The sequence below is a fragment of the Actinacidiphila acididurans genome (genome assembly GCF_016918855.1).
In the GTDB taxonomy this organism is placed as follows: Bacteria; Actinomycetota; Actinomycetes; order Streptomycetales; family Streptomycetaceae; genus Actinacidiphila; species Actinacidiphila acididurans.
Genome location: NZ_JADKYB010000023.1, coordinates 1 through 115343 on the forward strand (window position 1 = coordinate 1; position 115343 = coordinate 115343).

The following is a 115343-nucleotide window of genomic DNA, read 5'->3' on the forward strand; positions in this document are numbered from 1 at the left end:
TTTCGGTGGTCATAGCGAGAGGGAAACGCCCGGTTACATTCCGAACCCGGAAGCTAAGCCTTTTAGCGCCGATGGTACTGCAGGGGGGACCCTGTGGGAGAGTAGGACGCCGCCGAACAATTATTGACAAAAGGGCCCGGCCCTGGATCATCCGATCCGGTGCCGGGTCCTTTTTGTGTTCGGTGTAGAGTCGGGCCGCAAGGTCGGCACGGTACGTATGGCTGGAGGGGACCCGTGGAGGTCCAGGAGACACGGGTGCAAACGGATCGCATCTTCACGATCCCCAACATCCTGAGTATGGCCCGTCTGGTCGGCGTGCCGGTCTTCCTGTGGCTGATTCTGTGGCCCGAGTTCCACGGTCCGAAGGTCGACGGATGGGCCCTGCTGGTACTGGCGTTCGCTGGCATCAGTGACTACCTGGACGGCAAGCTGGCCCGCCGGTGGAATCAGGTCAGCAAGCTCGGCCGGGTGCTGGACCCGGCCGCGGACCGGTTGTATGTACTGTCCACCCTGGTGGGGCTCACGTGGCGGAGCATCCTCCCGTTGTGGCTCACCGTGCTCCTCCTGGCACGGGAAGTCATGATGGCGGTGATGCTGCTGATTCTGCGGAGGCACCGCTACGGCCCACCCCAGGTGAACTTCATCGGGAAAGCGGCTACCTTCAACCTCATGTACGCCTTTCCGCTGCTGCTGCTGAGCGACAGCAGTGGGTGGCTCGCCACCTTGGCGTCTGTTTTCGGCTGGGCGTTCGCAGGTTGGGGTACAACCCTGTACTGGTGGGCAGGGATCCTCTATGTGGTGCAGGTCCGGCGACTCGTCAGGGCGGACACCACGGCTGACTGAGTCACGAGGAGGACGTTTCCAACATGAAGGCGGTTGTTATGGCCGGCGGCGAGGGTACCCGCCTTCGCCCAATGACGTCGAGCATGCCGAAACCTCTGCTGCCGGTGGTCAATCGGCCGATCATGCAGCACGTTCTGACATTGCTCAAGCGGCACGGACTCACTGAGACGGTGGTGACCGTCCAGTTCCTGGCCTCCCTGGTGAAGAATTACTTCGGGGACGGCGAGGAATTCGGGATGGAGCTCACCTACGCCAACGAGGAAAAGCCGCTGGGAACGGCCGGCAGCGTCAAGAACGCCGAGGAGGCGTTGAAGGACGATTCCTTCCTGGTGATCTCGGGCGATGCCCTGACCGATTTCGATCTCACCGAACTGATCGCATTCCACAAGGAGAAGGGCGCCCTGGTCACGGTTTGCCTGACCCGGGTCCCCAACCCCCTCGAGTTCGGGATCACCATCGTCGACGACGAGGGCCGGGTGGAACGTTTCCTCGAGAAGCCGACCTGGGGCCAGGTGTTCTCCGACACGGTGAACACCGGCATCTACGTGATGGAGCCCGAGGTCTTCAACTACGTCGAGCCCGATGTGCCCGTCGACTGGTCGGGAGATGTCTTCCCGCAGTTGATGAAGGAGGGCAAGCCCGTCTACGGCTACATCGCCGAGGGCTACTGGGAGGACGTCGGCACCCACGAGAGCTACGTGAAGGCCCAGGCCGACGTGCTCGAGGGCAAGGTCGACGTCGACGTCGACGGGTTCGAGATCTCGCCCGGCGTCTGGGTGGCCGAGGGCGCCGAGGTGCACCCGGACGCGGTGCTGCGCGGCCCGCTCTACATCGGTGACTACGCCAAGGTGGAAGCCGGCGCCGAGATCCGCGAGCACAGCGTCATCGGCTCCAACGTCGTGGTGAAGACCGGTGCCTTCCTGCACAAGGCCGTCATCGCCGACAACGTGTACGTCGGGCAGGGCACCAATCTGCGCGGCTGCGTCATCGGCAAGAACACCGACGTCATGCGGGCGGCCAGGATCGACGACGGGGCCGTGATCGGTGACGAGTGCCTGATCGGCGAGGAATCGATCATCGCCGGCAACGTACGGGTCTATCCGTTCAAGACCATCGAGGCCGGCGCTTTCGTCAACACCTCGGTGATCTGGGAGTCCCGCGGCCAGGCGCATCTGTTCGGCGCGCGCGGCGTGTCCGGCATCCTCAACGTCGAGATCACGCCGGAGCTGGCCGTACGGCTGGCGGGCGCGTACGCAACCACGCTCAAGAAGGGCGCGACGGTCACCACCGCCCGCGACCACTCCCGGGGCGCCCGCGCGCTCAAGCGGGCGGTCATCTCGGCCCTGCAGGCCAGCGCGATCGACGTGCGCGACCTGGAGAACGTCCCCATGCCGGTGGCCCGCCAGCAGACCGCTCGCGGCAGCGCCGGCGGCATCATGATCCGTACCACCCCGGGCCGTCCGGACTCGCTCGACATCATGTTCTTCGACGAGCGGGGCGCCGACCTGTCGGCGGGCGGGCAGCGCAAGCTGGACCGGGTGTTCGCGCGCCAGGAGTACCGACGGGCCTTCCCCGGGGAGATCGGCGACCTGAACTTCCCGGCGACCGTGTTCGACTCGTACACCGGGGCGCTGCTGCGGGCCGTGGACACCTCGGGCATCGCCGAGGCGGGCCTGAAGGTGGTCGTGGACGCCGCGAACGGCAGTGGTGGGCTTGTTCTGCCCAGCCTGCTCGGCCGGCTCGGCGTGGACGCGCTCACCATCAATCCCGGCCTGGACGAGGCGCGGCCCACCGAGACCGAGGAGAGCCGCCGGGCCGGGCTGGTGCGGCTCGGCGAGATCGTCTCCTCGGCGCGGGCCGCGTTCGGCGTGCGGTTCGACCCGGTGGGGGAGCGGCTGTCGCTGGTGGACGAGCGGGGCCGGATCGTCGAGGACGACCGGGCCCTGCTGGTGCTGCTCGACCTGGTGGCCGCCGAGCGCCGCAGCGGCCGAGTGGCGCTGCCGGTGACCACCACCAGGATCGCCGAGCAGGTCGCGGCCTACCACGGCACCCAGGTGACGTGGACGACCACCTCGCCCGACGACCTGACCCGGGTCGGCCGCGAGGAGGGCACCATCTTCGGCGGCGACGGGCGCGGCGGCTTCATCGTGCCCGAGTTCTCCAGCGTCTTCGACGGGGCCGCGGCATTCGTGCGCCTGATCGGGCTGGTGGCGCGTACGCAGCTCACCCTCAGCCAGATCGACGCCCGCATTCCGCGCGCCCACGTCCTCAAGCGGGACGTGCCCACGCCGTGGGCGGTCAAGGGCTCGGTCATGCGCCGGGTGGTCGAGGAGGCCGGCGAGCGGTCGGTGGACACCACCGACGGCGTGCGCGTGGTGGAGCCGGACGGGCGCTGGGTGATGGTGCTGCCCGACCCCGCCGAGGCCGTCACGCACCTGTGGGCGGAGGGTCCTGACGACGCGTCGGCGCAGGCCCTGCTCGAGGAGTGGTCGCAGGTCGTGGAGAACGCCGGGCGCTGAACCGGCGGTGCGCCGGGCCCCGTTCGGCGCGCATTCGAGCGTACGGGCCCCGACGTGCAACGATGTGCGGCATGCCGCAGCAGTCATCCGAACGGAGCAGCCCCGCACCCGGGGCTGCTCCGCTGCGCCGTCCGGACTTCTCCATGTCGCTGCTCACCGACGTCATGGAGCACAGCCTGGACGCCGGATACGCGCAGGCCGCCGCCCGCCGCGGGCGTACCGGCACCGCGGGCTTCCCGACGGCGCTGAGCGGCCGGCTGTGGGTCGCGGCCGGACTGGTGCTCGCCGCGGCCGTGGTGACCTTCGGCGCCGCCCAGGCGCACTCCTCGGCGCCCACCGTCGCCAAGGAGCGGCAAAAGCTCATCGACCGCGTCCAGACCGAGACACGCGGCGCCGACGCCCTCCAGAAGGACGTGGACGGGCTGCGCGACACCGTGTCCGCCGAGCAGCGCGCCGCGTTGCACGACCACGGCGGCGACGCCAACCTGACGCTGGAACTGCTGGCCGCCGCCACGCCCGTGCACGGGCCGGGGGTACGGCTGGTGGTGGACGACGCCAAGGAGGCGTCCGGCGGCGACGGCAACGGGCCGCGCGAGAGCAGCGGTTTCTCCGACACCGGGCGGGTGCGCGACCACGACCTCCAGCGGGTCGTCAACGGCCTGTGGACGTCCGGCGCGGAGGCGATCACGGTCAACGGCCAGCGACTGACGGCGCTGTCGGCCATCCGGGCCGCCGGGGACGCCATACTGGTCGACAACAAGCCGCTGGCGCCGCCGTACACGGTGCTGGCGATCGGGGACGGGAAGCGGTTGAGCACGGCATTCCAGAACAGCGTGGACGGTCGGTACCTGCGCGCGCTGCGGCAGGACTACGGGATCCGGTCCAGCATCGGTGTCCAGGGCGACCTGGAACTCGCCGCCGCGCCCAGTCTGACAGTGCGGTACGCCACACCGGCTGCCGCAGCCGGCACGCAGCAGGTGGGTACCGCCGCGGGTGGGAAGGGTTCGAAGTGATCGCCGTACTGGGCCTCGTCGTCGGAGTCGTGGTCGGTCTCGTGGTGCGCCCTGTGGTGCCCTCCGGGGTCGAGCCCTACCTGCCCATCGCCGTGGTCGCCGCGCTCGACGCCGTTTTCGGTGGCCTGCGGGCCATGCTCGACGGGATCTTCGACGACAAGGTGTTCGTGGTCTCCTTCCTGTCCAACGTGGTGGTCGCCGCGCTCATCGTCTTCCTCGGCGACAAGCTCGGGGTCGGCGCGCAACTGTCCACCGGCGTCGTGGTGGTGCTCGGCATCCGCATCTTCTCCAACGCCGCCGCGATCCGCCGGCACGTCTTCCGGGCGTGAGGCCGTCATGAGCGAGGAACACGACCACCCGGACCGGCCCCCGGCCGCCGCCACGCCCGAACCCGAGCCGGAACGGGAGCCGAAGGCCGTCGCCACGCCCGAGTCGCGGCCGGCTGCGGAGCCCGCGCCCGAACCCGCCGCGGTGCCCGAGCCCAGGCCAGCGCCCGAGCCTGCCGCGACACCCGCGGCGAAGGCCGTCTCCGCCCCTGAGCCCGGCCCGCAGGCCCCCGCCGCGCCCGAGCCCGCGGAGCCCGCTGCCGCCGCCCCCAGCGGCCGACAGCGGCTGCTGGCCGGCCTGTGGCCGCCGCGGCTGTCCCGCGCCCAGCTCACCGTCGCGGTGCTGCTGTTCGCGCTGGGCCTCGGGCTGGCCATTCAGGTCCGGTCGACGAGCGACAACAGCGCGCTGCGCGGCGCCCGTCAGGAGGACCTGGTGCGCATCCTGACCGAGCTGGACAACCGCGGCCAGCGGCTGCAGGACGAGAAGCGCGGGCTGGAGAATCAGCGCACCCAGCTGGAGACCAGCTCCGACCAGGCCGCCGAGGCGCTCAAGCAGACCCGGCAGAAGGCCCGCGAACTGGGCGTGCTGGCCGGTACGGTGGCCGCGCAGGGCCCGGGGATCACGCTGACGATCACCGACCCGCACGGCGGCGTGGAAGCCGATACTCTTCTGGACACCCTGCAGGAGCTGCGTGCCGCCGGCGCCGAGGCGATCCAGATCAACGACGTCCGGGTCGTCGCCGACACGTACTTCACCCAGGGTGCGGACGGTGTGCGCATCGACGGGCACAAGGTGACGCAGCCGTACCGGTTCAAGGTGATCGGCAGCCCGCAGGACCTCGAACCTGCGCTGAACATCCCCGGCGGGGTGGTACAGACGCTGGAGAAGCAGCAGGCCACGGCCGATGTGGTCCGCTCGCAGAAGATCGTCGTGGATGCCTTGCGGCCGTCGGAGCAGCCTGACTACGCTCGGTCATCCCGGTGAGCGGGGGGTCGGGGCTTCGGTGGGGTGCGTTGTAGTGGAAACTGTGTGTAACGATGGTTCGTCCTGCCCCACGGGCGGGTCTGCTTCTGTCAAGGGGAATCGCCCGTGAAGTTGTTCGGAAAGTTGTTCGGCAAGAGCGCGCGGCAGTCGGCCGAGCCGGCGACGGCGCGTCACCGCGCCCCGCGGAACCTGACCGATGAGGGTCAGGAGGCGGGCGATCGTCCGCTGTTCCGCAACGAGCCGCCGGACGCCGGCGGATATCCCGGCACGCCCGGCTCGGCGCCTGTTGACCAGGGTTCGGCGCCGCGCATAGGTTTCGGGGAATCGTCAGCCTCGACCCCGGGTGGAGGGTTCGGTTTGCCCGTCTGCAGCCGGTGCGGCCACACCAACGCGGAGGCCAGCCGCTTCTGCTCCAATTGCGGCGCGCCGCTGCGGGGAGGCGCAGGCGCCCCGTACGAGCGGCCGTCGGAGACCACCTCGACCATCTCGATCTCCGGCATCGAGGCGTACGAGGCCGAGGCCACCGGGCAGACCCCGCTGCCGACCCTGTCGCCCGAGGCGCAGGCCGCGGTGGACGCGCTGCCGCCCGGCTCGGCGCTGCTGGTGGTCCGCCGCGGGCCCAACTCCGGCAGCCGCTTCCTGCTCGACGGCGACCTGACCACGGCCGGCCGGCACCCGCAGAGCGACATCTTCCTGGACGACGTGACGGTCTCCCGCCGCCACGTGGAGTTCCGGCGTGGGTCGGACGGCGGGTTCACCGTCTCCGACGTCGGCAGCCTGAACGGTACGTACGTCAACCGGGAGCGGATCGACGCGGTCGCGCTCTACAACGGCGACGAGGTGCAGATCGGCAAGTACCGGCTGGTCTTCTACGCGAGCCAGCGGGGCATCTGATCCCTCTCGCGGGCCGCGTCCGGGCAACCGTCTGCCCGGGCGCGGCCCGCGGGATTCCCAGGAAGGTGTTCATGGCGCGAGAGTCGGGCGGTGCCGGGCGCGGCGCCGCCGACGACGGGACCCTGCTGAGCATCGGCGCGGTGCTCGGCAGGCTGCGCGAGGAGTTCCCCGAGGTCACCATCTCCAAGATCCGCTTCCTGGAGGCGGAGGGGCTCGTCGAGCCGCAGCGCACCCCTTCCGGATACCGGAAGTTCGGCGCCAGGGACCTGGAGCGGCTGGCGTACGTGCTGCGGGTGCAGCGCGACCACTACCTGCCGCTGCGGGTGATCCGGGAACACCTGGACGCCATGGACCGCGGCGAGCAGGTGGCGCTCCCCGGGCCGGCGGAGTCCAAGGAAGCACTCAGCGGCCCCCAGAACGCCCTGGACTTCCCCGTCACGACTGATCAGCCCGCGGAACTGCGGATCGGCCGTGAGGAGCTGCTGGAGGCCACCGGGGCCGACGGCAAGGAACTGGCCGAGTGGGAGTCGTACGGACTGGTCGAGGCCGGCCGGGACGGCGGCTACGACGCCGAGGCGGTGACCATCGGCCGGCTCGTGGTGGAACTGGGCCGCTTCGGTGTGGAGCCGCGCCACCTGCGGGCGGTCAAGGCGGCCGCGGACCGGGAAGCGGGGCTGGTCGAGCAGGTGGTGGCGCCCCTGCGGCGGCACCGCAACCCGCAGACCCGTACCCGCGCGGAAGCCACCGCCCGGGAGCTGGCGGCACTGTCGGTACGGCTGCACGCCGCGCTGGTGCAGTCCGCGCTCCGGCTGCGGCTGCGCTGATCGGCCCCCCGGCCGCGGGCCGGACCGGCGGTATTCGGACAGGCGATCGCCCACCGGGTGGCGGCCCCGGGAGCTGCCCGACTACCCAAACCCGCCGGGCACGGCCTAGGGTTGCTGTGTGAACGAGCTCGACGTTGTGGGTGTCCGGGTCGAAATGCCCTCCAACCAGCCGATCGTGCTCCTGCGTGAAGTAGGAGGCGACCGGTACCTGCCCATCTGGATCGGGCCGGGGGAGGCCACGGCGATCGCCTTCGCGCAACAGGGCATGACGCCGGCGCGACCACTCACTCACGATCTCTTCAAGGACGTGCTCGAAGCGGTCGGTCAGACCCTCACCGAGGTGCGCATCACGGATCTGCGGGAAGGCGTCTTCTACGCGGAGCTCGTGTTCGCCAGCGGGGTCGAGGTCAGTGCCCGTCCCTCCGACGCCATAGCGCTCGCCCTGCGCACCGGCACGCCGATCTACGGCAGTGACGGCGTGCTGGACGACGCTGGCATCGCGATCCCGGACGAGCAGGAGGACGAAGTGGAGAAGTTCCGCGAGTTCCTCGACCAGATCTCGCCGGAGGACTTCGGCACCAGCAATCAGTGAGGGCCGCGCCGCGGTCGAGCGGGTCGGGACGGCAAGGTTGCCCCACGATCGGGCAATCTGACAGTCGTTCCCGCCTTCGGTCGGATCAAACCACTCGTGGGGTGAATATCACTCGGCGTGCCGAGTGTGGCGATCGTTGACGCACCCCGGGTGACTGCCTACCGTCGAGGTGGAAAGTCCCGTGGCACGTGCGCGCGGTCACGGGATGTGAAGGGACGGAGGGCGGCGTGAGAAGCACCGGCGACGGTTTGGCCACCGGCGGCCCCCATCCGACCCGAGGGCCGCTGGCCCGTACCGGCGCCGCCGCGGGCGGGCAGGACGCGGCCGGGCAGGGGGAGCAGATCGGCTACCGCGGTCCCACCGCGTGCGCGGCCTCCGGCATCACCTACCGCCAGCTCGACTACTGGGCCCGCACCGGGCTGGTCGAGCCCAGCGTCCGCCCGGCCTTCGGCTCCGGCACGCAGCGGCTGTACAGCTTCCGTGACGTGGTGGTGCTGAAGATCGTCAAGCGGCTGCTGGACACCGGCGTGTCGCTGCAGAACATCCGCACCGCCGTCCAGCACCTGCGCTCGGTCGGCCAGGGCGAACTGGCCCGGATGACCCTGATGAGCGATGGCGCCACCGTGTACGAGTGCACCTCGCCGGACGAAGTGGTCGACCTGCTCCAGGGCGGCCAGGGCGTCTTCGGTATCGCGGTCGGCGTGGTGTGGCGGGACGTGGAGAGCTCGCTGTCCCAGATGCACGGCGAGCGGGTGGACACCGGCGAGACCCTGGTCGGCCACAACCCGTCCGACGAGCTGGCCCGGCGCAGAAACCGCGCCGTCTGAGCCGCACGCTCTACGCGGGTACATCTGCGGCGTCTGCGTGGCGGCGGGCGGCCGCGGACCTCGGTCCGGCGCGTCGCCGCCGCGGAGGAGACGCCGCGGCGGCGCGGAGGCGACGCGGACCGGCTGTTTCCGTACGCCTGTACGGTCAATGTCAGTGGCGTGCGGCACGATCGGAACTGTGAGAAGTGCGCCGACGATCCTGCACCTGGACATGGACGCGTTCTTCGCCGCGGTCGAGCAGGCGTCCAAGCCGAGCCTGCGGGGCAAGCCGGTCGTGGTCGGCGGCCTCGGCCCCCGCGGCGTGGTCGCGACCGCGTCCTACGAGGCACGGGTGCACGGCGTCCACTCGGCGATGGCGATGGCCCACGCCCGCCGGCTGTGCCCCAACGCGGCCTACCTCGTGCCCCGCTTCGGCCTGTACCGGCAGATCAGCGAGACCGTCATGGGGCTGCTCGCCGAGGTCTCCCCGCTGATAGAGCCGCTGAGCCTGGACGAGGCGTTCGTCGACCTGGAGGCCGCCGACAGCCAGGAGGACCCGCGCGCGGTGGCGGTGCGGCTTCGGGCCACCATCCGGGAGGCCACCGGGCTCACCGCCTCCGTGGGCCTGGCCGGCTCCAAACTCCTGGCCAAGATCGCCTCGGAGAAGGCCAAGCCGGACGGCCTGGTGGTGGTCGACCCCGGCACCGAGCGGGCACTGCTCGACCCGCTGCCGGTGCGCGCCCTGTGGGGCGTCGGCCCGGCCACCGCCGAGCACCTGCGCCGGGCCGGGATCGCCACCGTCGCCGAGATCGCCCACGCAGGGGAGCACGAACTGGTCCGGCTGCTCGGCAAGGCCCACGGCACATCGCTGCACGCCATGGCGGTCGGCCTGGACAACCGCCCGGTCGTGGCCGACCGGGACGTGAAGTCGATCTCCGTGGAGGACACCTTCGACCACGACCTGACCGACCGCGCCCAGGTGCGGCACGAGATCGACCGGCTCGCCGACCGCTGCGTCCAGCGGCTGCGCGGCGCCGGGCGCTCCGGCCGCACCGTGGTGGTCAAGGTGCGGCGTTTCGACTTCTCCACGCTCACCCGCTCCGAGACGCTGCGCGCGCCCACCGACGACCCCGTGGTGGTCCGCGAGACCGCCCGCCGCCTGGTGGACGGCGTCGACACCACCGGCGGCGTACGGCTGCTCGGGGTGGGCGTCGCGGGCCTGGCCGACTTCACCCAGGAGGACCTGTTCGCGCAGAGCGGCGGCGACCCGGCCGGACTGCCCGCCGACCGCGAGGCGCCCGTCGCGCCGCCGTCCCCCGAACGGGCCAGGACCTGGTGGCCCGGCCAGGACGTCACCCACACGCAGTACGGCCCCGGGTGGGTGCAGGGCAGCGGCGTCGGCCGGGTCACGGTGCGCTTCGAGGTGCCCGCGGACACCGCCCCCGGCCGGGTGCGCACCTTCGTCATGGACGACCCCGAGCTGAGCCACAGCGACCCGCTGCTGCCGGTCCCGCGGGTTCTACCGGAGCCGTTGCCACAGTCGGCGCAGCCCCCGGAACCCCAGCCCCCGGAACCGCCGTCGCCGTCCGCTCCGTCCCGTGCCACCCGTTCGGCCCAGCCGGCCGGTCACTCCCCGCCCGCCACCTCGCCGAAATCGCGCTGAGGCGCCGTACGGCGGTCCGCTTCGTTGCGCGGCACCTCCATGCCGTAGTGGTGGTAGAGCTGCAGCTCCTGCTCGGGCGACAGATGGCGGCCCACACCGAAGTCCGGCGCGTCCTTGATCAGCGACTTCTTGAACGGCACCCGCAGTTCGCCGTCCACCAGCTCGCTCGGCTCCAGCGGCACGAAGGCGTCCCTGGTGAACAGCCCGGTGCGCACCGCCGCCCACTCCGGCACACCGGTCGCGTCGTCCAGGTACACCTCGTCCACCGTGCCGATCCTCGAACCGTCCCGGTCGAAGGCGCGGCGGCCGATCAGGCTGCGCGGATCGATGTCGCTGTGCACGGTGCCTCCCACCGACTGCGCCCGGCCACGTACGGCCGACGGCGATGCCATCTGAGCCATCTGACTACCACTAATTGTGCGGACTACCGGCAAACGGCACATTACGGGCACCCTTACGGCGCGACTCCGCGGGGGTGCGTGCGCGCCGCCGCCCCGATGCGGGCGGAAGGCGCGCTGGTACGCTGGTCATCGGCTGCAGACCCCGTGCGGGAGAGTCCTCCGAAGTGCCCGGAAGGGGCACCCAAAGAGGCGCCGAAGGAGCAAATCCTCCCCGGAATCTCTCAGGCATCCGTACCGCGCGGGTGAGGTCACTCTGGAAAGCAGGGCCCGTTCCGGAAGCGCCGCGGCTGCCGCGACGAGCCCTCACCGACGGTGCAAGCCGCCCCACCGCGGGCGGTGAAGCTCTCAGGTCGTGATGACAGAGGGGGAGGCCGTCCGGGTGTCCGCGTCGTAGTCGCGTCGTGGCACCCCCCGAAGGTCGTCGCAGACCAGGAGGCCCTCCGCAGATGACTGACCGACGCATTCCCCTCGCCGAGCTCGAAGCCGGCGTGCCCTTCGCCCGCCGCCACATCGGCCCCGACGCCGAGGCCCGGGCCAAGATGCTCGCGCAGGTCGGCTACGGCTCGCTGGACGAACTGACCGACGCGGCCGTGCCCGGCACCATCAGGAGCGCCGCCGCGCTCGGCCTGCCGCCGGCCCGTACCGAGCCCGAGGTGCTCGCCGAACTGCGCGCCCTGGCCGACCGCAACAAGGTCCTGGCCCCCATGATCGGCCTCGGCTACTACGGCACCTTCACCCCGCCGGTCATCCTGCGCAACGTCATGGAGAACCCGGCCTGGTACACGGCCTACACCCCCTACCAGCCGGAGATCTCCCAGGGCCGCCTGGAGGCCCTGCTGAACTTCCAGACCGTGGTCGCCGACCTCACCGGCCTGCCCACCGCGGGGGCGTCGCTGCTGGACGAGGGCACCGCGGCGGCCGAGGCGATGGCGCTGTCCCGCCGGGTCGGCAAGGTCAAGGACGGCGTCTTCCTGGTCGACGCCGACACCTTCCCGCAGACCACCGCCGTGCTGCGCACCCGCGCCGAACCCACCGGCGTCGAGATCGTCGTCGCCGACCTCAGCGCCGGCATCCCCGAGGAGATCGCCGCACGCGGCGTCTTCGGTGTGCTCCTCCAGTACCCGGGCGCCGGCGGCGCGGTACGCGACCTGCGCCCCGTCGTCGCGCAGGCGCACGCCCTCGGCGCTGTCGTCACGGTCGCCGCCGACCTGCTCGCGCTCACCGTCCTGACCTCGCCCGGCGCCCTGGGCGCGGACATCGCGGTCGGCACCACCCAGCGGTTCGGCGTGCCCATGGGCTTCGGCGGCCCGCACGCCGGCTACATGTCCGTCCGCGACTCCTACGCCCGCAACCTGCCCGGCCGCCTGGTCGGCGTCTCCGTGGACGCCGACGGCCGCCCCGCCTACCGGCTGGCCCTGCAGACCCGCGAGCAGCACATCCGCCGCGAGAAGGCCACCAGCAACATCTGCACCGCGCAGGTCCTGCTCGCCGTGATGGCCGGCATGTACGCCGTCTACCACGGCCCCGAGGGCCTGGAGCGCATCGCCCGCCGCACCCACCGCTACGCCGCCCTGCTGGCCGCGGGCCTGCGGGCGGCCGGCGCCGAGGTCGTCCACGAGCAGTTCTTCGACACCGTGACCGTACGGGTGCCCGGCCGGGCCGCCGAGGTCGTGGCCGCCGCCCGCGCGGCCGGCGTCAACCTGCGGCAGACCGACGCCGACCAGGTCGGCATCGCCTGCGACGAGACCACCACCCGCGACCGCCTCACCGCGGTGCTGGCCGCCTTCGGCGCGCAGGCCGACATCGACGCGCTCGACGCGGCCACCGCGGACGCGCTGCCCGCGGACCTGGCGCGCACCGAGCCGTACCTGACCCACCCGGTCTTCCACAGCCACCGCAGCGAGACCGCCATGCTGCGCTACCTGCGGCGGCTCGCCGACCGCGACTACGCGCTGGACCGCGGCATGATCCCGCTGGGCTCGTGCACCATGAAGCTCAACGGCACCACCGAGATGGAGCCGGTCACCTGGCCCGAATTCGGTGAGCTGCACCCCTTCGCGCCGATCGACCAGGCCGAGGGCTACCTGACCCTGATCCGCGGCCTGGAGGACCAGCTCGCCGAGGTCACCGGCTACGACAAGGTCAGCCTCCAGCCCAACGCCGGCTCACAGGGCGAACTCGCCGGCCTGCTCGCGGTGCGCGCCTACCACCGGGCCAACGGCGACACCGAGCGCACCGTGTGCCTGATCCCGTCCTCCGCGCACGGCACCAACGCCGCCAGCGCCGTGATGGCCGGCATGCGGGTCGTGGTCGTCAAGACCGGCCAGAACGGCGACGTGGACGTCGAGGACCTGCACGCGAAGATCGCGGAGCACCGCGACCGGCTCGCCGTGCTCATGGTCACCTACCCCTCCACCCACGGGGTGTTCGAGGAGCACATCACCGACATCTGCGCCGCGGTGCACGAGGCCGGCGGCCAGGTCTACGTGGACGGCGCCAACCTCAACGCCCTGGTCGGCCTCGCCCGGCCCGGTGCCTTCGGCGCCGACGTCTCCCACCTGAACCTGCACAAGACCTTCTGCATCCCGCACGGCGGCGGCGGCCCCGGCGTCGGTCCGGTCGCGGTGCGCGCGCACCTGGCGCCGTACCTGCCCAACCACCCGCTCCAGGCGGAGGCCGGACCGGAAACCGGTGTCGGGCCGGTCTCGGCGGCACCCTGGGGCTCGGCCGGCATCCTGCCCATCTCCTGGGCGTATGTGCGGCTGATGGGCGCCGAGGGGCTCAAGGAAGCCACCCAGATGGCCGTGCTCGGCGCCAATTACGTCGCCAAGCGCCTGGAGCCGCACTACCCGGTGCTCTACACCGGCCCCGGCGGGCTGGTCGCCCACGAGTGCATCGTCGACCTGCGCCCGCTCACCAAGGAGACCGGGGTCAGCGTCGACGACATCGCCAAGCGGCTGATCGACTACGGCTTCCACGCGCCGACCATGTCCTTCCCGGTGGCCGGCACCCTGATGATCGAGCCCACCGAGAGCGAGGACCTGGCCGAACTCGACCGGTTCTGCGAGGCGATGATCGCCATCCGTGCCGAGATCGACCGGGTGGCCGCGGGAGAGTGGCCGGCCGGCGACAACCCGCTGCGCAACGCCCCGCACACCGCGCAGGCCCTGGGCGGCGAGTGGACCCACGCCTACGGACGCGACGAGGCCGTCTTCCCCGCGGGCGTGTCCGCGGCCGACAAGTACTGGCCGCCGGTGCGCCGGATCGACGGCGCCTTCGGTGACCGCAACCTGGTCTGCTCCTGCCCGCCGCCGGACGCGTACGAGGGCTGAGCAGCCCTCATGGGCCCGGTGCGGGGCGCGGCGTCGCGCCGGGCCGCCGGAACACGTCGAAAGCCGGTTCCCCGTGACCTCGGGGGGAACCGGCTCGGCGGAAGCGGGTGGCGCGCTGCGGCGGGTCGGGGTTCGGGCGTGCGCAGGAGCGGACGTACGCCCGGACGGCCGGCTCAGGCCGCGGTGGTGATGCGGTCGGTGCCCAGCGGGCGGTGCGGAGCGATGATCTGACCGTCGGGCAGCAGCTCCCCGGTGTCGTCGAAGAGCAGCACACCGTTGCAGAGCAGACTCCAGCCCTGTTCGGGGTGGCGGGCCACGGTGCGCGCGGCCTCCCGGTCGGGGCCGTCCGCGGTCGGACATTGTGGCTGGTGGGTGCACATGGTCGGTGACGTCTTTCGGTGCGAGTGATCGGCGGCGTGGTCCGTCGCCTTGCCTGCCTGGAACATCTGCGTCCCCCCGTTCGAGTGCGGCCGGTCCCAGTGTTGCTCCGCCGACGGAAATCCGCAGGGATTTCGCTCAGGCGGTCCTCAATGGTGGAAGACGCGTCACCCGGTCGGCCGGTTGCCGTCACGGTTGCGCAACCCGGGAGCGCGACGGCCCGCGACCGACCGTCCGGCCGGGCGGCACGGCGCCGGACACGGCGGAGCCCCCCGGCCGGAATTCCGTGGCCGGGGGGCTCCGCCATGGCGCGCCGTGCGCCGCAGTACCGGTCGTACCAGTGGCACCGCTCGTATACGACTGTCTGTGGGCCGTAACTTCTCTGTCGCCCGTCACCGCCGGCTCAGGCGGCCGGATTGAGCAGCGGCGGCGGTGCCAGCCGTACGCTCAGCACCGGCGCCAGCTCCACCAGCCGGTGCACCCGGTGCGCGGTGATCCCCGGCGGCGCCGGCGCCAGCGGCACCAGCAGGTCGGTCGGGTCCGGCTGCGCGGTGGCGGCGTCCGTCCGGGGTCGGCAGTGCAGCCACAGTGCCAGCATGTACAGACCCGGCACCGACAGCAGATGCGGCTGGTACATGTCCGGCAGTGTCTCCGCCTGCCGCAGCGCCCGCTCGGTGGAGGCCAGGTAGGGGCCCTCGGCGAAGCGCGAGAACACCCAGCCGTCCGCGGTCAGCACGGTCTCGCCCGCAGCGACCACCCGGGCCCCCGCGCTGATATGGAACCGCCAGCCCGCCAGCCGCGCCTGCGGCAGGCCACCGGGGACCCGGGCCGGCTCGAAGACGTGGACGGGCAGCGGGGTCTCGGTGTCCAGCGGCCCTTCCGCGCTGCGCAGCGCGGGCGTCCTCGCCTCTTGGACCGCGGTGGGAGAACTGAGCGCGGCCAGGACGCTCAGCAGGGCTGGAGCGGGTGCAGGGGGGACAAGCAGCGGCATGATGTCGCCTCTCACTTGGAGACACAACGGGACATACTGTGGTGCTGAATGTGGTGCCGGAGGGGTGTCGGCGGTGCCGTCGGTGCGGGGGAGGGGTCCTGCTCAGGCACGTCCGACGAGGGCGGATGCTCTGCCTTGTGCGCGGAGTTTATACGACGCGTGTTCGCTCCGTGTTTCGTGTAGGGGCTGTCAGTATTACGCGCAAGGCGAGAATTCGCCTTCCTGGACGAGGCCCCCACCACATTCCCGCAGGGCAGCGGCCGGGGGCTGGATTATTCTGCCCGCTACGGTCGGCTTGAACCCATCGGTGTTATTCACACCACGTTTACGCAGGTCTCAGGTGAGTGAATGTGCCATTGGAACATGCACGACGGATGCCACCTACCGCAAGCCTAGCGTGCCGACCCGGTCCGCTGTGGACTTATCGATCATTTGGGTGGGCATGCTTGTCCGGAGGAGCCGCACGAGAGGGGACACCCGATGGGGGAGAAGGTCGTCGCCACCGGGTTCGACCTGGCCGACCGGCGCATGTACCGGCACAAGCTGCAGCAGTGCCTGCTGGGACTGGAGCGGCTGCTGGACGAGAAGCGATTCGACCGCCCACGCAATCTGATGGGCCTGGAGATCGAATTGAATCTCGCGGATTCCGCGGGACTGCCACGCATGATGAACGAAGAGGTGCTGGCCCGCATCGCGAGCCGGGATTTCCAGACCGAGCTCGCTCAGTTCAACATTGAAGTGAATATCGCGCCGCACCGACTGTCCGGTCGGGTGCTGGACCGGCTGGCCGAGGAACTGCGTACCGGGCTGGGATATGCCAACCGCATGGCGCGGGAAGTGGGTGCCCACATCGTGATGGTGGGAATTCTGCCCACGTTGGAAGGCCGGGACCTGGTCTCCGCCAACCTCTCCCGGGCCGACCGGTACACGCTGCTCAACGAGCGGATCCTGGCGATGCGCGGCGAGGACATCACCCTGGACATCCAGGGTGTGGAGCACCTCGTCTACACCTCCCGGTCCATCGCGCCCGAGGCCGCCTGCACCTCCATGCAGATGCACCTCCAGGTCACGCCCGGGCGGTTCGCCGCCGTGTGGAACGCCGCCCAGGTGCTGGCCGGGCCCCAGGTGGCGGTCGGCGCCAATTCGCCGTTCCTGTTCGGCCGGGAATTGTGGCGCGAGACCCGCCCGCTGCTGTTCCAGCAGGCCACCGACACCCGCCCGCAGGAATTGCGGACCCAGGGGGTACGGCCGCTGGCCTGGTTCGGCGAGCGCTGGATCGACTCCGCCGCCGATCTGTTCGCCGAGAACGTGCGCTACTTCCCCTCCCTGCTCCCGATCTGCGACGACGAGGACCCGCTGAAGGTCCTCGACGACGGCGGGGTGCCGCGGCTGCGGGAACTGACCCTGCACAACGGCACGGTCTACCGCTGGAACCGCCCGGTGTACGAGGTCGTCGACGGCGTCCCCCACCTGCGGGTGGAGAACAGGGTCATGCCGGCCGGCCCCACCGTGGCCGACGTCCTGGCCAACGCCGCCTTCTACTACGGCCTGGTGCGCGCCCTGGCCGAGGCACCGCGCCCGGTCTGGCAGCGGCTGCCGTTCGGCGCGGCCGCCGCCAACTTCGACGCGGCCTGCCGGGACGGCATCAACGCGGTGCTGCACTGGCCGCGCGGCCGGGGCAGCACGCTCGCCGAGGTCCCCGCGGCCGACCTGATCCGGCAGGAGCTGCTGCCGCTGGCCGCGGCGGGCCTGGACGCGTGGGGCATCGAGCCGGCGGACCGCGACCATTATCTGACGATCATCGAGCAGCGCTGCCGCCGCCGGAGCAATGGCGCGGAATGGCAGGCCGCCGCCTTCCACCGGGGCCTGGAGCGAGGCCTGGACCGCCGCTCGGCGCTGGCCGCGATGACCACGCGCTACAGCGAGCACATGTGGGCCGGTGATCCGGTGCACACCTGGCCGCTGGACTGAGCGGTGAGGGGAGCGACCTGAGCCGGGGCGGGACCCCGGCTCTCCGGAAGCTTCCTAATGCTGTTGTCAAGCGGTTGCAGCTATTGGTGGTGTGATTTGGTAGCACCGATGGTCGCGGATCAGGGCCCATAGGACGTTGACGCGTCGGCGGGCGAGGGCGAGCACGGCTTGGACGTGCTTCTTGCCCTCGGCGCGTTTGCGGTCGTAGAACGTGCGCGAGTTCGGGTCGCAGCGGACGCTGACCAGCGCGGAGGTGTAGAAGACGCGCTGGAGTCTTCGGTGGTAGGTGACCGGCCGGTGGAGGTTGCCGCTGACCTTGCCCGAGTCGCGAGGCGCCGGGGCGACGCCGGCGAAGGCGGCCAGAGCGTTCGGGGAGTCGAACGCGTCCAGGTTGCCGCCGACGGCCGCGAGGAACTCTGCGCCCAGCACGGTGCCGATGCCGGGGACGCTCAGGACGATGTCGGCGAGTTCGTGCTGGCGAAACCGGCCCTCGATGAGCTTGTCCATTTCGGCGATCTGCTCGTTGAGGGCCATCACCTCCTCGGCCAGGGTGTGGACCAGCTTCGCGATGGTCTTCTCCCCGGGGACGGCGGTGTGCTGGCGTTCGGCGGCCTCGACCGCTGCTTCGGCCAGGGCTCGTGCGCCTCGGACTTTGCGGTTGGCCAGCCATGTGGTCAGCCGCGTGACGCCGGCGCGGCGGATGGCGGCCGGGCTCTGGTAGCCCGTCAGCAGTCTGAGCGGGCCGGTGTTGGTGACGTCCAGGGCCCGTTCCAGGGCCGGGAACATGCTCAGCAGGGTGCCGCGCAGGCGGTTGACGACGCGGGTGCGGTCCTCGACCAGGTCGGCCCGGCGTCCGGTCAGCAGCTTCAGCTCGATGGCGGCCTCGTCGCCGGGACGGATGGGCCGCAGGTCGCGGCGCATCCTGGCCTGGTCGGCGATGACGTAGGCGTCGCGGGCGTCGGTCTTGCCCTCGCCCCGGTAACCGTCGGACGCCCGGTTCACCAGGCGGCCGGGCATGTAGAGGACCTCCTGGCCGTGGCTGACCAGCAGGGCCAGCAGCAGCGCGGGCTCACCGCCGGTCATATCGATGGCCCAGGTGACCTCGCGGCCGTCGGCCAGGTCCAGGACGTCGCCGATCAGCTTCAGCAGCTCGGGCTCGTCGTTGGCGACCCGCCGCGACAGCAGTGTCTTGCCCCCGGTGTCCAGCGCGAGGCCGTGATGGTGGCCCTTGCCGCTGTCGATCCCCGCCCATATCCGGCTCATCGTGCTCCTGACGTGCTCGTTCGTTGTGTTCGTACCACGGACGACCTCGCCGGCATTGCTCTACGCAGCGACTTGTTCGCACTTCCTAATCGGCGGCCGAGTCGTCGTGGGGTGCTGAGCGGCGAAGCTTCGTCAGCCATGGATCGGCAGCGGCCTGATAGCCACACCCAGCACCCCTGGGCGACCCAACCCTACGAATGGCTCGATCAACCCGATCAAGAAGGTAGAGCGGCCTGAGCTCTCCATCAAGGCCGGTCTCCGCGGCGCCGCGGAGACCGGCCCGAGCTCTCCCGGGACCGGTCTCGGCCTTACGGGACCGGCCTGAGCCGTACCCGGAGCGGCGGTATGTACAGGGGTGGCTGAGAACCGCGGGGCCGGATCTTCGTATCTTGTTCCGCAGGACCCGATACGCGCGCGGACGGCGCCGGCCGGGACACGGTTCTTGGAGGCCCGCGTGCAGACACAAGCCCCTGAAGTGGAGGCGCCGCTCGAGGCGCGCACGCTGCGCAGCGAGACCTTGATCGTGCTCGCCCTGTCGCTGGGGGCCAGCGGACTCTCGGCGCTGATCAGCTTCATCGGCTCGGTCACCCAGCCCGGCGCGCTGAAGAACCAGGCCGCCACCCTGGTCGGCTCCTACGCGCCGCACCGGCCCTGGCTGGACCTGGCCTGGCAGCTCTTCTACATCGCCACCGCCCTGGCCCCGGTGGCCCTGGTGGCGCACCTGCTGGCCCGCGAGCGGGTGGGCATGGGCGTGCTCGGCTTCGACCTGAGCCGGCCGCGGCGCGACCTGCTGCGCGGCGCGGCCGTCGCCGCCGTCATCGGCGGCACCGGACTGGCCTTCTACCTCGGGGTACGGGCCGCCGGCTTCAACCTCACGGTGGTCCCCGAGTCGCTGCCGAACGTGTGGTGGAAGATCCCGGTTCTGATCGCCTCGGCCGTGCAGAACGCGGTCCTGGAGGAGGTGATCGTGCTCGGCTACCTGCTGCGCCGGCTCGACCAGCTCCGCTGGTCCCCGAACGCGGCACTGACCGCCAGCGCCGTGCTGCGCGGCTCGTACCACCTCTACCAGGGGCTCGGCGGGTTCTTCGGCAACATGGCGATGGGCGTGGTGTTCGTGCTGCTCTACCGGCGGTGGGGGCGGATCGGCCCGATGGTCGCCGCGCACGCCCTCATCGACACCGTGGCCTTCGTCGGATACGCGCTGCTGGCCGGCAAGGTGGGCTGGCTGCCCACCGGGTGACCACCCCCACCTGTCGGTCACGCACCTGCCGGTCAGGGCACCGCGTGCAGTTCCCCGTCGAGGACCGTCACCGCCGAGCCGGTCAGCAGCACCCGCTCGCCGCTCAGCTCGGTGGTGACCAGGCCGCCGCGGGCCGACGCCTGGAAACCGGTGAGGGTGCCCGGGCCCAGGCGGCGGGACCAGAAGGGCGCGAGCGCGGTGTGCGCGCTGCCGGTCACCGGGTCCTCGGGAATGCCGACGGCCGGGAAGAAGCCGCGCGAGACGAAGTCGTACCCCCGCTCCGGGTCCTCGGCCGCCGCGGTGGCGATCACGCCGCGCCGCGACAGCCGGGCCAGCGCGGCCGTATCGGGCGCCAGGGCCCGTACCGTACGCTCGTCCGCGCACTCCACCAGCAGGTCGCCGAGGTCGTCGCCGGTGTCCAGGACGGTCAGCGGCTCGGCGCCCAGGGCCGCGGCCAGCCCGTCCGGCGCCTGCGCGGGGGTCAGCGGGGCCGCCGGGAAGTCCATGGTGATCGCGCCGCTGCCGGCGGCCGTCACCGGCAGCACCCCGGACAGGGTGCGGAACCGTACCGTGCCGTGCGCGGCCCCGGTGGTCCGCAGCACATGGGCCGTCGCCAGGGTGGCGTGGCCGCACAGCCGTACCTCGGTGGCCGGGGTGAACCAGCGCAGCGCCCAGTCCGCGTCCTCGCCGGCGGGCAGCGGGTGGGCGAAGGCGGTCTCGGACAGGTTCACCTCGGCCGCGACCTGCTGCAACCAGGAGTCGGCGGGGAAACCGTCCGCGTCCAGCAGCAGCACGCCGGCCGGATTGCCCGCGAAGGGGCGGTCGGTGAAGGCGTCGACGATTCGGATCCGCATGCGCTGAGCGTAGGGGCAAGCGGCCGTTGACGGGGCGGCGTACGCACCTCATGGCGCCGCCGTCCGCGCCGGAGGGCTGCGGACGGCGGAAAGGACGCCGGAAGACGGTGGCCTGTGGGCCGGCGGGGGGCTCAGGCGTGCTGCGGCATCTCGTTCTTGAGCCCGGACCGGATCATCTCCCGCAGTTCCGGGGAGTCGTTGTGACCGTGCACGGAAACGGCGTGTTCCGAGGCGGCCCGCACCACTTCTTCCTCTTCACCGGAGATGGTGAGGGTGCAGTTCATCTCGCTGGGCATTTCACGGCAATCGGCGACTTTGCGCATGAGGCACCTCCTCCCTTCCCAGTTTAGGCAAGTGGCCTCTGCCCGCATCCGCGGCGTAACGTAACGGAATGTAAGGCAATAACCGTATTGCTCCGTTCTGCGGTCCTCGGTGCGGCGAGAGCCCCCGCGGCGCGCGGCCGGAGGCGGGGGCATGCCGCAGGAGGTGGACACGATGACGGCGGCCGGCGGAGCCGGGCAGGACAGGACCAGGGACGCCGTGGACCAGGACAAGGTGATGGAGTTCCTGGAGCAGGTGATCACCGACGGGGCGGCGGCGGTCGCCGGGCTGTGCACGTCGATCGGCGACCGGCTCGGGATCTACGCCGCCATGGCCGGCGCCGGGCCGCTGGCCTCCCGGGAACTGGCCGGACGAACCGGGCTGGACGAGCGTTACGTCCGCGAGTGGCTGGCCGCGCAGGTGGCCGGGGAGTACATCGCGCACCATGCGGACGACGACACGTACGAACTGAGCGACGAGCACGCGGCGGTGCTGGCCGATCCGACCGTGCCGACGTACGCCGCAGGGATGTTCACCATGCTGCAGTCGCTCTACGGCAGCGAGAACCAGCTGATGGACTCCTTCCGCACCGGCGCCGGGCTCGGCTGGGGCGAGCACGGTCCGGCACTGTTCGAGGGCACCGCGAAGTTCTTCAGTCCCGGCTACGCGGCCTCACTGGTCCCGGAGTGGCTGGCGTCGATCGAGGGGATGACGGACCGGCTGCGGGAAGGCGCGAAGGTGGCGGACGTGGGTTGCGGCTTCGGCTACTCCACGCTGCTGATGGCGCAGGCGTTCCCGCACTCGACCTTCCACGGCTTCGACTTCCACCGGCCCTCGATCGAGGCGGCCCGCGGGCTGGCCGCCGAGCAGGGACTCAGCGACCGGGTGGAGTTCGACGTGGCCACCGCGCAGGACTTCCCCGGCGAGGACTTCGACCTGGTCACCTTCTTCGACTGCCTGCACGACATGGGCGACCCGGGCAGCGCGCTGGCCAGGACCGAGCACGCGCTGGCGAAAGGCGGCACCTGCATGCTGGTCGAGCCGAACGTCTCGCCCACCGTCGAGGACAACATCACCCCGATCGGCCGCGGGCTGACCGCCGCGTCCGTCGCGATCTGCCTGCCCTCCGCGCTGGCCGAGCCCGGCCCGGAGGCGCTGGGCAACCACGCGGGCGAGGACGCCATGCGGCGGATCGCCGACCGGGCCGGCCTCCACCACTGGACGCTGGCCGCCGAGAGCCCCGTCAACCGGGTGTACGCGCTGGCCCGCTGACAAGCGGCGGACGGGCGCAGGATCCGGTTGGCCCTGGGGGACCGTCGCCGCCGCCCGGTACCGCAGGGCCCGTGGCCCGGGCGGCGGACGGTTCAGGCGAAGCGCGGGTCGGTCAGGTCGATGAGGAGAAAATGACCCTCGTCATTGGTGAAGCAGGCCAGCGAGCCCTCGACTTCGGCCCGGACGAAGGGGTGGGAGCTGCCCAGCGTCACCACCCAGACGAGGTTCCCTTCGCTGTCCAGGCGGGCGAAGAAACCGTCCCAGCGAGTGTCGCCCCCACCGCAGCACACATAGCCCGACCCGTCCGGCAGTTCCGCGATGCCCTCGGGACGCCGGTCGAGGTACATCAGGTACTCGGTCCCGTCAGCGAGCAACTCCGCCAGGTCCAGCGCCGGGCCCAGATCGAACCGCTCCTCCCCCGAGGCGCCGGGCCACACGGCCTCCTGCCCGGTTCCGTCCGCCCGCAGGAGCGCGTCGATGGGCACTGCCCGCGCCGACCACGACTCCGCGACCCGGGCCGCCGCTCCTTCTTTCGGCCTGTCCCTCCTGAAGGACCACTTGCTCTGCCACCACTGGGGTCCGTCCAGTCCCGTCCAGTTCGGTCGCTTCGCGAGGCGGGCGATGTAGTCGGCGCCGGTGCCGAAGCAGCTCTGCTCTATGTCGAGGGCCATGGGCCAGCTCCGGGCCATGGCCAGCACGATCTCTTTGGCGAGCGGCCTGTTCCGGTAGCTGATGCCGTAGGACAGGTAGTCGGCCCCGACGTGGCTGCGGATCAGCGCCAGTTCCTCGGGCTCGTAGAGCTCGTCCGGACGGGGCGAGGTGTCGGGGTACACGCTCACGCTCTCTGCGGGAACATCGCGCACGACCGCCAGGGCCCCGTCCTCCCGAGGCCGGACCTCACCGACGTGCGAGAGCGTTTCGACCAGCTGCGCAGGTGTGACGGAGCCGGGGACGCACACATTCACGGTGGTCGACACGACGCGGTCAGCTCCGGCAGGCGGGGGCAGAGGCAGAGGCAGAGGCAGAGGGCAGGGGCGGCAGGCAGGGGGCAGCATGGCGCTCCGTTCATGACCTTCGAACCACGGGCGGGCGAGCCACGAACGAAGCGCGGAGGAAGAGCCTTGCCATCCGATCGCTACCGATATATCGTTGGAGTATCACGAGAGATCACGTAAGATCAGCGAGAGAAGGTGCGACATGATGCGCTCCCAAGGATTCGGACACGCGCACGGGCATTGCGGCCCCGGCCACCACGGGTGGGGCGAGCGCGAAGGACAGCGGGCGGCATTCGGGGCCTTCGGGCCGCCGTGGGGCGGCGGGCCGTGGGGACCGGGCGGCCGGGGGCGCGGCGGACCGCGCGGCCGGGCCCGGCGCGGTGACGTCCGTGCCTCGATCCTGGCCCTGCTCAAGGACCGCCCGATGCACGGCTACGAGATGATCCAGGAGATCGCCGACCGCAGTGGCGGCGCCTGGCGGCCGAGCCCCGGCTCGGTCTACCCCACCCTCCAGCTGCTGGAGGACGAGGGCCTGATCAGCAGTGTCAGTGAAGGCGGCAAGAAGCTGTTCACCCTCACCGACACCGGGCGCGCCGAGGCCGACGCCGGCCCCGAGGCCCCCTGGGAGGACGCGGGCCGCGGCGTCGACTGGGACGCCCTCAACGAGATCAGGAAGGCGGGCGGCGGCCTGATCGAGGCCTTCCGCCAGGTGTGGGCCACCGGCACCCCCGAGCAGCGCGACAAGGCGCTGACGGTGGTCAACGAGGCCCGCAAGAAGCTCTACCTGATCCTCGCCGAGGAGGACACCGGCCCCGGCGACAAGGACGAGAGCTGATCTCGTCCGACGGTCACAGCCGGTCCGGGGCTCAGCCCCCGGACCGGCTCGATCCGCGCACCAGCAGCTTGGTCGGCACGATGTGCGGCTCGGCCGTCCGCTCGGGGCGTTCCGCCTCCCCGTCCAGCAGCGCGCGCAGCGCCGCCACGGCCGCCTCGCCCAGCGCCCGCTGGTCCTGCGCCACCGTGCTCAGCGCGGGCCGGACCAGCGCGGCCGCGTCTATGTTGTCGAAGCCGATCACGGCCAGGTCCCGGGGCACGGCCAGGCCCGCGTCGGCCGCCGCGTGCATCGCGCCGATCGCCATCTGATCGCCGGCCGCGAAGATGGCGGTCGGCGGCTGGTCCACCGACAGCAGCCGGCGCGCCGCGCGCTCCCCGCTGTCCAGGAAGAAGTCGCCCTCGGTCACGTAGTCCGGCGGCACCGTCAGGCCCAGGCGCTGGCACGCCCGCCGGTAGCCCGCCAGGCGCTCGGCGGCCGGCGGCAGGTGCAGCGGGCCGGTGATGGTGGCGATCCGGCGGTGCCCCAGCGCGTACAGGTGCTCCACCGCGGCCTCGGCGCCCGCCGCGTTGTCCGAGCTGATCCGTACCGTGCGCGGACCGGTGAACGCGGTGTCGATGCCGGCGCACGGCACACCGGAATCCGCCAGCACCTGGAGGCACCGGTCGTCCGGCGGCGTGGTCAGCACGATGACGCCCTCCAGATTGTGCCGCCGTACCGCCTGGAGGTAGCTGCCGTCCGGGTCCTCGGTGCCCGGTGTGGTCAGCAGCATCAGGTGGTAGTCGGCCTCGGACAGCGCGGTGCGCACCGCGCTCAGCATGCCGAGCAGGAAGGGGTTGTGCAGCCCCTGCGCCTCCTGCCCGCTGTCCCAGATCAGCCCGATGGTGTCCGAGCGGCGCCGGACCAGCGTGCGGGCCGGCTCGTTGGGCGCGTACCCCAACTCGTTGGCCAGCCGCCGGATCCGGGCCCTGGTGGCCTCGCTGACCTCGGCCCGGTCGTTGAGCGCCCGTGACACGGTGGCGGTCGAGACGCCGCTGCGGCGGGCGAGTTCACGGATGTTCACGAAGGACCCGTTCTGCGCGAGGATGGGGGGACGTTGGGCGGTTCGTGGCTTCCAGCGTGCCGTACGAACGCATTGTGCGTACAGTCTTGACGATCAGTTAGGGCGAGGACAGACTTCCCGGCACTCGGAAACGTTTACGGCTGTCGGTCCCCTTTGCCGGGACCCCGACCAGGACGGGACGCCTGTATGCCCGCGAACGACGTACGACTCGACCGGCCGGAACCACGCAGGAGACGCATGCGTGTCAAGGACCTGCCGCTCAAAGGACTGGTGACGTTCGGGGTGGCGGCCGCCTGCGTGGCCGCCGTCGCGTCGGTTCCGGCCCAGGCCGGCGACAACCCGACGTACACCAACCCCAACGCCCCCGTCGAACTGCGCGTCCATGACCTGCTCAAGCGGATGACGCTGGCCGAGAAGATCGGCCAGATGGACCAGATATCCGTGGTCCGCATGCAGGGCGACTGCCAGTGGAGCGGCGGCGACTTCACGCCCTCGTGCATGAAGACGGTGCTCAAGGACAACGCGGCCGGCTCGATCCTGTCCGGCGGCGGCGCGGGCCCCTCGGTGAACACCCCCGGGAACTGGGCCACCATGGTCAACGCCGTGCAGAAGTACGCGGTGGAGAACTCCCGGCTGCACATCCCCGTGCTCTACGGCGTGGACGCCGTGCACGGCCACAACAACGTGCTGGGCGCCACGATCTTCCCCCAGGAGATCGGCATGGGCGCCACCTGGGACCCGTCCGTGGTCAACGCCGAGGGCGCCTCCGCCGCCCGGGCGGTCGCCGCCACCGGCATCGACTGGAACTTCGCACCGGTCGCCGACCTCTCCCGCGACCAGCGCTGGGGCCGCTACTACGAGACCTACGGCGAGGACCCGCTGCTGGCCGGCTCGCTGGCCGCCGCCGCCGTCAAGGGCATCGAGAACGCCGACGGCGCCAAGCACGTGGCCGCCACCGTCAAGCACTTCGCCGGTTACTCCGTGCCGTCCAACGGCCACGACCGCGTCCCGGCCGACGTCTCGCAGCGCTACCTCCAGGACACCCTGCTGCCGTCGTACAAGGCCGCCGTGCAGGCCGGCGCCCAGACGGTGATGGTCAACTCCGGCGCCGTGAACGGCATCCCGGCGACCTCCTCGCACTACCTGCTGACCGACGTGCTGCGCAAGCAGTGGGGCTTCCAGGGCGTGGTGGTCAGCGACTGGCAGGACGTGCGCGCGCTGCAGGACTCGTACCACATCGCCGCCGACTACCCCGAGGCGATCGCCAAGGCGGTCAACGCGGGCCTGGACATGGCGATGGAGCCCTACGACGCGCAGGGCTGGAGCGACGGTCTCAAGGCCGCCGTGGACCGCGGCCTGGTCTCCGTCCAGCGGATCGACCAGTCCGTCGAGCGCATCCTGCGGCTGAAGCTCCAGCTCGGCCTGTTCGAACACCCCTATGTGGACGCCTCCAAGGCCGACGCCCGGGTGATCGGCGCCGACACCGACCTGGCCCGCAAGGCCGCCGACGAGTCGCAGGTGCTGCTGCGCAACGACGGCAATGTGCTGCCGATCGCGCCGTCCGCGAAGAAGATCGTGGTGGCCGGCTCCTACGCCGACGACATCAACGACCAGCTCGGCGGCTGGACGGTGGGCTGGCAGGGCGTGCCCGACGGCGTCAAGGCGCCCGGCACCACCGTGCTCCAGGGCATCAAGGAGGCCGCCCCGTCCGGCACCCAGGTCGTCCAGGCCAAGACCGCCGACGACGCGGTCGCCCAGGCCGAGGACGCGGACCTGACCGTCGTCGTGGTCGGCGAGAAGGCCGCCGCCGAGGGCGCCGCGGACGCGCCGCGGCCCGAACTGAGCGCCGACCAGCAGGCGCTGGTGAAGTCGCTGAAGGCCACCGGCAAGCCCGTGGTCACCGTGATGATCGCCGGACGGCCGCTGGTGCTCGGCGACGCCGACGGCACCCAGGGACTGCTGATGTCCTGGCTGCCCGGCAGCGAGGGCGGTCACGCCGTCGCCGACGTCCTGTTCGGCAAGGTCAACCCCAGCGGCCGGCTGAACGTCTCCTGGCCCAAGGACATCGGCAACGAGCCGCTGTACTACCAGCAGCTCCCCGGCACCAACAGCGGCCCGGAGTCCTCGTACGACGCGGCCTACCCGTTCGGTGCGGGCCTGTCGTACACCAGCTACTCCTTCGGCCCGGTCACCGCCTCCTCGGCCACCGCGCGCACCCGCGACACCCTGCACCTCAAGGTCGCCGTGGCCAACACCGGCAGCCGCGACGGCGACCTGGTGGTGCCGGTCTACGTCTCCCGGCCCAACGCCGACGTGCTCGCGCCGCCCACCAAGCTGGTCGCCTTCACCAAGGTGCACCTGGCCGCCGGTGAGTCGCGCACCGTCTCGCTGGACGTGCCGCCGAGCATGCTCGCCGTCACCCCCGGCGACATCAACGGCGCCGGCCCGCAGCAGGTCGAGCCCGGTACGTACGTCTTCAAGGCCGGCACGCAGAGCACGACCGTGACGCTGCACTGAGGCGCTGGTCGTCGGCGCTGAGCCGTAGCGGCTGAGCTGTACGGCCGCCGGACACCGGGCCGCGGACGGGAACCTCCGTCCGCGGCCCGGTGCGTGTGCGGGGGCGCGTACCGGGTTTTCCGCGCCCGTCGGCCGGGCGCGCGGGCCGTGTCCTGCCGGTCGCATACGGTGGCGGGTGCGCGGGCGGCGAACGGTGGCACGCGCGCGACGCGGGAGCACGGACGGCGGAGGCGGCATGGACGGCAGTGGCGGCACCGGCAGTGGCGGTACGGGCAGCGGCGGCGCGGGGGAGCGGGCGGTGCCCGGCGACGCGGAACTGCTGGCGATGCTGCGGAAGGCACCCGTGCTGGCCGGGCCGTTGCCGGACTTCGACCCGCAGAGCGCGCCCGCCGCCCCGGGACCGCTGCTGGCCGCCTGGTTCGCCGACGCGCTGGCCGGCGGCGTGCCCGAACCGCAGGTGATGACGCTGAGCACGGCCGGCGCGGACGGCGAGCCCAGCGCGAGGGTGCTCATCCTGCGCGGCCTGGACACCGCCGACTGCGCCGCCGACTTCGCCTCCGACGTGCGGGCCCGCAAGGGACGCGACCTGACGGCCAATCCGCGCGCGGCCCTGACCTGGTACTGGCCCGCGCAGGGCCGGCAGATCCGGCTGAGCGGACCGGTGACCGTACGCGACGAGCAGGCCACCCGGCAGGACTTCCTCGGCCGCAGCGAGGCCGCGCGGATCGGCGCGTTCACCGGTACGGTCAGCGAGCCGCTGTCCGGGCCCGCCGAGTGGGAACGCGCACACGAGGCGGCCCGGGAGTTGCTGGCCGCCGATCCCGGCCGGGTACCCGACACGCACACCGTCTACCGACTGCGCGCCCAGGAAGCGGAGTTCTTCCAGGGCGACCCGCGGCGCTTCCACGTACGGGTACGGTATGCGCGCAACGACCCGGGCTGGACCCGGAGTTTGCTGTGGCCATGACTCATCCCCTGGGAGGAGACGACACGCGGTCCGTCTCCTCCTGCGAGCGTGGCACAGATGCCCCGCTGAGCCGATGCGCGGACGGCGGTGGCCTGATGGGGTGGCAGTTGTGTACAACAGCCGACGCCCGCCGCCCGACCTGAACCATCCGGCGGACGACCCTCGCCTGACGGTCGAGATGCGCGCGGTGGTGGCCGGCGCGCGCCGGCGTGCCGTCCGCGACGGCGACCGGCAGGTCGACACCGCCCACCTGCTGCACTCCCTGCTGGAGCGTGACCCGGCGGCCCGCGCCGCCTGCGACGCCGGCACCGGCCGGATCGACCGGGTGCTCGGCTACCTCGTCCAGCGCAGCATCGGCTACGGCATGCGCTGGTCGGGGTCGGTGGAGAACTCCGGCGCGCTGCCGCTGGTCACCGCCGTCACCCCCGGCTGGAGCCCGGCGGCCACCGCCGCGATGCGGGCCGCGATGGCCACCGCACGGCGCGACGGCCGGGACCGGGCCGGCGGCACCGACCTGCTCGACGCCCTCGCCGCCGATCCCCGGTGCCGGGCGATGCAGGTGCTGCGGGCCGCCGGGATCGAGCCCGGGCCACGGGGCTTCGCCGAGGGACGGCAGCGGGCCGCCGGTCCCGGGGACCTGGGGGCGCCGCGCACCCCCGGCGATGACAGCCGCTATCGGGGTGACGGTCCTGTCGCGAGCTGACATCATGTGCGGATGCGCGCAACGACGGGGAGGAACGCGGGTCTCGGGCTCGCCCTGGTGTCGGCCGTCGCCTTCGGCGGTTCCGGGGTGGCGGCCAAGCCGCTGATCGAGGCCGGCCTCGACCCGCTGCACGTGGTGTGGCTGCGGGTGGTGGGCGCCGCGCTCGTCCTGCTGCCGGTGGCGCTGCGGCACCGCACGCTGCCCCGGCTGCGGCCCGGCCTGGTCGCCGGCTTCGGGCTGCTCGGCATCGTCGGCTGCCAGGCGCTCTATTTCGTGGCCATCGCACGGATTCCGGTCGGCGTGGGGATCCTGGTGGAATTCCTCGGGCCCGCGCTGCTGCTCGGCTGGGTGCGGTTCGTCCAGCGCCGCCCGGTCAGCCGGGCCGCTGTCACCGGTGTCGTGCTGGCCGTCGCCGGCATGGCCGCCGTGGTCGAGATCTGGTCCGGCCTCGCCTTCGCCCCGTTCGGCCTGCTCTGCGCCTTCGGCGCGGCCTGCTGCCAGGTCGCCTATTTTGTCCTGGCCGACCACGGCACCCAGGAGGCGGACGCGCCCGAACCGGTCGCCGTCATCGCCTGGGGCCTGCTGGCCGGCGCCCTCGTGCTCACCGTCATCGCCCGGCCCTGGGACATCACCTGGCACACCGTCACCCACCAGGCCGCCCTCGGCACCCGCGACGTGCCCGCCGTGCTGCTCGTCGCCTGGATCGTCCTCGTCTCCACCGTTCTCGCCTACCTCACCGGCGTGCACGCCGTCCGCCGGCTCACCCCGCAGGTCGCCGGCGTGGTCGCCTGCCTCGAAGCCGTGGTCGGCACCGTCCTGGCCTGGATCCTGCTCGACGAACACCTCGGCACCCCCCAAATCCTCGGCGGCCTCCTCGTCCTGACCGGCGCATTCGTCGCCCAGACGGCCCGGACGTCGTCCGGGACCACGATCGAGGTGACCGGATCGGAAGCGTCCGCTTCCAGTGCGGGCGCGCCGGTGCCGGCCGCGGGGACGCAGCGGGGCTAGGGCGGCCTGCCGTACGTGCCGGGCGGGGCAAGTACGCGGAGTGCGGCGCTTTCCGGGCTCCGCCCCGGTGGTGTGCCGGGAGTGTGCGGAGAGCTGGGAGTTCGCGGGGCGCAGGCAGGGAGCAGCCGTGGTCGGTGCGGCCGGGGAAGGGCGCCGGTACGGGTGAGGCTCCTTCCGGGCTTTGCCCGGGCGATTGCTTGGAGGCGCACGGTGGCGTGCGGAGCACCGCGAGTTCGTGGGGCAGAGGCCGGAGGCGGGGGCACGCGGTGATCGCTGTGCCGGGCCGGACAGGCGGGCGGGGTGCGGCGCTTTCCGGGCTCCGCCCCGGTGGTGTGCCGGGGGCGAGTCTTCGTGTGCGGAGAGCCTTGAGTTCGCGGGGCGGAGGCAGGGAGCAGCCGTGGTCGGTGCGGCCGGGAACGGCCGCCATTACAGGGGCAGCGCTTCGGCCGGAACTCGGCCCCTGAGCAGCCCGCCCGGGATAGGGTGACCGCATGCACTCCACTGTTCTTCCGCCTCCCGCACGCTGAGGGCGGGCGGCGCGATCGCTTGAGGCCCGGCCCGGGCTCCGTACGCATGTGTACGGGATGCCGCCGGGCGGTGGGTGCTGCCCGCAGACGGTGACGACCTGACCCCTTCACCACTCCTGCGGGAGAACTCCTTTGTCCGTCACACCTGTTCCGCCTGCGCCTGCCCATGCCCGGCCCACAGCGGAGGGGGCGGCCGGCACCGGCCTGTCCACTCGCCGCGGCCTCGCCTACGTCGTCTTCGCGGCCACCGCCTGGGGCACCGCCGGGGCCGCCGCAGCACTGCTGTACCGGGGCAGCGGCCTCGGCCCGTTCGCTCTCACCTTCTGGCGCGCGGCAGGCGGTTTCCTGCTGCTGCTCGCGGTACGCGCCGTGCGCAGGCGGCCCGCTCGTACCCGCGGCGGCGCGCGTACGCCCGAAACCAGGGCCGCCGCGGCCGTGCGTGTCCTGGTCACCGGCGCCGGGCTGACCCTGTTCCAGGCCGCCTACTTCTGCGCGGTCCGGGCCACCGGGCTCGCGGTCGCCACCGTGGTCACCCTCGGGTCCGGGCCGGTCCTGATAGCGCTCGCCGCCCGGGCCGCGATGGGCGAACGGCTCGGACGAGGCGGCACCTTCGCGGTGGCCGGCGCCCTCGCCGGACTCGCCGTCCTGGTCCTGGGCGACGGCGGTACGACCGTACGACCGGCCGGCATCGTGCTCGCCGTGCTCTCCGCCGCCGGCTACGCCGGGATCACCCTGCTCACCCGCTGGTACGGGCAGCGCGGTCGGGCCGCCGACCCGTTGGACACTTCCCTGTGGTCCTTCGGGATCTGCGCCCTTGTCCTCGCGCCCGTGGCGGCGGGGGAAGGGATGTGGCCGCACGCCGCCGGTCTCGGCCGCACCCTGGCCCTGCTCGGCTACCTGGCCTCGGTGCCCACGGCGATCGCCTACGCCCTGTACTTCGCGGGCGCCGCGGTCGTACGGGCGGCCACGGTCTCGGTGATCGCCCTGATCGAACCGGTCTCGGCCGCGGTGGTCGCGGTGACCCTGCTCGGCGAGCGGCTGGGCCCGGCCACGGTGGCCGGCACGATCATCCTGCTCGCCGCGGTGACCGCCCTCGCCTGGGAGGAGACCCGGGGTCAGCGGCCCCGGGCCGACCTCGAAGCCGGCGGGAGGTAGCCGGGCAGCGGTGTGGAGCCGGGCAGGTCGTCCGCCGGAAGGGGGGTGCCGTAGGCCGGGGTGACCGGGACGACGCCGGACCAGTGGGGGAGCTCCAGGTCCTCCGGTTCGTCGTTGGGGCCGCCGGTGCGCAGCTTGGCCGACACCTCCTCGAGGTCGAGCCGGATGACGGCGGTGGCGGCCAGTTCCTTGGCGTTGGCCGGGCGGGAGTCGGCCGCCCGGCCCGGTATCGCCTGGTCGACGATCGCGTCCAGGGCCAGCGCCCGCTCCTGCGGGTCGGTGACCTCGTGGGCCGTGCCGTGCACCACCACCGAGCGGTAGTTGATCGAGTGGTGGAACGCGGACCGGGCCAGCACCAGCCCGTCCACGTGCGTCACCGTCAGGCAGACCGGTAGCCCGGCCCGGGCGCCCCGCAGTGGACGGGACCCGGTGGAGCCGTGCACGTACAGCCGCTCGCCGTGCCGCGCGTACAGCGTGGGCAGCACCACCGGCGCGCCGTCACGGACGAAGCCGAGGTGGCAGACGTAGCCCTCGTCGAGGATCGCGTGCACCAGGTCCCGGTCGTACGCGGCCCGTTCGCGGGACCGGGTCGGGACGGTCCGCTCGGTGGGCGGATACGTGGCTGGAGTGGAGGCGGGTACGGAGGCGGCGGGCGCGCTTCCGGGCCCGGGCTGAGACGTGCCGGCCGGCGGTGAGGAAACCATGGCGTCCTCCTTTGCACTAGTGCATAATGTGATTTGTGCTAGGAGAGTATCGGTTCACTGGTCGGGGCGCATCGGCAATTGCCGCCGATATCGAACGCGCCGTGGGCGCGGGCGCCCTGAGTCCGGGGGAGGCCCTGCCACCGCTGCGCGAACTGGCCCGGGAACTGGACGTCAATCCCAATACGGTGGCCGCCGCCTACCGGCTGCTGCGGGACCGCGGAGTGATCGAGACGGCGGGCCGCCGGGGCAGCCGGGTGCGGTCCCGGCCGGCCACGACACCGCGCGACGGGATCCGTATCGACGTGCCGCCCGGCGTCCGCGACATCTCCACCGGCAACCCCGATGTCGCCCTGCTGCCGCCGCTGGCCGAGGCGCTGGCCGACGCCGCCGCCCGGCACGCGCAGACCCCCGCGCTCTACGGACAGCCCCCGGCGGACCCCGAGTTGTGCCGGTTGGCCCGCGCCGCCTTCGACGCGGACGGCGTGCCGGCCGGCCCGGTGTGCCTCACCTCCGGCTCCCTGGACGCCATGGAACGTGTGCTCGCCGCACACCTGCGGCCGGGCGACGCGGTCGCCGTGGAGGACCCGGGCTGGGGCGGTGCGCTGGACCTGATCCCGGCCATGGGGCTGCGCCCGGTGCCGGTCGCCGTGGACGACGACGGCCCGATCCCGGACGAGGTGGCCCGGGCCCTGGCCGCCGGCGCCCGCGCCCTGATCGTCACCGACCGGGGCCAGAACCCCACCGGCGCCGCGCTGTCCGCGGCCCGTGCGGGCGAACTGCGCGCGCTGCTGGCCGCCCACCGCCAGGTGCTGGTCATCGACGACGACCACGCGCACGGCCTGGTCGACCTTCCCCTGCACTGCCTGTCCGGCGTCACCGACCGCTGGGCCCTCGTGCGTTCCGTCGCCAAGGCGTACGGCCCCGACCTCCGGCTCGCCCTGTGCACCGGGGACCCCGTCACCGTGGACCGGGTCGGCGGCCGGCACCGCCTCGGCGCGGGCTGGGTCAGCCACCTGCTGCAACGCACCCTCGTCCACCTGTGGACGCACGACGCCGTGGACCCCGCGGCCACCGCCCGCTCCTACGGCCGGCGCCGCGACACCCTGGTGATCGCGCTGACCGAGCGCGGCATCGCCGCCCACGGCCGCAGCGGGATGAACGTCTGGGTGCCGGTCGCCGACGAGACCGGAGCCGTGACCGGCCTGCTCCAGCGCGGCTGGGCGGTGGCCCCAGGCGCCCGCTTCCGGCTCCGCTCGGCCCCCGGCGTTCGCCTGACCGTCTCACCGCTGACCGTCGCGGACATCCCGGTGCTCGCCGACGCGGTCGCGGACGTGCTGCGCCCGTCCGGCACCGGCCGCCTCGGCTGACCCGCACCCGCCGGAAGGGAGCGGCCGGACCCGGATCCCGCCCGCTCAGCCCTTGGGCCGCCGCTGCGTCAGCGCCGCACCCGCCAGGATGATCACCGCGCCCACGGGCTCGTTCCAGCTCAGCGACTCGCCCAGCAGCAGCACTCCGGCCGCCGTGGCGACGATCGGTATGAGGTAGGTGACCATCGACCCGATCGTCGGGCCCTTCTCCGCGACCAGGCCGTACTGCACCAGGAAGGCCACCCCCGTGCCCAGCGCGCCCAGCGCCAGCACCGACAGCACGGACTTGGCCGGGAAGGAGTCGGGCACCGACGTCACCAGGGGCGTGACCAGCAGCAGTTGCAGGGTGCCGAGCGAGAGCTGGCCGGCCGACATCGCCAGGTTGGAGCCGCTCCGGTTGGACAGCGTCCGGCGCACATACGCCCAGCCGACCGCGTAACTGAGCGCCGCGGTGAGTGCCATCAGCGTGCCCTTGGGGTCCTGCCCGGAGAAGCCCTGCCAGGCGCCCAGCACGATCAGCACACCGGCGAAGCCCATGCCGACCCCGGCGAACCGCTGCCGCGACGGCCGGTCCTCGGACAGCGCGACCAGCGACACCAGCATCGAGAACAGCGGGGTGGCCGCGTTGCATATCCCGGCGAGCATCGACGGGATGGTCTGCTCGGCGGTGGCGAACAGCGAGAAGGGCAGCGAGTTCAGCAGAAAGGCCGCCACCGCCAGGTGCAGCCAGGTGCGCCCGCCCCGCGGCAGCCGCTCCCGCTTGACCGCGACCGCCGTGACCAGCACCGCGGTGCCGAACACCATGCGGCCCAGAGTGACCTGGAGCGGCGCGAACGCCTCGTTGCCCACCTTCATGAACAGGAAGCTGAAGCCCCACACCAGCCCGAGGAAGGCGAACCGGACCCGCCAGTCCAGCCCCCGGCCCAACCGGGTCAGGACACCGTCCGCCACTGGTGCGGCGGAGGTCACGGCAGGGGTGCGGCTCTCGGCAGGTGCGCTCATGGCCCTACGATGGCGCCCACGCACCTCGTAGCACAAGCGAGATTTTTTACATGGACGACGTAGAATAACTTACATGTTGAATCTGGAACGGCTGCGGGTCCTGCACGCCATCGACACCTACGGCTCGGTCAGCGCCGCCGCCGACGTGCTGAACGTGACGACCTCGGCGGTCTCCCAGCAGATGGCCAAGCTGGAACGGGAGACCGGCCAGCCGCTGCTGGTCAAGAACGGCCGCGGGGTGCGGCTGACCGACGCCGGCCGGCTGCTGTCCGGACACGCGGAACGGATACTGTCCCTGGTCGAGGTCGCGCACGCCGATCTGGAGGCGCACCGCGGCGCGGCCGTCGGCGTACTGAACGCCGGCGCCTTCCCCACCGCGGTGCGCGGCCTGTTCCCGGCCGCCCTGCACGAGTTGCGCCGCGAGCATCCGGGCCTGCGCACGGTGGTGCACGAACTGGAGCCGGCCGAGTCGCTGGCCCGGCTGACCCGCGGCGACATCGACCTGGCCGTGGTCCTGGACTGGTACAACAAGCCGCTCTCGCTGCCTGGCGGACTGGCCAAGGCGGCCCTGTTCGACGACGTCGTGGACATCGCGCTGCCGGCCGGCCACCGCCTGGAGGGCCGCACCGCGATCGACCTGGAGGACCTCGCCGGCGAGGAGTGGATCACCTGGCCCGACGGCGGCTTCTGCCACGAGTGGCTGATGTTCACCCTGCGCGGCAAGGGCATCGAGCCGATGGTCGCGCACCACGCCGAGGAGCACGCGACCGTGCTGGCGCTGGTCGGCGCGGGGCTGGGGGTCGCGGTGATGCCCCGGCTCGGCCGCGACCCGATGCCGGCCGGGGTACGCATCGTCCCGGTGCCCCACACCATGCGGCGCCACGTCTACGCGGTGTGGCGGGAGGACGCGGACCGCCGCCCGGCGATCCGGGCGGCCGTCGAGGCACTGCGGCGGTCGGCCGGCCTCCCCGGGTACGGGCCGGCCGACCGCCTTCCGGAACAGGTCGGCGTCAGGCCAGCGTGATCTGGTCGCCGGAGACGCTGACCTGCTTCGGGGGAAGGGGCGACACGGCGGGGCCGTTGGCCACGCTGCCGTCCGCCACATGGAACTTGCTGCCGTGGCAGGGGCAGTTGATGGTGCCGCCCGACACGTCCCCCACCGTGCAGCCCTGGTGGGTGCAGATCGCGGAGAAGCACTTGAACTGGCCCGCGGTCGGCTGGGTCACCACGACCTTCTGGTCGGCGAAGATCTTGCCGCCGCCCACCGGGATGTCCGAGGTCTTCGCCAGCGCGGTGCCGCCGCCCGAGGCGGCCGAGGAGGTGGTGGAGCCGCCCGGCGTCGCCGACTGGGACGGCGCGGCGCCGTTGTCGGTGGCCGACGTGGAGGGGGAGCTGCCCGAGGACGAGGAATTGTCGCTGGAACCGCCGCAAGCGGTGAGGACGGCTGCGAGCCCTGCTCCGCCGGCCGCTGCGACCACGCTGCGCCGGGTGTAGGGGGCGGAGAATCCGGAGTTTTCGGCCATGACGGTCATCCTGTCCGCTCTCGGGGCCGGGTGAGCGGCACCACACCGCCACCCGGCCGCGTCATTGTTCACGCGTTGCCGCGCACGACCGTTGATACGGCGGTGCGCGGCGGAACATTCAACGAGGTGCGCAGAAAATCGAGCTGGTGCCTCAGCAGCCCCTCCATCACCGCCTCGTCGGACGGGGAGTGGGTGCTGCCGGGCAGCGGCAGCACCTGGTGCGGCCGGCCGGCCGCCAGCAGCGCGGCCGACATCCGCAGGGTGTGCGCGGGCACCACGTTGTCGTCGGCCAGGCCGTGCACCAGCAGCAGCGGCCGGCGCAGCGCGGCCGCCTCCCCGATCGGCGAGGACCGCTCGTACGCCGCCGGCTCCTCGTGGGGGCGGCCGAGGAACCGCTCGCGCCAGTGGGTGTCGTACAGCCGCTGGTCACTGGGGGCCGCGCCGGCGATCGCCGCGTGGAAGACCTCGGGCCGGCGCAGCACCGCCGCGGTGGCCAGCGTGCCGCCGTACGACCAGCCGCGGATCGCCACCCGGCCCAGGTCCAGGTCGGGGCAGTGCTCCGCGGCCGCGTGCAGCGCAGTCACCTGGTCGGCCAGCGGCGCGCTCAGCGTGTCGCCGCGGACCGTCTTCTCCCAGGCCGGGCCGCGCCCCGGGGTGCCCCGGCCGTCCGCGATCACCACCGCGAAGCCCTCGTCGGCGAACCACTGCGCCTCGGCGAACCACCAGTGCCGGGCCCGGGTCGCCAGCCGCATCGCCGGGCCGCCGTAGGGCGCCATGAGCACCGGCAGCGCGCCGCCGCCCGGCTCGTACCAGGTCGGCAGCACCAGCGCGGTGCGCAGCTCCAGGTCGCCGGCCCGCAGCCAGGTCAGCCGCGCCGCGCCGGGGTCCTCCGCCAGGCAGGCCACGGTACGCGTGCTCCCGCCGGCCGTGGTCAGCCGGAAGTCCCGCCCGGCCTCGGTGTGCGAGGCCAGCAGCAGTGCGCCGCCCGAGCGCAGCCCGGTGTGCAGTCCCGGAGTGCCGGCCAGCCGCACCGGGCCGGTCGCCGGATCGTACGACCACAGGTGCTCCTCGGTGGGCTCGTCGCTCGCGGCGAACAGCACCGACTCGCCGTCGACCCCGAGCACCTCGAGGATCTGGAGCCCCTCCGGGGTGACCGGGACGCCGGCCACGGTCAGGTGGCGGGTGGCGCCGCGATCGGCGGTGTGCACCAGGGCGCCGGACGCGGCTCTGGCGGGGGTGCCCGGGATCAGCTCGACCCAGCCGGGATCGCGCTGCTCGTGCAGCACCGAGGTGGTCCCGGTGTCCGGATCGGCGGTCAGCACGCGCAGGGTGCGCTGGTCGCGGCTCTGCACGGCCAGCAGCGGCCCGTGCCCGTCCCAGGCGACGGCGGTCAGGTATTCGTACGCCGCCCGGTCCCAGCCGACCTCGGTGCGGGCGCCGCCCGGGCCCAGCACGAACAGCGAGACGTCCGCGTTGCGGGTGCCGGCCGCGGGATAGGGGATCGGCCGCGGCGGGCGGGACGGGTCGGCGGGGTCCGCGATCCACCACCGCTGCACCCGCGCGGTGTCCACCCGCGCCACCAGCAGGCGGGTGCCGTCGGGCGACCACCAGTGGCCGCGCGGGCGGTGCATCTCCTCGGCCGCCACGTGCTCGGCCAGCCCGTACGTGACGTCCTCCGCCTCGGGCGCCGCCAGGCGGCGGGTCGCGCCGTCCACGAGATCCGTCACGTACAGGGCACCGGCGCCGACATGGGCGACGCGGTGCCCGGTCGGGTCGATCCGCGGGTCCACCACCGGCTCCGGCGTCGGCACCGGGCGCGGCGCGCCGCCCGCCAGGTCCAGCGCCCACAGCGCGCCGTCCACCGCGAAGACCACCGTGCGCAGGGCCGCGTCGGCGCTGTAGGCCACGATGCCGGTACTGCGCTCCCGCGCCCGCTCGCGCCGTATCAGCTCCTCCTCGGGCACCCCGCCCGCCGGCGCCGGCAGCGCGGCCGGGTCGGCCAGCAGTTGCTCGCCGGCCGCTTCGGCCCGCCACAGGCAGCCGGTGCGGTCGTACGGGCCGCGTGAGCGCAGGAAGAGCGCGGTCCGCCCGTCCGGGGAGAGGGTGAAGGCGCGCGGCACACCCAGGGTGAACCGCTGGGTGCGGGCCAGACGGGCGGGGAGCGGGGCGGGCGGTGTGATCGAATCCGTTCGAGGAGTGTCCATGAGGGCAGTCTTCACCCCGTTAACCTGGGGGGATGCTGAGAGAAGTGACGGGCATCCGCTATGTCACGCCCCTGCGGGAGGGCGGATCGGTGCCCGGCGTGGTGGAGGCGGACGACCTCGGTACCTACGTCGTGAAATTCGTCGGCGCCGCACAGGGCCGCAAGGCGCTGATTGCCGAGGTGATCGCGGGCGAGCTGGGCAGACGGCTGGGCCTGCGGGTGCCGGAGCTGGTGCGGTTCGACTTCGACCCGGTCATCGGGCTGGGCGAACCCGACCAGGAGATCCAGGACTTGATGAAGGCCAGCGGCGGCCTGAACCTCGGGATGGACTTCCTGCCCGGCGCCCTGGGCTTCGACCCGCTGGTGTTCGAGGTCGAGCCCGAACTCGCCGGACGCATCATATGGTTCGACGCCCTGATCGGCAACGTCGACCGGTCCTGGCGCAACCCCAACATGCTGGTCTGGCACAAGAACGTGTGGCTGATCGACCACGGCGCCTCACTGATCTGGCACCACAACTGGAAGTCCGCGGCGGCCTCCTCGGACCGCCCCTACGACGCCTCCGACCACGCCCTCGCCCGCTTCGGTCCCGACCCGGCCGCCGCCGCGGCCGAATTGGCGCCCATGGTGACGGACGAACTGCTGACCGAGGTCACCGCCCTGGTGCCGGACGAGTGGCTGGTGGACGAGCCCGGGTTCGACTCTCCCGACGACGTGCGCGCGGCGTACCGCGAACTGCTGCTCGCCCGGGCCGCCGGCATCCACCAGCGGATCCGGACCGAGCAGGCCGAGAAGCAGAAGCAACCGCCGCCGCAGTGGCTGCGCACCTGGGTCGAGGGGAAGAACGCCAAGTGAACGGCCGCGACGTCTTCGAGTACGCGCTGGTACGGGTGGTGCCGCGGATCGAGCGCGGCGAGATGATCAACGCCGGGGTGCTGGTCTACTGCCGCGCGCAGGGGTACGTGGGCGCCCGGGTGCACCTGGACGAGGAGCGGCTGCTCTGCCTCGACCCGGACGTGGACGTGGCCGGGGTGCGCGCCGCACTGCGCGGCTACCAGGGCATCTGCGCCGGCGGCGAGCGGGCCGGGCAGGCCGCGGGGGAGGACGCCGGCCGCCGCTTCCGCTGGCTGACCGCTCCACGCAGCACCATTGTGCAGCCCGGGCCGATCCACACCGGGCTGACCGCCGACCCCGACAAGGAGGCCGACCGGCTGCTGGCGCTGCTGGTGCGGTGAGACGGTGCCTTGGCGGTGCCCGTACGGCCGGGTGAGTACGGCAGGCGCGGCCGGCCCCGGCCCGGCGGGGCGGCGGTCACCGGGGGCGCCGGGCCGACGTGGTGACGTTGACACAGGGTCACGGCGCTCCTACGGTTTCGGCTACGGGACCTACTAAGCGGTCGCTCACTCGCAGGTGAGAGCGCGGCCGCGACGACCGGCTGAGGAGACACAGATGTCCACCACCGAGCAGCGCGTCGCCGTCGTCACCGGCGCAGCCCGCGGCATCGGCGCCGCCACCGCGGTCCGGCTGGCCGCCGACGGCCGCGCCGTGGCCGTACTCGACCTGGACGAGGGAGCCTGCAAGGACACCGTCGAGGCCATCACCGCGGCCGGCGGCACCGCCCTCGCGGTCGGCGCCGACGTCTCGGACGAGGCCCAGGTCCAGGCCGCGGTCTCCCGGGTGGCGGACGAGCTGGGCGCGCCCACCATCCTGGTCAACAACGCCGGCGTGCTGCGCGACAACCTGCTGTTCAAGATGTCCACCGCGGACTGGGACACGGTCATGTCCGTGCACCTGCGCGGCGCCTTCCTGATGACCCGCGCGGCCCAGAAGTACATGGTGGACGCCAAGTTCGGCCGGGTGGTCAACCTCTCCTCGTCCTCCGCGCTCGGCAACCGCGGCCAGGTCAACTACTCGGCGGCCAAGGCCGGCATGCAGGGCTTCACCAAGACCCTCGCCATCGAGCTCGGCAAGTTCGGCGTGACCGCCAACGCGGTGGCGCCCGGCTTCATCGTCACCGACATGACCGCCGCCACCGCGGCCCGGGTCGGCATGGGCTTCGAGGACTTCCAGGCCGCCGCCGCAACCCAGATCCCCGTCCAGCGCGTCGGCCGTCCCGAGGACGTCGCCAACGCCATCGCCTTCTTCACCGGCGACGCCGCCGGATTCGTCTCCGGCCAGGTGCTGTACGTGGCCGGCGGCCCGCTCGACTGACCGCCGGAGGTCCCCTGATGACAACTGCTCCCAGCTCCCACGACACCGGCCGCGTCGCGCTGATCACCGGCGCCAGCCGCGGCATCGGTTACGGCATAGCCGAGGCCCTGGTCGCCCGCGGCGACCGGGTCTGCATCACCGGCCGCAACGAGGACGCGCTCAAGGACGCCGTCGCCCGGCTCGGCGCCGACCGCGTCATCGGCGTGGCCGGCAAGGCCCACGACGAAGCCCACCAGGCCGACGCCGTCGACCGCACCATGGAGGCGTTCGGCCGGATCGACTACCTGGTCAACAACGCCGGCACCAACCCCGTCTACGGCCTGCTCACCGAGGTCGACCTCGGCGTGGTCCGCAAGGTCTACGAGACCAACGTGATCTCCGCGCTCGCCTTCGTCCAGCGGACCTGGCGCGCCTGGCAGAAGGAGAACGGCGGCGCGATCGTCAACATCTCCTCCATCGCGGGGCTCGCCCCCTCCCCGCTCATCGCCGCCTACGGCATGAGCAAGGCCGCCATGACCAACCTCACCGTGCAGCTCGCCGCCGAGATGGCACCCGGCGTACGGGTCAACTCCATCGCACCGGCCGTGGTGAAGACCAAGTTCGCCGCCGCGCTGTACGAGGGGCGCGAGGAGGAGGCCGCGGCAGGCTACCCGCTGGGCCGGCTCGGCGTGCCGGAGGACATCGGCGGCGCCGCCGCCTTCCTGCTCTCGGACCAGGCCGGCTGGGTCACCGGCCAGAACCTGGTGATCGACGGCGGCCTGTTCCTGCACGCGGGAGGGCACTGACCGGCAGCGCCGCGGGTCCCGCGGAGGGGGCGGCCGGTCCCGGCCCGGGGCCCGGCCGCCCGCTGTCCGCGGGCCGTTGTCAGTGGGGAGCGGTACGTTGCTGGAAGCAGTAACGGATCGATAGCCGGAGGTTTTTGACGTGCCCACCACGCTGCCCGACTCCTGGGAGACCGCGCTCGGCGGGGAGTTGGACAAGCCCTACTTCACGCAGCTCACCGAATTCGTGGCGGCCGAGCGGGAGCAGCACCGGATCTTCCCGCCGCAGGACCAGGTGTTCGCGGCGCTGGAAGCCACACCCTTCGACAAGGTGAAGGTGCTCGTCCTCGGCCAGGACCCCTACCACGGCGAGGGCCAGGGCCACGGGCTGTGCTTCTCCGTGCGGCCCGGGGTGAAGACCCCGCCGTCGCTGCGGAACATCTTCAAGGAGCTGCGCGACGAACTCGGCTACCCGATCCCGGACAACGGCTACCTGATGCCCTGGGCCGAGCAGGGCGTGCTGCTGCTCAACGCGGTGCTGACCGTCCGCGAGGGCGAGCCCAACTCCCACAAGGGCAAGGGCTGGGAGAAGTTCACCGACGCGGTGATCAAGGCGGTCTCCGGGCGCCCCGACCCGGCCGTCTTCGTGCTGTGGGGCGCCTACGCCCGCAAGAAGCTGCCGCTCATCGACACCTCCCGGCACACCGTCATCGAGGGCGCCCACCCCTCGCCGCTGTCCGCCAAGCTTTTCCTGGGCAGCCGGCCCTTCGGCCGGATCGACGAGGCGATCAAGGCCCAGGGCCACGACTCGATCGACTGGCGCATCCCCGACCTCGGCCCGATCGGCTGACGTGGAGCGCGCGGGATCGGCGCACCAGCCGGCCGTACGACCGGGTCACCCCGGCGGTGCGGCTCAGCGCCCGGTGAGCGAGGGGAGCGCACCGCCGCCCGGACCCGAGATGCCCGCTGCCGGTCCGCCACCCGCGCCCCGGGCGGCGGACCGCACAGCCTGACGGCAGATCCGGGCGGCCGTGCTGCCGGCCAACCGGCCGCCAAAGGCCTCACTCAGCCCGCACACCGCGGTGCCGCCGGGCAGCGCGGCGGCACGTCCGGCGGGAGCCGTACCGGAGTACGGTTCCCGCCCGGACCGCGGGTACGAGTGCGGCGAGGCAGTCCCCGCCCGGTGCCCGGGTGCGGGCCGGGCTGTGCCGACGCCGGCCGGCCCCACGGTGGCGGTCACCACACGGGCGGGAGAGGCCGCCGGCGGCACCCGGTCGGGTGCCGCCCGCGAGGCGGTAGCGCCCGGTACGGGCGCGGTGGACGGGGGAGAGGACACGGTGGCGCAGCCGACGGCGGTCCAGGCCGCCGTCACCACCACCGCTGCGGACAACCAGCGCACTCCTCAACTGTGCGGAAAAGCCGCAGACTTCGCCATTCCCCGCAAGAGTGAATATTCGCCTGGGGATTCGCCGCCTCACCCGCGCGAGCGACCCGGTCCGCCGACAACCGACCGCCGGACCCCCGCCCACCTGCGCGTATGCTGCGGAGGCAGCGCAACGGCAGGCCGCCGCCGGCGGCGACGACAGGAGCATCCATGGCAGCGGGCAGCGCCCCCCTGAAGATCGGCGTCATCGGGCTCGGCGACATCGCCCGCAAGGCCTACCTCCCGGTGCTCACCGCCCTGCCGGGCCTGGAACTGCACCTGCACACCCGCACGCCCGCCACCCTGGACGAGGTCGGCGACGCGTACCGGCTGCCGCACCGCCACACCGACCTGGACGCCCTGCTGGACCAGGGCCTGGACGCGGCCTTCGTGCACGCGCCCACCGAGCACCACGTGGCCATCACCCGGCGGCTGCTGGCCGCGGGCGTCGCCACGTACGTGGACAAGCCGCTGGCCCGCGACGCCCCCGGGGCCCGCGAGCTGACCGGCCTCGCGCGCGAGCGCGGTGTCTCGCTCGCGGTCGGCTTCAACCGCCGTTACGCGCCCGGCTACGCCCAGTGCCTGGACCACCCGCGCGACCTGATCCTGCTCCAGAAGAACCGGATCGGCCTGGCCGACGACCCGCGCGAGGTGGTCTTCGACGACTTCATCCACGTCGTGGACACGCTGCGGTTCCTGGCGCCCGGACCGGTCGAGCGGACCCGGGTCTCCGCGCGGGTGCGCGGCGGGCTGCTGCACCATGTGGTGCTCCAGCTCGACGGGGACGGCTTCACCGCGATCGGGTCGATGAACCGGATGAGCGGGTCCACCGAGGAGAGCCTGGACGTCAGCGGCGGCGACGCACGGCGTCAGGTGTTCAATCTCGCCGAGGTCGTGGACCACAAGGGCCAGCCGACCGTGCGCCGCCGCGGCGACTGGGTGCAGGTCGCCCGCCAGCGCGGCATCGAGCAGGTCACCCTCGCCTTCCTCGACGCGGTGCGGGCCGGCACCCTCCTCGACGCCGGCGACGCCCTGCTCACCCACGAGCTGTGCGAGCAGATCGTCACCGAAGTGCTGGCGCAGGCCGGCTGAGCCGCCGGACCCGTATCGCGCGCGAACCCTCGTAACCGGCCGCGACCACCACCATGACCAGGGCCAGGTGCGGCACCCAGTCGCCGAGCCGCACGTACGGGCTCACGCCGGTGGCCAGCGGCACCGAGTAGACCGCCGTGGTGCTGCTGCCGGTGCCGATCCGCCGGCCCACCGGGTGCCCGTTCGCGTCGTAGACCGCGCTGATCCCGGTCAGCGTGGCGTGCACCATCGGCCGCCAGTCCTCGGCGGCGCGCAGCGCGGCGAGCGAGGCGTGCTGGGCCGGCGCCCAGCTGTGCTGGAAGGACGAGGTGGAGGACTGCGCGATCAGCACCTGCGCGCCGTTGCCCGCCAGGTGACGGCTCATGTCGGGGAAGGCCGACTCGAAGCACACCAGCGGCCCGAACCGCAGCCGGCCGGTGTTCATCACCACCTGCCGGGTGCCCGGCCTGCGGTTCTGGGCCGCGGCCTTGCCGACCGAGGTCGCCCAGCCCAGCACCGGACGCAGCGGGATGTACTCGCCGAACGGCACCAGCCGCATCTTGTCGTACGTCGGCCCGATCACCCCGTGCGGGCCGATCAGCTCCGAGGTCTTGGAGATGCCCTTGCCGTCGGCGCGCTGGGCGTCGACGTTGACCAGGATGTCCGCGCCGACCCGGGAGGACATCGAGGCGAGCTGGTTGGCCATGTCGGTACGGACGGTCAGGTCCGAGCCGACGCTGCTCTCGCCCCACACCACCAGGTCCGGGTGCGTGCCGGCCAGCCGCTCGGTGAGCGCCAGTTCGCGGGCGAACCGGGCTCCAGTGGTGCTCACTGTCCCGGGCTGCACCACCGCGATCCGTACCGAACCGGACTCGTGCGGGCGCGGCGCCCACAGCCACACGCCCGTGGTCGCCACCCCGCTCAGGGCCAGCGCGGCGAGTGCGGGCCGGCGCACCGCGGGGACCGCGATCAGCGCCGCGACGGCGGTGTTGACCAGCACCACCAGGAAGCTCACCAGCCACACCCCGCCGACCGAGGCCAGCCGCAGCGCCGGAGTGAACTCGTACTGGCTCGCGCCCAGCAGCCCCCACGGTCCGCCCAGCGCCTGCCAGGACCGGACCAGTTCCACCATCAGCCAGGCCGACGGCAGCAGTACAACGGCCGCGGTGGCACTGCCGGCGGTGGTGCCCGGGCCGAGCAGCCGCCGCACCAGCCAGCCCCAGGGTGCCCAGAGCGCGCCCAGCATGAGCGCGAGGATCACCAGGAAGACGGTCAGGCTCGGCAGCAGCCAGTGGTGCACCGCCAGCATGAAGCCCGCCCCGCCGAACCACCCGTCGTACGCGGCCTGCCGCGCGGTGGGCGCCGAACGGGCCAGCAGCAGCCAGGGCACCAGCGCGACATAGGCCAGCCACCACAGAGAGGGGGCCGGGAACGCAAGAGCCGGCAGAGCCCCTGCCGCGGCGGCCGCGAACCCGCGGCGCCACCGCGTTCCGGCGCCGGCGGACCGTACCGCTCCGGCCGCCGCCCGCATCCTGTCGGGCGTCGTCCGCTGCCCGCCGGCCGTTACCGTCATCACGCGCTCCCTCGGTGGACAGTCCCGCACCCACCGGGTCGACCATGACGGTCGTCCCTGGCGAGGACGAGCCTTCCCGGCCGCGGACCTGCGCATGCGCGCCACCCGGAACGGGACGGTCCGCAATTGCGCACCCCCGCCGGCGGCCTCAGGTCGCGTCGTCGGTGGTGCCCTCGGCCGCCTGTTCCCCGGCCGGCTGGTCCTCCGGCTGAGCCGCCGAACGCGCCAGGCGCTGCAGGCGGGCGTTGATCACCAGATAGGCGCCGGCCGCGGCCGTGGTGAAGGCGGTGGCGATGACCCAGGGCCGGTTCAGGGCGTGCCCGGTGGCGTGGTCCAGCGAGAACCGGCCCGGACCGGTCACCCCGAGGAAGGCGGCGGTCCAGCCGACGTGGGCCGGGTGCTCCAGGCCGCCGGACGTGGCGAAGAACCCGGCCGGGGCGTGCAGGGAACTCGCCGCCGCCATCCCGCCGGCCGCCGCCGCTCCCGCGGCAGGTGTCGCCACGCCCAGCGCGAGCAGCGCGCCGCCGCCCGCCTCGCACAGCCCCGAGGCCAGCGCCGAGGGCTTGCCGGGCCGGAAGCCCATCTGCTCCATGGCCTGCCCGGTGGCCTCCAGCCCGCCGCCGCCGAACCAGCCGAAGAGCTTCTGGGCGCCGTGGGCGAAGAGCAGCGAGCCCGTGCCGAGCCGCAGGGCCAGCAGCCCGAGATCCGTGCGGATGGAGTTCTCCATGACCCGCGTCCTTTCTGGAAGCCGTGACTTCCAGTCTTCGCGGAATCGGCCGGGGCATGCCCGGCGGGGCGGTCCGTACGGGCGACTCGGGGCTGCCTCGGGCCACTTCGGTCGGATCCGGGCCGGTGCTCGGAGCGCCACGGACGCTTCGGGCCGGTGCTCGGACTGCTGCATACGCTTCGGGCCGGCTCGGACCGCTGCGGGGGCTGCCTTCTTGCTACGGCAGGCGGTTCCAGGAGGTCAGCACATTGCGGCCGTGTTCGATGCCGAGCCGGCTGACCGTACCGGTGGCGAGCTGGAAGAGAGCTCCGTCGGCCGGGGGCAGGCCGAGCCGGCGGGCGGTGAGCACCCGCAGGAAATGGGCGTGGGCGACCAGGACCACGTCGCCGCCGTCGCTGTCGCAGAAGGTCGCGTCCACCCGGTCCAGCACCCGGTCGGCCCGGTCGCCGACCTGCTCGGGGGTTTCGCCCGGGTGCCCCTCGGGCCCGGGGATCACCCCGTCGGTCCACAGCAGCCAGTTGGGCCGCTGCCGGTGGATCTCCCTGGTGGTGACGCCCTCGTAGCCGCCGTAGTCCCATTCGACCAGGTCCGGGTCGACCCGGGCGTGGTCCAAGCCGGCCAGCTTGGCGGTCTGCCGGGCGCGTTCCATCGGGCTGGTGAAGACAGCCGACACGTGGCGGGAAGCCAGCAGAGGCGCCAGCGAACGCGCCTGCTCCTCCCCGTTCGTGGTGAGCGGCAGGTCGGTGTAGCTGGTGTGCTGCCCGGTCAGCGACCATTCGGTCTCGCCGTGCCGGATCAGAACCAGTTCGCCCATCGGGCCACCTCCTGTGACGCCGGCCGTCGTCGCCTTTTGATCTTACGTCCGGGACGTCGGCGACGGCTCGGCGGGCGGGTGGCCGGAACCCGCACGTCCGGTGAACCGTAAGCGCCCGGAAAGCCTTCCCGGTCCGATGATCAGTACGATGGCGCCCGGCGCCCGCTTGCGGCGCCGTCCCGACCTCGGTCTGATCGTAGGGATGCCGTACCGGGCGTCCCCCCAGTGGCACAGGAGCCGGTCATGAACGATGCATCCCGTACCTACGACGTGGTGGTCATCGGCGCCGGCCCGGTCGGTGAGAACGCGGCCGACCGCACCGTCGCCGCAGGTCTGAGCACGGCGATCGTGGAACGCGAACTGGTCGGCGGCGAGTGCTCGTACTGGGCCTGCATGCCGAGCAAGGCGCTGCTGCGCCCGGTGATCGCCCGCGCCGAGGGGCGCAGGCTGCCGGGGCTGAGCGAGGCCCTGTCCGGACCGCTCGATCCCGCCGCGGTGTTCGGCCGGCGCGACGAGTTCACCTCGCACTGGGACGACGCCGGCCAGGTCGGCTGGCTGGATTCGGCCGGTATCGACCTGGTCCGCGGCCACGGCCGGCTGGACGGCCCCAAGCAGGTCGTGGTCGCCACGCCGGACGGCGGCACGGTCCGGCTGACCGCTCGCCACGCGGTGGTGCTGGCCACCGGCACGACCGCGGCGCTGCCGTCGCTGCCCGGCCTGGACGAGGTCCGGCCGTGGATCAGCCGCGACGCCACCGGCGCCAAGGAGGTGCCCGGGCGGCTCGCGGTGGTCGGCGGCGGTGTGGTCGCCGTCGAGATGGCGACCGTCTTCCAGGCGCTCGGCTCGCAGGTCACGCTGCTGGTCCGCGGCCAGGGCCTGCTGCCCAAGATGGAGCCCTTCGCCGGCGAACTGGTCGCCGATTCGCTGCGCGAGGCGGGCGCCGACGTGCGGTTCGGGGCGTCGGTCGCCTCGGTCGCCCGCACCGGCGGCGAGGTACGGATCGGCCTGGCGGACGGCGGCGAACTGGTCGCCGACGAGATCCTGTTCGCCACCGGCCGCAGGCCCCACACGGGTGACCTCGGCCTGGACACGGTCGGGCTCACCCCCGGCGACTGGCTTTCGGTGGACGACACCTGCCGGGTCACGGCCGTCGAGGACGGCTGGCTGTACGCGGTCGGCGACATCAACCACCGCGCGCTGCTCACCCACCAGGGCAAGTACCAGGCCCGGATGGCCGGCGCCGCCATCGGGGTGCGCGCCAAGGGCGAGCCGGTGGACGACCGCCCCTGGGGCGCGCACGTCGCCACCGCCGACCACGCGGCGGTGCCGCAGGTCGTCTTCACCGACCCCGAGGTCGGCGCGGTCGGCCTGACCGCCGCCGAGGCCGAACGAGCGGGCCTGCGGGTCAAGGTCGTCGACTACGACCTGGCCAACGTCTCCGGCGCGAGCCTCTTCGGCGACGACTACCGCGGCCGGGCCCGCATGGTGGTCGACCTGGACCGCGGCGTCCTGGCCGGCGTCACCTTCGTCGGCCCCGGCACCGGCGAACTGCTGCACTCCGCCACGATCGCGGTGGCCGGCGAGGTGCCGGTCGAGCGCCTGTGGCACGCTGTGCCCTCGTACCCGACGATCAGCGAGATCTGGCTGCGGCTACTGGAGACGTACCGCCAATAAGGACAAACGGCGGTGGTGTGGTATGGCGGAGAGTGTGATCGAGCGAGCCTACGACGGATGCGGTCGATGCCTGGTCGGAGTCCGTCGCTTGTCGCAGATGTCCGCCGCCACCACCTCTCCCGGACGACAGCAGGACGACGTGCTCGCCGCAGTGAAAGCTGCCGGTGGGCACGTCATGGCCTGGGCCGACGACTGGGAGGTCTCGGGTGCCACCGACCCCATGACGCGGCCGAAACTGGGACCTTGGCTGAGGGGGGAGCGAGGGCCTTATGACGGCATCGCCGGTGCCGCGGTGGACCGTTTGGGCCGCAACCTCGTCGACTGCTTGAACACGGGCTACATGATGCGGGACTCCGGGCTGCTCCTGCTGACTTACGGGCACGACGGCCCGTGGGACCTTCATGACGTCAACGACGAGAACCGCTTCACCATGGAGGCGTGGGGTGCGCAGATGGAGTTGCGCGCCATCCAGCGGCGGAATCGTGACGCGACCATCAAGGCCCGGGCAGCAGGTCGGGTCAAGGGGAAACCGTCCTACGGGTACCACTTCGTGCGACTGGTGCCCACAGGTGCCGTGGATCATGTAGCCCTGCATCCGCATGCCGCAGGAGTGATCCGTGAGGTTGCTCGGCGTCTCCTTTCCGATCCGGACAACATCACTCCGTCGTCGGAGGCTGCCCGTTTGACCAGGGCGGGAGAGCTGTCGCCAAGCGACCACCGAGCGGTGGTGTACGGACGGCCGCCCACGGGAGCGCCCTGGCGGTCGTCGGGGCTTCGCGACATCCTCACGTCCGAGGCTGCCCTCGGATATCTCATGCACGGAGGACGCCCTGTGGTGGGTGATGACGGGCGCCCCGTGCGTGTCGCGGAGCCATTGTGGGACCGGGCGACTCACGAGATGCTCAAACGAGTCATCCGGCAGCGAGGAGAGGCCCACCCAAGGGGCGACCGGACCTCCAGCCGCCCGTATCTCCTTACGGGACTGGCATTCTGCGGGCAATGCCACTCCCGTCTGCGCGTCAACGCAGCCCCTTCGCAGGGCCGCGGGAAGCGCTACCTTTGCGACGCCCGGGTACTGGGCCTGCCGGGGGCGAAGAACTGCCGGCCCGCACCCTCCTTTTTCATTCACGACCTGGACGCGAGGATGGAGAGCTGGTTCCTCGCACAGTACGGCAGTGGGATGGTCATGGAGACTGTCTACGACCCGGGAGACGGCATCGCCGAGCGCATCGCTGAGGTCGAGGCAGCCCGTCAGCGGCTGCGCGCCGACCGGGAGGCAGGGCTCTATGACGCGCCCGACGATGCGCAATGGTTTCGAAGCCGGTACGCGGACATGGGCCGGGACCTGGTCAAGCTGCGACTGGAGCCTGTGAGGCCGGCGGGGATGGTCACGCGGCCGACAGGGCAGACGGTCGCAGATCGGTGGGCAGCAGCCCCAGACGTACAGGCGCGGAAGGAAATTCTCCGGGACTTCGGCCTCCGCGTGACCATCTGGCCCGCCAATTCCGCTGTCCGTTGGTTCCCGGGAGTTGTACACGGTCCAGTACAGCAAAAGCTGTAGGGGAATGAGTTTCGCTAATACCACAGATTCAGGGCCCCTCCAAGCCCGAGTCCGGCGAGAGCCTTGCACATTCGTACTCGAGTCTGGAGGTCGTATGTCGGACGTTATCGGCATCGAAGGTTTCTCGGGCCAAGTGCGGTCAGAAGAAACGTGCACCTCTGGGCCGATTCCGGTCGGTTCGTGGCTCGTTACCTCAGAGAATGAAGCCGTGACCTACTCTGTGGCTCACCTGTACGGCGGATTGGTGCGCCGGGCTACGCACCCAGCGGGCGGCTTCGAGGCGCTGCTTCCATCGGAGGTGCTGGAGGTCTGCGTGGATTGTCCGGCGGACGTTGTCAGCCGATTCATCCGGCGCGCTGGAAACGAACTTGACCACCTCTGTGATGGCATCATCTTCCTGGCTCCGGCCCGGGCTGTCGGCCGTCCATGCGGGTGTCCGACCCTCCCGCACGAGCGCAGGGCAGCTGCGGTATCCGGAGTTGGTCCCAAGCCGGACGTCCATCTTGACTGCAGGCTGGTGCGCGCACCCGAGTTGGGACGCTTCCGCTATACCTCCTCGTCCTGGTCGTTGAGCGAGTCACTCAACTCGCTCGCAAGCCAGATCAAGCAAGCAGACGGGCCTACTCGGCTGGAGCTCCGCTTGGACGGAAGGAGCTTCACGACAAGGTCCGGAGCCGAGGTCGCATTTCGATGGCCGATCGTCACTGCGGGAGTGTAATTCGCGACATCGCCCCGCACTGTGCTGGCTGCATGAAGCAGCTGTCATACCGGCCAGAGGTGCGCTGTGCGGACTCGACGAGCTTGGTCCAGTGCTCGGCGGGGAAGTGGTAGCACGCCGGCAGCTCGTCGATGACGTCGGTAATCTTCTTGACGACCTTGGGGAGCTTCGCGCTGTAGTTCTTGGCGAACGTGGCCACGGCGCTTGAACGCGTAGACCTTCGCACTGGGCCGGGCGGACTTCGGCAAAGCGTTCGCGGGGTACGCGATCTCAGAACCCGAGCGCCGAGTGGCCGACACCGTAGAAGAGAGGAGGTTCACGTACATCCTCCGGTGCCCGGGGCGGGCGCCCTGACGTGATCCGATATGTCGGTTCAACTTTGCCGACGGGACGATGGCGTCAGCCCACTGTGTCCGGCAGCCGGAAGCATCCGCCAAGCGACAGGCCACGGCAGGGCAGTACGTCCACCGGGCAAGATCGTGGGCATGAAGGTTCTTGTGCTGGGCGGGACTTGGTTCCTGGGCAAGGCGGTCACGCAGGAGGCTCTCAGGCGCGGGTGGGAGGTGTTTGCCTTCAACCGGGGCAGGTCCGGGAGTGCGCTTGCCGGGGTGCGGGAGGTCCATGGTGACCGGACGGTCGAAGACGATCTGGCTCGGCTCGCGGAGAGCGGTACCTGGGATGCGGTCGTGGACACCTCTGCGTCCGAGCTGGCGCCGCGCGACGTGCTGGCAGGGGCCAGGGTCCTGGAGCCGGTTGCGGGTCGGTACGTGTACGTGTCGACGGTGAATGCGTACCGCGGGTGGCCGGACGAGCCGTTGTCGGAGTCGTCCGAGGTGCTGGACGGTCCGGCGGATGCCGATATCGACTACGGGCGGCTACCGGAGGGCTGGGACGGGCCCGACTGGTATTACGGGCGGCAGAAGGCGGGTGCGGAGCGGGCTTCGGTGGCGGCGTTCGGGGCGGACCGGGTGGCGATTTTGCGGCCCGGTGTGATTCTGGGGCCGGGGGAGTACGTGGGCAGGCTTCCGTGGTGGCTGCGCAGGGCGGAGAAGGGCGGCGCCATCCTGGCGCCGGGTGACCCGGGCAAGAGCATCCAGCCGGTCGACGTCCGGGACGTGGCCGCCTTCGCCCTCGACCAGGCCATGGCGGCCGGCGGGGGTGCGTACAACGTCACCGCGCCCATCGGCCGCGAGACGGGGCGGATTCCTCAACGCCTGCCTGGACGTGACCGGCGGCTTCGGCCATCTGGTCTGGGCGCCGGACGAGCTGCTGATCGAGCAGGGGGTCCGGCAGTGGACGGAGCTCCGCTGTGGCGTACCCATGCCGGCGTGTGGCGGATCGAGTCGGGGAATGCGCAGGCGGCCGGGCTCGTATGCCGGCCGCTGGCCGAGACCGTGGCCGACACCTGGCAGTGGCTGCGGCAGGGTGGTCTGCCGGTGGAGCACCCGCGCTGGGCCGAGCACGGCATCTCCTCGGAGAAGGAGGCGAAAGCGCTCGCCCAACTGGGCGGCTGACGCTCAGCTTTCGAGGGCGAGCGGGGCTGCTCCGTTGAGCTCCTTCTCACGGCGACACCGTTACGGCAGCAGGGGAGCCGATCGGTGGCCGATCACCCCGCCAGCGGCAACTCTGCCAGCATCACGTTGAACAAGGGTGAATCAGGGAACGGTTGCCGGCGGCCGACCGGGCGGTATCCCCACGATTCGTAGAGTGCTTGCACCTTGGGCAGATTGACGTCCACGATCAGGACGGCGAGATCTTCGTCGCGGCTGTCCAGCAGGGCCCGGTGCAGACGGTGGGACACACCGGTTTTGCGCCACTTGGGGCGGACCATCAACTCCGATACCGCGAAGGTGCGGGCTTTTTCGGGGGCCGGGTCCAGGTGTTCCCGCCACCATTCGCGGCCGGGGGCCGCCGGGGCGCCGTATGCGTAGCCGACCGGCTCGTCGCCGTCGTACCCGAGCATGCAGGAGAAGCCCGGGTTGCCGCCCCAATGGTCGACGAACCAGGCGAAACGCTGGTTGAAGGGGTCGTCCATCGCATCCGCATAAGCGTCGTCGTGTACGTCGAGCAGAATCTGCCGGATGCTGGCCAGGTCCTCGTGGGCGTAGTGCCGGATGTCGAGGGTGTCAACGGTCATGCTGTCGTCCAATCCTGTCGGTGGCGGTCGGCCCACTCCCGGGCGGCTGTGGCGTCGGGCGCGCGCGTGATCAATGCGCGGTGGAAGTCGCCGAGTCTGGATCGCAGCCGCCCGGGAAGTGGATCGCCCGCCATGAGCGTGAAGACCTGGCCGGCAGTCGCACAGGCCTGCTCGATGTCTCCCTGCTGGAGCTGTGCCAGGGCCAGACTCATCAGGGCCATGGCCCGGTTGCGGCGGAACTGCTCCGGGGTCAGGGCGAGGGCCTTGTGCGAGGCGGCCTCGGCTTCGAGCGCGTCTTTGAGGTCGTTCAGCACGATGGCGGTGAGCGCGTTCAAATCGGCCGGGCCGTAGAAGGCCATCCAGGTCGGCCTTGGCCGGTCGGCGGATGCCTTCGCCAGAATCTCGTGGGCACTTCCGAGGGAGCGCAAAGCCGATTGCCGTTCGCCGAGCTTGGCCTGGCCGACGGCGGCGCGGGCGTGGGCCAGCGACGCGAACATCGGGTCACGTCGGGCGACGGTGCTCGCTCGTGCGGCCATGGCGGCGTCCACGGATGCGGCGAAGTCCAGGCGCTGCCGGGCGAGAATTGCGTGCAGATTCCACACCTCGAACAAAGCGGTGGAGTCCTGGGCCATCCCGGCCAGGTACAACGCCTGTTCCAGATGACTCTGGGCGCGGTCGAAGCCTCTGGCGTCAACCGCTGACCAGGCGGCAGCGCTCATGTAGTCGGCGGCCACGCCGAACAGACGCTGACGAACGCGCTGTGTGGCCGACAGCTGTTGCAAGCCGAGGGCTTTGCTGACGCGTGCAAGGGCCAGACGCTCCAACTCCACGTGCCCGCCTTGGGCCTGGTCCAGGCTCACCAGGTCTGCCATGCCGTCCCGTAACCGGATCACATCCGACGTGCCGACTCTGTTCGGCCGGGCGGCAGCCGAGGGGACGACGACGGCCGCGGCGGTACCAGTGGCGGTGGTGAAGAATTCACGGCGCTTCACCGGTTGCTCCTCCTCGGTTGCAGGGCCGAGACGGGCAGGCGGGACAAAGCCCAACTTCTCCGCGTCACAACCGAATACTGCCATCAGCGCTTGCCTTTGCCGAGGGTGCGGCCAGCGGGTACGCCCGGTCATCCAGTTGCGTACGGTCCGGTCGCTGACAGTCCCTTCAAGGCCGTCGGCCCATAAGGCAGCGTTCACCGCTTCTGCCAGCTTGGCTTGGGTGAAACCCGCTTCATCCATGGCGGTGATGAGGTTCTGGTTACCGTCCACTCACTCAACGTAGCCGTGCGGTGTGCGCGGAGTACAGACAGATCTGGGAATTTCCGGTCCGGTGAAAGCCGGAGCAGGGCGAATTTTCCTCACCCACCGAAGCTTGGGGGCCGTTGACTGAAGTACGGCCGCCACCGGGCACCGGCGGACGGCCGTACGGGGCGCGGCCCCGAACCCCCGTACCGTTCGTCGCCACCTCCGAGGTCTGGATGATCGTGAGCAGCGCAGCCCGCCCCCGAGGGCACCCCGGGTACACCGAGACGCTGCCCTGTGCGGCGGAGAGCGCCGAGCCGGCGCGCCAGCTCGTACGTACCGCACTGGGTGCCTGGGGCCTCGACGTACTCGCCGATGACGGCGCTCTGGTCGTCACCGAACTGGTCGCCAACGCGGCTCGGCACGCCCAGGGCCGCAGCATCCGCGTCTCCGTCTCCCGGCCGGGCACCGATGCAGTGTGGGTGGCGGTTGCGGACAGGTCCACTGCCCGCCCGGCGCCCCGGGAGGCGGGACCGTACGACGTGGGCGGGCGCGGGCTGGCCTTGGTCGACGCGCTGTCCGACCGGTGGGGGAGTGACCCACTTCCGTTCGGCAAGCGCGTGTGGGCGGTCCTGACCTGCAAGGACGCCGATTGAGCACGGAGGACGGCTCCTGGGCCGACGGCCTTGTCCATGATCCGGTCAAGGAACGCCGGGACATCCTGACCGACGTATGGCGACCGCACATATCTGCTGCGGGCGCTTTACGGGACGGGCCAGTGGTCGGCCAGCGATCCGATCCGGCTCCGAGTCCTCGTCAGACCAACCGACCGCACGGACTGGTAGCCGCCAGCCCTGCGTGAAGCTCCCGCTTCGGCCGTTGTTCGTCTCGTCGGCGCGCGTCACGCCGGAACCGGCCGGAGCGGGCCTTGTCCACCTGTCCACTATCCATTCCGTGCTCGGTCCGGTGGTCTCACCGATGTGGCGGGGCCGCCGGCCGGGCGAACCGACAGATGAGAGTTCTCACCATGACCCGTACCCGTACCGCGCCTCCCGGCAGGCCCGCCACGCTCGCCTCCGTCCGCAGCAATGGGCGGCGGCCGGTGGAGTCGGCGGTCCGTGTGCCGCCCGGCCGCACGTGGACGATCGCGTCGCTCGAGGGGGACGTCGCCAGGGGGTATCTGCCCGGCTGGGCCGAGGAGGATCCGAGCCGGATCGGTATCGCCCCGGAGCGGATGCGTCATGCGGTGCACGACGTCATCCACCGCGCGCCGTTCGACGGGCAGCTGCTTCGGCTGGCGGAAGGGGGCTACGGGCCGGGCGAGCAGACGTGGGTCTTGTCCGGGAACATCGAGTGCATCCCCGAGGCCGGCGAGGACGAGCAGCCCTTTCCGGTTGTCAATGTTCACCTGATCGAGGACTTCTGGCTGACCGGGCTCGGGCCGCGCGAGGTTGCGGTGCTGGCGGCGCAGTTGCGGGCTCAGGCCGACCGTTTGGAGCAGGAGGTGCGCCCTCGGCTCGTCGCGTATCGCGCGGACTGGGCGGCCCATCAGCCGAGGTCGGCGCGGCGGCGTGGTCCCCGCAGGAGTTGACCGGCGGTGGTTGACCGGCGGTGGGACTCGGCTTACGGGGCCGCCGCCTGCTGACCGGTTGTCGGCCGAGGCAGGCGGTCCTGGAAGCCCTGGCCCGCCCCTCGGTCACCCGTCCCCTCGTTCAGATCGCGACATCCGTACGACCCTCGGCGCGCGACGCCGGGAAGGAGAGAACCGGTGGCTAACGTCCCCGGCATGACGACCAAGACAGGCACACAAACGCCCAGCGACCAGGACGTACGCGAGGGCATGGTGCGGCAGCTCATCGAGTTGGGTGCCGCCCGTGATCCGCGTGTCGTTGCGGCGTTCCGCGCTGTTCCGCGGCATCTGGCCACCCCGGGGATCGACCTGGCCACGGCGTACGGCGCGGAATTCGCGGCGGTGACGAAGACGGACGCGACGGGGGTGGACATCAGCTCCGTTTCGGCGCCGCGGATTCAGGCCATGCAGATCGAGCAGGCCCGGATCGAGCCGGGGATGGCGGTGCTGGAAATCGGCTCCGGCGGCCCGAATGCCGCCTACCTGGCCGAGATGGCCGGGGCCACCGGCCGGGTGGTCAGCGTGGACATCGACCCCGAGGTCACGGCGCGGGCGCGGCGTTTCCTGGCCGAGACCGGTTACGACCGCACCGTCACTGTGGTGACGGCCGATGCCGAGGACGGTCTCCCGGGGCATGCCCCGTACGACCGGATCGTGGTCACCGTCCAGGCGGCCGACATCCCGCCGGCCTGGGTGCGGCAGCTCACGCCGGGCGGGCGGCTGGTCGTGCCGCTGCGGATGCGGGGCATGACGCGCACGGTCGCCTTCGTCCGTGACGGCGAGAGCGATCGTCTGGTCAGTGACGGGTTCGAGCTGTGCGGGTTCGTGCCCATGCAGGGCGCCGGCGAGAATCGCGTCCGGCTGGCAGTGCTCCATGACGTGGCGGGGGAGGAGATCGCCCTGCGTCTGGACGGGCACCCCGAGCCGGACACGTCGGCTCTGGCGCGGGCCCTGGCCACGGCGAGGTCGGCGGTGTGGTCCGGGGTGATGCTGGGCGGCAGTGAGTCCACCGAGCACCTGGACCTGTGGCTGGCGACCGCGCTGGACAACCTTCCGCTGATGGCGGCCAAGCCCGGCGCCCGCACGCGCGGACTGGTTGCCTCCGCCTCGCCGATTGGCATCCCGACCCTCGTGGACGGGGGCAGTTTCGCGTACCGCACCACGCGCGCCACGGACGTCGAGGACCGTTACGAACTGGGCGCGATCGGGCACGGCCCGCGCGGGCGGGAGCTCGCCGAGCGTCTGGCCGCCGAGATCCGGACCTGGGACGGCGACCACCGTGGCGACCGGGCCCGTATCGAGGTCCACCCGGCGGGCACGCCGGACGGCCTTCTTTCCGCCGGCCGCCGTATCGAGCGGCGGCACACGCGGATCACGATCACCTGGCCGTAAGCCGACGGGCTCCCCCGGCCAGGCGGACCAGCACATCCCTGCACCTCTTCAGGAGGAGAACGCGATGGCACAGCAGAACTCCGGCACCGTCCTCAAAGCGGCGACGGACTACCGCGCCGACGGCGACTTCGACCTCGACATCGAGACCGTCTCCGCAGCGCCGGTCCTCGGCTCGCTGCTGAACGACACCAGCGACAACTGCACCTCCACCTGCGCCTCGGCCTGCAGCAACAGCACCTGCATCGGCGGCTGACCGCGCTCCCCGGGGGCCGGCGAGGGAACACCCGCCCGGCCCCCGGGCCCGCAAACGGAAGGAGGCACGATGTATCACGCGTTGGACGCAGCCATGATCAGAGCGTCGGTCTTTCCGATGCCGGCGCCGGTGCCCTCCTGGCCGGGCGACCGGGCCGGCACCGACGACCTCCGGGCCTGGGTGGAACAGGTCTGGGCGGACGCGCCCCGCGCCGGCGCCATCGCCCACGCCGCGCCCCAACTCGCGGCCGCAGTCGGCAAAGTGCTCGGCGGTTCCGCGCGGCCGCAGCGTACGGAACGCACCGCCCGCTCCCTCGCGCGCTACCTGCTGCGCATGGAGCACCGCGCCACCCCCTTCGGCCTGTTCGCCGGCCCGACCGTGGTGCACCTCGGACGGGAGGCTCACGTCCACTGGGGGACCGGGGGCCAGGCGTTCGCCGAGGCGGACGCCATCTGGCTGCACGACGTGATCGCCACGCTGGAGCGCGACCGGGCGCTGCTGCGGAATCTGACGGTCATCGCCGACCCGACGGCGATCGTCCGCGGCCCCCGGGTCGTCGTCGACTACCAGCCGGGCACGGACGGCCCGATGAGTACCGGTCTGCGCCGTACCCGGGCCGCGGAGAAGGCGCTCACCCTGGCCCGTACGTCCTTACGGGTCCGCGACCTCGTGAGCAAGCTTCACGCCGACTACCCCGACACCCCAGTGGCCGCTATCGAGGCCATGGTCGCCGGCCTGGTCGCGCACCGGGTCCTCCTGACCGACCTCCAGCCACCGATGACGAGCACGGACACGCTCGGCCACCTGGTCACCCGGCTCGATGAGACCGGTGTCGACGTGCTCATGGCCGCGCAACTCCGCGCCGTTCACCGGCTGCTCCGGCGCCACGACCGCGCGCACCCCGGCGACCAGCCGGCTCTCCGCGGACGGGCCAGCGAGGCGATGACCGCCCTCACGCGAGTCACCGAACAGCCCCTTGCGGTCAACATCCGCCCGGACGGCGACATCGTCCTGCCCGAAGAGGTCGCGCGGGAAGCGGAACGGGCCCTGGCGGTCATGGCGCGCATCACGCCGTACCCGAACGGCTCGCCGGCCTGGCGGGACTACCGAACGCGATTCCTGGAGCGCTACAGCACCGGCACGGCCGTGCCCGTACGCGACCTCACCGACCCGGACACCGGACTCGGCTTCCCCGTCGGCTACCGCGGCACCGTACTGCCACGGCCCGTCCTCGGCACGACCCCGCGCGACGAACACCTCCTCACACTCGCCCAGGACGCCACACTCACCGGCCGCCGCGAGATCGCCCTCACCGAGCACGACCTCCGCGCCTTGTCCCTGGGCCAGCCCTCCCAAGTCCCCGCGCACGTCGAGCTGTGCTTCACCGTGCTCGCCAAGTCCGCCGAAGCCCTGACGCAGGGCCGGTTCCGCCTGTCCACCGTGGGCCTTTCGCTTGCCGCCGGCACGACCACCGGCCGGTTCCTGTCCATGCTGGAGCCGGACGAGCTGAACCGGATGAGGGCGGTGTACGGCGCGCTGCCGACGCTGACCGCCGGCGCCGTACGCGCGCAGGTCTCCGCGCCCCCGATGAAACGGCAGACGTTCAACGTCGGCCGCGCGCCCGCCGTCGCGTCCGAGGTCCTGGCCGTCGGTGAGTCCAACCCGGCCGCCACAGTCGACCTGGACGACCTCGGGGTCGTCGCCGACGCCGGCCGCCTGTACCTGGTGTCCCTTTCCACCGGTCGCGTCGTCGAGCCGTCGGTGATGAATGCCGTCGAGCTGAGCCACGCCACCCACCCCTTGGTGCGCTTCCTGTGCGAGGTGCACCGCTCCCACACGGCGATCCTCGTCCCCTTCGCCTGGGGCGTCGCCGCCCGCCTGCCTGCCGGAGGTCCGCTACGGCCGCACCGTCCTGTCCGCCGCGTGCTGGCGTCTGCGCGGCGATGACCTGGGCGAAACGGGCCAGCGAGGGATCTCTTTCACCGCGTGGCGCATCCGGCACGGCGTCCCCCGCACGGTGTACGTCGGCTCCGACGACCAGCGGCTCCGTCTCGACCTCGACCGGCCCGCCCACCGGGACCTCCTCTTGCGCGAGGTGGACCGTCACCGCACTGTGGTGCTGCATGAGGCCCCGGACGAGGGCGACTTCGGCTGGATCGGCCGCGCCCACGAGGTGGTCATGCCCTTTGCCTCCGACCAGCGGCCCGTACCCGCTCCGGCCCGCCGTTCGACGGTCGTGGCCGGGCGCGCCGCCGGGCGCCTGCCGGGCGCTTCGGACCGGGCGTACCTGAAGCTCTACGGCAGTACGGCCCGCGTCCCGGAGGTGCTGACGGCGCACCTTCCGCGCCTGCTCGCGGACTGGGACGCCGACCCGGCGGCGTGGTTCACCCGGTACGCGGACCCCGAATCGCACCTTCGCCTGCGGCTGCGGTTGCCGGTCCCAGAGGCGTTCGGTGCGGCGGCGCAGAAGGTGGCCGCCTGGGCATCGGAACTGCGGGAGGAGGGCCTGATCCAGCGGGTGCAGTGGGACACCGATCTGCCGGAGACCGGCCGCTACGGTACGGGGCCTGTTCTAGAGGCGGCCGAGGCGTTTTTCGCGGCCGACTCCGCTGCCGCGCTGGCGCAGATGCGGCTCGACCGGGTTCATCAGCAGGTGGCCGTGATCGCGGCCAGTTACGTGGACATCGCCGTCGGCCTGCTCGGCTCCCGGCGGGGCGGACTGGACTGGCTGGTCGAGCACCTGCCGCGTAACGACGGCCAGGCGCCACCCCGGCCCGTCCAGGCTCTTGCCCTGCGGCTCGCAGGTCCTGATGGTGCCCAGTCCTTGGCCGATCCCGCCGTTGCCCAGGCGTGGGAGCTGCGGCGCACCGCTCTCGACCGGTACCGCGGGGCCCTGGAGTCCGCCGGCATCGACCCGGCCGACGTACTGCCGTCGCTGCTGCACATGCACCACAACCGCGTCGCGGGCATCGACCCCGACGCCGAAACCACCTGCCGACGGCTCGCCCGCGCGGCAGCCCTGTCCTGGAGCGTCCGCCCGGAAGGGGCTCTACGGTGACCGCCGCTCCTCCCGCCGACACCGGACTGGCGTCGCGTCAGTCCCTCGCGCACGGGCCGCTGGGCGCCGCCCTCCTGTCCGTCGAGCGGGCCCGCCGGGGTGCGGGGGACTGGGCGCAGGTGCACGACAGCGTCTCGGGGACCGGTCCCCTGATCGACGGCCCGGACGCCGGCCTCTACCTCGGCGCCCCCGCGATGGCCTTCGTCCTCCACGTAGCCGCTGACGGCACCGACCGATACGCCGGAGCCCTCCACCGCCTCGACGGCATCGTGGCGGCCCACACCCGGCGCCGCCTCGCCGCCGCCCACGCGCGCATCGACGCAGGGAGCCACGCCACGTTCGCCGAATACGACCTCTTCCGCGGCCTGACCGGCATCGGCGCGCTGCTGCTGCGCCGCCAGCCCCAGGGCGCGGAGACCAAGGCCGTCCTGGAGTACCTGGTCCGCCTGACCCACCCGGTACCCGGCCCTGCCCGGGAGCCGCTTCCCGGGTGGTGGGTCGGCCACCCTCCGGCCACCGACACGGCCGCCACGCCCGGCGGCCACGCGAACGCAGGCATGGCCCACGGCATCACGGGCCCGCTCGCACTCCTGGCCCTGGCCATGCGCGCCGGGATCACCGTGGACGGCCACGAGGACGCCATACGCCGCATCTGCCGGTGGCTCGACGGGATCCGGCAGAGCGATCACCGCGGTGTCCGCTGGCCCCGCTGGACCACCCAGCACGGGCCCGCCCCGGCACTCCCCACCGTCCCCTCCTGGTGCTACGGCACGCCCGGCCTGGCCCGCGCCCAGCAACTCGCCGCCATCGTCCTCGGCGATCACGACCGCAAACGGATGGCCGAACGCGCCCTGCTGCTCTGCATGACCGACCCCGGCCGGCTCGACCTGATCGCCGACCGCGGCCTGTGCCACGGCTTCGGCGGCCTGCTGCGTACGGTGCAGCGCGTCGCCCAGGACGCGGACAGCCCTGGGGCATTCGCCGCCCTGACCGGCCGGATCACGACCGGGCTCCTCGCAGCGGCCGTCCCCGACGCGAGCGGCTTCCTCGAAGGAAAGGCCGGGGCCGCCCTCGCCTTCCAGGACGCCCCCGACAGCGACGATCCTGCGCCCCAAGGGCAGTGGGACGCCTGCCTGCTGCTGACGTGACAGGGGTGACCGTGCGCGACGTCGACCGAGCCGAGGACGCCGTCCTGAGTGTCCTGCGCGGAACGCCGATCGAGGAGGCAGCCCGCCGAGCAGACATGCCCACCGGCCACCTGGCCGAAGACCTGGAACGGTACCGGGCCGCCGGCCGGGCCGCGCTGGAAGCCGCGCCCGCCGGATGGCACCAGGTGAGCATCCAGTTCACCGACTACCCCGCCGCGGCGGATACTTTGCGGGCCTACCTCGCCCCCGCCCTGACGAACGGGCCGGTCGGCGCCTGGTGGTTCGTGCGCAAGCACCCGCACTGGAGACTGCGCCTGCACCCCCACCCGGACGCGACCACCGAAGACGTCATCGCCCACATCACCAGGGCGCTCGACCACGCTGTGTCCTGGGGCCTGGTCAAGGACTGGCGGCCCGGCCCGTACGAACCGGAGACCATCGCCTTCGGCGGCCCCGTCGGCATGCGACTCGCACACGGACTCTTCCACGCCGACAGCGCCGGAATCCTCGACTACCTCCACCGCAGCGCCGACGGCCACGCACGCATGCTGGACGCGAAGGCGACCTCTCTGCTGGCCATGACCCTGCTGATGCGCGCTGCCGGTCTGGAATTCGGCGAACAGGGCGACATCTGGGGCCAGGTCGAAATCCGTCGCCCCTTCGCCGCCGACGTAGCCTCGGAGAAGGTCAGCGCGATGGCGCCCGCCGTACGCCGCCTCCTCCTGACCGACGCCACCGAGCTGCTCACCGATGGCCCCCTTACCCCGGTACGCCCATGGATCGAGGCCCTGCAACACAGCGGCCGGGCCCTCGCCGACGCCGCCGCCAACGGACACCTCGGCCTCGGCCTGCGCGGCATCCTGGCGCGCCACGTCCTCTTCCACTGGAACCGCACGGGCTTCACCACCCACCAGCAAGCCATCTGGTCCCGCGCCGCCCGGGAAGCCGTACTCGGAGGCTGACGAACGTCGAGATCATGGAGTTCAAGGCAATGCGGGCTCTGCGCGCACGATCACCCATAGCGGACGCCCCCTGAGCGGCAGCGGAGCACCGAGTGCGGTGCTGGGGGGGCGGCTGGACCGGCTGTACGGCAGCGGGTTGCGAAGATCAAGTTCTGGCTTGAAGGCGGAGGCCCGCCAGGGTCAGATCGAGTGCGGCGAGGAACTGGTCGCGGTCGTCGTGTCCCGCGAACTCGTCGGCGATCTGGTGGACGAACGGGAAGTCTGTGGCGTCGAGCGAGCGCCACGACTCGGCGAAGCGGCTGAGGAACTCGTCGCGGTCCACGTGGCCGTCGAGCAGTTCCTGTGGGATTTCCACGCCCAGGTCGGCGGCCGTGCCGACCACGACGCCTGTGACCGCCGAAACGGCGTGGAACCGCTGTCGCGGTGTGAGGTCGAGGCGGAGGGTCTGCTGGCCGAGCTTCTCGTACAGGCGCAACGAGTTGCCCTGGATGTCGGTGTTGCGCATGAAGTAGGCCGACAGCCACGGCCGGTCCACGATGGCATCGAACAGCGTGACGGCCATCGCGCGCATGTCGGCGATCGGGTCGTCGCTGTCCGGCTGCTCTTCGACGGCCGCGAGGATCCCGCCGATCGCGTGGTCGGTGGCGCGGTCGAGCAGCTCGTCCTTGTTCGCGACGTACCAGTAGATCGTCCCGACGCCCGTGCCGAGCCGGGCGGCGAGAGCGCGGAATGTCAGCGCCGATCCGCCCGCCTCGTCGAGCAGGGCCACGGCCGCTGTGAGGACGGCTTCCATGGAGTGCGAAGCACGTCTGCGTCCTCGGGGGGACCCTTCGGCGGAGCGCGTTCGCGGGGGTGTCATGCCCTCCATCCAATCACCATTTGCCTCCCTATCGAACGACGGTCTATGGTCGAACCGCGTTCCATTATCGAACCACGTTCCATGCTGGTTCTGTGCCAAGCGTCGTCCGATGGTCGGCGATGCCTGATCCGAAGGGAGGCCGGCCATGACCGCGACCACCGAGTTCGCTGCATCCCGTACCTATGCGTCGCTCCGCGCGGCCTGGATTCCCCTGGCCGCGCTCTGCCTGGCCTTCTTCGTCGAGATGGTCGACAACACGCTGCTCTCGATCGCGCTGCCGACCATCGGCCGTGACCTCGGCACCGGCACGACCGCCCTGCAGTGGGTCACCGGCGCCTACTCGCTGACGTTCGGCGGTCTCCTGCTGACGGCGGGATCCATGGCCGATCGCCTCGGACGCCGGCGTGTGCTGCTGGCCGGCCTCGCCGTGTTCGGTCTGCTGAGCCTGTGCGTCGTCGCCGTCGATTCCGCCGGGCAGCTCATCGTTCTGCGGGCCGGACTCGGCGTAGCCGCCGCGGCCATGGCGCCTATCACCAACTCGCTGGTCTTCCGCCTGTTCGACGATCAGGCGCTGCGCATGCGTGCGATGACCCTGATGATCGTCGTCGGCATGTCCGGTTTTGTCCTCGGCCCGCTGCTGGGCGGCACCGCGCTCGCCCACGTGAGCTGGCAGTGGCTCCTGGTGATCAACGCGCCGATCGCGTTGATCGCGGCGATCGGCGTGCGGCTCGGCGTCGCGGCCGACCGGCCCGAAGACCTGACCGAGGACCGGCTCGACCTGCCGGGCGCTGCCTTGAGCGTGCTCGCCATCGGCCTGGCCTGCTACGCGCTCACCAGCGGTGTCGAGCACGGCTGGTTCTCCACGATCACCATCGCGTCGATCCTCGGCGCCGTGGCCGCGGGCATCGCGTTCGTGTGGCACGAGCGCCGCAGCAAGGCGCCCATGCTGGACCTGGAGATCTTCTCCGGCGGGACCGTCCGCGGCGCGGCCATCGCCCAGATCGGGACGTCCATCGCGATGGCCGGCGTGATGTTCGGGCTCATCCTCCACTTCCAGTACGCCTACGGATGGAGCCCCGTGCGGGCCGGCCTGGCGAACCTGCCGATCATCGTGACCATGATCGTCGCTACCCCCCTGTCGGAATGGCTCGCGAAGAGGTTCGGTCACCGCATCGCCTGCCTGATCGGCGCGGCCTGCCTGGCCGGCGCGCTGGCCGGCCTCGCCTGGGGCGTCGACCACGGGTACGCCGCCATCGCCATTTCCATGGTCGTGATGACCATCGGGCTGCGCACTGTCATGACGATCTGCGCCATCGCCCTGGTCGAGGCGATGCCGGCCAACCGCACCTCGATCGGCACGGCACTCAACGACACCGCCCAGGAGGTCGGGACCAGCGTCGGCACCGCCGTGGTCGGAACCATGATCGCCGCCCTGGTCACCACGCAGCTGCCCGCAGGTGCCTGGAGCAGCAGCCTCGTGCAGTCGTTCTTCCACGGTGAGCGGATCACCTACGCCGTACTGGCAGTGATCGTCGCCCTGATCTCGGCAGGCGGTGCCGTCACCCTCACCGACTCGCACTCCGTCGAAGAGCCTGCCTGAACGCCGGCAAACGCTGAGCGAGATCACCAGGCCAGCAGAAGCGGCAGGGTGTCGAACCCACTCCAGCCAACGCCCCCGCTCAGATCAGCAGGTCGAAGAGTTCGAAGGCTTCGTCCCACTGGTCCGTGGATGGGCGGCGGGTGTCGCGGGCGATGGTTTTGAGGGCGCGGGCGAGGGCGACGCTGAGGCCACCGGCCAGGTCGGGCAGCCGCTGCTGGGTGTCCTCGGCGGCGTCCATGCCGAGGGCGGGGCGGGCGGCGAGCTGGTCGAGCAGCGGACGCAGTTCGATGCCCTCCTCCAGCTTCTGGAAAGCGTGGATGCTCTCCTGCAGGCCTTTGGTGACCGGGAGGTCCTGCGGCTCGATGATGTCCCGGTCGTTGGCCTTTGCATCGGCCGTGCCGATGAGGAAGAGGTCGTAGAGCTTGGCGTCCACGAAGTCGTTGTAGCGCTTGAGGTCGTTCTTGTTGACATCGAGGCCGGCGGCTGCACGGAAGAAGCGCTCGAACTTGGGAGCTCCCATGACGGGCATGTCATTTTCCCTTTTTCGCGGCGGTGGATGGGCTTGAGGTCATTGGACGGCCGGTGGTCCCACCTCCCCGAGGTGCTCGTGTGCCAGGCGGACAGCCATGGCACCCTCGCCGACTGCGGAGGCCACCCGCTTGACCGAGCCGCTGCGGACGTCGCCGACGGCGAAGACACCCGGCAGATCGGTCTCCAGGGCGAGCGGGGTGCGAGCCAGGGGCTCCCAGCTGTCCCCTGTCAGGTGGGCCACCTCCTGCCCGGTCGGAATGAAGCCGCGCCGGTCCAGGGTGACGGCGCCGGCGAGCCAGGAGGTGGCGGGACGCGCGCCGATGAAGACGAACAGGGCGCGGGCCGCCAGCACCTGCTGCCGGCCGGTGCGGTTGTCCTCGACGACGACGGATTCGACTTGGTCCTCGCCGGTCACCTCCCGGACCTCGGTATGCAGCCGGACATGGATGCGGGGGTGCCGCTCGATCCGGTCGATCAGGTAGCGGGACATGCTGTGTTCCAGGTCTCCGCCACGGACCAGAAGATGGACGGCGGGCGACTCGCGCGCCAGGAACAGGACTGCTTGGCCGGCGGAGTTGCCGCCGCCCACGACGGCCACCGTGTTGAGGCGGCAGGTCCGCGCCTCCCAGACGGTGGCGGCGTAGTGGACCCCGAGTCCTTCGAACCGCTCCACGCCGGGGGCGGTCAGGCGCCGGTAGCGGGCACCGGTGGCCACCACGACGTTGGTGGCGCTGACGGTGCCGCCGTCGGCGAGCCGCACCACGCTGGTCCCGTCGCGTTCTTCGAGGCCGGTGGCCTCCGAGGGGACGTCGATCCGGACGCCGAACCGGGTGGCCTGCACGACGGCGCGTTCGGCGAGCTCCATGCCGGAGATCCCGGCGGGGAAACCGAGGTAGTTCTCGATCCGGGAGGAGGTGCCGGCCTGGCCGCCGGTCGCCACCGCGTCCAGGACGACGGTGGACAGTCCCTCGGAGGCGCTGTACACCGCGGCGGCCAGGCCACCGGGTCCCGCGCCGACCACCACCAGGTCGCAGATGGCCTTCGCAGCGTTCTCGGCCCGTAGCCCGATGATCTGGGCGAGTTCGATGTTGGAGGGATTGCGCAGCACCCGGTAGTCGTGCCAGACAACGATCGGAGTCTCCTCGGGCGCGACACCAAGACGCGTCAGCAGCGCCTCGGCCTCGGTGTCCTTCTCCAGATCCACCCAGCGGTGCGGAAGGCGATTGCGGGCGGCGAACTCCAGCAGCCGCCGAGTGTCGGGGGAGAACGCGGAGCCGATGATGCGGAAGCCCGTGCCCGTGCCGGCCAGCATCGTACGGCGCAGAAGGTAGGCCCGCAGGATGACGTCGCCGAGCGCGGGTTCGCGGCTGAGCAGGTCGCGCAGGGCGTCCGAACCCACAGCCAGTACCTCTCCGGGTCTGTTCACCACCGCGCTGACGAAAGCGGTCTGGCCCTCCAGTACGCCAAGTTCGCCGAGGAAGCTGCGCGGACCGTGCAGTTGGACGACGTGCTCCTGGTCGTCGTGGCCTTCGACCACGGCCACCGTGCCGCTGAGGACGACGAAGAACTCGTCACTGCGTTCGCCGGCCCGGAAGAGCTGTTCCCCCTCGCGGACCTGCCGTTCCTGTCCGCAGGATCTCAGGATCCCCATCTGGTCGTCCGTCAGCCTCGGGTACGCCCCGTGGATGTCGGCCGTCGGGGTCAGAGTCGGCACGGTTGCTCCCTTCATCGGAAACAGACGCGAAAGGCGGACAGCGGAGTTCGGAGGACAGTCAGGAGCGGCGGCTCTGGAGGAGGCGCCCGGCCGGCCTGCCGGGCTCAGACCATCGCCTCGTGCACGAAACACCACCGCCAGTCCTCACCAGGCTCGAACGACCGCACGATCGGGTACCCGTCGGTCGCCGCGTGAGCACGGGCATGGCGCATGGGCGAGGAGTCGCAGCAGCCGACGTGGCCGCAGGTCAGGCACAGGCGCAGATGCACCCACGGAGCCCCCATGCGCAGGCAGTCCTCGCAACCCTGCGGCGTTCTGGGCGCCACGGGCCGGACCATCGACAAGTGCGGGTCGGGAATGCTGGTCATCACGGCCTCCCGGAGGCGGGATCGGCTGATTCATGGGACGCCGACAGCGACTCGTCCACCCACTGACGCAGCGCGTTCGCGGGCGCGGCGCCGGTCTGGCGGGCGACTTGCCTGCCATGGTCGAGAACCAGAAGGGTGGGTACCGCTTGGACTTCGAAGCGTCGCGCCAGCCCCGGCGACTTGTCGATGTCGACCTTCACGAGCTTGATCCGCCCCGCCAGGCGCTCCGCGACCTGTTCGAGGGCGGGGCTCACCGTACGGCAGGGACCGCACCAGGTGGCCCAGAGGTCCACGAGCACGGGCAGGCTCGCTTGCTCGGCGACCTCCCTGAAGTCGGCGTCGCCTGCTTCGGCGATCCACGGCAGCGCCGCCCGACAGTTTCCGCAACGCAGGCTGCCCTGCGCCGCGGCGGGTACGCGATTGATCCGGCCGCAGTTGGCGCAGGTGACCGTCCGCACCGAGGTCTCGGCTCCAGCGGTGTCACGGCCGCCGCGGTCGGCGCGGCCTTCTCGAGAAGTACTCATCACGGCTCCTGGGGCTCGTCCTGGAGAGTGACGACCAGTTCGCCGCCCTCGGCGTCGACCAGGATGGTCACGCCCTCGCGTGCCTCGCCGCTGAGCAACGCGCGGCCGATCCTGGTCTCGACCTCGTGCGAGATGAAGCGGCGCAGCGGCCTGGCGCCGTAGACCGGGTCGTAGCCCTCAGCCGCGATCAGCCGGCGGGCCTGCTCGGTGAGGACGAGCGCGATGCGCTGCTCGGACAGGCGGTCGTGCAACTCGGCGAGGAGCAGATCGACGATGCGCTCGATCTGCGCGATGCCGAGCGGGTGGAAGAGGACGATGTCGTCGACGCGGTTGAGGAACTCGGGGCGGAAATGGCCGTTGAGCTCGGTCATCACCAGCGCCCGCGCTTCGGGCTTGATCTCGCCGGCCTGGGTGGCGTCCTGGAGCAGGTACTGGGAGCCCAGATTCGAGGTCATGATGACGACGGTGTTGCGGAAGTCGACGGTACGGCCCTGCGCGTCGGTGATCCGGCCGTCGTCCAGCACCTGGAGCAAGGTGTTGAACACGTCGGCGTGCGCCTTCTCGATCTCGTCGAAGAGCACGACGGAGTAAGGCTTGCGGCGCACCGCCTCGGTGAGCTGGCCGCCCTCCTCGTAACCGACGTAGCCGGGGGGCGCGCCGACCAGGCGGCTGACGGTGTGCCGCTCCTGGTACTCACTCATGTCGAGGCGGATCATGTTGGTCTCGCTGTCGAACAGCGCGGCGGCCAGCGTCTTGGCCAGCTCGGTCTTCCCGACGCCGGTGGGGCCGAGGAAGATGAAGGAGCCGATCGGCCGGCGCGGGTCGCGCACTCCGGAGCGGGCCCGGATCACCGCGTCGGCGACGAGCTGGACGGCCTCGTCCTGCCCGACCACCCGCTCGCGCAGGATCTCGTCCAGCTTGAGCAGCTTCTGCCGCTCGCCCTCCTGCAGCCGGGTGACGGGGATGCCGGTCCACGCGGAGACGATCTCGGCGATCTCGTCGGCGTTGACCACCTCGCGCAGCAGCCGGGCCTCGCCCTGTTTGGTGGCGAGCTGTTCCTCCTCGGCGGCCAGGTGGCGCTCCAGTTCGCTCACGGTTCCGTAGCGCAGCTGAGCGGCCCGGTTGAGATCGTAGGCGCGTTCGGCCTCCTCTGCCTCCTGCCGGGCGCGCTCCAGCTCCTGGCGCAGTTCCTGGACCTTTCGAATGGCCTGACGCTCGGCCTCCCACTGTGCGTGCTTGGCGTCCACCTCGCCCCGCAGGTCGGCCAGTTCACGCCGCAGGTCCTCCAGCCGGGCGCGGCTGGCCGGATCGGTCTCCTGATCCAACGCGGCCTCCTCGATCTCCAGCCGGGTGGCCCGGCGGGTGAGCTCGTCGAGTTCGGCGGGCATGGAGTCGATCTCGGTCCGCAGCCGTGCGCACGCCTCGTCGACCAGGTCGATGGCCTTGTCCGGGAGGAAGCGGTCGCTGATGTAGCGGTGGCTGAGGGTGGCGGCGGCGACCAGCGCGTTGTCCTGGATCTTGACGCCGTGGAAGATCTCCAGCCGCTCCCGGATGCCGCGCAGGATGGAGATGGTGTCCTCGACGGTCGGCTCATCCACCTGGACGGTCTGGAAGCGTCGCTCCAAGGCGGCGTCGGACTCGATGTGCTTGCGGTATTCATCGAGCGTGGTGGCGCCGATCATGTGCAGCTCGCCGCGGGCCAGCATGGGCTTGAGCATGTTGCCCGCGTCCATGGCGCCCTCGGCGGCGCCGGCTCCGACGACGGTGTGCAGTTCGTCCACGAAGAGCAGGATCCGGCCCTCGGCGCTCTTGACCTCGGCCAGCACGGCTTTCAGCCGCTCCTCGAACTCGCCGCGGTATTTGGCTCCGGCCACCAGCGAGCCCATGTCGAGCGAGAACACCGTCTTGTCCCGCAGCCCTTCGGGCACGTCGCCGCGGACGATCCGCTGGGCCAGGCCCTCGACGATAGCGGTCTTGCCGACGCCCGGTTCGCCGATCAGCACAGGGTTGTTCTTGCTCTTGCGGCTGAGGATCTGGATCACCCGGCGGATCTCGGCGTCCCGGCCGATGACCGGGTCGAGGCGGCCGGTGCGGGCTTCGACGACGAGGTCGCGCCCGTACTTGTCCAGTGCCTCGTACGCCTCTTCGGGGTTGGCGGAGGTAACCCGCTGGTTCCCGCGCACCGTGGTGAGGGCGGCGAGAAAGGAGTCCTTGCTGACCCCTTGTTCGCCGAGGCGCCGGCCGGCCGCGGTGGCGGAACCCTCGTCCACCAGGGCGAGCACCAGGTGCTCGGTGGAGACGTACTCGTCCTTGAGTCGCCTGGCCTCCCGCTCCGCGGTCTCCAACAGCCGAGCCAGCCGTTGGGTCACCATCACCTGGCCGGGCGTGGCGCCCGGACCGGTCGTGCGCGGGCGCTTGGCGAGATCGGCCTCGACGGCGGCGCGCAGGGCGGCCGGGTCTGCGCCGGTGTCTGCCAGCAGACGGGACGTCAGGCCGTCCTGCTGGTCCAGCAACGCCAGCAGCAGGTGCTCCCCGTCGACCTCGGTCTGGCTCATCCGTACCGCGACGCTCTGCGCTTCCTGCAGCGCTTCCTGCGACTTCTGAGTGAGGCGGTTCATGTCCATGTCGTGGGCTCCTTGGCGGCTCTTTCGCTGCGCCGCAGTGCGGTTTCCAGACTTTCGATGCGGTCGAGCAGGTCCAGGACGACGCCGATGGCCGCGTAGTTGAGGCACAGTCCGTCCCGCAGCCGCTGCACCCGGGCGATGGCCGACGGCGCGCTGGTCCGGAACCACAGCCGGCCCCGGGCGTCACGCTCGGCGTCCACCAGCCCGAGGGCGACGAAGCGGCTGACGAGTTCGGCCGGCAGTCCGCTTCGGCCGGCCACTCCGGCCATGGGGAGCTGATAGGGGCTGGGACCGGTCCGGTAGACCCGCACCAGGGGATAGGCCGCCCTCGTACCGGCCTGTCCGGTGCTTTCGGCGGGAGAACGGCGTTCGTCTCTCATGTCTGCTTCCTCGGGTCGAAGGAGGAGACGGCGGCCAGTTCCTCGAACAGCTCGCGCTCGCGCGGGCTGGGCGAGGGCGGCACCATCACCTGGATTTCGGCGTAGAGGTGCCCGGGGGAACCTTTCGGGTGTGGCATCCCTTCACCGCGCAGTCGCAGCCGGCGGCCGGTGGAGGTACCGGGTGGCACATGCACCTTGACCGTCCCGCCGGGACCGGCGACCGGAACCGTCGCCCCCAGCGCGGCTTCCCAGGCTGTGACCGGCAGATCGACGTGGATGTCGCGCCCGACGAGGCGGTAGCGCGGATGGGGGGCGATACGGACCACCAGATAGAGGTCCCCGGCGGACTCCGGGCCGCGGCCCCGCCCGCCCTCCCCCGCCAGCCGAATGCGCTGCCCGTCGACGACGCCGGCCGGGATGGTGACGTCGTAGCTGCGTTCGCCCCCGGGTCCGCCCAGGGTGATCTTCCGTCGGCCGCCGCGGTACGCCTCCTCCACGCTGAGGACGAGTTCGGCCTCCTGGTCCGCGCCCGGGATCGGGCTGCCCCGCCCGCTGCCGCCCCGGCCGCCGAACATGCCCTCGAAGAGGTCCTCGAAGTCCATGCCGGAGGTGTCGAACCCGGTCTCCGTCCAGGTCCGGGCCCCTGCCCGGCCTCGGGCGTCTCCGAAGGGACCGCCGCGGTACGCGCCACCGAAGCCCTGGCCGGCCGCGACACGCTCGTCGTAGTCCTCCGGAATCTGCCGGAAGTCCGGGCCGAAACGGTCGTAGCGGGACCGGGCGTCGGGGTCGGACAGCACGCTGTACGCCTCGTTGATCTGCTTGAAGCGCTCCTCGGCAGCCGGGTCACGGTTGACGTCCGGGTGGTAGCGGCGGGCCAGGGTACGGAAGGCTCGCTGGATCTCGGCGGCGTCTGCGGTGCGGGGAATGCCCAGCACCTCGTAGTAGTCGTCTGCCATGGCGGCCTCACTCCTGCTTGCGGCTGACCGCTACCGCGGCCGGCCGCAACCGGCGGCCGGGTTCGCCGTAGCCGGGCCGCAGCACCCGGACGACGGTGCCCGGTGCGGTGTCCGGTTCATCCACCACGGACACCACCTCGTGCTGCTCGGGGTCGAAGGGCACGCCGGTTTCCTCGTAGCGGGGATAGCCGAGGCTTCGCAGCACCTCGACGGCCTGGTCGCGTACCGCCCGGACTCCGCTGACAATCGCACCGGGATCGTCCGCGCCCGCGTGCGCCAGGGCCAGTTCGAGGTTGTCGACGACCGGGAGGAACGCCGCGGCCACCCTGGACCGCTCGGCCTCCCGTTCCCGGGGAAGCTCTCGGGCGTAGCGCTTGCGGAGGTTGTCGAGGTCGGCGAGAGCTCGCCGCCACCGGTCCTCCAGCTCCTCCACCTCAGGACCGCCGGGTACCGGCGCCGGCTCCTGCTCCCCGACTGCGGGAGCCGGCGCCGGCGGCTGGGGTTCGGGCGTCCGCTCGGGCGACGTCCGGCCGGGCTCGGGCGGGGAGCGGTCCTCGGCGGGAGGCGTCTGTTCCTGATCCGACATGTCGCGCCTCAGCTCTTGTCGAAATCGGCGTCGATGACGTCGTCGTCGCCCCCAGGGGATCCGCCCTCGGGACCCTGACCGGGCGCCGCGCCGGGCTGGGCTCCACCACCGGCTCCGCCCGGTCCGGCGGCGTGGGCGGCCAGCGCCGCGTACATCTGCTGCAGTTCGGACGTCAGGTTCCGGGACCGTTCCGCCGACGCCTCCTCCTTGACGGCGGTACGCGCCTCGTCGATGAGCAGTCGAGCGCGCGCCTGCTCGTGCTCCGGTGCGGCGTCGCCGAGGTCGTCCAGGCGTCGCTCCACCTGGTACGCGGCGGCGTCGAGTTCGTTGCGGGCGTCGATGGCTTCGCGCAGGGCCAGGTCACTCGCGCGGTTGCTCTCGGCCTCGTTGATCATCCGCTCGACCTCGGACGGATCGAGGTTGGAGCCTTCACTGATGGTGATCGACTGCTCGGCGCCGGTGTCCCGGTCCTTGGCGCTGACCTTGAGGATGCCGTTGGCGTCGATGTCGAAGGTGACCTCGATCTGGGTCTCCCCGCGCCGGGCCGGCCGCAGGTTCTCCAGCCGGAAGCGGCCCAGCACCCTGTTGTCGGCGGCCAGTTCACGTTCGCCCTGGAGGACCACGATGTCCACGGCCGGCTGGTTGTCCTCGGCCGTCGAGAAAGTCTCGGACCGGCGGGCGGGGATCGTGGTGTTCCGCTCGATGATCTTGGTCATCACGCCGCCGGCCGTCTCGACACCGAGCGACAGCGGGGTGACGTCCAGCAGCAGGACGTCCTTTACTTCGCCCTTGAGCACGCCGGCCTGGATGGCGGCACCCAGTGCCACGACCTCGTCGGGGTTGACGCTCATGTTCGGGTCCTTGCCGCCGGTCATCCGGCGGACCAGGCTCTGCACGGCCGGGATACGAGTGGAGCCGCCGACGAGAATGACCTCGTCGATGTCGTGGTCCGTGACCTTGGCGTCGCCCATCGCCGTCCTGACCGGCTCCAGGCAGCGCTCCACCAGGTCAGAGGTGATCTGCTCGAAAGTGGAGCGGCGGACCGTCTCGGTGAGGTGCTTCGGCCCGGAAGCGTCCGCCGTGATGAACGGCAGGCTCACCTGGGTCTGGCTGACCGAACTCAGCTCGGTCTTCGCCTTCTCGGCCGCCTCGAACAGGCGCTGCAGAGCCTGCGGGTCCTTGCGCAGGTCGATGCCCTCGGTCTTCTGGAAACCGTCCGCCAGGTGGTCCACCAGTCGGCGGTCGAAGTCGTCACCGCCCAGGTGGGAGTCGCCTGCCGTGGCGCGGACCTCCACCACGCCGTCGCCGACGTCCAGCAGGCTGACGTCGAAGGTGCCACCGCCGAGGTCGAAAACCATGACCGTCTCGTGGCCCTTCTTGTCCAGCCCGTAGGCCAGCGCCGCGGCGGTCGGCTCGTTGATGATCCGCAGGACTTCGAGGCCGGCGATCCTCCCGGCGTCCTTGGTGGCCTGGCGCTGGGCATCGTTGAAGTACGCCGGTACGGTGATGACCGCCTCGGTCACCTTCTCGCCCAGTGCCTTCCCGGCATCGTCGGCCAGCTTGCGCAGCACCTGCGCGCTGATCTCCTCCGGCGCGTACTGCCTGCCCTTCACCTCGAAACGGGCCACCCCGCCGGGCCCCTCGACCACGTCGAAGGAGACCGCCTTGGCCTCGTCGGAGATCTCACCGTAGCGACGGCCGATGAACCGCTTCGCGGAGGTGATGGTGCCTTTGGGGTTGAGGATCGACTGCCGGCGCGCCAGCTGTCCCACCAGCCGCTCGCCGTCATCGGAGAAGGCGACCACCGACGGGGTCGTCCTTGACCCCTCCGCGTTCGGGACGACGGTGGGCTCACCGCCCTCCCAGACGGCGATGACCGAGTTGGTGGTACCGAGATCGATGCCTACTGCCTTCGCCATGGGAATCTCCTCCGTCGCGACGCGGGACCGGCCGATCGGCGCGCTGCCGGGCGCCGGAGCCGGCCACACCGCACCTTTCGCCAGCCTCCCGCGGCAAGCCGCGTGCTTACTCGCCCCGGCGGGACCAATCCGCACCGCCGTTCCCGTCCGCCAGGACGGGGGCACGGCACGGCTCTCAGGTGAAACCCCGAGCTGAGCGGCGTAGCGTGAAGGTTTGAAGGCGCTGTCGAGCCGCGAATGGACCTGCGATGGACGCTGCTCCCTTGCCGACGGCCGGCCCCGACCACCACATCCCGCAGTTGGAGGCCGCACAACACGCACTGCTACGGCTGGTGACGGTCATGCTCGACGGCGACGACGAGCGCGAAGTGCTGTGGGGGGCAATGGCGGCGATCGCCGCCACCGGCCCTTTCACCGCTGAAGCGGCGTACGCCGTGCACGACGGTCTGGCGCGGCGATGCCCGCCGTCCCGGGTGGCTGCCTCCACCGCCGTCAAGCAGGGGAGCGCGGCGGCGTCGGAGCCGGCGGAGGCGGACCCCACCGGCGAACCCGCGGCTGAAGCGCCCGCCGCCGAAGAGGTGGCCGCCGACCGGCTCGACCGGCGGATCAGCGCTCTGGACGGCTACAGCCGGCACCTGCACGAGCCTGGCGGGCTGTGGGTACAAGCCATCGCGTTGCGGTACCGGGACCACTGCTTCGGCTATCTCGTCGTCCGGTCCCCGACCGCACCCTCTGCCGAGGAGACCGCCCTGACCGACCTGCTCGCGCAGCAGACCGGGATCGCCCTCGCGCGCCTCACCGGGAGCCGAGGAGAGCCGGCCCGCGCCGGCCCGGAGAGCTCGCCGGGCATCGGGGACCTGCCGGGAACCGGGAGCAGATCGCCCACCGCCGGCCCGGGCGCGAGCGTGTCCGCCCTGACCTCGCGACTCGCCCTCCACGACGCGCTCTCCCGTGCCGCCGCCTCCGGCAGAGGCGAGGCCGGAATCCTGCAGATCCTGCACGACAACACGGGATTCGCGGCCCGCACCGAGGACCGCTTCGGCAACCCGCGGGCCTGGGCAGGCCCCGGCCGGAACGAACCACGGAGAGGACCCGGCGGCGGACCGCCCCCAGGACCGGAGAACCGGCGCCAGGATGCCTTGATGCACAGCGCGCGACGCCGGCCCGGCGCCGTCCGGGACCGGGACCGGCTGGTCGTCCCCATCCAGATGGCCGGAGATCTGCTCGGCGTGATCGCACTGGTCGATCCGAACCGGCGAGCCACGGAAACGGACAGCTCGGCGCTCGAACAGGCCGCTCTGGTGCTGGCTCCCCTGCTCTCCCATGAGCGCAAACTGGCCGAGCTGGAGCCCCATCTGCGCCGCGACCTCGTCAACCGGCTGATCGCGGGTGAGGCGACCAACGACGTCTTCACCCAGGCGGCAGCCCTGGGCCACGACCTGCACCGGCCGCACAAGGCCGCCGTACTGGAGTGGCCCGGAACGACCGAGAGGGCCGCACTCGGCGACGCGGTGGCACGGGCGGCCCGGCGGCTGCACCGGGACGTGCTCGTCGGCTCTCGCGGCGCGACCACCGTCGTCCTGGAGGCCGACGAGGACCGGCGTGATCCGGGAGGCGAGCTGTACAGGGCCGTTTCGGACGAACTCGGCACCAGAGCCGGCTCGATGGGGGTCGGCGGCCGCTGCGACGTCTTCACCGAACTGCCGCACTCCTACGATGAGGCGGTCCGTGCCCTCACCGTCCGCCGCCGTTCTCAGGACCCGAACGGCAGCACCAGCTTCGAGGACCTGGGCCTGTGCCGCATGATGGGCTCGGGCGAAGGCGCACGGGAAGCCGACCGCTTCGTCCGCGAATGGCTGGGACTGCTGCTGGACTACGACTCCCACCACCACACCGAGCTGGTGACGACACTCGCGCACTATCTGGAGAGCGGCTGCAGTTACGACACGACCTCCGAGACGCTCCTCATTCACCGCAGCACCGTCCGCTACCGCCTCCAGCGCATCCGCGAGATCACCGGTCACGACCTCGGCGCCGTCGAGACGCGCCTCAACCTGCACATCGCCACCCGCATCCGCAACGTGCTCGACGCACCACGCTGAGCTCGATGGGCCCTCCGGGCCGAGGCCGGCTGTTGCCCGACACGTCCGCACGGCGGCAATCCAGGCCGGAGACATGGCATAAATTGCCCTGCAATGAGTACGGACAACCCGGAACCGACAGGTACGGCGGAGACTCCTCGGCCCGATGTCCTTCTGATGGCTGATCCAGGGTGGCCGACCGAGGTGGCCGCGCGGCTGAAGGAAGACCTCGTCGTTCTGCTCGCGGACATGTCGGCCGACGTGGACTGGCAGATCACGGTGGAATCGAGTCCCTTGGGAGTGGTCGCGCAGAGCGACCTGCCCCTGATGGTGCAGGCGCTCAATCAACGTCTACAGGGGCGGACCTGGGACCTGGCGGTGTTCCTCACCGACCTGCCCTACCGGGACCAGGCCCGGCCCCTTGTCGCGATGTTGAGTCCTTCGGACCGCATCGCCCTGCTCTCTCTGCCGTCCCTGGGCCTGTTCCGCGTCTCCCGTCGCGTTCGCGATGCCACGCTGGGCGTCATCACCGAACTGCTCCCCGAGGGATCAGGCGGGACCCCGGTTCCCGGACGGATCCAGTACGCGGGCCAGCGGCGGAATTACGTTCTACCCGGGGCGAGGGGCCGGTTGCGGCTCCTGTCGGGAATGGTCCGGGCCAACAGGCCCTGGCTGCTCTTCCCCGGCCTGTCCCGCGCCCTCGCAGGCGTCTTCGCCACTGCTGCGTTCGGACTGATCAGTAGCGACGTGTGGTCGGTCAGCCTGCACCTGGACGCTGTTCACGACGCCGTGTTGATGTTCGCGTCCATCGCTGCCCTGGTCACCTGGCTCATCGTCGACCACGAACTGTGGGAACGGCCCAGCGGCGAGATCGCCCGGCAGCGCGCGGCCCTGTACAACGCAGCCACAGTGCTCACCCTTTACATCGGGATCGCCTGCCTGTACGCCGCGCTGTACATTCTCGTCATCCTCACGGCGGTGTTCGTACTCACTCCTGAAGCGCTGAGTCCCGTGATCCGACACGACCCGAGCGCCGGTTATTACCTGTCCCTGGCGTGGTTCATCACGTCCATGGGGACCGTGGGCGGCGCGCTGGGCGTCGGACTTGAGGATGACAACGCGGTCCGCCAGGCGGCCTACGGTGAGCGCCAGCGGCAGAGCCAGCGCCAGGACACCGATTGGCCGGGAGCCGGCTGAGCCACTCTCAATGGGCACGGTGATGCGGGGGCGCCGAATCGGCACCGCTCCTTTCCTCGCAGCGGCAGCCGGGGAAAAGCGGGGCAAGCATCACATAACCGGGTAGCGTCAGAGAAGGGGCTACTGACGCGGCGGGGCCGATGGCCGACCCGACCCGCGAGGAGGCAACGATGGATCCCAGCGCGTCTTCCAGGGAGTGTGTTCTGGTACTCGACGCCGGCTCCTCAAGTCTGCACATCACCCTGTTCGGGGCGGATGCCACACAGATTGCCAGTCACGACGCCGAGAGGCCGCCGGGGCCTGAAACGGTACAGGCCTTGCGCGACTTCCTGGCCACTGTGCCCACGCCATCCGCCGTAGGACATCGCCTCGTTCACGGTGGCCCGCGTCTGACGGAGCACACTCTGATCGACGGACCGGTGCGCGCGTTGCTGGAGGAGGCCGCGCCTCTGTCACCCCTGCACGTGCCCCCCGCACTCGCCGTCGTAGACGCTGCCCGTGAGCTGCTGCCCGACATTCCCCACGTCGCCTGTTTCGACACGGCCTTCCACGCGGAGCTGCCTGCCGCCGCCTATCAGTACGCGGTCCCTGAGCAGTGGCGCGTTCAGTACGGGTTGCGCCGCTACGGCTTTCACGGTCTCTCCTACACCTGGTCCCTGGCGCGCACTGCCGACGTGCTGGACCGCGCCGCCGGAGCCCTCCACGTCGTCATCGCCCACCTGGGCGGCGGCTGCTCGGCCTGCGCCGTGCGCAACGGCCGCAGCGTGGACACGACCATGGGACTGACTCCGTTGGAGGGGCTGGTGATGAGCCGTCGCAGCGGCAGCATCGATCCGGGAGCCCTTGTGTGGCTGCAACGTCAACACGGACTGAGCGCGAAGGAGATCGAGGAGACACTCCAACGGCGCTCCGGTCTGCTCGGCCTCTCGGGCACCTCAGGGGACACGCGTGACCTCGTGCGCGCGCGTGCCAAAGGAGACGCGTCCGCCCGGGGCGCTCTGGCCGCCTTCGTCCACAGCTGCTGCCGCGGCATCGCAGCGATGGCTGCCTCCTTGGACCACCTCGACGCTCTGGTCTTCACCGGCGAAATCGGCGAGGACCAGCCCGAGGTGCGCGAGGAAATCTGCACGCGCCTGTCCGTCCTGGGAGTACGCGGCGGGCTGTCCGTCCCCTCGGAGAAGGAGCTGCGCGAGGACGGAGCGCGCAGGATCGACGCACCGGGCACGGGCGCGCCGGTTGTCGTTGTCGCCACCGGGGAGACTCAGCAGATCGCCGCGGAAACGCGCCGCGCGCTCATCCGCCGTTAGGACTGCGGCAGGATGGCGGCCAGGGAAGCGGGAAAAACGGCCTTCAGGTCCTCCCACTCCCCGCCGCTGACGTACTGCTGCAGCGCCATGAGGACCGTACGTGCCAACTGCTCGGTGTCACCTTCGATTGCATAGGGGAAATTTTCTCGGACGCGTGCGAAAAATTCTTGCTTGCTCATCTTCAACGGTGCTTCCGAGGGCTTCCACCCGTCGTAGTAGACGCCCCGCACCAACGTCGGCAGCTGCGCACCGAATTGGACGCACTCCTCCACCGTCAAGCGATCCCGAACCGGGTGCAGCACCGCCCGCAGGGCGGCGTAAGACTGCTTCCGGCGGTCCTTGGGCCACCCGTAGGCGTGCTCGATCTCCTTGAGGACGTGATTCGCCTTGTCCACCATAATGTCGAACGAAGAGAAACCTGTGTCTACCATCTTGTGATCCTTCCGCTGCCTTGGGGTGGAGCGGGCTTGTGGGCCGCAGGTGTCCGTTCCGGCTGAAGACGAGAGCACCGAAACAGGCCGCGGCAGCGTGAATCGCGGCCGCGGTTGTGAGTCATTCCCGCAGCACCCCGGAACATCAGATCAATGGATGAGCCGTTTGTCCTCACAGGCGAGGCGAACGGGTGCATCCGTCTTCGCAGGAGCTGTGGCTCCGGCGAGCCATCCGTCAATGGAGAATGCTCACAGCGCGGGCGATCACCAGGAGTGAGGTCACCAAGGCGGCGATGGCTTGCACGCCCATCATCACCTTGGCCCGAGTGGACAGCGGCATGGTGTCCGTAGGGCTGAAGGCAGTCGAGTTCGTCACGGAGACGTACAGGTAATCGATCAGGACGGGCATCCAGTCCGATGTGGCGCTGGCGCCGTCCGCGACTTCCTGAACCGCGTCGTCGTCCTCGTCCTGGGGGAAGCGGAAGTCCGCCAACGGCAGGTCGGCGCGCCGGGCCTGGGTGCGGACGACGGGGCCGCCCCGGTCCAGTTCCCAGTACGCCAGACCGAAGACGATGATGTTGGTGAGCCAGACCTGCAACGCGGCCACCAACAGGGCACGCCCGTTCTTCACTCCGGCATAGACCAGGTCGTGGATCAAGATGCCGAGGGCGACCAGATTGCTTGCGGCGATGACCATCACGAGCGTCAGCGACAGGACACGGAGTACCTTGCTCTGCCGTGTCAACCGTTTGGGGTTGACCGCGATGAGCGGTACGAGCAGCAACATTTCCAGCGCAGGCAGCACATAGCGCGGTGCGACCAGTAGCCGTTGCGGCAGGCCCACGTAGAGAGCGATTGCGGAGAGGATCGCGATCACACCGGGCAAGCGGGCCTCTCCACGGCGCTCGTGTCGGGGACGCCTGGTCCGGGCATGAGCGAGCCTGTGCGTCATCGCCTGCGTCCCTTTCGTCGGCCGTTGCCCGCTGTGGCTCAACTTCACTGGAGTTTGATGACCGGTGACTCAAAGGCTCCGACGGAACCGGCCGGCTCGCCCCCCGAATCGACAGGAAACCCGGCCGGGCACCCCGGTGTCGCCTACCCCCTTCGACTGCTGCAAGGCCTCTGGCGGGCATGCCGGATCGCCCATCCGGACGACATCGAACCGCGGCCGCTCGGGCTGAACGCGTAGCGCCGCGGCTGTCACCGTCGGCTCAGCCGACGCGACCCCGCAGGATGTTCCGGTTAGGCTCCCACCCGTGACGTGGCTGCGGGCCTTCGGGGAGGTCGTGCGATCCGGGCTCACGATCGAGGAGACCCGGCTGGAGCCCCTGCTCGCACTGCGCACGGCGGCTGGTGTGGCGATCGTCATCGGGCCGGCGCTGTGGCTGGCCTCCCCTGCGTATGCCGCGGCCGCAGCCCTGGGCGCCTACTCCGCGGGTGGCGCCACCTTCCAGCGCACCTGCCGTCCACGCAAGGTGATCGCACTCGGCACGGGCGCGGGTCTGGCGCTCAGCAGTTTCCTGGGCTACCTGGCGGCAGGACGACTCGTGACGTTCCTGCCACTGCTGGCCGTATGGGCCTTTGCCGCAGGAATGGCGTGGGCCGTCGGATCGACCGCTGGGATCGTCGCGGCGACGACCGTCGGAAGCATGCTGGTGACCATCACGCTGCCCACGAGTGTCTGGCGAGCCCTGGAGCACGCGGGAGTCATCGCGCTCGGAGGCGTCGCGCAGACCGTGCTGATCCTGCTGTTCCCGATCCGCCGTTGGGGGGCGCATCGTGACGCGCTCGCCGACGCCCTGGCCGCTGTGGCGGACTACGCCCGCCGACTGCGGGAGGACCCGACCGCCCCGTTCGACCCTGAGCCGTTGGTGTCGGCCAGGGACGCGGCCGCCGTGACGCCATCACAGGCCCGCACCCGTCCCCCCGTCCTCCACGGCCCCCGGGGACTCGCCGAGCGTATTCGGCCGGTCGTCGCCGCGCTCGCCGACCCGGACGTCGGCGCTCCGGCGGAGGGACCCGGGCGGGACCGCGCTCGGGAGTTGCTCGACGCGGCCGCGGACGTTCTGGACACGGCCGCCCGTTCGATCCGGCGCGGCACTCCGGCAGAGGTCCCGCCCGAGAGCATCGACGTCCTGCGCGTCGACAAGGACCACGAGGTGCTGGAGGGGTCCGCGCGGCAGGCCGCCGAGCAACTCGTGGAACTGCTCGGCGAGGCGATGGAGATCGCCAGGAGTGGTGACGAGAGCGGGAAGACGCCCACGCCGCCCGGCCCCGCGAGCGCGGAGTTCCTGGTGCGCCCGACAATGCTCCGGCTGGTCCCGGTCGTCATCCGGGCGGTCCGCCGTGAGCTCCGCCGGGACTCGCCCGTGTTCCGGCACGCCATCCGCTTGGCGGCGGTGGCCCCGCTCGGCTACCTGCTCGCGACGCGGCTGCCCCTCGGCCACGGCTACTGGGCGCCTATCACCTCGGTGATGGTGATGCGACCGGACTTTCACCGGACATACGCGCGCGCGGTGGCCCGTTTCGCCGGGACCCTGGCGGGAGTCGCGCTCGCCACCGCGATGGTGCAGGCCCTTGGCTCGGGCACCCACGTGTGCGCCGCGCTGGCGGTGATCTCGGCGGGCCTGTCGTACACGCTGATCCGTACCGGCTACGCCTACTCTCAGTGCTTCACTGCCGCGTACGCCGTCTTCCTGCTCGGGATGGGCGGTCAGACATGGGCGCAGACGGTCCCGCAACGGGTGGTGCTCACCCTGCTCGGCGGGGCCCTGGCCATGCTGGCGTACGTGGTGTTCCCCGCATGGGAGACACCCCGGCTGCCGGGCCGGCTTGCGGACTGGCTCGCCGCCAACGGACGCTATGCGGCCGCGGTGCTCCGCAACTACGCCGAACCGACTCGGGAGCATCACGCCGACGTGCGTAGGGCACTGCTGGCGAGCAGGGAGGCAGGTGCCGCCTGGCAGGAGTCGTACGACAGGGCAAGGCAGGAACCGGTCCGTCCTCGCGGTCTGACGTCGCGCGAGGCGGGGGAGGCGCAGGAAGCGCTCAAGGGGTTCGGCCGGGCGGCGATGCTCATGGAGAGCCAACCCTCGCGGGCCGACGTGCGTTTCGTCCCCGAGTCGAAGCGGTTCGCCGAGGCCCTGGAGGCGGACACCGCGCAGGCGGCAGTGGACGTGCGCCTGCACAGGAATCCGGACTGGCGGCGCGTGAAGGAGGCGCTCCACGCATGGGATGGCGCCGCCGGGGACCGGAGCCCGGTGGCGCGGCGCGGGGCGGAACTCCAGAAGCGGGCCTTGGACGACCTTGCGACAGCCGTGAGCCGCACACCGCTGGAACGGGACGTCAGCTCTGCTCGGGAGGAGCAGCGGGTGCGGGCGGCCGGGGAGGCGGAAGGTGACGAATCGGGGGGCGCACGCCGGGGTGGGTGACAGTGTCTCCGGGGGGCCAATGGCGCAACGTCAGCTCGTTCTGCCCAGGGGACCCAGAATCCGGTCCCGCCGGGGTCGAGCGAGGAGCACCGAAATCACGGGTCAGTCGGTCCTGCGCTCCGGTGGGGAGTACGAACGGGCGGATGTCCGCCGCGCCCGGGTCTCGAAGACCGCTTCACCGAGGGCCCTGCGGAAACGGCCGGGACCCCAGCCCTTCCCGTTCACCAGCTTTTCGAGAGCGGCCCGGTCCATCGTCCCGTTTTTCTGGAGCGCGTCCGATACCTCTTCGATCTCACGGTCTTCGGCCTCGTCCGCCATCGCGGCCGTACGACTGTTCTGCCCGCCGGTGCCGGCCAGTCCCGGGGAGTAGAAAGAACTGCCGACGCCAAGGGCGTAGCGGCGGCCACCGGTGCCCTCCCGGCGGCTCTGCCGGACCTTGCGCTCCGCGATCCGGGCGCCGCGGGCGCCGAGATCGGGCTGGGGGACGGGCTCGCGTCCTTCGGCCTCGGCCTCGGCCTCTTCGGCGGTCAGCGGGCGGGCGATGTTCTCCAGCGATTGCTGCTCCGCGCGCACGCCGAAGAACATCTCCGCCACACCTCCCAACAGCATGGCGCCGGCGCCGATCAGGAAGCCGACACCGACGAGGTTCCTGCTTCCGCTGTTGATGAACTGGCCGAAGAGCAGCGGGCCGGTGATACCGCCGATGGCCGTTCCTATCGCGAAGAACAGGGCGATGCACAGCGCCCTGCTCTCCATCGGAAAGACCTCGCTGACCGTCAGGTATGCGGAGCTGGCTCCCGCCGAGGCGATGAAGAAGGTCACCAGGACCAGGACGAAGAAGGACCAGTCGGTCAGGTCGTCGTTCATCAGCAGTGCCGCCAGGACAGCGGTGACGATCGCCGATCCGAAGTAGGTAGCCATGATCATGGGCTTCCGCCCGACTGTGTCGAAGAGCCGGCCGAGCAGCAACGGCCCGAGGAAATTGCTGACCGCGAAGATCACCATGAAGTAGGGCACCTGGCCCGAATCCACGCCGAAGAAGCCGCTGAGGAGCGTGCCGAGGTTGAAGGTCACCGCGTTGTACAGGAAGGCCTGGCCCACGAAGAGGGCCAAGCCCAGCAGTGCCCGCCGCGGGTAGCGTTGCGCGGCGCCCCGGGCGATCTCCCGGAACGGGATCACGCGCCGCTGCCGCACGGCAATGGACCCCTGCGGCGGTGGCAGCTCCTGCTGCGTCTCGGCCCGCACCTCGTTCTCGATCCGGTCCACGATCCGCTCGGCTTCCTGTTCCCGGCCGTGGATGAAGAGCCATCGGGGGCTCTCGGGAACATGGCGGCGGACGATCATGATGCCGACTCCGAGGATCCCGCCGATCCCGAAGGCGATCCGCCAGCCGACGTGCAGACTGACCCAGGAGGTGTTGAGCAGGATGAGTGATCCCAGGCTTCCGAGCGCGGCCCCCACCCAGTAGCTGCCGTTGATGGTCAGGTCGATCTGGCCCCGGTTGCGCGCGGGGATGAGTTCATCGATGGCCGAGTTGATCGCCGCGTATTCGCCGCCGATCCCGGCGCCGGTGAAGAATCGGACCAGGAAGAAGTACCAGGGCGCGAAAGCGACGGCGGTGGCGAGCGTGGCCACGATGTAGAGCCCCAGCGTGACGATGAACAGTTTCTTGCGGCCGAACCGGTCGGTGAGCTGTCCGAAGAACAACGCGCCCACGCATGCACCAGCGACGTAGATACCCGCAGCGGTACCGATGTCGGCAGAGGACATATGGATCCCGCTGCCCTTTTGGGTCAGCCTGGAGGCCACCGACCCGACGATGGTCACCTCCAGGCCGTCGAGAATCCAGACGGCGCCCAGGCCGATGACGATCCGCCAATGGAAGCGCGACCATGGCAGCCGGTCGAGGCGGGCCGGGATGTCCGTGCGAATGGTGCGCAACGTGCCGGTCTCGCTCATAGGTGTCACCTCAGCTCTCTTTTTTGGAATGACCCATTCGAGCGATCATGCGGGCGCCCAGGAGCCCGGCACGGGCAGTTCCGCGTATGGTCGAAGGAATGCTGCGCTGCCGCCTGCTCGACCACCGTTACCGCTTTTCCCATGAGGGCTGCACCCTGCTCTGGAGCTGCCTCCGGGAGTGCGGTGCGTCCGGGGACAAGCGTTATCCGACCGCCGAGGCGGCAGAGCGGTATGCCCGGGCTTTCGACCGCCGGGACGTCGATTCCCTCGGTCGGCACGCTCCGCTGTTCGGACTTTACCCGCTGCGACTGTGGCGGGCCTGGCGTGACCGGCGACACGCCCGCTCTGTGGTCAGCTGACCGTCACGTCGGCCCGGGCCGCGGACCTCGTCGTAGTTCTCCGCAGCGCTTGTCGCTGTCTCTCGCTCTCGCTCTCGCAGGAACTTACCTGCTCATCAACCGGGCAGGGTCCGACTAGTCTTCTGAACCGAATTCCAGACTCAGAAGACTAGGCGAGCTGAGTTCGTCAAAGCAGCGTCCTACGGCCGGTGCGGTGCGCGACGGGCGTCTTCGCCGGGCGGCCGGAAGGCTGTGCAGCTGAGCAGTTCGGGGACGCTTGGCCTGGCGGCCGTGCTGGACCTGCCCGCCCTGATGGCGTGCGCCGCACCGGGCACCTGCACCCCGCCCCGGCAGCAGCACCTGCCGCAGCATGAGACGCAAATACCCCGGGTCCAGCTCACCACCGGTCAGCGCGGAGCGGGCGTGGTCGGCGGCGAGTTGGGTCTTGCCGACGCCGCCCATCCCCCACGGCACCTGCCCGCGCTCTGGAGGTGGTCAGGGCGTGCTCCGGCCCTCGCCTTCGGGGGATCCGGGCGGGTAGTCGGAGGGGAGCCATGCGCCGACGCTGAGCATGCGGCTGCGGAGCAGGTCGACGTCGGGCTTCAGGAGGCGGCTTGGGGTGTGCTGGTCCAGGTCGAGCCAGGACTGCACCAGGCGGTCGTGGTCGGGCTGGTTCAGGTTGGCCAGGACGCAGGTCAGTGCGCCCCGCCGGGAGTGCGCGCCGGCGGCGGGGGTCCACACCCGGAGGGCGACGGGGGCGAAGAGTGCGACCCGGGTGATGATGTATCGCGATGTCGGCACCGGGGCGTCCCAGTCGTGGTGGGCGTCCGCGAGGGGATGAGGCGGCCCGTTGATCGTCAGGCGTTCCAGGACGGTCCCGGGGTCGAGCGTTTCCAGGGCGGCCTGGGCCTGGCCGCGCAGCAGCTCGAACGGGTTGCCGAGGAATCTGGCGAACAGGTCGAGAGGCTGGTATCTGCGGACGAATGCCGCGAAGTGGCTCTCGCTGGCTATCCCGGGGACATCGTCGGGGAGTTCGGTCATGGTGAGCGGGCTTGTCCTTTCGCCTTACCAGTGGGGCGGCCAATTGTGACCGTGATGGGACGGCGGTGGTCCTCGACGGCTCAGGCTGCGGCACCTTCCGCGCCCGGTCATCATGAGCACTGCTGCTGGGCAGGTACGACGTGACGACCGCATGCGAGAAGGGCTTGACCTCGGGACTAGGTCAGCGGTTTCGGCTCACGCCGTCCACACCCGGACCGCGTCGCCGGCGATCTCCACGAACTGCCGGGCGCCTGGGTGGTGATGCGTGGGGAAGAAGCCGGGAACAACGCCCAGGAGTTCTCCCCGGGCCGGATCCCACGCGGACAGGCCGGCGGCGCTTATGTTGCCGTCGCCGTCCCCGCTGCTGAACAGGTGGATACCGTCGCTGAAGAACCGTCCCGACGGGCCCTCGAACGCAAGGACTTCCACGGCCGTCGGCACACGCCACAGGTCACCTTGGGCGGTCCGGGTCGTGTCGAGGATCCGCGCGCCGGGACGCATGTCCTCCTCGTCGTCGCCGATGCCTTCGACGGCGACCCGGGCCGAGCCGAGCCACGTCATGGCGTGATCCCAGTAGTACTCCCGGCCGCACACGTCGACCCGGCTGGGGCCGTCCTCGGACTCCCACACCTCGATCTCCAGCCACCGGTCGAGATCCCACACGGCGGGGAAGCCGACCGGATGCCACAGCCAGCCGTCGTCCAGGATCCGCCGGCCGTCCGGGCTGACGTACAGGGCGCCGTGGAAGTAGTCGAGGAAGTGCTCGGGACGGGCCCGCTCGTCGGCCGGCGCGGCATGCGATCGGGCCGTGAGCAGCGCCCCGCTCTGCGCGTCGGACACGTCCAGCCGGTTCCAGGCCGTGCGATGGACTACGACGTCCCGCCCGCGGTGGCGCGCGAAAGCCAGCGAGAACGGCACGGTCTCCTCGTGACCTCCCTGGTTGTCCAGGGCGAGCGTGGTGCGGCCGGTGCGCAGGTCGATCACTTCACCGAGGCGGCCGTAGTCGTTGACCACGGCGGCGAACGTCCCGTCGCCGCAGGCGTGCAGGCGCCGGCGGCACCGGTGGCCGGCCCACGGTTCGCGATCCGGCTCGGCCGCGAGACCGGTGGTGGCCACCGGCTCATGGTCGCCGGCCGCCATGTCCCAATGGCTGATCGTGCCGTCCGCGCCCAGCGCCAGCCACACCGGCCGCTCGCCACGGCTCACCGGCGCCAGATCGGCGACCTCGCCCAGGCCCTTCGGTACCGGGATCTCACGGACCGCACCGCTGCCGATCATCGCTGCTCCCCTGAGAAACCGAACGGGCCGGAAATCGAACGAGCAGCATATCCGCGACACATCAGCCGGGCCCGCCGTCTCGACTGCTGGCTACTTGGGCATCAACGAGTCGGGCTTCGACATGCGGGTCCGACCGGAGTTGCTTGCGGGGACTGCCCGACAGATCGGTATCGACGCTTCACTGGACCTCGGTCGGCACGATGCGACATCGCTCATGGGGTACCAGCTTTGCCGCGCCCTGGGCGGCAACGACATGAGGGATGAAACGGGCAGATCAGATCCTGTGGGGAGCCAGTTGCTGAGACGACGCGTTTGGCGGGGTTCGGGAGACGGCTTGCGGAAGGTGTCGGCGGCTACGGCAGATAGACGCTGGCGAAGGAGCCGTCGAAGCCGAGGGCGAGCATGGCCTGCTCGATGGTGGGATACGTGATGCTTTCGGGAGTCGCGATCATGGCGTCGTAGTCGGCTCGGCGGATCTCGGGTTCGAGCCACTGATGGCCGCAGCGGCAGCGGACCCAGACGTCTCTGCCTCGGTTGATCAGCAGCCAGTCGCGGCGAGCATCGCAGGCTGAGCACATCACGGGGATTCCGCGAAGTGTCAGCTGGTGCGGGTGGCTGAGGCCGCGAATGCGGTGAGGCCCGTGTGCCAGTTCGGGCTCGTAACTACCTTGCGTCACGGACTCGCTCCCGGTCGGGACGATGGAGGGCGCGCAGGAGTCCAGCTTCGTCTGATCGGTCGCTCCGTGCACGAGCGTTCTCCTTGCTCAGCGTTGTTTCCTCATCCGTAATACCAGTTTGTCTTGGTTGTCCATCGGCTGCACAGCTTGCCGGATCGGCCTGTGGTGCCCGGGCCACTGTTCATCGACGCCGTGGCGAGTTTCGATTCGGCTCGGTCAGGGGTGGTCGTGGCGCGGTCGGAGGCTGGGGGAGGCCGGTCCGAGGCCGCGGAGCTGCCCTGCGGTGGTCGGTCTCCGGGTGTGCGGGGAGGTCGGCGAGGCGGCGGAGGCGCCAGACGAGGACGTCTTCGATGTTGTCGGCGGTGGCCAGTTCGCGCATCGCGACGGCTTCCCGGAGGAGTGCAACAGGGTCATGGCCCGCTTGCTCGGCTTGGGCGAGGGTGGCGGTCAGAGCATCGAGGTCGGCCGGGCGGCGAAAGGGGAGCGCGGTGGCGGGGATCGTTGAGCGGATCGCGGCCTCGTAGGTTCGGCGCTTCTCCTCGGACAGGGCACGTCCTTGCTGTCGCAGGGCGTGGAGCGGTGCTGCGGCGGCCTGGACGTAGGCGGCGCGCAGGTGGGTGGCGGCCTGGCGAGCTGCTTCGGCTTGCTGTGCGTGGCCGCGGGCGGAGTGCCAGTGAGCGGCGGCGATCGCGGCCAGGACCAAGGTGGACAGGAGCATGGCCGTGGCGCCGCCGTCCTCGCCTCGGCCGAGTGCGCCGCCGGCGTGGATGATGCCGCGGGCCGCCGCGCGCAGGGCACGGTTGTCGGCTTGGTGGGCGTGAACGTGGCTGCGGGTGGCGCGTTCGAAGACACGGGCGGCTTTGCGCAGTTGGGCGCGAGTGGTGGCCGCGGAGGTCTGGGCGGCGGCGTCGAGGAGTGCGCCGATGCCGGGCAGGTGGCCGGCGGCTTCGTCGTCACCGGTGGTCAGCTCGGTGACGGCTTGTTCGGCGATGCCGGTGGCCCGGCGGCGCTGGGCTGCCGGGTCCGGTGCGTAGGCGCGGGGAGCGACGGTTTCCCGTGTTGCGTCGACTGCCGGGGCGCCGGAGTTGAAACGGCGGCGGATCTTCGGCAGCGACAGGTCGGGAGCGAGGGTGGAGCCGGCGAACCAGACGGGCTCGCCTTCGCGGTTGCGGTCGCCGGGGAGGGCGACGCTGTAGCCGAGGGTGTCGCCTGAGGGGGCGGTGCGCAGCTTGATACGCAGGCCCGCTTCGTGCACGCGGGCGAAGAACTCGGGCTCGTCGGCGGCGCCGGCGAGAGCTTGGCGGACGGCTTCGCGCAGAGTCTCGCGAGGGGCTTCGGTACGGCCGGTGCGTTCGGCTTTGAAGCGCTCGGCGCTGGTGGGGTTCTTCGCGGCGGTGCCGTCTCCGGGCCTGAGCCGGCGCAGGCCCAGCTCCGCCTCGATGTGGCGGCATTCGGCCTGGGCCTTCTTGAAGTCGTAGTTCATCCGGGGGCGGCGCAGGTCGCCGCGGACCATGGTGGCCACGATGTGAATGTGGTCGTCGGCGTGGCGGACAGCGACCCATCGGCAGCCGTCCGGATCGCCGTCCGGCGTGAGCCCCACGGCAGTGACCAGGCGGCGGGCGACCGCGTTCCACTCGGCGTCGCTCAGGTGCCGGTCGCCGGGGTCGGTGCGCACTGAGCAGTGCCAGACGTGCTCGGCCGGTGCCGCGGGCCCGGCCTGCTTCACCCGCAGGTCCAAGGCGGCGGCCAGTTGGGACATGGCGGCCTTGGCGTCCGGATCGCGGCCGGGGTCCGGCGCGAAGCCGTCCCAGGAGCCGATCAGGTGGGGGTCGGTGTGCTCGTCGCGGCGGCCGGGACCATACAGGTACGCCAGCAGTCCGTACGTGCGCGAGCCGCGCCGGATCTTCGGGACCATCAGTGCCGCCGCTGGACGAGGGCGTTGGCGGCCGCGTCCACGCGCGCCAACACGGCCAACAAGGCACGTAGGGCGTGGTCGAGCTCGCCGGGCAACGGAATACCGCCGGCGTTGTAGATGTGGGCCATCTGGTTGACGTTGTTCCCGACGCGGGAGACCGCGGTGCGCAGCGCCGCCAGTTCGTCGATGGCGGCGTCGAGCTGCTGGTCGGCCGAGATGCCGGCCTGGCCGCGGGCGGCGGTCAGGCCGGCGGTGGCGAGGAAACGGGCGACGGTGACCGCGTGCCGCCGGGCGGCGCCGGCGATCTCGGCGTACTCGGCATCGGACAGGCGCGTGGTCAGCTTGTGCGCGCGCTCGGTGGGGTTGCGGGCGCGGCGGCGGGGCTTGCGGTGGGGGAACGGGGGCGTTCGCGGCGTCGGCGGGTCGGGCAGTTCGTCGTTCCCCTTGTCCGGTGCCCCCTGGCTCAGGACGTCCGGCCGGTCCCCGTGCGCCCCCGCGCGGGGACCGGCCGGCCCTTTCCCACCCGGCTCCGGGCGGGGGAGGGCGTACGTCGGGCCGTAGGACCGTCGTACGCGACAACTTGCTCCGCCCGGGGCCGTGCTTGGTTCATGTGACGGTACGGGGTGGGTGGCCGCCGGGTCGTCCGCCGTCACCGGCCGGACCCGACATCGTACGTGCGGATCTCCCGCAGGAGTTCCTCGATCCAGTCCATGGCCAGGACCGGGTGGTGAAGCGTCCAGGGGCCGTCGTACCGGCGGCGTTGGACGACCCAGGACGTGCCCGGGCCGGCTTCGACGTGGTGGAGGTGTCCGTGGCGGCGCAGGACGGCCAGCCACGCGTCGACTTCCGCGGCGGTCGTGGGGCGAGTGCGCATGGTGGTGATCTCCGGCGGAGGGATCGCGACGGAAGGGAGCAAAGCGGTGGCCCGGCTCAGCCGTCCGGCAACGGCTGTCCGGGCTGTGGGACGCCGTCCGGTCAGTTGCGGGATCCACCGGCCGTATGTCCGTACTGCTGTCGCAGCTCGGCCATGAGCTGGGTGAGGGCGTCGTTGGACAGCGGGATGTTCTGTCCGCGGATGGCTTGTGCGACCACCTTCCGGGTCAGCTTCCCCTGGTTCTGGACCGCCTCTCGGGCGATCGTCAGCAGGTGGTCAGTGTCCGGCTCACGGTGCGGGTCGGCCGCTGTCCGGTCTCTGTCGTGAGTGACCGGCGGCGTGTCCGGGCGGCCGGGCAGGGCTGTGGTCTGCGGCCGGTCTTGGTGATCCGCGCCCGGGACGGTCCGCCCGGACGGTGTCCGGACGCGGCCGGTCGGTGCGTCCGTTGCTGCCGCCACGTGACCGAGCGGTGCGGTCGCCAGGCGTCCGAGAGGATGCTGACCGAGTGCCGACCGCCCTCGTTGTCCGGCCCGATCGCCGCGGAACTGTCCGGAGCGGTGCGTCCTGCCGACCGGAACACCGTCCGGCTGTCCGGACACGCCGTGCGCGGACTGACCGGCCGGCCATCGGTTGTCCGGACCGCGGGCGATGAGGATGTACAGGTGGACGGCCCCGGCCAAGGCGAGCGGCGCAACCGTGGACAGGGCGGCCACTACCTGGTCCCCGAGGCGCAATGCAGTGACCGTCGTGGTCACCTGATTGAGCCGGACGGCGTGCAAGGCGTTCGCCCAGACGCTGACGGCGGTGGCCGCGCCGAAGAGGGCCCATATGTACAGCCGAGCCCTCAGCGGGGCGGTGCGCAGGACGACCAGGGCGCGCACGCCGTAGGAGATGAAGCCGTCGACGGCCAGGGGAAAGAGCCAGCACAGCGCGGGGCGTACGTGGATGGCGACGGCCATCTGCTGCAAGGCGCTGTACGACAGTGCGCACCCGGCCGCGCCCAGGGCGGCGACAGCGGCACGATCCCAACCAGTGACGTAGGTGCTGGTCGCGTCCGCCCGACGCTTCACGCCGCATTCCCCAAGTCGCCACGGCTGAGCCCGTCAGCGGAAGTCCCATGAACACCTGGCGAGTCCGTGCCTGCTCCTGCATTTCTCCCATGCTCACCGTGCTGGCCCAACTGGGCCGGACTGCCGCGCCGGTCCCGCTGGCGGACGCGCTGGCACTGTCCGGCTTCCTGGATCTGGTACCCGACCCGCGAGGCGTCCGTGGCCGCCGCTACCGGCCGTCCGCCCTGGTCGCCGCAGCCGCGGCGAGTGTCCTGGCCGGTGCCCACTCGCTCAGCGCGATCACGGAATGGATCGGCGACGTCCCTGCGTGGGCCTGCCGGGCTCTTGGCTCCCCCACCGACCCGCTCTCCGGTACCGTGTCCGTCCCGCACCCCCACACCCTGCGCCGTCTGCTCGTCCAGCTCGACGGCGACGCCCTGGACCAGGCGATCGGCGCCTTCCTCACCGCCCGGCCTCGGCCGGTCCCGGGCTGCGGGCGATCGCCGTCGACGGCAAAGCCCTGCACGGCTCGCGCACCCGCATCACCGGGCACATCACCCTGCTCGCCGCGATGGACCACACCGGTCACGTCCTGACCCAGCGCCAGGTCGCCGACAAGAGCAACGAGATCCCCGCCTTCCGCCCCTGTTCGACAGCGTCGACCTGACCGGAGCGGTCATCACCGCCGACGCCCTGCACACCCAGCGCGCCCACGGCACCTACCTCCGCGGCGCGGTGCCCACTACATCGCCCAGGCCAAGGCCAAACATCCCGGGCTCTTCGACCGCGTCCGCCGTCTGCCCTGGCGCGAGATCACGCTCGACCAGCACGACTGCACCCGGGCCCATCACCGCCTGGTGATCCGGCGGCTGAAGACCACCGCCTTCGCCCACCTCGACTGCCCCGACGCACGCCAGGCCCTCCAAGTCGTGCGCTGGAGGATGGACTTCACCAGCGACAAGCTCACCATTGAGCGCGTCTACCTGATCACCAGCCTGCCGCCCGGCGCCCGGTTCGCCGACGGGATCAGAGGGCACTGGAAGATCGAAAACCTTCTGCACCACGTCCGCGACCGAACGATCCGCGAAGACGACTCCAAGATCCATACCGGCCATCTCCCGCGCATCGTGGCCAGCCTGCGCAACCTCGTCATCGGCGTCCACCGTCAGGACGGCCACACCAACATCGCCCCGGCTCTACGTCACACCGCTCGCGACTGGCGAAGGCCTCTGGCCGCCCTCGGCCTCACCGGATGAAACCCGGACAGACCCCGATCAGGCAAGCCATCCTGGACCGGCCCTGACCTGCGGTTTTATGGGTGCGCGTGATGTGCGGTGCGGGCGTTACGGGCGATGTCTCGACGCTGAAATGACGCTCGTTGGTCTTGTCTGTCGACGGCGAGTCAGATCGGTGGGCGGGTCGGGGCTCTGCTGAGACGCGATCGGACCGGGACTTGTCGCCGGCTGGGCGGACGGTTCGCCAGCACGGACTACGCGGGCCTGCGCCCGGAGGAAGCCGTCGCAGTGACCTTGGCCTGCGGATTCCATTTTCCGCGGATCCCTGGGTGAGCGGTTGTCCGGGATGGGGGCTCTATACCTGCGCCTCGGTTGTTTCGGTAGGCGCGTGCAATTGGATTCTGGTGTGGTGTGCATCATGTTTTGAGGAAGCTCTGCGATCCGCTCGTGGACCGCGGTGTGGGTTCCGGAATGCTCACCTCCGGATTTCGTGCATGCCATGCGCCAAAATCCAGTAATGATTGAGTAATATCCGGTAACTTTCCGGTGATGTGCGCAGCCGTCAAAACGGACAGTTGTGACTCCTGTCTCACGCTGTGTGGTCTCTGTGGGCCTTTTGCTGGTAGTTCGTCCGGTTCTGATCGGCTGGTTGACCACTGGATGGCAAAAGGCGTGGAATCCCCGGTCGGCTGAGCATGTGTGCTCTGCACGCGTGTTTCCTGGCCCTGGGGGTTGTTTTGAGCGGCATACGTTGACGCGTGCCGTATTCCGTAGGGTCTGGTTCCGGCTGCCTTTCTGCTGGTCGAGACTGGAGATTGGTCATGCGGACGCAGTGGATGAGATGGGTTGCCACCATGGTGGCGACCGGTGGGTTATTGACATCGTTGGCATACGTTCCGGCGGCCGTCGCGCAGACGCCCGCGAAGGCTGGCGCGGGCCCGGATGTGTCGGTGCCGAAACTGCGGCACGGGCATGTGCACAAGCCGCCGCGGGGGCCGGAGGAGGCGATCGCGGACCGGCAGAAGCTCCCGCCGGGGAAGAAGGCGGCGCCAGCGCACCGGGTGAAGGAGCTGACGGGGCAGCGCACGTCGTCGGCGCGGTTCTGGCGGATGTCGGACGGCACGACGCAGGCCGAGGTGTCGTCGGCGCCGGAGTCGTACAAGTCCGGCGGCGGCTGGAAGTCGATCGACACGAGGGTGGGTGCCTCGGCCCGCAAGGGCTTCCCGCTGGCGAACACCTCGAACCTGGCGCGGACGTATTTCGGCGGTTCCAGCGGGCAGTTGGTGCGGTTCGAGGCGGATGCCTCGCATGCGGTGACGCTGGGCCTGGAGGGCGCGCCGGCGTCGCTCAAGCCGCAGGCCAAGGGCGACACGGTCACCTACCGCGGGGTGCTGCCGGGCACGGACGCCGATTACCGGGTCGGTGCCGGGGCCCTGAAGGAGGATTTGGTCCTCGCGAGCAATCCGGCCGGCCCGGTGTCGTACACCTTCGACCTCAATACGCAGGGTTTGACGCCGAAGCAGCAGCCTGATGGTGCGATCTGGCTGTACGGGGGTGACGAAACGGGCCGGCCGCGGGTGGTGATTCCGGCGGCGGTGATGTTCCAGGCCCCGGCGAACGCCGATTCGGCGGTGGCGGACCTCACGCACGGGGCGGTGTCGCAGAAGCTGACCCGCGACGGCGGGCGGTGGCGGATCACGCTGACGCCGGATGCGAAGTGGCTGGCGGCGCCCGGGCGGCGCTTCCCGGTCACGGTCGATCCGACAATCGTGCTGGCGCCGACCCCGTCCACCTCGCAGGACGTGATGGTCGACTCCTCCCAGCCGACGACGAACCTGAACGGGACGTGGCAGCTCGGGGTGGGCAAGACGAGTTCGGCTGGAACACTGCGGTCGCTGCTGTACTTCCCGCTGTCGGGGATCCCGGCGAACACCCCGATCACGTCGGCTCAGCTCGGGGTGTATTTCAACCAGGTCCACACGGCGAACAACACCGCGGTGGAGATCGAGGCCCACCGGGCCACGACGTCCTGGGACGCCTCGAAGGCCACGTGGAGCAGTGCCAGCGGCCTGTCGGGTGAACTGTCGGGTACGACCGTCCAGTTGGACAACGGGGCGGCGGGGACGGCGGCGAAGGGCTCGTGGCCGGCGTCGACGAACACGGCGTACACCCAGTATGCGATCAACCAGACGTACCAGTACAACAAGGACACCGTGGCGGGGGACACGTACACGTGGCAGCCGACGGTGTCCAAGGCCGGCTCGTACCGGGTGGACGTGCACTCGATCCCGGCGAGCGACCGGGCGACGAACGCGCCGTACACCGTGACGTACAACGGCGGCACCTATTCCGGGACGATCGACCAGTCCGCGGGCACGGGCGGGGTGTGGCGGTCGCTGAACAACGGCAACCCGCTGCCGTTCGCCGCGGGCACCGCGGGCAAGATCGTGCTGGGCGACGGGCCCGCGTCGTCGACGACGTCGGTGATCGCGGACGCGGTGCGGCTGGTGGAGCCGGGCACGACGGTGACGAAACCGGCCGGCTCCTACGACCAGTGGCACAGCTTCGGTGTGACCGACACGGTGCAGAAGTGGGTCAACGGCACGGCCGGCAACTACGGGTTCGTGCTGCAGGGCGCGGATGAGTCGAGTACGGCTCCGCTGGGCGGCCCGCTGTACGAGGCGTCGGAGTTCGGGTACGGCGGTGAGACTGCGACGTATCCGAAGCTGACGATCACCTACGGCACGCCGGGTGTGGCGGTCAACGCGCCGACGGTGATCCACGCGACGGGCGCGGAGCTGTCGTGGCCTGCGTACACCAACACGACGGGCGATCCGGCCAATGACCTGGCGGAGTACCAGGTGCACCGCTCGGTGTTCCAGGGCTTCACCCCCTCGGCTGCCACGCTGATCTCTCCCGTGCCGACCGGAACTACCACCTTCACCGACACCACAGCCGTGCCAACACCCGCGGACTCCACCAGTTCCTTCCACGCGGTGTATTACGAGGTGGCGGTCAAGACCAAGGGCGGGCAGGTCATCGGCGGCCCGGTGCAGCTGACGGAGCTGCCGAAAGCCGGGCAGACCACGCAGATCATCCAGGCCGGGCAGAGCGACGCCACGCTGTCCTCACTTCAGCCGACCACCGCGCACGACACCATCAGCTCCGACGGGGTGAACCAGAAGTGGCTGGAGGTGGGCAACAACTCCGCCACCTACGGCACGACCCGGGCGGTGCTGAAGTTCCCCACCTCATCCCTACCGTCGACGGCGCGGGTGCTCAGCGCACAGGTCCAGGCGTGGTCGACGATCACCACCAACTCCGGCGGCGGGCAGGCAACCTACGAACTGCACCCGTTGACGAAGGACTTCGACCAGGCGACGGCGACCTGGAATGACGCGAGTTCGAGCACGCCGTGGACGACAGCCGGCGGTGACTTCTCCGCGTCGGTCTCCGACACGGTCACCTCCATCACCAACGACCCGGTGCGGCACTACTGGAACGCCACTTCCCTCGCCCAGAGCTGGGTGACGACACCGTCCTCGAACCACGGAGTGCTGCTGAAGGTCGCCAACGAGTCGACGGCCTCCGGCGCGCAGGAACGCACCGTCTTCGCGTCCTCCGAGACCTCCGAGCCTCAGCTTCGGCCGCAGCTCGATGTGACGTACGTAGATGCCACGACGGACTCCACGTATTACGCGCCGTCGACGCCGGCGCGGATGACGCCGGGGACGACGTACAACGTCGACGTCACGGTGACCAACACCACCAGCGCCACGTGGAGTGCCGCGAACGAGGTGCTCTCCTATCGGTGGACGCTGCCGGACGGCACGGACGTCACCAACGGCGGAAACCAGATCCAGAGCGCGCTTCCGCAGGACGTCTCGCCCGGCGAGACGGTCACCGTTCATGCGCAGGTCAAGGCACCCACGAACGCGGACTCGGGGAATCCGACGAACAGCCGCACCGCGTACACGCTGACCTGGGACGCGTACAACACGGCCAACAGCACCTGGAACTCCGCTACCGGAGGCGTGCCCGGCCTGGCCCAGGCGGAAACAATCGAGGACCCGACCTCGGACCAAATCGGTCTGGAGCAGTTCTACGCCTACGCGGGCAAGAACACCGGCTCCGGCTCGACCGTCATGAACAACCTGGCGTCCGGGAACGCGGTGTGGCAGTACAACGCGTTCGCCAATCCGGGGCGTGGGCTGGGCACTTTTGTGCGGTTCGCGTACAACTCGCTGGACACCTCGGACACGGTGATGGGCCCGGGCTGGTCAGCCCAAGCCAGCGCTCCCATTCGCCTTGGCGCCGCGCTGGACTTCCACCCCAATCCGAATCCGACGACCGTGACTCTGGTCGACGGTGACGGTACGTCGTCGGTGTTCACCAAGCAGGCGGACGGCTCGTGGAAGGCCCCGGCCGGTGTCCACTATCTGCTGGCGGCGCAGGACGCGGCGAACTGCACGCCGGACAAGGACGACGCGTCCGACGCGTGGGTGATGACGCAGCCGGACGGGACGCGGTTCTTCTACGACTGCGAGGGCTATCCGACCTCGATCGTGGACAAGAACGGCAACACCGAGACGTTCACGTACGCCACCCGTAAGTCGAACAACGCCCCGCGCAAGTTCCTGCAATACATTACCGACCCCGCGGGCCGGCAGACGCTGACCGTCACCTATTACAACAAGGGCGACGCGTACTCGTACGTCGACGACAACGGTGTGGTGCAGTCGGGCACGAACCTGACGAACCCGAAGATCATCGACCATGTCGCGTCGATGACAGCTCTGGGTGACGGTACGAACCCGGCGCGGAAGATCACGTTCCTGTACACCACGCAGGGGCTGATGGCGCAGCTCACCGACGGTGCGGGTTCCTCGCAGCCGAAGGTGTTCGGCTTCACCTACGACGCCACGCAGGGCACCAAGAACGTCAAGCTGGTGAAGATCACCGACCCGCGGCAGCACGCCACACAGCTCGCGTACTACGCCCCGCAGGCCGGCGACAACCCGAAGTACCACTGGTGGACCAAGACCGTCACCGACCGGCTGAACAACGGCACCGGCTTCTCGTACGCGCAGGACGCGTCGAACAGTGCCTTCACCGACACCACGGTCACTGATGCCCTGCAGCAGGCGACCACGTACGTCACGGACGACTTCGCGCGGCCGGTGCAGACCACGAACGCCAAGTCACAGGTGACGAAGCTGTCGTGGGACGCGGACAACAACGTGACCCAGCTGGTCGAGGACAACGGGGCCACAACCAAGTGGACCTACGACCCCAAGACCGGTTATCCGCTGACGACGCAGGACGCCGAGGCGGTCAAGAACGGCTGGCCGGCGACGCAGTACACGTACCAGACGCGACTGGACGGCTACAGCGCGGACCTGTACACCAAGACCTCGCCCGAGGGCCGGGAATGGCAGTTCGGCTACGACAGCTTCGGCAACCTCACCTCGGTCACCGATCCCAAGGGCGTCTCCACCGCCACCGCGGGTGACTACACCACGAGCTACACGTACGACTCCTTCGGTGAGCTGAAGACCGCGACCGACGCCAACCAGCACACCACCACCTACAGCGACTTCGACCCGAACGGCTACCCGAAGACAACGACGGGACCCGCGCCGTACAACAAGCCGTCCACCACGGCCTACGGCCCGCTGGGCCAGGTGCTCTCCGTCACCGACCAGCTCGGCCACACCACGACGCAGACCTACGACGTCTACGGTCGGCCACTGGTGAAGAAGGTCCCCAAGGACCAAGCGAGCGGCGTCTACATCACCACCCCGGCGCCGGTGTACGACGCGAACGACAACGTCACCCAGGCCACCGGCCCCAACGGCGCCGTCTCCACCGCGGTGTACGACGAGGCGGACCAGGTCACGTCGGCAACCGCGCCGAAGGACCACACCACCGACCCGGACCGGACGACCTCGTACACGTACGACACCATCGGTGAGCTGAAGACCACCACGGAGCCCAAGGGCACCATCACCACCACCGATACGACTGACTACGTCACCACCAACAGCTACGACTCCATCGGTGAGCTGACCGACGTCACCAACGCCAATGGCGACAAGATCAGTTACCAGTACGACAACGTCGGCAACGCCACCTATGTCATCGACCCGGTCAAGAACAAGACGACCGACACCACCGACTACACGACGAAGACCGACTACGACTTCGACCACCGCCCGTACCAGGTGACGGATGCAGCGGGGAAGGTGACCAAGACCGGGTACGACAAGGACGGCCTGGCCACCACCAGCACGGACGCGGACAACAACACCACCACGACGTCGTACGACGAGCGCGGGAAGGTCGTCCAGGTCCAGGCCCCGTACCAGGGCAGCGCGGGTTCCCCGACGTACCGGGTGACGAAGTACGACTACGACCAGGTCGGCAACCAGACCAAGGTGTACTCGCCGCGGGCGAATGCGGCGGGCAGTACGACGGCGTTCGTCCGCCAGACGGTGTACGACGAGCTGAACCGGCCGAAGGAGACGATTCAGCCGTACGACCCGGCCGACGCCACGTACAACCACCCGGTCTCCACGTACACGTACTACGACGACGCGGGGCGGGTGACGAAGACCTCCGCGCCGCCCTCCAGCGGCCAGAGCATCCGCAACGACACCACGTACACCTACTGGGACGATGGCCAGGCCAGGACGTCCACCGACCCATGGGACATCACCACCGCCTACGACTACAACGAACTGGGCCAGCAGACCGCACGCACCCTGTACTCCGCGGGCAGCGTGAGCGTGGCCGGCAACGGCACCCTGACCGCCACGCCGGGCTCGTCGTCGCGGACGATGAGCTGGTCGTACTACCCCGACGGGTCGCTGTCCTCGCGCAGTGACGACGGTGTGCCGGTGGGGCTGGCGACGGAGCTGGTCGACAACTCCGACACCCAAAACATCTCGTCCACGGGCACGTGGGCCACCGGGAGCACGGGCAGCGATCACCAAGGCTATGACTACCGTACCCACGCCGCCGGCACGGGTACGGACGCCTTCACCTGGCAGCTCGATGTACCCCAGGACGGTACGTACACGCTGTACGCCCGCTATCCGCAGGTCACAGGTGCTTCCACCGCCGCGGTCTATACCCTGCACCACGACGACGGCACCACCACGACCAGCACCGTCGACCAGACCAAGGACACCGGCACTTGGGTCTCGCTGGGGTCGGCCACTTTCAAGCAGGGCAACACCTCGTCCCTGTCCCTGGCGCAGAACGCCGGCGGCACGGTGGTGGCGGACGCGGTGAAGCTCGTCCGCAACAACAGCACCGACACCGACAACGAGAAGCACGCCTTCGCCTACTCCTACGACCCGAACGGCAACCTGACCTCGATCGCGGACTCTTCGCCGGGCGCGGCCGTGGACACGTACGGGATCGACTACACCGGCCTGGACCAGGTGCAGAAGGTCACCGAATCCGCGGGCAGCACGGAGAAGACCCACACCGCGTACACCTACGACCCGGACGGGCAGCCGGCGACCGTCGACCACCCCGGGCAGTACTCCGCCTACACCTACGACCTGCGTGAGCTCGCCCAGACGGTGAAGGTCGGCACCTCTTCGACGGACTCCTCGCCGAAAGTCACCTCCTACACGTACACCCCGCGCGGGCAGCAGCTGAGGCAGACCAAGGCCAACGGCAACACGGTCGACTACACCTACTGGCCCTCCGGCGAGGTCAACACCCAGACGGAGAAGACCTCCACCGGCACTCCGGTCGACAGCCACACCCTGACCTGGGACGCGGACGGCAACAAGGCCGAGGACGTCGCGAGCAAACAGAACGCCGACAACCACGCGGCGTACCTGAACTCCACCACCGACTACACCTACGACCCGGTGGACCGGCTGGCGAAGGCGGTGAAGACCGGCAACGGGGCCGAGACCGAGACGTATGTCCACGACGACAACGCCAACGTCATCTCCCAGAGCGTCGCCGGCGCCGCGACCACCTTCACCTACGACCGCAACCGGCTGCTGTCCTCCGCCTCCGGCGGAGTCAGCGCGGCCTACAACTACGACCCCTACGGCCGCCTGGACACCGTCACCAGCCAGGGAACGGTCGTCGAACGCAACACCTACGACGGGTTCGACCACGTCACCCAGAACACCAAGCTCGGCACCGGTGGGGTGAGCACCACCACCAGCTACACCTACGACCCGCTGGACCGCACCGCCAGCGAAACCGTGGGCGGCAAGACCACCGACTTCTCCTACCTGGGCCTGTCCGACCAGGTCCTGGACGAGACGGTCGCCGGCCAGCTCACCAAGTCCTACCAGTACAGCCCCTGGGGCGAACGCCTCTCCCAGGTCACCCACAACACCGACGGCACCACCTCCGACGCCTACTACGGTTACAACAGCCACACCGACGTCGAGACCCTGACCGACTCCACCGGCCAGACCAAGGCCACCTACGGCTACACCGCCTACGGCTCCAACGACACCTCCGAGTTCACGGGCATCGACAAGCCCGACACCCAGGACCCGACCAAGCAGCCCTACAACGCCTACCGCTTCAACGCCAAGCGCTGGGACCAGACCTCCGGCACCTACGACATGGGCTTCCGGAACTACGACCCGGGCCTGAACACCTTCACCACCAGGGACATGTACAACGGCGCCCTCGCCGACGCCAACCTGTCCACCGACCCACTCACCGGCAACCGCTACGCCTTCGCCAGTGGCAACCCCGTCACCAGTATCGAACTCGACGGGCACGACAACTGGTGGGCGGACCCCAGCATGAATAAGCCGACGTCCTCGGACGCGAAGCCCATTTCGCAGGGGCTGGCCAACTCCGAGGGGCTCGGTGCGAACTGCAACGCGAGCAATTGTTCGGACTATGATCCCGAGGCGAATCCGAATTACGCCACCAAAGCTGCCGCGGACGCCCTGGCAGCTGAGCAGCAGTATGCGGAAGACCGGTACATCCGCAAGATCGACGGCAAGAACTCCGTCTCGGGGGCCATCGCCGTCTATGACGAGGGCTTGGAGAAGCAACAGTGGCTCGACGCCGCCGGGCGCGTCCGTGCTGGAGTACTCGCCCAGTTGAACAAGCTCCGGGACGACGGTCTGCTCTCCCCGAACCAGTACAACCGGTTCAGCACTATTTCCATCGCCTGGGACGAGAAGAAGAAGGTGATCTACTGGGGCCTTCTGAAGTCTCCGCGCAGGGGCAGCAGCCCGTATTGCGCCGAGGACCTCTGTGAACAGGAGGCGGTCAAGAACGGCTCGGCCAAGGAGGATCTGCAGTACGACAGGACATTCCGTCCTCGCGGTGGCGAGGAAGTGGACATCTGCGTCCGTTGCCAGAGCACACGTATGCTGGAGCAGTTCGAGGCATCAGGCGCAAAACTGGAGGCCGGTGGGAGGCTGGCACTTCAGCGAGGCATCCTCGGCTCCACAGGTGTGGACGCGGGGGAAGACGCGCTCGAATCCGAGTTGCAAGCCGAGTCCATGGCTGAAGGAATGACAATGGGGCTTGACGACGAGTGACCGGTGCCATATGACCGCGGGGCGCCTGGGAGTACTCGGGCGCCCCGCGGGCCTGACCGCGTTCACCGCGGTCAACTCATTCGCGCGTTTCGGGCGCCAGGCCACGCACAAGCCGAAAACCGTCCGAAACAGGGTGGTTCGCTTCGGAGAAGGACCAGTCGTCGCTTCCTGCACTGCTGATCACGGGTCGTCGCAGAACGTCCTCGAACCAACTGGCGGCGATGCGGCCCAGCTCCTGCGGGGACCCGGTGGCCTCGAGCGGCCGCACGAACGTACTGTCCTTCGGCGCGTAGGTCTGGCTGTGTACCTCTGTGCAGAGCAGGGTGTTTCCGACCAAGCACGCGCCGAGTGTCAGCAGAACTCTGTGTTCCGTCAAGTCGCTCACGTCCACGATGAGACGCAGCTCCACTTCGCCGTCCTCTTCGATGTCTTCTTCGTCGTCGTAGACGAGAACGATGGTGTGATTCGGCGGGCAATCGGGCCAGCTTCGGGCATGAGTCCGTACCGTGTCCACGAATGATTTCTGGGTGCCGTCCAGATCTGCATCGGAAACATCAAACCATTCATCATGCATTACCCCACACTACTGGACGCCATCTGACGGCGTCCCCTCTGGCCGCAGGACCAAGCTCTCGATCGGCGTGATGGTGCCCTTCGCCGTGCGGCGCGTTCCCTTCGCCGCGGTCGTGAGCCCGCTTCCCGTCAGCCGACCGGTCCATGTCCGCGGGGCGTGGCTATGCATCTGCTCGGTGTTCGGATCGCGCCCCCGCATGTACAGATCGCACAGCACCGTCAGCTCCGCGCCGGCATTCAGGTCCCCCCAGTTGCCGACACACCCGGGCCAGCGGGGCATCGGCGGCCACGGCTCGGCGGGAGCGGGCAACACGGCGGGGCGGCTTCCTCGGTACATCACAGATTGTGCCGCCAGGCCTGGTACCGGGAAGCCTGCCGCACGAGGCTATTGTGTGTCCTCAGAGGCGGCTGCTGGAGACGTACCGCGGATAAGGACAGACGGCGGTCGTGTGACGGCGGGACGACGTGCTCGCCGCAGTGCAAGCCGTCGGCGGGCACGCGCGTCATGGCCTGAGCTGACGACTGGGGGTGTTCGGGCGCCACCGATTCCAGGCGCGCCGCGCCCGAACCCGGGACCCTGGCCGAGGGGAGAGCGGGGGCCTGGTGACGGCATCGCCGGTGCCGCGGTGGATTGTTCGGGTCGCCTGAAATCGGGTCTGACCGGAGTTTCCGTGGAGCCCTGGTTCGCTGAGCCCTGTGGCGCGGCCATGCCCGGTTCGGGGCATTCATGCGGCCGTCCGGGTCACTTCCGGACGCCCCGCGAGCGGGAGACGCGCGGTGGGGGTACGTCGTTTCGCGCAAGGTGACCTCGGGGCCGGGAGGAGAGCGGCTGTGTACGCAGTGATGCGGCGTTACGAAGGGGTGACTGACCCTGCCGACGCGGGACGCCGGGTGGACGAGGGATTCGTGCCTCTCCTCCGCCAGGTCCCCGGATTCGTGGCGTACTACTGGGTCGACGCAGGGGGTGGAGTGATGGTCTCCACCAGCGTGTTCGAAGACCGATCCGGGGCCGATGAGTCGGTCAGGAGGGCGGCGGACTTCGTACGGGACACCCTCGGACCACTGCTCCCCAACCCTCCCCAGGTCACGGCCGGCCAGGTGGTGGCGGCCGGGTAGCGCCCCGCGGGGTGGTGCTCGACCCCAAGCGCACGCATTCCAGTCTTTGAAAGCGTGGTGGGGGAACGTCGTGTGATGTCGTAGCCGGCCGCATCACTGCTTCGTCAGTTTCGCCAGCCAGAGATGCCCGGGATGCATGTGCTTCAGCCACCCGCCGAGAACGTCGCGCCGCTCCTGGCTCAGTAGCGGCAGGACTGCGTCGAAGTCGGAGTGGTCCTTGGGCCGTGGTGACTTCGCCTTGAACAGCAGCACCAGCTCGGGCGCCAGGTAGGGGATGCCGTCCGCATTCCGTTCGATGATCGCGTCGTACGGCAGGCGCAGGCTGTCGTCCCGCCGGCAGATCCATGTCCCGCCCTCGTGCGGCTCGCGGAAGACGTCGAAGAGGAACTGACCGTTCGCCGGATCCCGCAGCCAGGTCTGATACGTGGCCGCGAGCGCCTCGGCTCCTGCGCTTGCCCAGACCCGTCCCGAGCCCACCGCGTCGAACGCGTACTCGGGGAAGCGGTTCCGAACCTCCGCGAACCCCTCGGCGGGCACTGCGATCTCCAGATCGCCGTGCGGCCGCGACTGCCGTCCGCGGAACAAGTCCAGCGCCCAACCCGCCACGACGCACCAGGGTGCGCTGACGCCGTTCAGCCGCTCCGCGACCTGTTCCGGCCGCCAGGCGTCCGCCCACCGGGCGTCCAGTTCGCCCGCACCAAGGACGGCGCCGCCCGGCGGCAGAGATTCGGTCATCGCCACAACTTAGGCTTCACGAACCCATCGCGAGCAGGCCCCGTCGTCACGACCGGGCCTGCTGCTACGAGGCGCACTCCGTCACAAACAGAACCGTGATTCTGCTAGCGTGAGGCCCCGCAAGCAGAACAGTGATTCTCTTTGTTGGAGGTGTGGTGCCTCGGCTCACCGATGCGCGCAAGGAGCTCCGGCGGAGCCAGATCGCCGAGGCCGCCGTACGCTGCTTCAGCCGCAATGGTCTGGAGCGGACCTCGATCGCCGACATCACCGCGGAGTCGGGTCTCTCGGCCGGCTCGATCTATGCGCACTACCGGAACAAGGCCGACCTGGTGCGGGCCGCTGCCCGAGAGGTACTCGTCAAGCGCGCCGATGTCCTCGGCGAGTACGCCGCGGCCGACGCGCCGCCCGACCCCGACGAACTGCTCTCCCGCCTGATCGCCGCGATCGACCCCGCCGAGGCAAGGGTCGGCGTGCAGACGTGGGGCGAGGCGACCACCGACCCGGCCGTGCGGGACATCGTCGTCGACATGACCGACCGGATGCGCGCGATGCTGCACGACTGCGTCACGGCGTGGCTGGTCAAGGTCGAGCGCCAGGAGCCGGCCCGGGCCCGGGAGCTTGCCACCCCGATCGCCCACCGGGTCATGGCGCTCTACCAGGCCGAACTGCTGTACACCGCCTTGCGATCAGCGACCGAGGGGACAGCGTCATGACCGCCGTGACCGCTTCATTCGCCGCCCGTACCGTTTTCCGGATCGGCTACGGCGCGTTGCAGCTCGAGCGCCTGCACGACCGCCGCGGCGAGGCCGTGGCCCTGATGCGCCGCGCGGTCGAGCTGGGCGTCGATCACGTGGACACCGCCGAGTTCTACGGCTTCGGTTTCGCCAACGACGTGATCCGCGAGGCACTGCGCCCCGAGGACGACGTCCTGGTCGTCACGAAAGTCGGCGCTGACCCCAACCCCGGCGGGCACCTGCCGCTGCGGCTGGCACAGCGGCCCGAGCAGCTGCGCACCAGCGTCGAGGACAATCTGCGCAGCCTCGGCGTCGACCGGCTCGCGGTGGTCAACCTCCGCAGGCTGGACACCGGCCCCGGGCTGCGTCCCGAGGGGGACCAGGTCGTCGATCTCGACGATCAGCTCGCGGTGATGACCGCCCTGCGCGACGAGGGCAAGATCGGCGCGATCGGCCTGAGCAGCGTCACCCTCGACGGCCTGCGCCGCGCCCTGCCCGCCGGCATCGTCTGCGTGCAGAACGCCTACAGCCTCGTCTCCCGCGACGACGAGGACCTGCTGCGGCTGTGTACGGCCGAGGGCATCGCCTGGGTGCCGTTCTTCCCGCTCGGCGGGGCCTTCCCGGGCCTGCCGAAGGCGACCGACGAGCCGGCGGTGCGCGCCGTGGCCGCGTCCCTGGGCGTCACGCCCTCCCAGGTCGGCCTCGCCTGGCTGCTGCACCACGCCCCGAACGTGCTGCTCATCCCCGGCACCGCCGACACCGCCCACCTGGCGGACAACGTCGCGGCCGGCGAGATCGCGCTCGACGCCGCGACCCTCGCCGCCCTCGATGCCGTCGAGTGCCGTTCCAACGAAGTCCCCATCGGCTGACCACGCCAGGAAACCCCGCTCCAAGGACGGATCATGAAGGCCATCATCTACCGCGACAACGGCGGCCCCGACGTTCTCCAGTTCGTCGACCGTGACCTGCCCGCGCCCGGCCCCGGCGAGGTTCGCGTCCGGATCGCCGTGTCCGGTGTCAACCCGACCGACTGGCAGGCCCGCTCCGGCGCCGGCCACCCCAAGCACTTCCTTGAGGTCACCCCGCACCTCGACGGCGCCGGCACGATCGACGCCGTCGGTGAGGGTGTCGACGTGAGCCGGGTCGGTCAGCGGGTCTGGCTGTTCATGGCCGCCGCCGGGCGGCCCACCGGCACCGCCGCCGAGTTCAGCGTCGTACCCGCCGAACAGGCCGTGCCGCTGCCCGACGACGCCGGTTTCGACGTCGGCGCCTCACTCGGCGTCCCCGCGCTCACCGCGCACCGCGCGCTCACCGTCGCCGAGGACGGACCGAGCCGACTGCGACCCGGGGCGCTCGACGGCAAGGTGGTGCTCGCCGCGGGCGGGGCCGGGGTGGTCGGGCACGCGGTGATCCAGCTCGCCCGCTGGGCCGGCGCCACCGTGATCAGCACGGTCAGTGGCCCGGAGAAGGCCGGGCTGGCCACCGCTGCCGGAGCCCACCACGTGATCAACTACCGCGAGGGCGACCCGGCCGCCGACATCCGCAAGGTCGCCCCGGACGGCGTCGACATCGTCGCCGAGGTGGCACTCGGCGCGAACCTCGCACTGGACCTGGCCGTACTGCGGACGCGCGGCACGATCTCGACGTACGCCAACGACGGCGGCAAACCGGTCGAACTGAACGTACTGCAGAACATGGTGCTCAACGCACGCTTCCAGTTCCTGATCCTCTACTTCGCCGGCCCGCAGGCACGCGCCGCGGCCGCCCAGGACGTCGCCGCCGCGGTCCACGACGGCGCCCTGCCGGTCGGCGAGGAGCACGGCCTGCCGCTGGTCCGCTTTCCGCTCGACCGCACCGCCGACGCGCACCGAGCCGTCGAGAGCGGCACGGTCGGCAAGGTCCTGGTGGACGTCACGTCCTGACGGCCGGCCGCCCCCCCGCTCAGGCGGGCGCGTCCATGTGCTGGAGGCCGATGACCTTGAGGAGTTGGAGGTTGCGGTAGGCGTCGGAGCCCGGCTCGGCGGTGAAGAGGATCACTTGCTGGTCGCGGTCCGGGACTGTGAGGATGTCGAAGTCCAGCTCGATCGGACCCACCTGCGGATGCCGGAAGACCTGCCGGGCATGGTGGTCGATGAGGAGTTCGTGGGAATCCCAGAGCCGGGCGAAGTCCGCGCTGCCGGCGAGCAGTTCCGCGATGAGGGACCGAAGCTCGGCGCTGTCCGGGTAGCGCGTGGTGGCCACGCGCAGATAGCTGACGGCGCTGGTCACGAAGCGCCGGTAGTCGGTGATCCCGTACGTGGCGCGGTCCCGGTCCGGGGACAGGAAGACGCGGCGCAGGACATTGCGGTCCGCCGCCCGCAGCGCCGAGAAGTCCTCGAACAGGGCTGCGGCCAGTGGATTCCAGGCGAGCACCTGGCAGATGTTGTCCACCACCAGCGCGGGGGTGTCGCCCAGACGGTCCAGCAGGGCGGCGGTGGAGGGAGCGACCACACGGGAAGGCAGCCGGTCCGGATCGTGCTCCAGCTCGCCGGCCAGCGAGAAGAGGTGGGCCCGCTCCAGATCGGACAGGCGCAGCGCACGCGCGATGCCCTGGAGCACCGCGCGCGACGGGTGCCGCCCGCGGGCCTGCTCCAGGCGGCTGTAGTGGTCCGTGGAGATGTGGGCGAGCTGGGCTACCTCCTCGCGCCGCAGACCCGGTGTGCGGCGCCGCGACCCCCGCGGCAGACCCACGTCCTGCGGCCGGATCTGCTCTCTCCTCGTACGCAGAAAGGCCGCGAGCGCCTGATTGTCCATGACTCCACGCTACGGCCCCGCCGCGCCGCGGACCGCGCCCAGCCATGGACCGGGAGTCCCTGGACGAGCTCCCGCCGCGCGGGGACGCTGATCCATGGCGGCCCGGCAACCGGCGGCCGCAGTCGACGACCAAGCGACCAAGCGACCAAGCGAACCAAGGACATCACCATGCGGATCTTTCTGACCGGCGCAAGCGGCTACCTCGGCGGGGTGCTCACCGAGCACCTGATCGCGTCGGGCCACCAGGTCAGCGCCCTGGCCCGGTCCGACGCCGCGCGCGACCGCGTGACGAAGCTGGGCGCGCGGGCGGTGGCGGGAAGCCTGGCGGACACGGAAACGCTGCGCCTGGCGGCCGCGGAAGCCGACGCCGTCGTTCACACGGCGGTCGACTTCACCGATCCCGGCATGCGCCGGGTGGAGCAGCCCGCGCTGGGGGCCATGCTCACCGGCATGAAGCCGGGGAATCCGTTCGTCTACACCAGCACGGGTCTGGTCTACCCCGACGGGCACGGCCTGACCGCCGACGAGGACACCCCCGTGGAACCGGAGGACTCGCCCCAGCCGTACAAGGTGCTGGGCGAGCGGCAGGTACTGGCCGCGCAGGGCCCGGCGGTGACCGTGATCCGGGCCGCGCTGATCTACGGACGCGGCGGCTCCGGACTGCTCCAGGGCATGATCGCGAACGCACGGCAGCACGGTGTCGCCACGTACATCGCGGACGGCCGCAACGAGTGGAGCTCGGTGCATGTCGATGACCTGGCCAGGCTGTACGTTGCCGCGCTGACCCGGGCCGAGCACCGGCTCGTCGTCAACGCGGCGTCCCGGCACCGTACCTCCATGCGGGAGATCTCCGAGGCAGTGGCCCACATCACCGGCACCCGCGCGCAATCGATCACCTTGGAACAGGCCCAGCGGACGATCGGCCCCTTCGCCGACGTCCTCACCCGCTCCTCGCCGATGGACCCCTCCCGCGCCGAACGGCTGCTGAGCTGGCACCCGGCCGAGCCCCCTCTCCTCGACGAACTGCGCACCCGCTCCTACGCGTCCGCCACCCCCGCCTGACCCGCCCCCTCCTCGAAGCTCCGCCGGGCAGGCCCCTAGGCTCCCGACGTGGGCAGCGGCTCAACCGGGAGGGGTGCGCGATGGGGACCGTCACCGAAGAGGGACGGGGCGCGTCGTACGACATCGCTTCGGCCGAAGCCGCGGTCGTCGCAGGTCTCGACCCGGCCGGGCAGGAGGTGGTGCACGAGCTGTACCGGACCGTGTCGTTGCTCTCGCCGCCCCCGGCCGACGCCTGGCGTGGCATCGCCGACATCCCCGCCTACGCCGCGTTCGCCCGCCGGGCGCTGGAGGCCGCGGCCGACCGGGCCGACGCCATTCGGGACGGGGACATCCCGTACCGGGCGGACAAGGCGTTCACGGCGCAGGAGGTCGTCACGCTCGGACACGCCGCGCGGGTGGCGCTGCTGCGCGACGAGCCGTGGCTGCCGCGGCTGTTCGACCGGCTGCTGCCCGGCGTCGCGCTCGCCCCGACCGCCGCGCGGACGCTGCCGTCGCAGGCGCTGCTGTTCGCGATCATCCGTGCCGGGCAGGACTTCCCGACCCCCGAGCTGGTGACCGCGATACGCACCGTGCGGTCGGTCGTCCGGCACGCCGGGGTGCCCAAGCAGATCGACCGGATGCTGAAGAGGGTCGAGGCGGCACTGGGCGAACGGACGGATGTGGCGCTGCGGATGCCGGCGCTCGGATTCGGTGCCGACGGCGTCCTGCGCACGGCGGTGGGCGAGTACGCGGCCGTCGTCACGGTCACCGAGGCTGCCGCGCTGACCTGGGAGAAGGACGGCCGTCCGCTGCGGAGCCTCCCCGCAGCGGTCCGCCGCGACCACGCAGATGCGGTCAGGGAACTGCGCGGCCTGGTCAAACGGGTCGACGTACAGCTCGGCACGCTCGCCCGGGCGCTGGAGGGCGGCTGCACCACCGACGCCGTTCACCCGTACGGATGGTGGCGCACCGAACTGGCCGCGCATCCGCTCGCGCGGGCGGTCGTACGCCGGCTGATCTGGGAGATCGAGGTCACCCCCGGCCGGTGGCAGGCCGTCCTTCCGGCGGCCGGGGAGCTGCCCGACGCCGCCGCCGACGCCGCGGTACGGCTGTGGCACCCGATCCGTTCCGACCCCGGCACCGTACGGCAGTGGCGGGACCTGCTCACCGAACAGCGGATCCAGCAGCCGTTCAAGCAGGCGTTCCGCGAGATCTACCTGCTCACCGCCGCCGAGGAGGAGACGGGCCGCTACTCCAACCGGTTCGCGGCGCACATCGTCCACTACCGCCGGATGTTCGCCCTCTTCCGGGCCCGGGGATGGCAGAGCAGCCTGCTCGGCCCCTGGGACGGCGGCACCGACGACACTGCGGTGCGCACGTTGGCGGCGGGGGCATGGCAGATCCGCTTCTCCCACTCCCTGGCCGACTGGACGGGTGAAGGCGAACTGGCCACGACCGACCAGGTCCGCTTCGCCCGCCGGGTGGACGGAGCCTGGCAGGTGACGCCACTCACCGACGTGCCACCGCTGGTGTTCAGCGAGGCGATGCGGGACGTCGACCTGTTCGTGGGCGTGACCTCGATCGCGGCCGACCCGGACTGACGGACGGCGGCGAGGACCGTACCGCCGTGTACTGGCGGCAGGCCACCTTCGGTGAACTGGAACAGAGCGCGCAGGTGCGCCGGGAGGCGCTGGAACGGATCCTGCCGCGGCTGCGGATCGCCGACCGGTGCGCACTGGAAGGCCGGTTCCTCGTGGTCCGGGGTGACTTGCGCACGTACCGGATCCACCTGGGGTCGGCGAACATCCTCATGGAGCCGGACGACGCGTACCTGTGCATCGTGCAATCGCGCCGCGCGGGCGAGGGCAAGGTGTTCCTGCCCTTCGAGGACGACCGGCTCTCGCTGATCCTCAGCAAGGCGTTCCTGCTCGCCGCCGACACCGAGATCACCGATCCGAGCATCCGCGCACAGATCGAGCGGAGTGCCTGACGGCCACCGCGACCTACGGGTCCGCGAGGAGGTTGCCCGGCACGGTGCCTGCCCGCACTCCCTGGTGCGCCGCGGCGGGTTCGGGCAGCACGCGGAACAGCAGCCAGCACAGGGCCGGCATCGCGATCAGCGGTGCCAGGGCGGTCCGCAGTGACGTCGCGTCGGCCAGGGCGCCGATGACGGGGCTGATCAGGCCGCCGACGCTGACGGCCAGACCGAGCGTGATCCCGCTGGCGGTGCCGACCCGCGAGGGCAGGTAGTCCTGGCCGAGGGTGACCTGCAGCGAAAAGGGGACGTACAGGCCGGCCGACGTCAGCGCCACGAACAGGTACAGGGCCGGGCCCGGCACGAACACCAGACCGGCGACCGCCCCGATCGAGAGGAAGTACGCCCGGCGGGCGACCGCGACCCGCCCCCAGCGGCCGGCCAGCGTGCCGCCCAGCACGGAGCCGACCGCTCCGCCGAGGTAGAGCACGAACAGCGCCGCGGCGCCCGCCACGGTGCTGTCGCCCATGCGCTGCTCGGCGTACAGCGAGACGAAGGCGCTCAGCCCCATGAAGACGATCGAGCGGCAGGCGACGGCCAGCGAGAGCTTCACGAACGACACCTTGTCGTCCTCCCCGGAAGGCGCCGCCGCGGTGCCCCCGGCGGGCCGCCCCCGCTCCAGAGCGCGCAGCACCGGCAGGCACAGCGCGCTGCCCGCGAGTGCCGGCAGCACCAGCAGCGGCGTCAGGCGCAGTCCTCCGGCCCCCACCACCGCCCCGACCATGAGCGGTGCCAGGGCGAAGCCGATGTTGCCGCCGGTCGAGAACCAGCCCATGGCACTGTGGCTGCCGCCACTGGCGATCCGGGCGACCCGTGCGGACTCGGGGTGATACGCGGCCACGCCGGCCCCGGTGATCGCCACGAACAGCAGGAGAAGACCGTACGAGCCGCTCACTCCGCTCAGGGCGATGCCCACACCGCCCAGCAGCGTGCTGACCGGCAGCAGCCAGGGCATCGCCCAGCGGTCGGTCAGGACACCGAACACCGGCTGCACCACCGATGACAGCAGGGAGGCGGCCAGCACCACGCCGGAGACGGCGGCGTAGCTGTAGGCGCGCTCAGCGGTGAAGAACGGGACCAGAGACGCCACCGCGCCCTGGTAGACGTCGACGCAGGCGTGCCCGACGGACAGCAAAGTGATCGAGGTGTTCCTTCGCACCCCGCCATGGTCCGAAGCCGCCCCGGTGTCGCGCTTCCGATAAACTGCCGGACGATGCCGAATATCCGCCATATGCCGGTCGCCCCCACGCGCACTCAGCTGCTGGCGTCCGGCGGCGCGATCGACGCCCACCGGCACGACGACCACCAGATCGTCTACGCCGGCCGGGGCGTGGTGGCCGTCACCACCGGCGCGGGTTCCTGGATCGCCCCGGCGACCCGCGCCATCTGGGTGCCGGCCGGCACCGTCCACGCCCACCAGGCCCACGGGGACCTCGAACTGCACCTGGTGGGGCTGCCCGCGACCGACAACCCGATCGGCCTGGACGCCCCGACCGTGGTCGCCGTGCGCCCGCTGCTGCGGGAACTGATCATCGCCTGCACCCACACCCCCGACGACGACAGCCCGGAACGCTCCCGGTTGCGGGCGGTGCTGCTCGACCAGTTGCGGGCCTCCCCGCGGCAGCCGCTGTACGTGCCCACGCCCGTCTCGCCCCTGCTGCGCGCGGTGTGCGAGATCCTTCAGGCCGATCCGGCCGACGGCCGCACCCTCGCCGAGCTGGGCCGCCAGGTGGGCGCGAGCGACCGTACCCTGTCCCGTCTGTTCCGCGCCGACCTCGGCATGACCTTTCCCCAGTGGCGCACCCAATTGCGGCTTCAGCACGCACTGGTCCTGCTGGCCGGGAAGGAAACGGTGACGGCCGTGGCCCATCGCTGCGGCTGGTCGTCGGCCAGCGCGTTCATCGACGTCTTCCGCCGTACCTTCGGCCACACACCGGGCTCGCACCCGGCCGGCTGACCGACCCTCGGGGTCAGCCGGTCCTGGCGATCTTGGCGACGGTCAGCAGTGTGGCGGCGTCCTCGAGGGCTTCGATGCTGTGGCGCGCGGGCGGTACGAGGAGGAGGTCGCCGGCCATGGCCTCCCATGCCTCGTCGCCGCTGTGCAGCCGGACGCGGCCGCGCAGTACGAGGACGGTGGCCTCGCCGGGGTTCTCGTGTTCGGCCAGGGTGGTGCCGGCGCGCAGGGCGATGAGGGTCTGGCGCAAGACGTGTTCGTGGCCGCCGTGGACGGTTTCCGCGCTGCGGCCGGTGGGGGAGGCGGTGGCCCGTTTCAGGTGTTCGCGGGCGAGGGCGTCGAGGGAGAGCTTCTGCATGGGCGGGTGTGCCGTTTCTGTGTCAGTGGCGGACACCTGTACGGCGCCGGCGGGTCTCGACGGGTGTTTCCGTCACCGCTGCCTGCGGGGCTTGGCCAGCCACTCGGCGAGGACGGCGACCTGGCTGCGGTCCACATCCTTGGTGGCGGTCAGCAGCATGAGCTTGTCGTGCGCGGCCAG

General features: G+C 70.9%; 98 protein-coding genes, 1 rRNA gene, 1 pseudogene and 2 riboswitches (1 of these 102 running past the window's edge). Of the genes and pseudogenes, 56 read left to right on the forward strand and 44 right to left on the reverse strand.

Annotated elements, in window-relative coordinates:
• Position 1 precedes the first annotated feature (1 nt).
• The 11 genes from rrf to ITX44_RS32270 all read left to right on the forward strand — a co-directional run bounded on the left by rrf (position 2) and on the right by ITX44_RS32270 (position 10465).
• Positions 2 to 118, forward strand: a 5S ribosomal RNA gene (gene rrf / locus ITX44_RS32220).
• 116 nt (positions 119 to 234) lie between these two features.
• Positions 235 to 843: a cardiolipin synthase ClsA gene (clsA, locus tag ITX44_RS32225; RefSeq protein ID WP_205361862.1), complete on the forward strand. Its 609-nt coding sequence runs from the start codon at positions 235 to 237 to the stop codon at positions 841 to 843.
• 23 nt (positions 844 to 866) lie between these two features.
• A complete protein-coding gene (locus ITX44_RS32230; protein ID WP_205361863.1) occupies positions 867 to 3362 on the forward strand; it encodes a mannose-1-phosphate guanyltransferase in 2496 nt (831 codons plus the stop codon).
• 62 nt (positions 3363 to 3424) lie between these two features.
• Positions 3425 to 4375, forward strand: coding sequence for a DUF881 domain-containing protein (locus ITX44_RS32235; RefSeq protein WP_205361864.1), 951 nt, complete (start codon positions 3425 to 3427; stop codon positions 4373 to 4375).
• Entirely contained in the window at positions 4372 to 4704 is a 333-nt protein-coding gene (locus ITX44_RS32240) for a small basic family protein (protein WP_202237672.1), read from the forward strand. Before ITX44_RS32235 ends, ITX44_RS32240 begins: the two co-directional genes overlap by 4 nt.
• Before the next feature lie 7 nt (positions 4705 to 4711).
• Complete coding sequence (locus ITX44_RS32245) at positions 4712 to 5686, forward strand: DUF881 domain-containing protein (RefSeq protein ID WP_205361865.1); 975 nt, start codon at positions 4712 to 4714, stop codon at positions 5684 to 5686.
• 105 nt (positions 5687 to 5791) lie between these two features.
• Positions 5792 to 6580, forward strand: a complete 789-nt coding sequence (locus ITX44_RS42860) for a double zinc ribbon and FHA domain-containing protein (RefSeq protein WP_205361866.1) — start codon at positions 5792 to 5794, stop codon at positions 6578 to 6580.
• Between the two features lie 71 nt (positions 6581 to 6651).
• Positions 6652 to 7404 carry a transcriptional regulator FtsR gene (gene ftsR / locus ITX44_RS32255; protein WP_205361867.1) on the forward strand — a complete coding sequence of 251 codons (753 nt, stop codon included), beginning with the start codon at positions 6652 to 6654 and terminating at the stop codon, positions 7402 to 7404.
• Between the two features lie 118 nt (positions 7405 to 7522).
• Positions 7523 to 7996 (forward strand): bifunctional nuclease family protein, encoded by a 474-nt coding sequence (locus tag ITX44_RS32260; protein WP_031518684.1) that lies wholly within the window; start codon positions 7523 to 7525, stop codon positions 7994 to 7996.
• Positions 7997 to 8223: 227 nt separating this feature from the next.
• Positions 8224 to 8823, forward strand: a complete 600-nt coding sequence (locus tag ITX44_RS32265; protein WP_205361868.1) for a MerR family transcriptional regulator — start codon at positions 8224 to 8226, stop codon at positions 8821 to 8823.
• A 178-nt stretch (positions 8824 to 9001) separates the two neighbouring features.
• A complete protein-coding gene (locus tag ITX44_RS32270) occupies positions 9002 to 10465 on the forward strand; it encodes a DNA polymerase IV (RefSeq protein WP_205361869.1) in 1464 nt (487 codons plus the stop codon).
• Here the strand turns inward: ITX44_RS32270 and ITX44_RS32275 are convergent.
• Positions 10429 to 10806 (reverse strand): PRC-barrel domain-containing protein, encoded by a 378-nt coding sequence (locus ITX44_RS32275; protein WP_205362059.1) that lies wholly within the window; start codon positions 10804 to 10806, stop codon positions 10429 to 10431. The two genes, ITX44_RS32270 and ITX44_RS32275, sit on opposite strands and share 37 nt — an antisense overlap.
• A gap of 197 nt (positions 10807 to 11003) precedes the next feature.
• A riboswitch (glycine riboswitch) is annotated at positions 11004 to 11113 on the forward strand.
• Positions 11114 to 11238, forward strand: a riboswitch (glycine riboswitch).
• 74 nt (positions 11239 to 11312) lie between these two features.
• Between ITX44_RS32275 and gcvP the strand changes: the two genes are divergently transcribed.
• The gene (gcvP, locus tag ITX44_RS32280) at positions 11313 to 14198 is read left to right on the forward strand and encodes an aminomethyl-transferring glycine dehydrogenase (protein WP_205361870.1); all 2886 of its coding nucleotides are present in this window, start codon (positions 11313 to 11315) and stop codon (positions 14196 to 14198) included.
• A gap of 173 nt (positions 14199 to 14371) precedes the next feature.
• Here gcvP and ITX44_RS32285 read toward each other — a convergent pair whose 3' ends face one another.
• A complete protein-coding gene (locus ITX44_RS32285) occupies positions 14372 to 14578 on the reverse strand; it encodes a DUF5999 family protein (RefSeq protein ID WP_205362060.1) in 207 nt (68 codons plus the stop codon).
• 401 nt (positions 14579 to 14979) lie between these two features.
• Positions 14980 to 15567 carry a hypothetical protein gene (locus ITX44_RS32290; RefSeq protein WP_205361872.1) on the reverse strand — a complete coding sequence of 196 codons (588 nt, stop codon included), beginning with the start codon at positions 15565 to 15567 and terminating at the stop codon, positions 14980 to 14982.
• 480 nt (positions 15568 to 16047) lie between these two features.
• Between ITX44_RS32290 and ITX44_RS32295 the strand changes: the two genes are divergently transcribed.
• Positions 16048 to 17538 (forward strand): glutamate-cysteine ligase family protein, encoded by a 1491-nt coding sequence (locus ITX44_RS32295; protein WP_205361875.1) that lies wholly within the window; start codon positions 16048 to 16050, stop codon positions 17536 to 17538.
• Between the two features lie 66 nt (positions 17539 to 17604).
• On the opposite strand, the gene ITX44_RS32300 is transcribed toward ITX44_RS32295, so the two are convergent.
• Positions 17605 to 18801, reverse strand: coding sequence for an IS110 family RNA-guided transposase (locus tag ITX44_RS32300; RefSeq protein ID WP_205361877.1), 1197 nt, complete (start codon positions 18799 to 18801; stop codon positions 17605 to 17607).
• 454 nt (positions 18802 to 19255) lie between these two features.
• Here ITX44_RS32300 and ITX44_RS32305 point away from each other — a divergent pair, with 454 nt between their 5' ends.
• Positions 19256 to 20041: a CPBP family intramembrane glutamic endopeptidase gene (locus ITX44_RS32305; RefSeq protein WP_307795594.1), complete on the forward strand. Its 786-nt coding sequence runs from the start codon at positions 19256 to 19258 to the stop codon at positions 20039 to 20041.
• Between the two features lie 32 nt (positions 20042 to 20073).
• Here the strand turns inward: ITX44_RS32305 and ITX44_RS32310 are convergent, their stop codons facing one another.
• Both ITX44_RS32310 and ITX44_RS32315 read right to left on the reverse strand, forming a co-directional pair.
• A complete protein-coding gene (locus tag ITX44_RS32310) occupies positions 20074 to 20895 on the reverse strand; it encodes a PhzF family phenazine biosynthesis protein (protein ID WP_205361882.1) in 822 nt (273 codons plus the stop codon).
• A gap of 131 nt (positions 20896 to 21026) precedes the next feature.
• Positions 21027 to 21218, reverse strand: a complete 192-nt coding sequence (locus ITX44_RS32315; RefSeq protein WP_205361883.1) for a DUF1059 domain-containing protein — start codon at positions 21216 to 21218, stop codon at positions 21027 to 21029.
• Positions 21219 to 21369: 151 nt separating this feature from the next.
• Between ITX44_RS32315 and ITX44_RS32320 the strand changes: the two genes are divergently transcribed.
• Entirely contained in the window at positions 21370 to 22488 is a 1119-nt protein-coding gene (locus tag ITX44_RS32320; RefSeq protein ID WP_372441054.1) for a class I SAM-dependent methyltransferase, read from the forward strand.
• 92 nt (positions 22489 to 22580) lie between these two features.
• Here the strand turns inward: ITX44_RS32320 and ITX44_RS32325 are convergent, their stop codons facing one another.
• A complete protein-coding gene (locus ITX44_RS32325; RefSeq protein WP_205361885.1) occupies positions 22581 to 23465 on the reverse strand; it encodes a hypothetical protein in 885 nt (294 codons plus the stop codon).
• Positions 23466 to 23688: 223 nt separating this feature from the next.
• On the opposite strand from ITX44_RS32325, the gene ITX44_RS32330 reads away from it, so the two are divergent.
• Positions 23689 to 24318, forward strand: coding sequence for a PadR family transcriptional regulator (locus ITX44_RS32330; RefSeq protein ID WP_205362062.1), 630 nt, complete (start codon positions 23689 to 23691; stop codon positions 24316 to 24318).
• A 31-nt stretch (positions 24319 to 24349) separates the two neighbouring features.
• Here the strand turns inward: ITX44_RS32330 and ITX44_RS32335 are convergent, their stop codons facing one another.
• Positions 24350 to 25378 (reverse strand): LacI family DNA-binding transcriptional regulator, encoded by a 1029-nt coding sequence (locus tag ITX44_RS32335; protein WP_205361886.1) that lies wholly within the window; start codon positions 25376 to 25378, stop codon positions 24350 to 24352.
• 237 nt (positions 25379 to 25615) lie between these two features.
• Here ITX44_RS32335 and ITX44_RS32340 point away from each other — a divergent pair, with 237 nt between their 5' ends.
• The 5 genes from ITX44_RS32340 to ITX44_RS32360 all read left to right on the forward strand — a co-directional run bounded on the left by ITX44_RS32340 (position 25616) and on the right by ITX44_RS32360 (position 32255).
• Entirely contained in the window at positions 25616 to 27895 is a 2280-nt protein-coding gene (locus tag ITX44_RS32340; RefSeq protein ID WP_205361887.1) for a glycoside hydrolase family 3 N-terminal domain-containing protein, read from the forward strand.
• Between the two features lie 235 nt (positions 27896 to 28130).
• On the forward strand, positions 28131 to 28862 hold the full coding sequence (locus ITX44_RS32345) for a pyridoxine/pyridoxamine 5'-phosphate oxidase (RefSeq protein WP_236062111.1): 732 nt from the start codon (positions 28131 to 28133) through the stop codon (positions 28860 to 28862).
• A gap of 73 nt (positions 28863 to 28935) precedes the next feature.
• Complete coding sequence (locus ITX44_RS32350; protein ID WP_372441055.1) at positions 28936 to 29565, forward strand: Clp protease N-terminal domain-containing protein; 630 nt, start codon at positions 28936 to 28938, stop codon at positions 29563 to 29565.
• 12 nt (positions 29566 to 29577) lie between these two features.
• On the forward strand, positions 29578 to 30573 hold the full coding sequence (locus tag ITX44_RS32355; RefSeq protein ID WP_205361888.1) for an EamA family transporter: 996 nt from the start codon (positions 29578 to 29580) through the stop codon (positions 30571 to 30573).
• 731 nt (positions 30574 to 31304) lie between these two features.
• Positions 31305 to 32255: a DMT family transporter gene (locus ITX44_RS32360; protein WP_205362065.1), complete on the forward strand. Its 951-nt coding sequence runs from the start codon at positions 31305 to 31307 to the stop codon at positions 32253 to 32255.
• Here ITX44_RS32360 and ITX44_RS32365 read toward each other — a convergent pair.
• The gene (locus ITX44_RS32365; protein WP_205361889.1) at positions 32216 to 32959 is read right to left on the reverse strand and encodes a pyridoxamine 5'-phosphate oxidase family protein; all 744 of its coding nucleotides are present in this window, start codon (positions 32957 to 32959) and stop codon (positions 32216 to 32218) included. The two genes, ITX44_RS32360 and ITX44_RS32365, sit on opposite strands and share 40 nt — an antisense overlap.
• A 35-nt stretch (positions 32960 to 32994) precedes the next feature.
• Between ITX44_RS32365 and ITX44_RS32370 the strand changes: the two genes are divergently transcribed.
• Positions 32995 to 34326, forward strand: coding sequence for an aminotransferase class I/II-fold pyridoxal phosphate-dependent enzyme (locus ITX44_RS32370; protein WP_205361893.1), 1332 nt, complete (start codon positions 32995 to 32997; stop codon positions 34324 to 34326).
• Positions 34327 to 34371: 45 nt separating this feature from the next.
• Here the strand turns inward: ITX44_RS32370 and ITX44_RS32375 are convergent, their stop codons facing one another.
• Complete coding sequence (locus ITX44_RS32375; RefSeq protein ID WP_205361894.1) at positions 34372 to 35328, reverse strand: DMT family transporter; 957 nt, start codon at positions 35326 to 35328, stop codon at positions 34372 to 34374.
• Positions 35329 to 35401: 73 nt separating this feature from the next.
• On the opposite strand from ITX44_RS32375, the gene ITX44_RS32380 reads away from it, so the two are divergent.
• Positions 35402 to 36352 carry a LysR family transcriptional regulator gene (locus ITX44_RS32380; protein WP_205361895.1) on the forward strand — a complete coding sequence of 317 codons (951 nt, stop codon included), beginning with the start codon at positions 35402 to 35404 and terminating at the stop codon, positions 36350 to 36352.
• Here ITX44_RS32380 and ITX44_RS32385 read toward each other — a convergent pair.
• Positions 36339 to 36851, reverse strand: coding sequence for a Rieske (2Fe-2S) protein (locus ITX44_RS32385; protein ID WP_372441056.1), 513 nt, complete (start codon positions 36849 to 36851; stop codon positions 36339 to 36341). The genes ITX44_RS32380 and ITX44_RS32385 overlap by 14 nt on opposite strands.
• Before the next feature lie 68 nt (positions 36852 to 36919).
• Positions 36920 to 39055, reverse strand: coding sequence for a S9 family peptidase (locus ITX44_RS32390; RefSeq protein WP_205361899.1), 2136 nt, complete (start codon positions 39053 to 39055; stop codon positions 36920 to 36922).
• Positions 39056 to 39087: 32 nt separating this feature from the next.
• Between ITX44_RS32390 and ITX44_RS32395 the strand changes: the two genes are divergently transcribed.
• From ITX44_RS32395 to ITX44_RS32420, 6 genes are all read left to right on the forward strand, one after another.
• Entirely contained in the window at positions 39088 to 39909 is an 822-nt protein-coding gene (locus tag ITX44_RS32395; RefSeq protein ID WP_205361901.1) for a HipA family kinase, read from the forward strand.
• Entirely contained in the window at positions 39906 to 40289 is a 384-nt protein-coding gene (locus tag ITX44_RS32400) for a DUF3037 domain-containing protein (protein ID WP_205361903.1), read from the forward strand. The genes ITX44_RS32395 and ITX44_RS32400 overlap by 4 nt, the downstream gene beginning before the upstream one ends.
• A gap of 214 nt (positions 40290 to 40503) precedes the next feature.
• On the forward strand, positions 40504 to 41265 hold the full coding sequence (gene fabG, locus ITX44_RS32405; protein WP_205361905.1) for a 3-oxoacyl-ACP reductase FabG: 762 nt from the start codon (positions 40504 to 40506) through the stop codon (positions 41263 to 41265).
• 17 nt (positions 41266 to 41282) lie between these two features.
• Complete coding sequence (locus ITX44_RS32410) at positions 41283 to 42050, forward strand: SDR family oxidoreductase (protein WP_205361907.1); 768 nt, start codon at positions 41283 to 41285, stop codon at positions 42048 to 42050.
• A 139-nt stretch (positions 42051 to 42189) separates the two neighbouring features.
• A complete protein-coding gene (ung, locus tag ITX44_RS32415) occupies positions 42190 to 42876 on the forward strand; it encodes a uracil-DNA glycosylase (protein ID WP_205361909.1) in 687 nt (228 codons plus the stop codon).
• A 765-nt stretch (positions 42877 to 43641) separates the two neighbouring features.
• Complete coding sequence (locus tag ITX44_RS32420; protein WP_205362068.1) at positions 43642 to 44541, forward strand: Gfo/Idh/MocA family protein; 900 nt, start codon at positions 43642 to 43644, stop codon at positions 44539 to 44541.
• On the opposite strand, the gene lnt is transcribed toward ITX44_RS32420, so the two are convergent.
• The 3 genes from lnt to ITX44_RS32435 all read right to left on the reverse strand — a co-directional run bounded on the left by lnt (position 44513) and on the right by ITX44_RS32435 (position 47634).
• Positions 44513 to 46051, reverse strand: coding sequence for an apolipoprotein N-acyltransferase (gene lnt / locus ITX44_RS32425; protein WP_205362066.1), 1539 nt, complete (start codon positions 46049 to 46051; stop codon positions 44513 to 44515). The genes ITX44_RS32420 and lnt overlap by 29 nt on opposite strands.
• A 190-nt stretch (positions 46052 to 46241) precedes the next feature.
• Positions 46242 to 46820 carry a DoxX family protein gene (locus tag ITX44_RS32430; protein WP_205361911.1) on the reverse strand — a complete coding sequence of 193 codons (579 nt, stop codon included), beginning with the start codon at positions 46818 to 46820 and terminating at the stop codon, positions 46242 to 46244.
• A gap of 217 nt (positions 46821 to 47037) precedes the next feature.
• On the reverse strand, positions 47038 to 47634 hold the full coding sequence (locus tag ITX44_RS32435; protein ID WP_205361913.1) for a histidine phosphatase family protein: 597 nt from the start codon (positions 47632 to 47634) through the stop codon (positions 47038 to 47040).
• A 243-nt stretch (positions 47635 to 47877) separates the two neighbouring features.
• On the opposite strand from ITX44_RS32435, the gene ITX44_RS32440 reads away from it, so the two are divergent.
• Positions 47878 to 49308 (forward strand): dihydrolipoyl dehydrogenase family protein, encoded by a 1431-nt coding sequence (locus ITX44_RS32440; RefSeq protein WP_205361914.1) that lies wholly within the window; start codon positions 47878 to 47880, stop codon positions 49306 to 49308.
• A gap of 97 nt (positions 49309 to 49405) precedes the next feature.
• On the forward strand, positions 49406 to 50869 hold the full coding sequence (locus ITX44_RS32445) for a recombinase family protein (protein WP_236062112.1): 1464 nt from the start codon (positions 49406 to 49408) through the stop codon (positions 50867 to 50869).
• Positions 50870 to 51570: 701 nt separating this feature from the next.
• Here ITX44_RS32445 and ITX44_RS32450 read toward each other — a convergent pair.
• A complete protein-coding gene (locus tag ITX44_RS32450; RefSeq protein ID WP_205361919.1) occupies positions 51571 to 51786 on the reverse strand; it encodes a hypothetical protein in 216 nt (71 codons plus the stop codon).
• 286 nt (positions 51787 to 52072) lie between these two features.
• Between ITX44_RS32450 and ITX44_RS32455 the strand changes: the two genes are divergently transcribed.
• Positions 52073 to 53101: an NAD-dependent epimerase/dehydratase family protein gene (locus ITX44_RS32455; protein WP_372441057.1), complete on the forward strand. Its 1029-nt coding sequence runs from the start codon at positions 52073 to 52075 to the stop codon at positions 53099 to 53101.
• Positions 53102 to 53193: 92 nt separating this feature from the next.
• Here the strand turns inward: ITX44_RS32455 and ITX44_RS32460 are convergent, their stop codons facing one another.
• Positions 53194 to 53724, reverse strand: coding sequence for a GNAT family N-acetyltransferase (locus ITX44_RS32460; RefSeq protein ID WP_205361921.1), 531 nt, complete (start codon positions 53722 to 53724; stop codon positions 53194 to 53196).
• The gene (locus ITX44_RS32465) at positions 53721 to 54986 is read right to left on the reverse strand and encodes an NsdA family TPR-like regulatory protein (protein ID WP_205361924.1); all 1266 of its coding nucleotides are present in this window, start codon (positions 54984 to 54986) and stop codon (positions 53721 to 53723) included. The genes ITX44_RS32460 and ITX44_RS32465 overlap by 4 nt, the downstream gene beginning before the upstream one ends.
• Positions 54987 to 55195: 209 nt before the next feature.
• Between ITX44_RS32465 and ITX44_RS32470 the strand changes: the two genes are divergently transcribed.
• From ITX44_RS32470 to ITX44_RS32500, 8 genes and pseudogenes are all read left to right on the forward strand, one after another.
• Positions 55196 to 55615: an ATP-binding protein gene (locus ITX44_RS32470; protein ID WP_205361926.1), complete on the forward strand. Its 420-nt coding sequence runs from the start codon at positions 55196 to 55198 to the stop codon at positions 55613 to 55615.
• Positions 55616 to 55986: 371 nt separating this feature from the next.
• The gene (locus tag ITX44_RS32475) at positions 55987 to 56550 is read left to right on the forward strand and encodes a DUF6907 domain-containing protein (protein ID WP_205361928.1); all 564 of its coding nucleotides are present in this window, start codon (positions 55987 to 55989) and stop codon (positions 56548 to 56550) included.
• Between the two features lie 195 nt (positions 56551 to 56745).
• On the forward strand, positions 56746 to 57981 hold the full coding sequence (gene fxlM, locus ITX44_RS32480; RefSeq protein ID WP_205361930.1) for a methyltransferase, FxLD system: 1236 nt from the start codon (positions 56746 to 56748) through the stop codon (positions 57979 to 57981).
• A gap of 64 nt (positions 57982 to 58045) precedes the next feature.
• Positions 58046 to 58234, forward strand: a complete 189-nt coding sequence (locus ITX44_RS32485) for an FxLD family lanthipeptide (RefSeq protein ID WP_205361932.1) — start codon at positions 58046 to 58048, stop codon at positions 58232 to 58234.
• A gap of 117 nt (positions 58235 to 58351) precedes the next feature.
• Positions 58352 to 60260: pseudogene (locus ITX44_RS41750) on the forward strand (lantibiotic dehydratase family protein); the annotation flags it as partial.
• 153 nt (positions 60261 to 60413) lie between these two features.
• Positions 60414 to 61292 (forward strand): thiopeptide-type bacteriocin biosynthesis protein, encoded by an 879-nt coding sequence (locus ITX44_RS41755; protein ID WP_236062130.1) that lies wholly within the window; start codon positions 60414 to 60416, stop codon positions 61290 to 61292.
• Positions 61289 to 62440: a lanthionine synthetase C family protein gene (locus ITX44_RS32495; protein WP_205361934.1), complete on the forward strand. Its 1152-nt coding sequence runs from the start codon at positions 61289 to 61291 to the stop codon at positions 62438 to 62440. The genes ITX44_RS41755 and ITX44_RS32495 overlap by 4 nt, the downstream gene beginning before the upstream one ends.
• An 11-nt stretch (positions 62441 to 62451) precedes the next feature.
• On the forward strand, positions 62452 to 63402 hold the full coding sequence (locus ITX44_RS32500; protein ID WP_307795595.1) for a thiopeptide-type bacteriocin biosynthesis protein: 951 nt from the start codon (positions 62452 to 62454) through the stop codon (positions 63400 to 63402).
• 145 nt (positions 63403 to 63547) lie between these two features.
• On the opposite strand, the gene ITX44_RS32505 is transcribed toward ITX44_RS32500, so the two are convergent.
• Positions 63548 to 64195: a TetR/AcrR family transcriptional regulator gene (locus ITX44_RS32505; RefSeq protein WP_205361936.1), complete on the reverse strand. Its 648-nt coding sequence runs from the start codon at positions 64193 to 64195 to the stop codon at positions 63548 to 63550.
• Between the two features lie 211 nt (positions 64196 to 64406).
• Here ITX44_RS32505 and ITX44_RS32510 point away from each other — a divergent pair, with 211 nt between their 5' ends.
• A complete protein-coding gene (locus ITX44_RS32510; protein WP_205361938.1) occupies positions 64407 to 65861 on the forward strand; it encodes an MFS transporter in 1455 nt (484 codons plus the stop codon).
• A gap of 79 nt (positions 65862 to 65940) precedes the next feature.
• Here ITX44_RS32510 and ITX44_RS32515 read toward each other — a convergent pair whose 3' ends face one another.
• From ITX44_RS32515 to dnaK, 9 genes are all read right to left on the reverse strand, one after another.
• Positions 65941 to 66381 carry a DUF1931 family protein gene (locus ITX44_RS32515; protein ID WP_236062113.1) on the reverse strand — a complete coding sequence of 147 codons (441 nt, stop codon included), beginning with the start codon at positions 66379 to 66381 and terminating at the stop codon, positions 65941 to 65943.
• A gap of 48 nt (positions 66382 to 66429) precedes the next feature.
• Complete coding sequence (locus tag ITX44_RS32520) at positions 66430 to 68121, reverse strand: FAD-dependent oxidoreductase (RefSeq protein WP_205361943.1); 1692 nt, start codon at positions 68119 to 68121, stop codon at positions 66430 to 66432.
• 89 nt (positions 68122 to 68210) lie between these two features.
• On the reverse strand, positions 68211 to 68474 hold the full coding sequence (locus ITX44_RS32525; RefSeq protein WP_205361945.1) for a UBP-type zinc finger domain-containing protein: 264 nt from the start codon (positions 68472 to 68474) through the stop codon (positions 68211 to 68213).
• Positions 68474 to 68932: a thioredoxin gene (gene trxA / locus ITX44_RS32530; RefSeq protein ID WP_307795596.1), complete on the reverse strand. Its 459-nt coding sequence runs from the start codon at positions 68930 to 68932 to the stop codon at positions 68474 to 68476. Before trxA ends, ITX44_RS32525 begins: the two co-directional genes overlap by 1 nt.
• Before the next feature lie 65 nt (positions 68933 to 68997).
• Positions 68998 to 71622, reverse strand: a complete 2625-nt coding sequence (gene clpB, locus ITX44_RS32535; RefSeq protein WP_205361949.1) for an ATP-dependent chaperone ClpB — start codon at positions 71620 to 71622, stop codon at positions 68998 to 69000.
• The gene (locus tag ITX44_RS32540; RefSeq protein ID WP_205361951.1) at positions 71613 to 72002 is read right to left on the reverse strand and encodes a chaperone modulator CbpM; all 390 of its coding nucleotides are present in this window, start codon (positions 72000 to 72002) and stop codon (positions 71613 to 71615) included. Before ITX44_RS32540 ends, clpB begins: the two co-directional genes overlap by 10 nt.
• A complete protein-coding gene (locus tag ITX44_RS32545; protein WP_205361953.1) occupies positions 71999 to 72958 on the reverse strand; it encodes a DnaJ C-terminal domain-containing protein in 960 nt (319 codons plus the stop codon). Before ITX44_RS32545 ends, ITX44_RS32540 begins: the two co-directional genes overlap by 4 nt.
• A 7-nt stretch (positions 72959 to 72965) precedes the next feature.
• Positions 72966 to 73544 carry a nucleotide exchange factor GrpE gene (locus ITX44_RS32550; RefSeq protein ID WP_205361955.1) on the reverse strand — a complete coding sequence of 193 codons (579 nt, stop codon included), beginning with the start codon at positions 73542 to 73544 and terminating at the stop codon, positions 72966 to 72968.
• 8 nt (positions 73545 to 73552) lie between these two features.
• A complete protein-coding gene (gene dnaK / locus ITX44_RS32555) occupies positions 73553 to 75463 on the reverse strand; it encodes a molecular chaperone DnaK (protein WP_205361957.1) in 1911 nt (636 codons plus the stop codon).
• Between the two features lie 248 nt (positions 75464 to 75711).
• Here dnaK and ITX44_RS32560 point away from each other — a divergent pair, with 248 nt between their 5' ends.
• From ITX44_RS32560 to ITX44_RS32570, 3 genes are all read left to right on the forward strand, one after another.
• Entirely contained in the window at positions 75712 to 77565 is a 1854-nt protein-coding gene (locus ITX44_RS32560) for a helix-turn-helix domain-containing protein (protein ID WP_205361959.1), read from the forward strand.
• 93 nt (positions 77566 to 77658) lie between these two features.
• Positions 77659 to 78741: a hypothetical protein gene (locus ITX44_RS32565; RefSeq protein WP_205361961.1), complete on the forward strand. Its 1083-nt coding sequence runs from the start codon at positions 77659 to 77661 to the stop codon at positions 78739 to 78741.
• Between the two features lie 170 nt (positions 78742 to 78911).
• Positions 78912 to 80048, forward strand: a complete 1137-nt coding sequence (locus ITX44_RS32570; protein WP_205361963.1) for an acetate/propionate family kinase — start codon at positions 78912 to 78914, stop codon at positions 80046 to 80048.
• Here ITX44_RS32570 and ITX44_RS32575 read toward each other — a convergent pair.
• A complete protein-coding gene (locus ITX44_RS32575; protein WP_205361965.1) occupies positions 80045 to 80479 on the reverse strand; it encodes a DUF2267 domain-containing protein in 435 nt (144 codons plus the stop codon). The two genes, ITX44_RS32570 and ITX44_RS32575, sit on opposite strands and share 4 nt — an antisense overlap.
• 235 nt (positions 80480 to 80714) lie before the next feature.
• A complete protein-coding gene (locus tag ITX44_RS32580; protein ID WP_205362071.1) occupies positions 80715 to 81356 on the reverse strand; it encodes a hypothetical protein in 642 nt (213 codons plus the stop codon).
• A gap of 379 nt (positions 81357 to 81735) precedes the next feature.
• Here ITX44_RS32580 and ITX44_RS32585 point away from each other — a divergent pair, with 379 nt between their 5' ends.
• Positions 81736 to 83910, forward strand: coding sequence for an FUSC family protein (locus ITX44_RS32585; protein ID WP_205361967.1), 2175 nt, complete (start codon positions 81736 to 81738; stop codon positions 83908 to 83910).
• A 102-nt stretch (positions 83911 to 84012) separates the two neighbouring features.
• Here the strand turns inward: ITX44_RS32585 and ITX44_RS32590 are convergent, their stop codons facing one another.
• From ITX44_RS32590 to ITX44_RS32625, 8 genes are all read right to left on the reverse strand, one after another.
• Entirely contained in the window at positions 84013 to 85869 is a 1857-nt protein-coding gene (locus ITX44_RS32590; protein ID WP_205361969.1) for an MFS transporter, read from the reverse strand.
• Positions 85870 to 86702: 833 nt separating this feature from the next.
• Positions 86703 to 87248, reverse strand: a complete 546-nt coding sequence (locus tag ITX44_RS32595) for a hypothetical protein (protein WP_205361971.1) — start codon at positions 87246 to 87248, stop codon at positions 86703 to 86705.
• Positions 87249 to 87443: 195 nt separating this feature from the next.
• Positions 87444 to 88526 (reverse strand): hypothetical protein, encoded by a 1083-nt coding sequence (locus ITX44_RS32600; RefSeq protein WP_205361973.1) that lies wholly within the window; start codon positions 88524 to 88526, stop codon positions 87444 to 87446.
• A 353-nt stretch (positions 88527 to 88879) separates the two neighbouring features.
• Complete coding sequence (locus ITX44_RS41760) at positions 88880 to 89107, reverse strand: hypothetical protein (RefSeq protein WP_236062115.1); 228 nt, start codon at positions 89105 to 89107, stop codon at positions 88880 to 88882.
• Positions 89108 to 89384: 277 nt separating this feature from the next.
• Positions 89385 to 91118: a relaxase/mobilization nuclease domain-containing protein gene (locus ITX44_RS32610; RefSeq protein ID WP_236062116.1), complete on the reverse strand. Its 1734-nt coding sequence runs from the start codon at positions 91116 to 91118 to the stop codon at positions 89385 to 89387.
• On the reverse strand, positions 91118 to 91771 hold the full coding sequence (locus ITX44_RS32615) for a plasmid mobilization relaxosome protein MobC (RefSeq protein ID WP_205361975.1): 654 nt from the start codon (positions 91769 to 91771) through the stop codon (positions 91118 to 91120). Before ITX44_RS32615 ends, ITX44_RS32610 begins: the two co-directional genes overlap by 1 nt.
• Positions 91768 to 91992 carry a hypothetical protein gene (locus tag ITX44_RS32620; RefSeq protein ID WP_205361976.1) on the reverse strand — a complete coding sequence of 75 codons (225 nt, stop codon included), beginning with the start codon at positions 91990 to 91992 and terminating at the stop codon, positions 91768 to 91770. The genes ITX44_RS32615 and ITX44_RS32620 overlap by 4 nt, the downstream gene beginning before the upstream one ends.
• A 101-nt stretch (positions 91993 to 92093) precedes the next feature.
• On the reverse strand, positions 92094 to 93062 hold the full coding sequence (locus ITX44_RS32625) for a DUF2637 domain-containing protein (RefSeq protein ID WP_205361978.1): 969 nt from the start codon (positions 93060 to 93062) through the stop codon (positions 92094 to 92096).
• A 47-nt stretch (positions 93063 to 93109) separates the two neighbouring features.
• On the opposite strand from ITX44_RS32625, the gene ITX44_RS41765 reads away from it, so the two are divergent.
• The 3 genes from ITX44_RS41765 (at position 93110) to ITX44_RS32635 (ending at position 103824) form a co-directional block, all read left to right on the forward strand.
• Positions 93110 to 93637 carry a transposase family protein gene (locus ITX44_RS41765; protein ID WP_236062117.1) on the forward strand — a complete coding sequence of 176 codons (528 nt, stop codon included), beginning with the start codon at positions 93110 to 93112 and terminating at the stop codon, positions 93635 to 93637.
• Positions 93638 to 93898: 261 nt separating this feature from the next.
• On the forward strand, positions 93899 to 94297 hold the full coding sequence (locus ITX44_RS41770) for a hypothetical protein (RefSeq protein ID WP_236062118.1): 399 nt from the start codon (positions 93899 to 93901) through the stop codon (positions 94295 to 94297).
• A 1784-nt stretch (positions 94298 to 96081) separates the two neighbouring features.
• Positions 96082 to 103824, forward strand: coding sequence for a golvesin C-terminal-like domain-containing protein (locus ITX44_RS32635; protein ID WP_372441060.1), 7743 nt, complete (start codon positions 96082 to 96084; stop codon positions 103822 to 103824).
• A gap of 76 nt (positions 103825 to 103900) precedes the next feature.
• Here the strand turns inward: ITX44_RS32635 and ITX44_RS32640 are convergent, their stop codons facing one another.
• Entirely contained in the window at positions 103901 to 104398 is a 498-nt protein-coding gene (locus ITX44_RS32640; protein WP_205361980.1) for a hypothetical protein, read from the reverse strand.
• Positions 104399 to 105258: 860 nt separating this feature from the next.
• Here ITX44_RS32640 and ITX44_RS32645 point away from each other — a divergent pair.
• Positions 105259 to 105513 (forward strand): hypothetical protein, encoded by a 255-nt coding sequence (locus tag ITX44_RS32645; protein WP_307795598.1) that lies wholly within the window; start codon positions 105259 to 105261, stop codon positions 105511 to 105513.
• A gap of 93 nt (positions 105514 to 105606) precedes the next feature.
• Here ITX44_RS32645 and ITX44_RS32650 read toward each other — a convergent pair whose 3' ends face one another.
• Positions 105607 to 106248, reverse strand: coding sequence for a nucleotidyltransferase domain-containing protein (locus tag ITX44_RS32650; protein ID WP_205361985.1), 642 nt, complete (start codon positions 106246 to 106248; stop codon positions 105607 to 105609).
• Between the two features lie 155 nt (positions 106249 to 106403).
• Between ITX44_RS32650 and ITX44_RS32655 the strand changes: the two genes are divergently transcribed.
• From ITX44_RS32655 to ITX44_RS32665, 3 genes are read left to right on the forward strand one after another with little or no spacing between them, the layout of a single operon-like run.
• Positions 106404 to 106961 (forward strand): TetR/AcrR family transcriptional regulator, encoded by a 558-nt coding sequence (locus ITX44_RS32655; RefSeq protein WP_205361986.1) that lies wholly within the window; start codon positions 106404 to 106406, stop codon positions 106959 to 106961.
• Positions 106958 to 107851, forward strand: a complete 894-nt coding sequence (locus tag ITX44_RS32660; protein ID WP_205361987.1) for an aldo/keto reductase — start codon at positions 106958 to 106960, stop codon at positions 107849 to 107851. The genes ITX44_RS32655 and ITX44_RS32660 overlap by 4 nt, the downstream gene beginning before the upstream one ends.
• Positions 107852 to 107884: 33 nt before the next feature.
• The gene (locus ITX44_RS32665; protein WP_205361988.1) at positions 107885 to 108904 is read left to right on the forward strand and encodes an NADPH:quinone reductase; all 1020 of its coding nucleotides are present in this window, start codon (positions 107885 to 107887) and stop codon (positions 108902 to 108904) included.
• Between the two features lie 19 nt (positions 108905 to 108923).
• Here ITX44_RS32665 and ITX44_RS32670 read toward each other — a convergent pair whose 3' ends face one another.
• Positions 108924 to 109775, reverse strand: coding sequence for a helix-turn-helix transcriptional regulator (locus ITX44_RS32670; protein WP_205361989.1), 852 nt, complete (start codon positions 109773 to 109775; stop codon positions 108924 to 108926).
• Between the two features lie 168 nt (positions 109776 to 109943).
• Between ITX44_RS32670 and ITX44_RS32675 the strand changes: the two genes are divergently transcribed.
• From ITX44_RS32675 to ITX44_RS32685, 3 genes are all read left to right on the forward strand, one after another.
• Entirely contained in the window at positions 109944 to 110837 is an 894-nt protein-coding gene (locus ITX44_RS32675) for an NAD-dependent epimerase/dehydratase family protein (RefSeq protein WP_205361990.1), read from the forward strand.
• Between the two features lie 80 nt (positions 110838 to 110917).
• Positions 110918 to 112417: a DUF4132 domain-containing protein gene (locus tag ITX44_RS32680; RefSeq protein WP_205361991.1), complete on the forward strand. Its 1500-nt coding sequence runs from the start codon at positions 110918 to 110920 to the stop codon at positions 112415 to 112417.
• Between the two features lie 26 nt (positions 112418 to 112443).
• Positions 112444 to 112806 carry a DUF7737 domain-containing protein gene (locus tag ITX44_RS32685; protein WP_205361992.1) on the forward strand — a complete coding sequence of 121 codons (363 nt, stop codon included), beginning with the start codon at positions 112444 to 112446 and terminating at the stop codon, positions 112804 to 112806.
• Between the two features lie 13 nt (positions 112807 to 112819).
• Here the strand turns inward: ITX44_RS32685 and ITX44_RS32690 are convergent, their stop codons facing one another.
• Positions 112820 to 114010, reverse strand: a complete 1191-nt coding sequence (locus tag ITX44_RS32690) for an MFS transporter (protein ID WP_205361993.1) — start codon at positions 114008 to 114010, stop codon at positions 112820 to 112822.
• Between the two features lie 54 nt (positions 114011 to 114064).
• Between ITX44_RS32690 and ITX44_RS32695 the strand changes: the two genes are divergently transcribed.
• Complete coding sequence (locus ITX44_RS32695; RefSeq protein WP_205361995.1) at positions 114065 to 114808, forward strand: helix-turn-helix transcriptional regulator; 744 nt, start codon at positions 114065 to 114067, stop codon at positions 114806 to 114808.
• A gap of 13 nt (positions 114809 to 114821) precedes the next feature.
• Here ITX44_RS32695 and ITX44_RS32700 read toward each other — a convergent pair whose 3' ends face one another.
• The gene (locus tag ITX44_RS32700) at positions 114822 to 115163 is read right to left on the reverse strand and encodes a cupin domain-containing protein (RefSeq protein WP_205361996.1); all 342 of its coding nucleotides are present in this window, start codon (positions 115161 to 115163) and stop codon (positions 114822 to 114824) included.
• Positions 115164 to 115235: 72 nt separating this feature from the next.
• A protein-coding gene (locus ITX44_RS32705) for a DUF488 domain-containing protein (RefSeq protein WP_205361998.1) crosses the window boundary here: on the reverse strand, positions 115236 to 115343 show its 3' portion. The gene runs 264 nt beyond the window's last position; the window shows 108 of its 372 coding nt (coding positions 265-372); its start codon lies off the right edge, out of view; its stop codon occupies positions 115236 to 115238.

Bases quoted from the DNA above. Each gene is read 5' to 3' on its own strand.
- ITX44_RS32375 (WP_205361894.1), bottom strand. From the start codon at position 35,328: ATGAGCGCACCTGCCGAGAGCCGCACCCCTGCCGTGACCTCCGCCGCA.
- fxlM (WP_205361930.1), top strand. From the start codon at position 56,746: ATGACGACCAAGACAGGCACACAAACGCCCAGCGACCAGGACGTACGC.
- ITX44_RS32410 (WP_205361907.1), top strand. From the start codon at position 41,283: ATGACAACTGCTCCCAGCTCCCACGACACCGGCCGCGTCGCGCTGATC.
- ITX44_RS32230 (WP_205361863.1), top strand. From the start codon at position 867: ATGAAGGCGGTTGTTATGGCCGGCGGCGAGGGTACCCGCCTTCGCCCA.
- ITX44_RS32235 (WP_205361864.1), top strand. From the start codon at position 3,425: ATGTGCGGCATGCCGCAGCAGTCATCCGAACGGAGCAGCCCCGCACCC.
- ITX44_RS32380 (WP_205361895.1), top strand. From the start codon at position 35,402: ATGTTGAATCTGGAACGGCTGCGGGTCCTGCACGCCATCGACACCTAC.
- ITX44_RS32525 (WP_205361945.1), bottom strand. From the start codon at position 68,474: ATGACCAGCATTCCCGACCCGCACTTGTCGATGGTCCGGCCCGTGGCG.
- ITX44_RS32590 (WP_205361969.1), bottom strand. From the start codon at position 85,869: ATGAGCGAGACCGGCACGTTGCGCACCATTCGCACGGACATCCCGGCC.
- ITX44_RS32505 (WP_205361936.1), bottom strand. From the start codon at position 64,195: ATGGAAGCCGTCCTCACAGCGGCCGTGGCCCTGCTCGACGAGGCGGGC.
- ITX44_RS32475 (WP_205361928.1), top strand. From the start codon at position 55,987: ATGACCCGTACCCGTACCGCGCCTCCCGGCAGGCCCGCCACGCTCGCC.
- ftsR (WP_205361867.1), top strand. From the start codon at position 6,652: ATGGCGCGAGAGTCGGGCGGTGCCGGGCGCGGCGCCGCCGACGACGGG.
- ITX44_RS32600 (WP_205361973.1), bottom strand. From the start codon at position 88,526: ATGATCGGCAGCGGTGCGGTCCGTGAGATCCCGGTACCGAAGGGCCTG.
- ITX44_RS32315 (WP_205361883.1), bottom strand. From the start codon at position 21,218: ATGCGCAAAGTCGCCGATTGCCGTGAAATGCCCAGCGAGATGAACTGC.
- ITX44_RS32355 (WP_205361888.1), top strand. From the start codon at position 29,578: ATGCGCGCAACGACGGGGAGGAACGCGGGTCTCGGGCTCGCCCTGGTG.
- ITX44_RS32455 (WP_372441057.1), top strand. From the start codon at position 52,073: ATGAAGGTTCTTGTGCTGGGCGGGACTTGGTTCCTGGGCAAGGCGGTC.
- ITX44_RS32640 (WP_205361980.1), bottom strand. From the start codon at position 104,398: ATGCATGATGAATGGTTTGATGTTTCCGATGCAGATCTGGACGGCACC.
- ITX44_RS32485 (WP_205361932.1), top strand. From the start codon at position 58,046: ATGGCACAGCAGAACTCCGGCACCGTCCTCAAAGCGGCGACGGACTAC.
- ITX44_RS32320 (WP_372441054.1), top strand. From the start codon at position 21,370: ATGCCGCAGGAGGTGGACACGATGACGGCGGCCGGCGGAGCCGGGCAG.
- lnt (WP_205362066.1), bottom strand. From the start codon at position 46,051: ATGCGGGCGGCGGCCGGAGCGGTACGGTCCGCCGGCGCCGGAACGCGG.
- ITX44_RS32365 (WP_205361889.1), bottom strand. From the start codon at position 32,959: ATGGTTTCCTCACCGCCGGCCGGCACGTCTCAGCCCGGGCCCGGAAGC.
- ITX44_RS32515 (WP_236062113.1), bottom strand. From the start codon at position 66,381: ATGGGAGCTCCCAAGTTCGAGCGCTTCTTCCGTGCAGCCGCCGGCCTC.
- ITX44_RS32620 (WP_205361976.1), bottom strand. From the start codon at position 91,992: ATGCGCACTCGCCCCACGACCGCCGCGGAAGTCGACGCGTGGCTGGCC.
- ITX44_RS32390 (WP_205361899.1), bottom strand. From the start codon at position 39,055: ATGGACACTCCTCGAACGGATTCGATCACACCGCCCGCCCCGCTCCCC.
- ITX44_RS32675 (WP_205361990.1), top strand. From the start codon at position 109,944: ATGCGGATCTTTCTGACCGGCGCAAGCGGCTACCTCGGCGGGGTGCTC.
- ITX44_RS32395 (WP_205361901.1), top strand. From the start codon at position 39,088: ATGCTGAGAGAAGTGACGGGCATCCGCTATGTCACGCCCCTGCGGGAG.
- ITX44_RS32295 (WP_205361875.1), top strand. From the start codon at position 16,048: ATGGGGGAGAAGGTCGTCGCCACCGGGTTCGACCTGGCCGACCGGCGC.
- ITX44_RS32310 (WP_205361882.1), bottom strand. From the start codon at position 20,895: ATGCGGATCCGAATCGTCGACGCCTTCACCGACCGCCCCTTCGCGGGC.
- ITX44_RS32290 (WP_205361872.1), bottom strand. From the start codon at position 15,567: ATGCCGCTGCTTGTCCCCCCTGCACCCGCTCCAGCCCTGCTGAGCGTC.
- ITX44_RS32540 (WP_205361951.1), bottom strand. From the start codon at position 72,002: ATGAGAGACGAACGCCGTTCTCCCGCCGAAAGCACCGGACAGGCCGGT.
- ITX44_RS32245 (WP_205361865.1), top strand. From the start codon at position 4,712: ATGAGCGAGGAACACGACCACCCGGACCGGCCCCCGGCCGCCGCCACG.
- ITX44_RS32680 (WP_205361991.1), top strand. From the start codon at position 110,918: ATGGGGACCGTCACCGAAGAGGGACGGGGCGCGTCGTACGACATCGCT.
- ITX44_RS32545 (WP_205361953.1), bottom strand. From the start codon at position 72,958: ATGGCAGACGACTACTACGAGGTGCTGGGCATTCCCCGCACCGCAGAC.
- ITX44_RS32700 (WP_205361996.1), bottom strand. From the start codon at position 115,163: ATGCAGAAGCTCTCCCTCGACGCCCTCGCCCGCGAACACCTGAAACGG.
- ITX44_RS32440 (WP_205361914.1), top strand. From the start codon at position 47,878: ATGAACGATGCATCCCGTACCTACGACGTGGTGGTCATCGGCGCCGGC.
- ITX44_RS32550 (WP_205361955.1), bottom strand. From the start codon at position 73,544: ATGTCGGATCAGGAACAGACGCCTCCCGCCGAGGACCGCTCCCCGCCC.
- ITX44_RS41765 (WP_236062117.1), top strand. From the start codon at position 93,110: ATGAACACCTGGCGAGTCCGTGCCTGCTCCTGCATTTCTCCCATGCTC.
- ITX44_RS32570 (WP_205361963.1), top strand. From the start codon at position 78,912: ATGGATCCCAGCGCGTCTTCCAGGGAGTGTGTTCTGGTACTCGACGCC.
- ITX44_RS32575 (WP_205361965.1), bottom strand. From the start codon at position 80,479: ATGGTAGACACAGGTTTCTCTTCGTTCGACATTATGGTGGACAAGGCG.
- ITX44_RS32350 (WP_372441055.1), top strand. From the start codon at position 28,936: ATGCGCGGACGGCGGTGGCCTGATGGGGTGGCAGTTGTGTACAACAGC.
- fabG (WP_205361905.1), top strand. From the start codon at position 40,504: ATGTCCACCACCGAGCAGCGCGTCGCCGTCGTCACCGGCGCAGCCCGC.
- ITX44_RS32340 (WP_205361887.1), top strand. From the start codon at position 25,616: ATGCGTGTCAAGGACCTGCCGCTCAAAGGACTGGTGACGTTCGGGGTG.
- ITX44_RS32665 (WP_205361988.1), top strand. From the start codon at position 107,885: ATGAAGGCCATCATCTACCGCGACAACGGCGGCCCCGACGTTCTCCAG.
- ITX44_RS32650 (WP_205361985.1), bottom strand. From the start codon at position 106,248: ATGACCGAATCTCTGCCGCCGGGCGGCGCCGTCCTTGGTGCGGGCGAA.
- ITX44_RS32520 (WP_205361943.1), bottom strand. From the start codon at position 68,121: ATGAAGGGAGCAACCGTGCCGACTCTGACCCCGACGGCCGACATCCAC.
- ITX44_RS32670 (WP_205361989.1), bottom strand. From the start codon at position 109,775: ATGGACAATCAGGCGCTCGCGGCCTTTCTGCGTACGAGGAGAGAGCAG.
- ITX44_RS32430 (WP_205361911.1), bottom strand. From the start codon at position 46,820: ATGGAGAACTCCATCCGCACGGATCTCGGGCTGCTGGCCCTGCGGCTC.
- ITX44_RS32300 (WP_205361877.1), bottom strand. From the start codon at position 18,801: ATGAGCCGGATATGGGCGGGGATCGACAGCGGCAAGGGCCACCATCAC.
- ITX44_RS32560 (WP_205361959.1), top strand. From the start codon at position 75,712: ATGGACGCTGCTCCCTTGCCGACGGCCGGCCCCGACCACCACATCCCG.
- ITX44_RS41755 (WP_236062130.1), top strand. From the start codon at position 60,414: ATGCCCTTTGCCTCCGACCAGCGGCCCGTACCCGCTCCGGCCCGCCGT.
- dnaK (WP_205361957.1), bottom strand. From the start codon at position 75,463: ATGGCGAAGGCAGTAGGCATCGATCTCGGTACCACCAACTCGGTCATC.
- ITX44_RS32445 (WP_236062112.1), top strand. From the start codon at position 49,406: ATGTCCGCCGCCACCACCTCTCCCGGACGACAGCAGGACGACGTGCTC.
- ITX44_RS32435 (WP_205361913.1), bottom strand. From the start codon at position 47,634: ATGGGCGAACTGGTTCTGATCCGGCACGGCGAGACCGAATGGTCGCTG.
- ITX44_RS32330 (WP_205362062.1), top strand. From the start codon at position 23,689: ATGCGCTCCCAAGGATTCGGACACGCGCACGGGCATTGCGGCCCCGGC.
- ITX44_RS32345 (WP_236062111.1), top strand. From the start codon at position 28,131: ATGGACGGCAGTGGCGGCACCGGCAGTGGCGGTACGGGCAGCGGCGGC.
- ITX44_RS32695 (WP_205361995.1), top strand. From the start codon at position 114,065: ATGCCGAATATCCGCCATATGCCGGTCGCCCCCACGCGCACTCAGCTG.
- ITX44_RS32470 (WP_205361926.1), top strand. From the start codon at position 55,196: ATGATCGTGAGCAGCGCAGCCCGCCCCCGAGGGCACCCCGGGTACACC.
- ITX44_RS32595 (WP_205361971.1), bottom strand. From the start codon at position 87,248: ATGACCGAACTCCCCGACGATGTCCCCGGGATAGCCAGCGAGAGCCAC.
- ITX44_RS32510 (WP_205361938.1), top strand. From the start codon at position 64,407: ATGACCGCGACCACCGAGTTCGCTGCATCCCGTACCTATGCGTCGCTC.
- gcvP (WP_205361870.1), top strand. From the start codon at position 11,313: ATGACTGACCGACGCATTCCCCTCGCCGAGCTCGAAGCCGGCGTGCCC.
- ITX44_RS32385 (WP_372441056.1), bottom strand. From the start codon at position 36,851: ATGGCCGAAAACTCCGGATTCTCCGCCCCCTACACCCGGCGCAGCGTG.
- ITX44_RS32635 (WP_372441060.1), top strand. From the start codon at position 96,082: ATGGTCGACTCCTCCCAGCCGACGACGAACCTGAACGGGACGTGGCAG.
- ITX44_RS32285 (WP_205362060.1), bottom strand. From the start codon at position 14,578: ATGTGCACCCACCAGCCACAATGTCCGACCGCGGACGGCCCCGACCGG.
- ITX44_RS32565 (WP_205361961.1), top strand. From the start codon at position 77,659: ATGAGTACGGACAACCCGGAACCGACAGGTACGGCGGAGACTCCTCGG.
- ITX44_RS32660 (WP_205361987.1), top strand. From the start codon at position 106,958: ATGACCGCCGTGACCGCTTCATTCGCCGCCCGTACCGTTTTCCGGATC.
- ITX44_RS32610 (WP_236062116.1), bottom strand. From the start codon at position 91,118: ATGGTCCCGAAGATCCGGCGCGGCTCGCGCACGTACGGACTGCTGGCG.
- clpB (WP_205361949.1), bottom strand. From the start codon at position 71,622: ATGGACATGAACCGCCTCACTCAGAAGTCGCAGGAAGCGCTGCAGGAA.
- ITX44_RS32460 (WP_205361921.1), bottom strand. From the start codon at position 53,724: ATGACCGTTGACACCCTCGACATCCGGCACTACGCCCACGAGGACCTG.